Genomic DNA, 99,303 nt, shown 5'->3' on the forward strand with positions numbered 1-99,303 from the left:
ACTTTAGACTCTGGAAACATAGTGGTAATCGTTTAAATCTTATAATTCAGCACTATAAATTTAATACTTTTATCGCTATGTTTCTAATTATCACTGAAATATATTTATTACTATTTCGAACTCACGTTATTTATATCGGTCACGACTGAGCGGATAAAGCGGAACAATGCGTTCAATGTATTCCAATTTAGCCCGTTGTTCTTCCGTAAGTTCTGCCACAGGAAGGCACCAATAAGGAACAATGTCCGAATGTGTACCTTTTAAATTTGAATAGGCCATAGAGAACAGTTCATCCCAAGTATGATAGATTCCACCGCCATACAATCTGACCACATTTCTACGAATGGCCAGACACTTAAAACGGTTGATACGGCCTTCACGTTGTTCTAAATCTACTGGATTGGAGGGTAGATTCCAATGCACAATTTTTCGGGCATACCAATGAAAATCGAGACCTTCCTGACCGATAGAGGTCGTGGAAAGCAGGAACGGACGGAAAGGAGAATTGAAAGCCTTACGAATATTAGTGGTACGAGTAACAGATTTGTCAGTAACCGTTTTATCAATGAACGGAATGGCAAAATGACAACGCATCAGTTGTTTTTTCTCTTCCCTACCCAAAGAATCAGTGGTGTCTATGCTGAGATTGCTTGTGCCGATAATGGCATCTGTGACCACTTTTCCCAATTTCTTATCCTCTGGTTGTGCCATGTGCAGATATTCATCGAGTACAGCCTGCAGGTTTCCCATCGCACAATAATCAAGAACCGATTCGTAATAATCATCATCGTTCTTTTTATTGTACATCAAGTCTATCACAGCTGCACTTTCAGGCTTGTTGAATACAGAGACAATTGCTTTAGCCACCATCTGGGCATCTTCTTCATTTCCAGATTGCCGATAAGCACATACCGCCGGTGAAGCGATGGCAATATCCGTCATCACATCCAATGCATTTGAAGGTACATACAAGCCGGTTAAATCTTCTACTGGCTTTCCATCCAGTATTTTCATGAGCGTAAGAACAAGTCTGGCATTGTTTCGCCCTTGTTGTGGAAGGGTACGTATAAGCGAATTCTGCGCAAATTCTTCTTGAATTTTCTGTTTGATAATTTTCCGGATTACAGAAAGTTTCTCTCCATAAAATATGGCAGGAGAGAAAAGACCGGCTAAGGTTCGGCAAGGATACTCCAATAATCCGTCAGCTCTTAAACGATTCTCGCCGTAACGGTTCTTCTTTTGAGAGGTATAGCGTATCTCTAGTTCCGTTTTCTTTAATTCTCCAAAAGTATACAACTCCGAATAATATGACATCATGATGGAAATCATTCTCGGTACCATCTCCCATGAAGAGAATAGGATAATCTTGGAGAAGTTGCGGGCTTCGTTACTCTCGAATACCCCTCCGGTCTTATAGTAAGGATTGGAGGCAGGAACCCAAAGCAACAACTGTGTTTTCTTCTCATGACGTGCGCCAAATACAAGGTCGTGGAGATACTTTAATTTTCCATTGGCAGCAGGGATGGGACGATAATTGTTGATGGCATACCTCGATAGAAGCAATGCGTCCATTTTGCCATATCTTTTTACATCTGAATGTGATAATGCCGAAATAATTCGCTTCTTCAGTTCGTATTTATCCATAAAGGACAACAAATAGGGTGAAGATTTGACGTATTCCATGGGAAGATTTCCCAAACGTACTCTTGTATTTTCATGGCTCAGACAATCCATCAGATGCTGGCCCTCTGCAAACGAAAGGATATCTTCCGGCATGACCTGCACATCACCTACACAGGAATCGTCTATAATGCCACTGTTGAACCGCTCCGTACGGCACATCACTCCATACAGAGCCTCTTCCGCTTCGTTCTTGGCAGTCACAAGCGGGGTCAAATCAACCACATCGGTACGTTTCAGTGCAGCAGAATAGGTGTGCCATATCAACTTGAACCGGTCGGTTTTATCTTTTGTGGCATATAGGAAGTCCATTACTTTCATAAAGTCCTGATAATGCTCGTCATTCCCATTCGTATTCAACTCTTCAAGGGTGGAATAAGGTTTGTAGGGCGTAGCGGAAAGTAACAAAATCTTCGTATTGGAACGCTTGTCGTCAAAGAATTTGTTGGCCAGCATGGATTGCTCGTCATCGCCTTGTTCAAGCAGCGAATTGAAGCGTTGAAACTCATCCATGATGACCAGGTCCGGATCGAGCATGTCAATACTGATTTCTGCGAAAATACGACGCAGCTTGTTGATCATGTCTGCCCGCTGACGATTGTCGCAACCATTCTGTGCATATTCAATCAGTTGATTGATGATAGGATCCGACAAACTCGTCTGTAACTTACCATGCATTTCACGAAGATAATCATCTCCGCACAATTCGATTTTGTCGTTATAAGTATGGATAAGCTCCTGCCAGTTTTTTACCTTACAGCTAAGAAAATCACTGATTACTTCCTTATACTCTTTGAATTGGGGCAGTCCGCATAAGATATCACACATCAAGGCACGTTCATTGGCTGTTCCTTGTGCACTGTAAAAACGGAAGGAAGTGGAAGGAGTCAGCGGAATGATTGATTCAGGCATTTCTCCCTTCTCGTGTTGTTCTGCAATCTGTTTTTCAGCCGATTTGATATAGAGATGCTGCATTGACAGACGGCTCTCGCTGATGCTCATCCGATTTTCAACCCCTAATTTTTCAATGTTCTGGTCGGCTATGTTGGCATTTGAACAGATATAAACCACCTTAAAGAAGTCATCCTTCTTCTGCTTGTGCCATTCACGGACCAGATTGATGACTTGTTTGGCCACGAACGTCTTGCCCAGTCCCACTTCATCAGCGAGCAATACCCTACGGTGGCCTAATTCTTTATAGATATGCAGGATACGATTTGCGGTGGCACACTGAAAATCTTTTACCTCCTGACTCATAAGCGTTTGATTTGTTTAAGAACGTTTTCAAATGTATTATACATCTCCATGAAATGGTCCGGGATGACCGTCTCGTCTGCTTTCTCCACGATTTGCCGAATAGAAGCGATACGGTCAGGGTCTTTATAGGCCATTTTCACCATGTCTTCATAAAGTGAAGTACTGATTTGCTGTTCCAGAGAGGACGCGTTGTCATTGGCCAGCTCCTTTTCCAGTTGCTGGCTTTCCAACAGATACTGTTCCACCTCATCTGTCAGCATGAATGTCAGATAGTTGATGAACTTTCCTTTCGTATTGATAAAGGAACGGAATATCGCTTTGTCCCGTTCATTGACTGGTATTCCTTTCGTCTGTATTTTTATCAGACGGCGCAACCCCCCAATCCGTATCGTATAGAATTCTGTCAATGCATCCAGTGGCATCTCCTTGAATGTCATACCGTTGGCCAACATTTGTTCCTTGCCGTCACATCCTAAAGGACAAAGAAAAACAGACTCCGAAGGCATCCTGTGAGCCAGACATTGAATGGTAATAGTATAGCCTCCGTCATCGGACGTAACTTGTGCCTGCTGAATGGCTGAAATTGCACGACGTAACATCAATTCGTTGGTGACATCCTCTTTTCCACTGTCTTCCTCTGGTACCGAAAGGACCTGCTCGAACATACATTCCTTGCTGTCGTTAATCAGTTCATTCCGGTATTTTTCATACGAAGATTGATAGGGAGCGAACTTCAAGTGCAATAAAAACTCCACATTCCGTCCGAATCCATTCATGGTGGCATTGGTAGAACCGAGATACAGATGATTATAACTAAGATTGCCTTCGTACCGGCGTATGAAATACACTTTCTCGTGCAAGTCGACAGCCACATCTTTTTCCACCTTGTCGGTCAGTACTTCCTTCGGAGCATAAACACCACCATTATTAAACAAGTTTATGACCTCTTGCGTAACCGAAGCCTGTCGTGTGATGAGTGTTTTTTTGGCACCCGGACTGCAACTGACCATCTGATTCAAGATATTCTTGTCCACGAAGGGGGAGATGACCAGCATTTCCGCCGCATGATTCAGCATACTTTGCTCAAAGCACTTTGTATACCCATCATATCCTGGTATCCCCATAGGGAAAAACTCGTAATCCTCAAAAGGAGAATCGGTAAGGTCAAATCGTTCTATGTAGTCAATGTCCTTACAGAGTGAACTCATATTTTTACGGATGGTACGGTTATCGGCTTTTGCGATTAACCATGTGAGGAAGTCTACAAGCGGTGCATGCTTACCTTGCGCTTCTCGGGTGGCCGGTTTGGTTCCGATTTTACCGATGAGTTCACATACCACATCCAAGTCATTGGAGCCGGTAAGGTTACGGGACAGGACAATCAGTTTGATCTGCTGAGCACCGGTGTCCGGGTTCGTTTCTTTGATAATCCATACTTTGGGATGAAAATTGACAAAACCACCACCTTTTGCTTGCAGCGTTACCTGTACAACGCTCTGCTCCAGGAGTGAATACACTTTGGAATTGGCTTGCGGTACTGCCATACATCCGGCGTTGCAGAAAACGGCAAACTTGCCTGCCGATTGATTGATCGTCTCCAATATCAGGTGAGGAGAGCGCATGGCCGTTTCCGTCAAATCGGTCATCGTACCCAACATAAAAGGGACCGACAACAAGGAAGGCATGTCCAGACTGTAGGTGGTACAAACCGCATAATCTATTACAAAGCCATCGCTTTGCAACACATCCGTATAGACAATGTCATTCCATAATGCATCAGCCATTGATTGCCTCCTTTCTTAATTCCTCGGCAAAGGTCTTTACCGTCTCCCATCGGTAGGTGAGTTTATAGTAGTGTATACGATTCTTCTTATCGTAAATATATGCAGGATTTCCTATTTTTCTGCGATTTCCCTTTACTCTTCGTTCCCGGTTGATAATCAACTGATCCAAACCTCCATCTTCTTCAATATCATTGGCTGCAATGCGTTCCGCAACTTCTTTGCAAAACCATTTTCCACTGTTTTCCCGTATGCTTACGGCATTCAGCACTTCGTCTATGTCCGTACCACTATTCCGGTATTCTTCAAGTTTTTCCTGAAATTCGATTCGCATTTCTTCATCCTGGTATTGCGAATAGATATAGTTATAGCGGATGTGTACCATATATATAAAATCAGCGAAACGCCGGGCCAAGTCTTGCAGTTCTCCAATCTCCTGCGGCAACTGGCGGGAGGAAATTTGCTCAAAACTATCGGCTATCACAAAGTCAGGATGATCTACGATGTAACGTAATAAGGTACCTTGACATGCTTCTGCGTTCAGAATGTGATCCACAATAAAGTCTTTATCCTCTACGGTCAGGTCTAATGTACATTTCTGGGTAAAATCATAATCCACATTAGGGAAAGAGCAGAACTGGAACAAGCCAGACTTCTCATCTGCATCATCATTCGTATCTTCGTCATCCGTCTTGGTCACCTTAGGACCATTGTGCAAGGCCTTTGAAGTAGAATAAATCAGTTCATACAACTGTGGACTGCGTAAGATGCCAAAAGTCTGCAATCCTGAATTGTAGATGTATGCCGGATCATATTTTACATAATTGTTTGTATTTTTACCAATCATCTCACTTCCAGTGATGCCTCGTTTGTCCGCACTGCCTTCGTAGAGATTCTTTGTCATGATGCGTTCCAGCCGGATTATTTCCGCTTTCACCTCCGACAAACGGTTATATCGTTTTTCAGTTGCCTTGCGATAGAGTTGCGGCATGAGCGAGAAATATTTCATGTGCTTTTGCAGGGTAGATATCCCGGGAAACATACGGTCTGCGAAAGCGTCACGGATACGGCCAATGCCGAGTTCGTCGAGAGCTACAGATTCCGAAGTCATCTTCAGTACTTGCATGACCCGGGTTTGCTCTTCTCTGTTACTGTGTATATATCCTAATTTCATAAAATTCAACTTGACTTGTTAAATTTCCATCTTCATGATTAGAGTTTTTTCAGCTTCTTCTGTTCCTTTTCAAAGTTCTCCAGAAAATGAATCTCTACGGGCGAAAGATTATAGACTGTCCGTTCCTTAAACTTGTCGTATTCCGTATCTGCCTTCTGCTTCGCTAGTTCGGCAGAAATCTTTCCGGCATGGTTTAACAGTTCTTTTCCAGAAAGTTTTAGAAAATCATCCAGTTTTTGAATCCAGTCTTTCATATACATAGGTTTATGTGATTTGGCCTGAAGCTCAGCAAAATCCAAGTACAGACTGACGATTCGGTTGAGTGTATCCAGTTCATCAGAAGAAAGATAATTTTTAGCTATCTCTGCATCAGTACGTTTAGGTAATGCTCCTGTCCATGAAGTTAATCCCATGAAATCTTTCTCCGCATCAGCACGTTCGTATATTATTTCGGCAGCAGTATGACCATGTACAGAGAAGTGCATCTTGTTTGTACAGTTTTGAAGAACTGCATGGTAACCTCTGTACGCGGATCATAATCAATGCTCAGTGCATAGATTTCGAGTATCTTGCGGTAGAACACTTTTTCGGAAGAACGGATGTCACGAATACGACTGAGCAGCTCGTCGAAATAGTTTCCTCCACCAGCTCTCTTCAACAAGTCATCGTTCATCGCAAATCCCTTTACGAGATATTCGCGCAAGACTTGTGTAGCCCATATTCTGAACTGTACGCCACGGTGCGACTTGACACGGTAACCTACACTGATTATCATGTCGAGGTTATAATATGCCACCTGATATTTTTTATTGTCAGAGGCAGTTGTTGCAAAAAATGCAACAACTGAATCCGGATTCAATTCTCCATCCTCGAACACATTCTTTATATGCCTTGAAATGGTCGATTTGTTTCTCTGAAACAGTTCTGCCATCTGGTCAGCAGTCAGCCATACCGTATCATTGCATAGTGTTACTTCTATTTTCGATTTGCCATCCTCTGTCTGATAGAGAATTATATTTCCATTGTTAGGCTGTTCATTCATGGTTGATTTTTTTTACAGATACATCTGTCATAGTAATTTTCAGAACAACTGTCGAATAAGAAAGTCTGTCTTTTCAAATGTTCAATCTGGTTCCACAAAATGTTCAATCTGCTGAACAAAAATGTTCAATCACTTCCAAAGATACAAAAATATTCCTTCCTACAAGAAAAAACCTCCTCCAAACGGTCATTTCCCCGCTTTCCACTATCTTTGCGCCATGAATTACTTGGAATTGTTTGGAACCCTCGTGGGCTTGGTCTATCTGGCACTGGAGTATCGCGCCAGCATCTACCTGTGGCCGGTGTCCATCATCATGCCGGCTATCTATTTGGTGGTGTATTATCAGGCCGGACTGTATGCTGATTTTGGAATCAATGTCTACTATCTGCTTGCTTCAGTATACGGCTGGATGGCCTGGAGTTGGAAAAAGAAGAAAACGGACTCCGCACAGCCTGCCGTGGAACTGCCCATCACGTCCATGCCGCGCAAAGTATATCTGCCTCTGACGGCCGTGTTCGTAGTGTGTTGGCTGGCCATTGCATGGATACTGATTGAATGGACCGACAGCAATGTACCTTGGACCGACAGCTTCACCACAGCCTTGAGCATAGTGGGAATGTGGATGCTGGCCCGCAAGTACGTGGAACAGTGGGGAGTATGGATAGTGGTCGACTTGGTGTGTTGCGGACTGTATTTCTACAAAGGACTGTATTTCACGGCGGTACTTTATGGCGTATATGCCGTAGTAGCTATTTTCGGATGGAGAAGATGGCGGAAAGAGATGATTTCTGAACCACAAACTGAAAACGAATAATTGAACAAGTCACATGGAACACAACGAATATAATCATAAGATGTATCCTGAGAAGGAGGAAAGACTACAGGCCGTCTTACCCTTTATGCCCGAAGCGATCGTGGTGGGCAACGGCGATTTTCCTTCGCATCCGTTTCCACTGGCCATGCTGGACGCTTCGACGTGCGTAGTGTGCTGCGACGGAGGGGCAAATGCACTGGTAGAAAGCGGACGGGTGCCCAGTTGGATAGTAGGCGACGGCGATTCGCTCTCGGAAACGAACCGGGTGCGTTTTCACGACCGGATACACCGCATCTCTGAACAAGAGACCAACGACCAGACGAAAGCCATTACCTTTCTGGCTGCCAAGGGTATCCGGCGGATTGCTCTCGTGGGAGCTACGGGCAAGCGGGAAGACCATACCCTGGGAAACATCAGCCTGCTCATGGAATACCAGCAGATGGGACTGGAGGTGGCGATGCTCACTGATTACGGGTCGTTTGTGCCGGCCGAAGATACGGAAGAGTTCGCTGGATTTCCCCGTCAGCAGGTATCGGTATTCAATGTGGATGCGGTGCAGCTGCGGAGCGAAGGGTTGCGGTATCCGCTGTATGACTTCCATAGCTGGTGGCAGGGAACGCTGAACGAGGTGACCGGGAACGGTTTCCGCATTCAAGCAAAGGGTCGTTACTTGGTGTATCGTACCTATGAAGCAAAGAAATAAAAAGCTACGCATACTTTTTTCCGAAGTGCTGACTATTTCAGATGAAGGGAAAACCGGACTCTCACAGTGGATGGGAATATTCACTTCACCTGCAACACATCAAAAAACCGCTTGATATCAGTCCCCATTTACTTATGCTTGTAATCAACTGATTATCAGATAACTAATATTTTCTAAAAAACGCAAGTGCATTTGCCTTAAAACGCAAGTGCGTTTTACCTGAAACGCCTTTACGTTTTCCTTCAAACGCACTTGCGTTTTGACTGAAACGTACTTGCGTTTTTCAGGAAATCCTTTCTCCTTGATTTTTAGGTAAATAAATCATTTGTTTTCTTGGTTTTCTCAAAATAAATCGCTAATTTACGTCCGTAGATTTTAAATGTAATGCCTATGAAAAAGTATGTAGCAGAATTAATCGGAACAATGGTTCTTGTATTACTGGGTTGCGGCAGTGCCGTATTCGCCGGGGGAGTGGCCGACACAGTGGGTGCCGGAGTAGGAACCATCGGAGTAGCTATGGCTTTCGGACTCTCCGTCATCGCCATGGCTTATACCATCGGAAACATATCCGGTTGCCACATTAATCCGGCCATCACGCTGGGAGTGTGGCTCTCGGGAGGAATGAAGACCAAACGGGCGCTGATGTACATGCTCTTTCAGGTGGTAGGCGCCATCATCGGTTCGCTGATTCTGACCTTGCTGGTATCGACCGGTGCGCACGGAGGACCGACAGCAACCGGCTCCAACAGTTTTGCACCCGATGCCATGGGACAGGCGTTCCTGGCAGAAGCCGTGTTTACCTTTATCTTTGTGCTGGTGGCCTTGGGCGCTACAGACGAAAAGAAAGGGGCTGGCAATCTGGCGGGACTGGCCATCGGACTGACGCTGATACTGATTCACATCGTGTGTATCCCGATTACGGGTACTTCCGTAAACCCGGCTCGCAGCATCGGACCGGCCTTGATGGAAGGCGGACAGGCCATCGAACAGCTCTGGCTCTTCATCGTGGCTCCGTTTGTGGGAGCGGCTTTCAGTGCCCTCGTGTGGAAGTTCCTGCGCACGGATAAATAAAGAAGGACCCTCGATAGCATGTCTTTTTCATTTAAAAAGCGTATCTTTGCAGCCGGTTTTTAAATAAAGGAAAAAGATATGCTATCGCACGGAATTTATTCTATCGTTTTACTGATTTTTTCGAACATCTTCATGACGTTTGCCTGGTACGGGCACTTGAAGATGCGTGAGGAGTTCAGCTGGTTTGCCGCGCTGCCGCTCATCGGGGTGATTGCGTTCAGCTGGGCCATTGCTTTTTTTGAATATTGTTTGCAGGTACCGGCCAACCGACTGGGTTTCAAGGACAGCGGCGGACCGTTCGACATCATGCAGCTGAAAGTGATTCAGGAAGTGATTACGCTGACGGTCTTCACGATATTTTCCATGATTGCGTTCAAGATGGAATTGAAATGGAATCACCTGGCTGCCTTTTTCTGCCTGATTCTGGCTGTGTACTTCGTGTTCAAGAAATAAGCGGCGAGGTCAGTTCTGCCGGTCGCGCAGGCGCTGGATTTCGCGCTGCACGTCGTACTGGTTGTTTCTGATTTTATCTTTCCGCAAGAATTCTTTGCGCCGGATGGAGTCTTCGGCTTCTTTCCGGCGAATATACTCATACAAGTTTCCCGCATCCTCCTCCCGGGCTGGTTGCGGGTTTTTCTTTTTCTGCACTCCCAGGGTGTCGGGCTTCGCTGCCGGCTGGGTGGCCTTGACGGAATCGGGAGTGGCATAGACAGGCAGGAGAGGGGCTCCCGAAAAGGCAGACTGGAAGGGGAGAACGGTACGGGTGGTATCGGCCTTCCGGGCAGCAGTGTAACGGTAGAAATTGGGTACCTTCAGGCTGTCGGCGGCGGTAGGCACGTAGTCGGCATACGTCTTCCAGGCGTTGGCATGCTTGCGATTGTGGGCCAGCATCCGTCCGCGGGGAGACAGATTATCGTAGAGGAAACCGATGAAATCGAGCCCGCCGATGCCGAAAATCGGCCCTATCGGTGCATTGAGGTCTCTGTACATTCTTCCCGTAGAAGGCATCAGGCTGCGCCCATAGTTTTCATCCCTGTAGACTTGGTTGGGATTCAGGGTCCAGGAGATTTCCCATTTCTTGGGACGTCCGGCCACCAGCACGTCGTACACAGGGTCTTCTCCGAAACGGGTCCAGATGGTGTAGGGTTCCATGCGGACATATCCTTCGGGTTTCTTCACCTTGGTGGTATCAATCAGGCTGCGGGGCACTTTCAGGTCGACCTTGAAGTCCATCCATTTCTTGTTGAGCGGAGCCTCCAGAGGCTTGTTCTCCGGTTTGCTCGAAGGGTCAAAATCGAATTGAATCATTTTCACGGCATCCATGTTGAGCTGCAGTTCCTTTTCCTGCTGCTGAGCCATGGCCGGAAGAATACCGGCTGTACATAGGAATAAAGTCAGTTTGGAGGATAAATGTGATGCGTAGTCCATGTCGTGTGCGTATTATAGTCCTTTCACTCGTCCGCCCTGCATCCAGCATTTGCGATAGTAGGGCTCTTCCAGCCGGCTGACAATGACCCCTGCACTGGTGCTGGCGTGGATGAATTTTCCGTCTTTCAAATAGATACCTACGTGGTTGGCGGTCTTCTTGCGGCGTCCGTCGTGGAAGAACACCAGGTCGCCTTCCTGCAACTTGTGTTTGCTCACCTTGCGGCAGTCCTTTGTCCGCTGAGCCTCCGAATTGCGCTGCAGTTTCTTGTGGTACACTTTCTTGTAGACGGCCGACGTGAAGCCTGAGCAGTCTGTTCCCCGGTGAGTGTTTCCTCCGTGGCGGTAGGGCACGCCAATCCAGTCGGCTGCTTCTACATACAGGCGGTGGTTGTCGTCGGCATCAATGTCCATTTCCAGACGTACAGCCGCACGTGCCAGTTCCCGGTAGTCCACGCGAGGGGCACGGGTGCCGCACGATGAAAACAAAAGTGTGCACACCAATACAAGCATGCACACCGAAAAACGAGTGATACGGTTTCTGTACATATCATGTGATTTTAAAACAAATGTACACAATATTCTCGTTACCTGATAATCGACTTAGCGTATTTTAGAACCTGTTGAAGATTGTTTTATTTTATTCCTTCACCTCGAAATAGTCTTCCAGCTCTTTTCCTGCGGCACCGTCGGCATTGTCGAGGTCGCGAAGCAGGTGTCCCTGTTCCAGCAGTACAATACGGGTACTGAGGTCCACGGTGTGGCTCAGGTTATGGCTGGACACAAGAATAGTGGCTTTATGTTCCTCGTGATAATGCTGGAGCAAGTGCTTGAGCAGCGACTGTGAAGTAGGGTCGAGGAAGTTGAACGGCTCGTCCAGGATGACGAGTTCCGGATTGTGAAGCAGGGCGGTGACGATACCCATCTTCTGCTTGTTTCCTGCCGAAAGATTGCGGATGTATTTCTTTTCTTTCAGGATTTCATCGCCTAAAAAACGTTCATAGCGATGGATGCGCTCATGAAGGGTAGCGGCATCGAACCCATACATGCGCCCGCAGAACTGGAAATATTCTTCGGGGGTGAGGTAATCTATCAGAAAACTCTCGTCCATGTAGGCTCCCACACGCAATTTCCAGTCTTCACTTTGTGACACGTCGGTACCATCCAGGCACACGCTTCCGCTGTCGGCTTTCAGCAAATCGAGCATCAGTCGGAAGAGAGTGGTCTTTCCGGCACCGTTGTTACCCATCAGGCCCAGTATTTCAGGCGCCTGCAGGGTGTAGTCTGGAATATCGACAGCCGTCTTGCTGCCGTATGTCTTTTTCAAGTTCTGTATCTTGATTTCCATAAGGATTCATTGTGATTGGTTACAAATAAAAGTTACCTGGTTTCGCGCAGATTCTCCAGAAGTGAATGTCGCTTCCGGAATACTTTCCGGTAGAGTGCCCTGCACCAAAGGGGATGAAGCAGGATGCCCGGCAGGCCCAGCAGGGCACATACCAGATAGGCCGTAGAGGGTTCCATCCATAAGAACAGGATGCGGCAGAGGGCTATCGGCATGAAAAAGGCAAAGGCTACGCTCAAGGCCTGATAGGGAGAGTTCCACTGGCCTTTTCCCATGAGGGAAGCGTCCAGCGGAGCAGTCTTCCGGTTCACAAGGGCCAGCAGCATGATGACCGGAAGGGTGACACCGGCCGTGTAGACCAGCTGGCTGAAGACCAGCAGGACGGGGGTGCTCCCCCAAATCAGCGCAGGCACCATGCACACCAGCGGAATGACCAGCAGCAGGCAGTACACGTAGTATTTGGCCCGGAACAGATAGAGCAGGGAGCCGCGGTGCATCAGCAGTCCGTCGAGGTAGTTACCTTCATAGGCCATAATACGCGACAAGATGCTGATGGCGTATCCCGTAAAGCAATACACCACATACAGATGCAGGCCGAAAAATTCGTCCTCACCGGTATGGCTGAGCCCCAGCAGGCTCAGTGCAAACAATACGATGACCACAGTCATCATCTGGAAATTCTTCCGGGGAGCCTTGTTGCGGAATATCATCTTCAATTCCAGTTTCATATATTCTCCCGTCAGTCCGAAACGGTCGAGGAAACGGTAGCGCCCGGCATGTTTGCTTTGCGGCACTTTCTCCCGGCGATTCAGTTCGCTATAGATACAAGCCATCTGCACCCGGCTGTTCAGGAAGCCCAATAGCGCAATCACGGCCAGTACGCCCAGGTAGGCCAGTACGCGGCCTTGCATGAAGGCCTCGCCCAGTGTCATGAAGAAACGGCTGATGCCTCCTTCCGGGAAAAGGAATTCTGCCAGTAACTGCAGGCCATAGAACCCGAGTGGGAGAAGTACCCAAGCCGTATGACGGCGTTGCAGCGTACGCACCAACACGCTCCAATAGGCATTGGCCACCATCAACAGCCAGATGCCTGCCGCATAGCCTATCACACCGGCTATACCGAAGAAACGGACCACGGTCATGGCCGCAAAAGGTACAAATAAAAAGAGCCAGAACAGATTGAACGCCTTCAGTCCCACCTGTACGAGCAGGACATTAATCAGTTGTTGTTTTCTGACCGGCCACAAGAGATAGGGTTTGATTTCCTGCGTAGGAGTCGGGAAAAGGAAACGCAGCAGAAAATCCAAAAACAGGATGCCCGGCAAGCAGGCATTGAGCACATCATAGGGTTCCATTCCGGAAAACCCTTTTTCAAAAACAAAGGGCAGCGAAACCCCGATTAAAACGAGGTACGCTGCCCAAAATGCGACAAACAGATAAATCAGAAACTTGGCAAAGCGGTTCCGATCGTACATCGGACTCCGCCTTGCAGCAAGTTTTTGATTTCTCCGTATTTCAGTAAATAACATACGCGGAGTAATTGTTCTGTTTCCTTATTTTTCTACCGGAGAACTCATGCTGACTTCCACTTCGTTCTTCTGTCCGAAGAAGGCCTTGGCAAAGGCTTTCAGGTCGTCGCCGGTGATGGCGTTCACTGCTTCTTCGTATCCGGTATTCATATCCAGATTTTCCCAGTAGTACGTGTTCAGGATACCCATCCAGTAACCGTTTTCTTTCTGGTTCTGCTTGTAGGTCTTCAGCATGTATTCCTTCACCTTGCTCAGGTCATCACTCTCCGGACCGTTGGCAATGAATCCTTCAATGCCTTCGTTGATGAGTTTCACCATATCTTCGCGACGGTTCGGGTCGGTATCGAAGTACACCTGGAAGGCACCTTCTTCGCTCGGATACTTGCTCAGGCTTCCGCTACAGCTTACTCCGTAAGTTCCTCCGGCATCTTCACGTACGGTACGCAGGTAAACCATGTTGAGCAGCTGACCGAGCATGCTCATCTGCAGCTTGTTCTTCATGTCATACTTGCAGTCGCCGGAATAAACCATCAACACGCTGGCCTTCGGAGTTTCCAGTTCTTTCACGAAATTGTTTTCGTACATTCCCTTGCGGATATCCATCTTGGTATCACGGAAGTGTTCGTTGCGCTTCGTTGCCGGCAGGGCACCCAGGTACTGTTCAATGAGCGGAGTAGCTGTCTTTTCATCAATGTTACCCACCAGAATAAAGGTAAAGTCGCTGGCATCGGCAAAACGATTCTTATACAATTCCATTACCTTGTTGTAGTCAATCTTGTCGAGCATGTCGGCTTTCATAGACAAAGCACGCGGATGATGATTGTAGAGTGCTACGGTAATAGAGTCACTGAACGCGGTCATCGGGTCAGCTTCCTGGTTGGCCAGAGCCGCTTTGTTACGCGTGATGAAAGAAGTGAAGGCTTCCTGATCCATACGCGGTGCCGTGAAGCGCAGGTAAGTCAGCTGAAGCATGGTTTCAAAGTCTTTCGGAGAGCAGCTACCAGACAATCCTTCGGTCAGAGTATTGACTTGTGCGCTGGCAGATGCCATCTTTCCAGCCAATACTTTGTCCAAATCTACAGAGTTGAAGTTACCCAAACCTCCTAAAGAGGCAATCTGGCTGATCAGGGCAAACTGCAGTACATCCTTGTCGTCGAACTGAGAAGTTCCACCCGGACTGAAGGCCTGCATACGTACTTCGTCGGCCTTGAAATCGGTCGGTTTCAGGATGACACGCACACCGTTGCTCAGGGTCAGGATGGTAGAACCGAACACGCCCTGTTCTGTCTTGACCACCTTTCCAGCCTGCGGTTTATCCTTAATCAACGGTTCGTCGGAAACCTTGTCTACATACGGAGTCAGTTTTTCGGCTTTCACCTTATCCAATACGGCTTTCAGTTCGGCCTCCGTCGGGTATTTCATACCCTCCTTTTCAGGACAGAACACGCTGAGCACTACGTTCTTTTCCGTGATGAGCTGTTTCATCACCTGGTTAATGGCGTCTACCGGAATGTTCGGTACCACCTGGTTCATGATAGCATATTCATTCTCGATACCCGGAATCGGTTCATTATCAATGAAGTTGCGCACGTATTCATTTACGTAAGCACCGTTACGCTGCTTGTTGCGTTCGTTGTAAGCCGATTCCAGTCCGCGCAGGTAATCCGCCTTGGCACGGGCATATTCGCTGGCTGTAAATCCGAACTGACGCACACGTTCCAGTTCGCGCATCAGGGTTTCGGTAGTCAGGAGGATACCGTCTTCCTTAGCAGCCGCATACGCCATGAACGCATCCTTGGTCTTAGCCACGATAAAGTCACCATCCTGCACACCAGCTTCAATGAACGGCGGATTGGCCTGCTGGGTCAGTTCATTCAGACGGCTGTTGAGCATGCTTTCGATGGAAGAAATCATGTAGTTCATCACCAGATAACCCATGTTGTTCTTCTGATCGTTGGGCACCGCATCATGCTTGTGCATCAAATATACAATCGGGAACTGTTGTTCCTTGTCTTTGGCTACAGCGATAATCGGTTCGTCGTTGTCGGGCACCGGGAAGTATTTGCGTTCAGCCGCATTGGCCGGCATTTCGATAGGAGAGAACATCCGCTTGATTTTATTTTCGATGCTGTCCACATTGATGTCGCCCACCACGATGATACCTTGCTGGTCGGGACGATACCATTTTTCATAATAGTCTCTCAAAGCCTGGTAAGGGAAATTGTCGACTACTTCCATGGTTCCGATAGGCAGACGGTAAGCATACTTGCTATCCTTATAAATAACAGGGAACACCTTTTCGTACATACGCATCATGGCACCAGAACGGGTACGCCATTCTTCGTGAATCACGCCACGTTCCTTGTCGATTTCTTTCGGGTCAAGGGTCAGGTCGTTGGCCCAGTCGTGCAGAATCAACAGACAGGAGTCAATGATTCCGTCACGAATAACCGGCACATTGTCAATATTGTATACGGTTTCGTCTACCGAAGTATAGGCATTCAGGTTGGCACCGAATTTCACGCCGATGCTTTCCAGATACTCCCGAAGCAGATTGCCCGGGAAATGCGTGGTTCCGTTGAAACACATGTGCTCCAGAAAGTGGGCCAGACCACGCTGGTCGTCTTCTTCCAGGATGGAACCTACCTTCTGCGCAATGTAGAAGTCGGCCTGATGTTCCGGCAACGCATTGTGACGGATGTAATAGGTCAATCCGTTGTCCAGCTTACCGATGCGCACATTGGGATCGGTAGGGATGGGCGGCATTTGCTGTGCGAAGGCCGTCAGGGCGCCTCCCACCAAAATGACTGCCGCCACAGTTCTTTTCAGTTTAAAAACTTTCATTGTAATTTTTTTTGATTAGATTGTAAATAAGATTAGAGAAGTCCGTTAGCCGAGAGGTAACGCTCTGCCTCAATGGCAGCCTTACATCCGCTTCCGGCGGCTGTGATAGCCTGTCGATAATGCGGATCGGCTACGTCACCGGCAGCGAATACGCCCGGAACACCCGTGCAGGGAGTATTTCCTTCCGTCACGATGTAACCGGTTTCATCGGTGGTTACCCACGGCTTGAAGATGTCAGAATTAGGTTTGTGGCCAATGGCCAAGAAGAATCCGTCGATGGCTATATCGTAGCGTTCTTCGTCGGGTTCACCCATACGTTTTACCACGTGCATGCCTTCCACGCCGTTCTCACCGAACAGCCCTACGGCATTGTGTTCAAACAATACGGTAATATGCGGATGGTTCAGCACGCGTTCCTGCATGATTTTGGAAGCACGGAGATAAGGCTTGCGTACTACCAAGTACACCTTGCTGGCCAACCCGGCCAGGTAGACTGCCTCTTCGCAGGCAGTATCACCGCCACCTACTACAGCCACGGTTTTCTTGCGGTAGAAGAACCCGTCACAAGTAGCGCAGGCGCTCACGCCCATGCCGGCGTATTTCTTTTCGTCTTCCAGTCCCAGATATTTGGCTGTGGCACCGGTAGAAATGATAACCGTATCAGCGGTGATTTCTTTCTCATCGTCTACCACGAAAGTGTAGGGTGCTTTGCTCAGGTCGGCCTTTGTGACAATTCCGTTACGGATATCGGCTCCGAAGCGTTCGGCCTGTTTCTTCAGGTCGTCCATCAGCACGGGACCGGTCACACCTTCCGGATAGCCGGGGAAATTTTCCACTTCGGTAGTGGTGGTCAACTGTCCACCAGGCTGGATACCTTCATAAAGTACGGGAGAAAGATTGGCACGGCTGGTGTAGATAGCTGCCGTGTATCCTGCAGGTCCTGATCCGATGATCAGGCATTTTACATGTTCTGTTGCCATAATAATGAAATAAAATTATCTTTATCGAGTTATTGTTGAGCAAAAATATATATTTTTTGGAATAATCCTTACAACCGCTTGTGGATTTTTCGAAAATATGCATCCTTTATTCATTTATATTTGTCCTTTGGATACGGGTTTTTATTGCATAAATGAAAAATACGTACTACCTTTGCCTGTCAAAAAGATAAAACTAACATTTAAATAAGGATATGTTTAGAAGTCATACTTGCGGTGAGTTGCGACTCGCCGATGCAGGCAAGAACGTGACACTGGCCGGATGGGTGCAGCGCTCACGTAAGATGGGAGGAATGACATTTGTAGACCTCCGCGACCGTTATGGCATCACACAGTTGGTGTTCAACACTGAAGTGAATGCTGAACTCTGTGAACGTGCCAACCACCTGGGACGTGAATATGTGATTCAGGTAAAAGGAACGGTGAGCGAACGTTCCAGCAAAAATGCCAATATCCCGACAGGAGAGATTGAAATCATCGTATCAGAACTGAATATTCTGAACACGGCTCAAACACCGCCCTTCACCATTGAAGACAATACCGACGGAGGGGATGACCTCCGTATGAAATACCGCTACCTGGACTTGCGTCGTACAGCCGTACGCAAGAACTTGGAACTGCGTCACCGCATGACAATGGAAGTTCGCCGTTATCTGGACAGCAAAGGTTTCTTGGAAGTAGAAACTCCGATGCTGATCGGTTCTACTCCAGAAGGTGCACGCGACTTCGTTGTGCCTTCTCGTATGAACCCGGGACAGTTCTACGCTCTGCCTCAGTCTCCGCAGACCCTGAAGCAATTGCTGATGGTTTCTGGTTTCGACCGCTATTTCCAGATTGTAAAATGTTTCCGCGATGAAGACCTGCGTGCCGACCGTCAGCCGGAATTCACACAGATTGACTGCGAAATGAGTTTCGTGGAACAGGAAGACATTATTAATATGTTTGAAGGCATGGCCAAGCACCTGTTCAAGGAACTGCGTGGCGTGGAACTGACAGAACCGTTCCAGCGGATGCCGTGGTCGGATGCCATGAAGTACTACGGAAGTGACAAACCGGATTTGCGTTTCGGCATGAAGTTCGTGGAACTGATGGATGTACTGAAAGGCTACGGTTTCTCGGTATTCGACAATGCAGCCTACATTGGCGGTATCTGTGCAGAAGGAGCCGCTCATTATACCCGCAAGCAGTTGGATCACCTGACTGAATTCGTGAAACGTCCGCAGATTGGTGCCAAAGGTATGGTATATGCCCGCATTGAGGCTGACGGTACAGTGAAGTCAAGCGTAGACAAATTTTACAGCCAAGATGTATTGCAGAAGATGAAGGAAGCCTTCGGTGCCAAACCGGGTGACTTGATTCTGATTCTGAGTGGTGACGATGCCATGAAGACCCGTAAGCAGCTTTCTGAACTGCGCTTGGAAATGGGTAACCAGTTAGGCTTGCGCGACAAGAACAAATTCGCTTGCCTGTGGGTGGTTGACTTCCCGATGTTCGAATGGAGCGAAGAAGAAGGCCGTCTGATGGCTATGCACCATCCGTTCACTCATCCGAAAGACGAGGATATTCCATTGCTGGATACTGATCCGGCAGCTGTACGTGCCGATGCCTACGACATGGTAGTCAACGGTGTGGAAGTAGGAGGTGGTTCTATCCGTATCCACGACTCTGCACTGCAGGCCAAGATGTTCGAAATCCTCGGCTTCACTCCAGAAAAGGCACAGGAACAGTTTGGCTTCCTGATGAATGCCTTCAAGTTCGGTGCACCCCCTCACGGAGGTCTGGCTTACGGACTCGACCGCTGGGTATCTCTGTTTGCCGGTCTGGATTCTATCCGCGACTGCATCGCCTTCCCGAAGAACAACTCTGGACGTGACGTGATGCTGGATGCTCCTGGATTCCTCGACCAAAAACAATTGGATGAACTGCATCTGAAAGTCGATTTAGAAGATAACAAATAATACACACCATACGTTTCAAGGAAAAGATAAGAGAGAAAGGAACTGAATGAAGGAAACTGTACGCGTAATACGCTTTGCCATAGTAGGTACGCTCAATGCCTTGATTGCAGCTGTAGTGGTTTGGCTACTGATGCACATCGAAGGAGAAAGTTACCTTATTGCAAATGTATGTGCGTACATCGTAGCACAGATTCACAACTTCATTTGGTGTAAATATTGGATCTTTCCCCTTGAAACAGATGACAAAAAAAATAGCATCTGGCATCAGATGCTATTTTTTATTGGTGCTTTCGCACTGGCCTACAGTGCACAATTTCTTTTCCTGCTGATGCTCGTGGAGCTTCTTCACTGCAACGAGTACCTGGCACAATTCCTCGGACTCTTCGTCTATGGCGCCGTCAATTTCATCTGCAACCGCCGCCTGACGTTCCGTTAACCCATTTCTGTCAAGTTTTTTTCTTCAATATAACGCAACCCGCGCTCCAGAATGACTTCACGCGTCTTCTCCGGATTGTCGGTGCGGAACACCAGGATACCTTTTCCGCCCAACAGAAAAGAATAGAGGTAGGAGATACCTATACCCGTCTCACTGAAGCTGCGAATGGCGTCGGCTGCACGTCCAGGTTCATTGTCCAAGCTAATGGCGAACACTTCGGACACGTTGGCAGAAATACCGGCATCCTTCAACACGTGAAAGGCACGGAGAGGCTCGGAACAGATGATGCGGTAGATACCATATTCCACGGTATCGGAAATGGTGGAAGCAATCAGCTGGATATGGGCTTCCTTTAACAACTCAAGCACCTGCAATAGTGTACCCGACTTGTTTTCTACAAAAACAGATAACTGATGTATGGTCATATTCTTCTCTTTTTTAAATCAATGTTTTTCTTAAATCCTTCACTCTCACGGCTTTACCTTCGTGTACCGGTAAGGTTCCTTTCGGTACGAGCTTGACACGCGGAGTAATCAGAATCTCATCTTTCAGCTGGCGGGTAATTTCCTTGGTCAGGTTCTGAAGGAAAGCGTAATCGTCGGTAAAGTCGTTCAATTCCACTTCCACCGTCATCTCGTCGTTGGCATCGAGGTTGGTCAGGGTGATGAGATACTCGTTGCCCAGCTCCTTGAACTGCAACAGGATGTTTTCAATCTGGATGGGGAAGATGTTCACGCCCTTGAGAATCATCATGTCGTCGCTACGTCCCTTCATCCGGTCGAGCCGCTTGTGGTGACGTCCGCAAGGACAATCGCCTGGCAAGATACGGGTCAGGTCGCGCGTACGGTAACGGAGCAACGGCATCGCCTCCCGGTTGATGGTGGCCAACACCAGTTCTCCCACTTCACCTTCGGGTACCGGTTCCAATGTCACGGGGTCTACAATCTCCACAATGTAATAGTCCTCCCAGATGTGGAGCCCGTTTTGTTCCAGACATTCAAACGCCACGCCAGGGCCACACATTTCCGACATGCCGAAAGAATTGTAGGCCTTGACACCCAGCATGTTTTCTATGCGTCGGCGCTGTTCGTCGGAGTGAGGTTCCGCCCCGATAATCAACGTCTTGAGGTGGGTGTCCCGCCTCGGATCAATGTGCATTTCTTGCATTACTTCGTACAGGCGTCCGGCATAACTCGGAATGGCATGCAGAGCCGTGGTACCGAAATCGGTGATGAACTTGATCTGGCGTTTGGTATTGCCTGCCGCTGCGGGAACAGTCAGCATCCCCAGGCGTTCAGCCCCATACTGGAACCCCAATCCTCCAGTAAACATGCCGTAGCCCGAAGAATTCTGGAAAATATCGCCCTTGCGGAGTCCCACCATATACAGGCAGCGGGCCACGGCGTTGGCCCATTCCTCCAAATCGTGCTGCGTGTGCAGAATGACGGTCGGAGTGCCCGTGGTACCACTGGATGAATGCAGACGTACCACTTCCTCCAGTGGCACGGCGGAAAGTCCAAAAGGATAATGGTCGCGCAAATCTTGTTTGGTAGTAAAAGGGATACGCTGTAAATCCTCTAACGACTGTATATCTTCAGGTTTGATTCCATATTGCTGAAAGCGTTCCTTATAGAATGGAGAACGCATGCAACGATTGATTGTAGCTTTTAATCGCTGCAACTGAAGTTTCTCTATGTCTTTTCTTGACATCGTTTCCACTTCAGGATGCAAGTACATTTGTGTGTTTCTCATATTATTTTCTGTTATTTGGCCTACAAATATAGAAATAATAAAATAAACACCAACAAATACTTTCATTTTTATTGTGAGAAAGTGGAAATACTTCAAATTTGACAGATGGAGTCTAGGCGGCTCCATGCTTCCGGCTCCTCTTTTCTGAGGACAACCGACTTCCAGCCGAAATGCAAGAAAAAAGCCGCTGCCTTCCTCACAGACGAAGAAATGCAACGGCTCTTTTATTTCCGTACAGAAGCAGCCAGGAAAACGGAACCGCCTCACAATGATTTATTCAAAACTACCGTAGCGAGTAGGAAGCAATTTGCGGTCACCCAACGTATTGTCAATACGAGCCACATTAATCCAGAACTTGTTTTCACGTACGCTCTCAATCGGATAGGCAGCTTTCTCACGGCTATAAGGATGCGTCCAGTTATCTCCTACAATCTCGTATTCCGGATGTGGTGAGTTGACCAGTACGTTATCTTCCTTGTCGGCCTCTCCGCTTTCAATCTCGGCAATCTCTTCCCGGATGTGTACCATAACATTGATGAAGTTATCCAGTTCGGCCTTGCTTTCACTTTCGGTCGGCTCAATCATCAAGGTGCCGTGTACGGGGAAGGAGAGGGTAGGTGCATGATAACCGTAGTCCATCAGACGCTTGGAAATATCGTTCTCCGAGATGCCGCTTTCTTCGTGCAGTTTCCGGCATTCCAGAATCATTTCATGACCCACGAAACCGTTCTTACCGCAATATACCACACCATACGCATCCTTCAAGCAAGCGGCCAGGTAGTTGGCATTATGGATAGCCACCTGAGTAGCTCGCTTCAGCCCTTCAGCTCCCATCATGCAGATGTATCCGTAGGTAATAGGCAAGATACCCGCACTTCCATAAGGTGCAGCCGATACTTCATTCGTCGGATTACCCTTGCTTACATGTCCCGGCAAGAACGGTACCAAATGTTCAGATACGCAAATCGGACCTACACCCGGACCGCCACCTCCGTGAGGACTGGCGAAGGTCTTGTGTAAGTTCAAGTGACACAAATCGGCTCCGATGGTACCCGGATTCGTCAATCCTACCTGTCCGTTCATGTTGGCACCATCCATGTATACCTGTGCGCCACAAGAGTGGATAATCTGACAAATTTCCTTGATTTCCTCCTCAAAGATACCGTGAGTGGACGGATACGTAATCATCAAGGCAGCCAGTTCGTCCTTGTGTGCCTCTGCTTTTTCGCGCAAATCATTCAAATCCACGTTTCCATGCTCGTCGCAGGCACAAGTCAGCGGTTCATACCCCGCCTGTACGGCAGACGCCGGATTTGTACCGTGTGCCGATGCCGGAATCAATACCAAATGACGATGACCTTGTCCGATGCTTTCCAAATAGCTCCGGATGACACGCAACCCTGTATATTCACCAGCTGCTCCAGAATTCGGCTGAAGAGAAACTCCTGCAAAACCTGTGATGGTCTTCAATTGTTCGCACAGGTTATGAATCAAAGTCTGATAGCCTGCAGCCTGATCATCCGGCACCAGCGGATGTACATTCATCCAAGCCGCATTGCTCAACGGTAACAGCTCGGCAGCCGCATTCAGTTTCATGGTACAAGAACCCAATGAAATCATAGAGTGAGCCAATGAAATATCCTTGCGCTCCAAGCGTTTGATGTAACGCATCATTTCCGTTTCCGTATGGTACTTGTTGAACACTTCATGAGTGAGGTATGCACTCTTACGCTGGAAAAGTTCAGGCAGGGGAGCAGTTGCAGGAATCGGTCCGGCATCGTGTGTCGGTTCTTCTGCCGCTACAGCAAACAAGCTGACAAGTCGTTTGGCATCAGCCGATGTGGTTGTTTCGTCCACACTGATACCTACATCTCCATTGTCGAAATAACGCAAGTTGATTTCCTTGCCCAAGGCAATGGTACGTACTTCCTGTAGCGTTACATTGTCCGGCAACTGGATTCTCAGGGTATCGAAGAACGTGTCGTGACGCAGTTTATAGCCCAGACGAACCAACTGTTCAGCTACCCATACAGCTACGGCATGCACCTGTTCTGCAATCTCACGGATACCTTCCGGCCCGTGGTACACAGCATAGAATCCAGACATCGTAGCCAGCAAAGCCTGAGCGGTACAGATGTTGGAAGTAGCTTTTTCACGTTTGATGTGCTGCTCACGAGTCTGTAAGGCCATACGGTAGCACAAGCGTCCGTATTTGTCTTTTGACAAGCCGATGATACGTCCCGGCATGTTGCGTTTGTATTCATCCCGTGTAGCAAAATAAGCGGCCGAAGGACCTCCGTAGAACATCGGCACGCCCAAACGCTGTGAGCTTCCGAAGACGATATCAGCTCCCCATTCTCCCGGAGGAGTAACAATAGCCAATGCTAAGATATCAGCGGCTACAGCCACTTTACATCCAGCCGCATGTGCCTGCTCTGTAAATGCCCGGTAGTCTTCAATGCTTCCGCTGTTGTTCGGATACTGCACGATACAGCCAAACATGTCGGGCGTGAAAGTCAGATCCTTGTAACTGCCCACCTTCACTGTGATGCCCTGCGGAATGGCACGGGTACGGATTACCGCCAAATCCTGCGGAAAGATCTCCTCATCCACAAACAGCACGTTGGCTTGTGCCTTCTGCTGTGCACGACTTCTCAATCCGTGCATCATCGTAGCTGCCTCAGCAGCTGCAGTAGCCTCATCCAGCAAAGAACAGTTGGCCAACGGCATAGCGGTCAGGTCGCTGATTACGGTCTGGAAGTTCAGCAAAGCTTCCAGTCGTCCCTGTGAAATCTCAGCCTGATAGGGAGTATAAGATGTATACCACACCGGATTCTCAAATACGTTGCGTTGGATGACAGCCGGAGTTACGGTATCATACCATCCGCATCCGATGTAAGTCTTATATAATTTATTCTGGGCAGCCAGTTGACCGATGTGCGTGGCAAATTCACGTTCAGTCATAGCAGGCCCCAACTTTAGCGGTTCTTTCAACCGAATATTGGCCGGGATGGTTTTATCTATCAACTCATCCAAGCTTTTGACTCCAATTTTTTTCAGCATCAGGGGAAGTTCTTTCTCCCCAACGCCGATGTGTCGATTTGCGAATGTTGTAGTTTTCATTGTTTTATATGGGGATTTAGGTTTCAAATGAAAAAATAAGAATGTCAACGGAAGAAAGGATTGTTCATCTTTTCATATCCAATAGTCGTGGTACTTCCATGTCCCGGATAAACGACTGTTTCATCAGGAAGCACCAGCAACCGCGACATGACACCGTCGCGTAACTGCTCGAAATTACCTCCTTCCAAATCAGCCCGTCCAATGCTGCCCCGGGACAAGACATCACCACTGAATATACATTGCTGTGACTCACTATAGAACACCAGTCCGCCCGGTGAATGTCCTGGTACGGCAATCACCTTCAATTCTTGTTGTCCTATTTGCACCTTGTCTCCATCGGCAAGCGACTTGCCCATGGCAGGGGGGTCTTCGTTCAACGGAAAGCCAAACATCCGGCAATATTCTCCGATGCGCGGCAAAAGGAAGGCATCCTTCTCGCTGGCTTCTGTGCTCAATCCGAACTCCCGAAGCATGAACGCATTGCCGAACACATGGTCCAGATGCAAGTGCGTGTTCAGCAGATGAACCACCGTCAGTTGGTTGTCTGTAATGAATTTCTTCAGGGTCTGCTGTTCTTCCTTATAATAGCATCCGGCATCAATCACAGCTGCCTGCAGTGTTTCATCATCCCACACTACATAGCAGTTGACCGGAAACATATTGAATTCAAATGATTTTATTTTCAGCATACGATTATTATCCGTTAATGGTTACATAGACCACTTTTTTGGTCTCGAAATATTCTTCTTCAAAATAATCCTTCAAGTCGTAAACAAGTGCCTGATGTTTCACGGGCATGACCTCCTTTTCCAGCTCACCCCCTTTCAGACAGATCAGTCCGTTAGGAAGGGCATTGTGCTGTTCTTTCCGAATGTTCTTCCGGATGATTTTCAACAGGTCTGTGAGCGGCATCACCGCCCGGCTTACCACAAAGTCGAATTGTTGCTTCTCCTCTTCGGCACGACAATGACGGGTGGTCACGTTCTTCAATCCGATAGCCTGGGCTATTTCCGTAGCCACCTTCACTTTTTTGCCGATGCTATCTACCAGGTGGAAATGTGTGTCAGGGAATAAAATGGCCAACGGGATGCCAGGAAAGCCTCCGCCCGTACCCAAGTCCATCACCTCTGTACCTGGTCGGAACTGGATAATTTTCGCAATACCCAGCGAATGGAGCACATGATGCTCATACAGGTTGGTAATGTCCTTACGGGAAATCACGTTGATTTTGCTGTTCCAGTCTGTATATAAGTCATACAATGCCGCAAACTGTTGCTTTTGAACCTCACTCAGGTTCGGAAAATATTTTAAGATAATGTCCATGTATTTATTTCTTGATTAAATAAGCATCTATGTCTTGATAGGGAACCGTCAGTTCAAACGCCCCCATATAATACGGAGCAATGTCATACCGGTTATACAAGAAAGTCACCCCGTCTTTCCCAAGCAGGAAATTATCAGGTACATACAAATCTGTTTCCAGCAACAAACCTACTTCCTGCAATCCTGCTACACACGTCAATGTGTCTGTATTCAGTTTCTCGTTCGCCTCGGCCAGCAGTTGCGGTAAAATCAGCTGACAGATTTTTTCTTCTGTTCCCTTGACAAACACGTCTTTCTTGCTCAGGCTTTTCCCACTTGTGGCATCCACATTAACCCAATGACTCCATGTGTTGGGATGCGCACCGCCCGTATTCTCATAAGTCGTTACAACATAATTCCAGACGCTGTCTTTCCCTTCGATCAGCTTGGACGTTATTTCATACTCATAATTGTACCAGTTAGGAATCTCGTCGGCTTTCATGCCGTTCTTCACATCTGTCTGATAAGGAGTTTGCACATCCCGCAAATAATCGTTTGCCAGACTTTCCTTGATGGAAGCAACAAAACTCTCAGGAGAAGCGGCCCCTGTATGTGCGCTGGAAAATGCTTCTTCCAACACCTTGTTGATGACACCAGCCAGCGAATCGTTCGCTTCGGACGACTTCAAATATGTAAAATTGATTTTTATCTGACATGTAGGTGATTCAGGATTTTCCTTGTCCAAATACACAATTGTATCCATCGGAATAGAATCTACAGCCATCCGGTCTACTTCTTCCGAACGATTTCCTGTACATCCCGGCAACACCATCGTGGAGAATGCTCCACATAATAAAATAGAGGAGAACATCCCTCTCTGTAATTTTTTCATCATATTCAGAGGTTTAGAATCAGAGAATAGTTTCTACATCTACAAATATAGCATAACTTCGCGAATTGTCATGGAAAAAGGAATTCTTTTTGTAAATCTTTGCCATTCCCATGGAAAAATTCTTTCTTTGCAAAATGTAACCTATTAAGATTAAAATGCCATGATGATAACTGAAAATTGGGGGATAATCTCCTATGAAGCAGCCTGGCAACGACAAACTGCTCTCTTTGACCAACTGATTGAAGCAAAACTTCACGAAAAGCCTTATACTAACCGACTTATCTTTTGCCAGCACCCACATGTATATACGCTGGGAAAACACGGCAAAACCGCTAATATGCTGCTGGATGAGAACCAGCTCCATGCCCTTCATGCTGAACTGTTTCATGTAGACCGGGGAGGGGATATCACCTATCACGGGCCTGGACAGTGGGTGTGTTATCCCATTTTGAATCTGGAAGATTATAACTTGGGGCTGAAGGAATACCTGCACATGCTGGAAGAAGCCATCATCCGCCTGTGCGGACAATACGGCATAGAGGCCGGAAGAGTGGAAGGAGCTACCGGCGTTTGGCTGGGCGCAGGTACACCCGACGAACGAAAGATTTGTGCCATGGGCGTTAGAAGCAGTCACTTCGTTACGATGCACGGACTGGCTTTCAACGTGAACACCGACCTCCGATATTTTGGATACATTCACCCCTGTGGATTCATTAACAAAGGGGTAACCTCATTGGCTGCCGAACTGCATCGAGAACTTCCAATGGAAGAGGTGAGAGACAAACTGGAAAAACTAATCCGCAATTTATTGGGTGAAACGGTTTGACTTATCGGTCAAACCGTTCTGCTTCGTATTTTCTCAGTGGCGATCCGTAAAAGCCTTCAACTGGGCACAAATTTGCGCCATCCCTTTCACAGAAGGGTGACCTCCCTGCTTGTCAATGCCCTTCAGTTCAAGGCAGGGAACCCCATAATGCTGACAAATGGTCTTTACCGATTCGTTGATTTCCGCCTTCAAATCGCAGTTCAACAAGAAATACACTTCCACATTAGGATAGCGGTAACGAATGTGTTCTAACATATAGGCCATAGCCGGACGGAAGCTGTACAAATCCTTCTTTGTCCAATTCTGATACTGGTATTGCCCCAAAGGCACTCCAGCCCAACTGTCGTTCGTTCCGCCGAAAATCAGAAGGATGTCCGGACAACCCAAGTTGTTCATTCTTGTCACAAAAGAACGGTCGGAATAATCCGCCTTTCCATATCCCGTATGACAGATAGTGGAACCCGAGAAAGAATTGTTCACACACAGGCGGTAACCGCTTTCCTGAATGAACTTGTACCACCACGTCTGGCCGACGGAGGTCACATCGTTCTTACTCAAAGGCTGGGGGAAATACCACACGGCATTCGTATCCGGTTGAAGATAATGTTCAAAGGTGGAATAAGAATCTCCCAAAATAGAAACAGATTTCCGGTATTGCGAAAATCCGGTACTGCAAATCAATAGAAAGGAAAGCAGTATAGCATACGTTTTTCTCATGATATGTCGGTTAAAGTTTCCACAAATGTACGTGATAAAAAGCAAACCCCACAGAAAAAGCTGATGTAAATAAGGAGTTTTTGTCCGGAACAAGTAATCAGGGTAAAATTATCTGTAATTCATCTACTGCAAATCTCCCCAAACTGACGTATTTTTGTAGCATAGAAATCTATAACGTATTATAAAAGACATGGAACTAAATGATTTTTTGACACATGTAGCCCAACGTCGCCCATTGGACACCCCTGAAATTCAGGAGTTCCTGAACCGAATGAGTGACGAAGCCCGTCGGGTAACTTTTGAATTGAACGGCTCCTACCATACCATGGAAGAAATTCAAGCACTGATGTCCCGTCTTTTCGGAAGACCGGTCGATGCATCTTTCCGGGTGTTTCCTCCGTTCTACACCGACTTTGGGAAAAACATTCATGTAGGGAAGGATGTGTTTATCAACGCTTGCTGCCATTTTCAGGACCAAGGTGGAGTCACCTTAGGCGACGGTTGTCTGATAGGACACGATGTGGTATTTGCCACACTTAACCACGACCTGAATCCCGAACGACGGGCTGCCATGAATCCGGCTCCCATTGTGCTGGGAAAACGGGTGTGGGTAGGCTCCCATAGTACTATATTGCAAGGAGTCACTATCGGTGACGGTGCTGTAATTGCAGCAGGAGCTGTCGTGACCAAAGATGTGCCGGCCAATACGATAGTAGGAGGAGTACCAGCTAAATTTATCCGGAACATAGAATAAAGATTTTGCGTTTTTGCCTATATGAGAAAAGGTCGGTGGATTTGTCTGCCGGCCTTTTTATTTAAACAAAGGGTAGGGGCATAAAAAAAGTTCCAAAAATCTTTCGATTTTCAGAACTTCCTCCTTTTGCTTCACAGCTTCGGTACACCCTCAGGGATTCGAACCCTGGACCCACTGATTAAGAGTCAGTTGCTCTACCAACTGAGCTAAGAGTGCATCCACTATAATTGTCAAACTTTCCGAAATTTGTACACCCTCAGGGATTCGAACCCTGGACCCACTGATTAAGAGTCAGTTGCTCTACCAACTGAGCTAAGAGTGCATCACTATTTTCATTTGCGAGTGCAAAGGTATACTTTTTGTTTGAAACAGCCAAACATTTCTATAGTTTATTTCACTCTATTTTTTCATATTTTCCCCGACTGACTGGTTATAAGACAGATATAAAAAAGGCCGGCATAGAAAAATCCCAGCCGGCCTTGCAGTTTTATTTACATAATAGCAGATTTGACTCGTAAATCAAAAACGATAACCCAAGCTAATGGCGAAGTTCATGTTCTTCGATTTGTCACCGATTTCTACATCCCACGGACAAATGAATCCGTGCTGTCCCGTCAGATTTATTAAATAACGATCGCTCAACTCAAAACCAATACCATATTGGATACCTAAGTCAAAACGTTTCCAGCCGTCGTCACCAAAAACTTTATAATCGCCACCTTTATCATATTTGGCTTTTCCACCCAGCCCGAAAGACAAATACGGACCGGCATTGATTACAAACTTGGTGCTTTCGCTAACGCTGATTTTATACGCACCTAAAAGGGGGATATCAAGATAAACCGGCCTTACCTTATACATATCTTTCACTTTATATCCCTTGGAAGTAAACATCAAGCCCGACTGGAAAGACCAACTTTCATTGAATCCATAATCCATACCAAGCCCCAGTGTAAAACCGGGCAATGCTTTTGTACCTTCCATCTTGGTCACGTTACTGAAGTTCACACCTACACGTCCATCCCATTTTATCTGAGAAAAACCTGCCAACGCATACATTGCCAACACGATTGTCATCAATAAGAACTTTTTCATAATATCATCGGTTTAGTTTAGGTCTGTCCCCTTGAACCAATCTGTCTTTCAAAAGTGAAGGGACTACTTTCACTTATAATCTAAAAGAATGAAAGCCCACTTTCGTTTTGTGATGATACACAAATTTACAAAAACATTTTAAATAATCAAACTTTATCAAGTAAGAAAATCAGAAAATCCCCCTCAAAAAACGCACTTGCGTTTTAACTCAAACGCAAGTGCGTTTAAAGTAAAACGTCTTTGCGTTTCAGACAAAACGCCCTTACGTTTAAGTCCAAACGTAAAGGCGTTTTTTCCAGGTCGTCGGATGTCTTCCGAAAAGCCTCAAAAATCCTTGATAATCTTCCTGTCAGAGCCCCATCTTTTTAGTCTTTCCGCTCACCTTCTGGATGTCCAGCCGGATGATTTCCGTACGAGGGAACGATTTGTTGGCATACTCGATGCCCTGTACTTTGTGGTCGGGACAATATTTGGAGAGCAGGAGGGAGAGGGCCGACATCCGTTCCGCCTCGTGCAGGCTGTGGTGGGCCGTGCATTGCAGTACCACGCTTTCGTAGCCCGTAGTGAACTTGTCGGGGATGACGCGGCTCCGCCCTGTCACGCAGAATGATACATTAGGGCAGGCGTCGATACAACGCAGTTTGCGGCCTACCGGCGCACAATGGATGTAGATAGAGTTTCCGCGGTCCCACACATAATTAATCGGAATGCCGTAGGCCCCGTTTCCGTCTTCGCTCTGCATGGAGAGGATGCCGTATTCACCGTCGCGCAGGATTTCAAAGGCGCGGGTCTCGTCGAGCAGACGGTCCTGCCTGCGCACGTCCTGATTGTTGTATTCCATAATTATTCTATTTTTATTGGTTGGCCAGTTCATAGATTTCGCGGGTAGCCTGCGCATCCAACGGCACGTAGCAGCCCACATATTGCCCCTTGTTCTCGTGCAGTTTCTTTACCAGCAGGTCGATGTCCGGATGCTCGATACCCAATTCCTTGAAGGTGACGGGTATACCGATGGCATGGAAGAAGGCTTTCAGACGGGCCACTCCCTCCAAGGCCATGGCTTTCTTGTCGTCCGATTCGGGCACGTCCCATACGCGGTTGGCATACTGGGCCACCTTGCCCACGTGATGGCTGGCCATATAGGTGAGCCAAGCCGGGAAAATCACCGCCAGTCCGGCCCCGTGCGTTACATTATATATAGCACTCACCTCGTGTTCCATGAAATGCGAAGCCCAGTCTTCCACGGCTCCTACACCGCACGTTCCGTTGTGGGCAATGGTACCGGCCCACATCAGGTTGGCACGAGCCCCGTAGTTCGTCGGCTCCTTCATCACCCGGAGGGCCTCCGTGATGATGGCCTTGAGCGTACCCTCACACATGCGGTCGGGCACTTCCTGGTCTTCGGTGTTGGTGAAATAACGCTCCATGATGTGCGCCATCATGTCGGTCACCCCGCAAGCCGTCTGCCAGGCGGGCAGGGTATAGGTCAACTCCGGATTCATCACGGCAAAGGTAGGGCGGAGCAGGCCGTGCGTGCGGACACTCAGCTTCTTCAGCCCGTCAAGCTTTGTGATGACCGTGTTTCCAGAGCCCTCGCTTCCGGCTGCCGGGATGGTGAGCACCACGCCCAGGGGAACCGCCTTCTGCGGCACGGCCTTGTTGATATAGAAGTCCCAAAAATCGCCTTCATAGGGAATGCCCATAGCGATGGCCTTAGCCGTATCAATCACGGAACCTCCGCCCACGGGCAGCAGGAAATCAATCTGCTCGCGGCGTCCCAGTTCGATGCCTTCGTACACCTTCGAATCGGTAGGGTTGGGCTGTACGCCTCCCAGTTCCACATGAGGAATGCCTGCCTCGTCGAGTTCCTTTTTAATCTTATCGAGCAGTCCGCTGCGCACCACGGAACCTCCGCCGTAGACAATCAGCACTTTCGTGCCATGGTATTTCTTCACCAGCTCTGCCGTCCGGCTCTCTGTGCCTTTTCCGAACACGAATTCGGTCGGGCTATAAAAATCGAAGTTATTCATATTGCTTACAGATTATAGGGTTTATATGCTTTGTTGGACAAAGTTACAGAATTTCTCCGTATTTTTTATAGGAAATACGACACACCTCGACCTCCTCCCGCGAGAAAACTGTAGTTTCCATTTGCCTCGGCACGGGGCTTTTTGTACCTTTGCGGCACAAACTTAAAAACTGCCCTAATGAAATCGGATATCGAAATAGCACGCAGCATTGAGCTGACAAAGATTAAACAAATCGCACGCGAGTATGGCATTCCGGTAGAGGAAATCTCCAACTACGGACGTTACATTGCCAAAGTTCCAGAAACACTGATTGATGAAGAAAAGGTGAAGAAGAGTAACCTGATCCTGGTGACGGCCATCACGCCGACCAAGGCCGGTATCGGAAAGACCACCGTTTCCATCGGTCTGGCACTCGGACTGAACAAAATCGGCAAGAAGGCTTTCTGTGCCTTGCGCGAACCGTCACTTGGTCCTTGCTTCGGAATGAAAGGTGGAGCTGCCGGAGGTGGTTATGCACAGGTGCTCCCGATGGACAAAATCAACCTGCACTTCACGGGTGACTTCCACGCCATCACTTCAGCCCACAACATGATTACGGCCCTGCTCGACAACTATATGTACCAAAACAAAGATAACGGCTTTGCCATGAAGGAAGTGCTCTGGAACCGTGTGCTCGACGTGAACGACCGCGGCCTGCGCTACATTGTGACGGGACTGGGAGGCAAGACCAACGGCATCACCCGTGAATCGAGCTTCGACATCACGCCGGCCTCTGAAATCATGGCCATCCTCTGTCTGGCAAAAGACGAAGACGACTTGCGCCGCCGCATCGAGAACATCCTGTTAGGATTCACCATCGAAAACAAGCCTTTCACGGTGAAAGACCTGGGCGTGGCGGGTGCCATCACGGTGTTGCTGAAAGATGCGTTGTCGCCTAACCTGGTACAGACTACAGAACACACACCGGCCTTCGTACACGGCGGCCCGTTTGCCAACATCGCCCACGGATGTAACTCCGTACTGGCTACCAAGCTGGCCATGACCTTTGGCGACTATGTAGTGACAGAGGCCGGATTCGGTGCCGACCTGGGTGCAGAGAAATTCTACAACATCAAATGCCGCAAGGCGGGTCTCCAGCCGAAACTGACAGTCATCGTGGCTACGGCTCAAGGACTGAAGATGCACGGTGGTGTGGATGTAGACAAAATCAAGGAACCGAACATGGAAGGCTTGAAAGAAGGAGTGAAGAACCTCGACAAGCACATCGACAACCTCCAGTCGTTCGGCCAGACCGTAGTGGTAGCTTTCAACCGTTACGCCAACGATACTGACGAAGAGCTCGACTTCGTGCGCCGTCACTGTGAGGAAATCGGCGTAGGCTTTGCCATCAACAACGCCTTCATGGAAGGGGGAGCAGGTGCCGTCAACTTGGCCAACCTGGTGGTAGACACTATCGAGCACAACCCGTCACAACCGCTGACTTTCACTTACGACGAGAACGACTCAGTAGAAGAAAAGGTGACCAAGATTGCTTGCGGATTGTATGGAGCCAAACAAGTGTTGTTCGGTCCGGCTGCCCGCAAGAAGATACAGATGATCAAAGATCTGGGATATACGCATTTCCCTGTCTGCATTGCCAAGACACAGTATTCTTTCTCTACCGACCCGAAACTCTACGGAGTGGCTTCCGGATTCAACTTCGCCGTGCGTGACATCGTGATCAACGCCGGAGCAGAAATGCTGGTGGTAGTAGCCGGAGAAATGATGCGTATGCCGGGATTGCCGAAAGAGCCGCAGGCCTTGCACATCGACATTGTGAACGGAGAAATAGAAGGATTGTCGTAAGCCGATGAAGCCACAGTTTCTTGTCGGAGCACTGATGCCCGGAAGCGGGCAGACCCTCGTGGCCTTGGGACTGATGCGGGCATTGCACAACCGCGGCCTGCATGTACAGTCGTTCAAGTGCGGACCGGAGCTGGCTGAGCTGCGCTACCATGCGCTGGCTACGGACCACGAACCAGCCAATCTGGATGCGTGGATGTCCTCGCACACTCATCTGCAAACCCTCTACAACAGTTACGGCGAAAAAGCTGACGTGTGTCTTGTAGAAGGGAAAGGGGGACTGTTCGACGGTTTCCGGAGAGCACAGGGAAGCGGGGCTGAACTGGCCCGTCTGATGAGAATACCGGTGGTGCTGGTGGTCAGCGCCCGCAATGCGGGCTATTCCACAGCGGCCATGCTGCAAGGCTTCAAGCATTTCTATACAGATTTAAAAATAGCCGGAGTAATCTTCAACCAGGTCACTTCGGCTGCCCAATACGGTTTCCTGCGCGAAACCTGTGCCGAGGCGGGGGTGGAATGTCTGGGATATCTTCCCTTACTGGAAGATGCGGGCCTTCCTCCCCGGCATCAGGCACTTACCCTGCCGCTGCGGAAGAGTCTTGACCAACTCTTCAACAAAGTGGCTGAACAATTGGAACAGCATATTGATTTATCCAAGCTATTGAATCTTTGTACCCGTATCTTCCCTTGTGCGTACTCACTTCCTTACATTTCAGAAACCGAAACGGAGACATGGATAGGTGCCCGAAAGCTGCGAATTGCCTTGGCTTCCGACCCGGCTTTTCCTTTCCTATACCGGAGAAACATCGACCGGATGCAAGGAGAAATCATCCGTTTCAGTCCGGTGTTCGGCAGCGAACTGCCTCAGGCGGACATCGTCTACCTGCCCGGCGGTTATCCGGAACTGTTCGCCCGCCAGCTGCATCGCCGGAAACGCCTGATGGAGCAGTTGCACACGTACGTAGAAAACGGAGGAAAGCTATTGGCCGAAGGGGGAGGAATGGCTCTGTTGGGACAGACCTTGACTGCACGTCCCGGCGGAACAGCTTATGAGATGGCTGGAATCCTACCTTATTCCGTCTACGTGAAAGACAACCGTCCGTGCAATGGATACCGCCAGACTTCCTATCGGGAACTCAACCTGAAAGGATATGAGTATCGCTACTTCGACATCGTGCCCACAGAAGAAGCGACTTCGCTCCAGACACCGGTCTGTCATGCCAAGGGAGGGGAGATGCTTGGATCATACTTTTTCCGCTACAAGAACTGCATTGCCACTTCCGTCCACAATTATTGGGGAGAAACCGGCCTGTACAAGCTCTGGGAATAAGTCGACAAGCTATTTTTCCATTTCTCGGGCGAAAAAAAGCGAGGAAAAAAGAGGATTCTAAAAAAATAATTCTATCTTTGCATCACCAAATCGCGGCAGTAGCTCAGTTGGTAGAGCATCAGCTTCCCAAGCTGAGGGTCACGGGTTCGAGTCCCGCTTGCCGCTCAAAGTAAAGCCTATATTTGAGTTGCATTAGTTACTTGAAATATAGGCTTTTATAGTTTAAAGTATTGATGTATAGCGCATTTGCGGATAACGAAATAATAAATGTTTAACCGTCTATGGCTGTCTGAAAAAGTGTATAAAAGCATTTTGCAATACCAAGCATTCTTATCGTATTGCATCGGTATTGCGCTCGTATTGCACTTATTCATGTATCCATGGAAAAACCGCAAATGTTATGTTAAAGTTACCTAAAGTCAGAGCGGTGTTCGACCGCAAGAAGAAAGCATCTGCCACCACAACTGGCGTGGTAGAGATTGAAATCATTTTCAACCGTACTCAACGAAAAACATTGTCTTCTGGAATTGAGTTGTATTCCAACCAGTGGGAGGATGGTTTAGTAGTCCGTCATGCGGAGTCAAAAAAGCTGAACCGGAAAATTACTGACCTGATCAAGAATTATGAAGGGATAGCCCGTTCCATAATTCAGGACGGGAAAGAAGTAACTTACCAAACTTTTTCTTCAGCGCTGGACAGAAAGTCAGGTAAATTCGGTACTGACTTCATCGAATTCTGTTACTACGTGATGGAGAGGAGAGGGCTGCGCGCGTCTACTCTTCGCGCGCATAAACACACGCTGGAGACTCTGAGAGAATCACGGATCATCCGCACATTCGACGACCTTACACCTGAAAATATTAAGAGATTCGACTTGTGGTTAAGACAGCAAGACCCATCCAGAGAGCAGCCCACTCTATACAATTACCACAAACGACTCAGACCCTATGTTAACGAAGCGGTTGAACTTGGTATAATCGAAGAATCCCCTTATGTGAAATTCAAGGCCGAGCGTGGGAAAAACAAACCTAAAAATGCGCTGAACGAGGAAGAACTGGCTGCAGTCAGAGCTCTTGAACTTAGAGACGAAGGTCTCAGTAAAGCACGTGACCTATTTATCTTCTGTTGCTACACCGGCCTTGCTTATGCAGATATGGACGTGTTCGACTTTTCCAAGGATGTTGTAATGGTACATGGACACTATTATATAGACAAGAAGCGTGTCAAGACTGGAACGAAGTATTATACACCTATACTTCCTCCGGCAATGGCCATACTTGAAAGATACGACTACCAGCTTCCGCGAATAACTCAGCAAGCATATAACAGGTTACTCAAGTGCATAGGCTCCCTGATTAGAACGAAGAAAAACTTGTCATCGCATATTGCCCGGTACACGTTTGCCACGACTGTTTTGCTGGGGCATGAGGTTCCTATTGAATCAGTATCAAAGATGATGGGCCATACAAGTATCCAGATTACCCAAGTATATGCGAAGATACTTAATAGCTCGATTGAAAAGCAGGCTGAGAGACTGGCTAATATATTATAGCAAACAAAAGCCCCTTCCGGAATAATCTGGTCGGGGCTTGTCGTCTCAGAAATAAGACGAACTTCTACACCACAAAGATGTATATAATTTCTGAGAAAAGTTGTATATAATTATTGGAAAATATTGTATATCAGAATTGCAATAAATTATAATTGACAGTAACAGCCAATACCGGAGTGAGTCCGTTCTTTCCTACACCGTAGCCAGCAGACAGTCCTATTCCACAGCGTTTGGGCTTTTGAGTTATGTTACGGTAAACGTACTCAGTCTGGTAAATGGTACGTGGATAAACCCGAATTTCATCAAGACGTGGAGCCACACCGCTTACCTTTGCATAATAGTTGCTATCTTGGTACTCTTTGTATTCACGCAGATGATAGCAAGTGTCGCTTGCATGAATGGTGTCTGAGCTATCAATCCATGCAAGATAAGGCTGAGGAGAAAGAATGTACATCGTATCCACATCGACCTTCGTAACTATATGGACAGATGTAATGGTATCAGACTTCCCTATATTGCCTTCAGTTGGCGAACGGCTGCACCAGCCTAAACAGAAAGCCAGTACAGCTATTAAAAGATATGGTAAGTACTTCATATTATAATAATTTTGGTTGGTGTTCTGATATTCTATTTAATGCTATATTATAATATTTTTCGTCGATTTCAAAACCTATATATTTTCTTTGCAAATCAATGCTACAAACTGCTGTTGTGCCACTACCCATAAACGTATCTAATATTAAATCTCCTTCTTTTGAACTATTTTTAATCATCTTACCAATAAGCTCTACTGGTTTCTGTGCGTTATGTAATTTTTCTTTTGACGTAAAGTTAATTGGTCTTATCCGCCAAACATCTCGCTCGCTTGCGCTAAATCTTCTTTTCCCATCTCCATTCACACCATATATTATAAATTCATGAGAGAATCGATAATGTGAACCTGCCTTTATCCACTCATAATCCCATACTATAAGATTTTTAACATTTAAATGTTTCTCTACTATTGGATAAAGGAATGGATATGTTCTCCAATCTGTATTTATGTAAAATTCTGCCCCATATTTTAATACCCTTTTTATCTCTTGAAAATAAATATCAAAGAACGGCCTTATTAAATTATTATCACTCCAACTACCTTTTTTACCATTACTTGTAGTTCCTATGCAATACGGAGGGTCTTTAATTAGTAAATCCACACTTCCGTCGGGGATACGCTTCATTCCCTCCAAACAATCCTCATTGTATATTTTATTTAGTTCAATCATGGCTTCACAACAATTTCAGGGATAAAAGGATACTCAGTACGTACATCGAAGCATGGGCACATTTTTGTCCACTCTTCCGGCTCTACAATTCCGTCTCCGTCTAAGTCTGGAGATGTGTCACGATGCCCCAACACCTCGACAATCTGGTACTTTGAGCACAACTCCTTAATCAGCTTGGCCAGTGCCTTCTTCTGAGCCGGCGTTCGTGTGTCGGCCGCCTTACCGTGCGCATCCAGTCCACCGATGTAACAAATACCGATGGAATGCTTGTTGTAGCTTACACCGGAGAATCCCTTACTGTTGCAGTGGGCGCCGTCGATTGTCAGACTGCGGCCAACTTCCACCGTACCATCCAACCGGATAATGAAGTTGTACCCGATGCACTGGAACCCACGGGCTACATGCATCTGATTAATCTCTTTCTTACCAATGTCCAGCCCGGCACGTGTGGCCGAGCAGTGAATTATTATCGAATCTATTTTGTTCATATAATTAAATTATTTATATTTGTGAAAATCTTTTATTTTTTGGGTGCAGCGGCGCCCTTTTTTTATTTCTTTTCCTCATTAGTTACTTCTTCGATAATCTCACCAGCAGCCGCATACTTTTTCTTAATATATCCGACCAGCAGCCGCTTGATGGAGACCTTGTTCTTGATTCCGTGTATTGAACAGATATGGTCGGCGATGCTGTCAAACTCGAATAGAAACGCCAGCCCCAGCCCGCACATAGCTGAAATGGTATAGCTGCATATCCCAATAGGCTGAAGGATGGAGATACCCAGCATGAACCCGACAACCAGGTACGAATTATACTCGATGAACTTGCACATCGTCCGCCGGCCGGCCCTGCTGAACCGGAAATCCTCCCCACGTTTCACCACGCTGTCAATGATGCCAAGGACGAAATCGGCCACGATCATTACGACAATGAAGGCCAGCATCCAGCGGAGTTCGAACACCACATTCTTAATTTCTCCTATAAAGGAGTAAGCCCCGGCAACCAGCAGCTGCGGGGCTATGATGGTAACCAGTTTCTCCATCAGCTCACATGTTTATCTGACCAGCCCTTTGCCAGCCAGCCCAAAAACACACCAAAAATAAACGCTCCTGTAGACACGATACTGGCCCAAAACGGTACGTACTGGTAGTATGCCAGCAATCCTACAATTATGACTACTACAATAGCCATTAAAATCATTTTTCTTTTCATACAATTAAGGTTTTTAGTTAAACAATATGTCTTTATATATCCCTCTTATCCCTTATTTTGGTAGCACTTCTAATAGACATAACGCCCACAAGCGCATCCCGGGATGGAACACGCTCATGGGCGTTATCTCATAAGTCACACACAAATCTACTCATTTACCTTCCTTTTCCAACGAAGGTAAACAAGTTAAAAACGAACAAAGAATATATTGTTTCAAAAAGGCTGACACACCTTGTCAGTAGAATCTGGGTAGAGTCTAAGGAATCTACCCAGGTTCTACCGAACGGCAAAATTGGACTGAAAATCGAGCCGTTTTTTGCGCGTTTTTACAGCCTTCAAATCCCGAAGAATTGTTGATGAAAGAACCTCAGAATAAATTTCTGTAGTCTTGACTGAGGTATGGCCAAGCAGCTTCTGAACTGTCGTTATTGGGACCCCCTGATGGATGAGTAGGGTCGCACATGTATGACGGGCCGTATGGTAGGTTATGTGCTTCCGTATCCGGGCCATTCCGGCAATTTGTGCGAGGTATTTGTTCACATCCGAGTTACACCCCAGGCTGGCAAATTCTTCTATGTTGTAGCGGTCCAGAATGGACAATGCCTTGCCTTCGAAAAGTAGATGAAGTGGCAATCTAAGTTCTATGCCAGTCTTAATCGACTTGAAGTGCAGCCAGCGTTTACCGTTCACACGGATAAAATTAGCTGGTGTAAGTTGGCAGAAGTCAGAGAACCTCAAACCTACATAGCAGCAAAATAAGAATGCATCGAGTACGTGACGCAGCTTCTGGTCGTTCACTTCCAGGTTCTCCAGCTTACGCAACTCGTCAGGAGTAAGGAACTCGTGTCGGCCCTTCTCCTGCTTTATCTTGAATTTCCGAAAAGGATACGCATCTGCATGAATGTATCCCTGATTGATTGCTTCATTGACGAGTGTACGCAGCTGGCGAAGGTGTTTGGCCACCGTGTTCACTCCGTTTCCTTTCTCTCTTAGATATGCTTCAAAATCCTTCAGGAATGTGTACGTGATGTCTTTGAAGTCCAACCCTGGTCGGAACTCCTGAAGTACATTAATCGTCGTAATCAGGTTGTCTTTTGTGCTCTGCCGTCTATCTGAATGTTTAACGTATTCTTTGGAGAATACTGGGAACGTAACAGAAACGGGGGTATCTTTCTTTATCGCGTCCTTCAATAGTGACAATGTGGGCGAGATTCCTCGCTTCCAGAAAGAAAGCTCGATGGCTTGGAGATGAAGGATATACTCAAACAACATTGCGTTAAGGTCGTTGGCTTGCGGATGGTCAATTACTTGTGCTGTCTGCTTGTTCCAATGTTCCGGACGCAGATATATATTTGTTTTGAAGTATATTTTACGTTGATTCAAAGAGGCTTCTACCTGCACCAGGGCGGTTCCTTGTTTGTTAAGCTGCTTTTTCCTGTTATATACGAGGCGGTATCTTATTTTATCCATTTTTCCGTCTAATATACGTTGTTTGTATTTCTCTAACAAATATGGACCCGTGGGAGGACTGATTGGTACGGCAACTGGAGAGAAAAACGGATTATTTTCTCGAATAAATGCAGAAAGAAGATTTTTGATTGTAAATAAAACTCTGAAAATTATAGCTGAAAAATTTAGTCCTTGTGAATTGTTCGTGTACAGATATAATACGGGTGTTACGACTACTGGCATTTTACATATTAATTATTATTTGAAAAGTGCAAATTGGTATTTAGAAGACATAGAAGCGTTTATTGATAATGAAAGTAACGTTTATATTAAAGGCGTGCCAGAAGAAAGCAGTAACTTTCATATTATAATATCCCCGACTATATCTACAATTAATGTTGCATACGAAATAATAGATGGTATTATAGATACATCTTCTCTTCAAAGAATCAAGAAGAAATAGTCATTCTCCCACGGGCCGGAGGTGGGAGTACTTATAGGGGAAGCAACTACTAAAAAAGATGGGCTTGCTCCTAAAGGTTTAATTCCTTATGAATATAATAAGAATAATAACGATATAGCAAAATTATTTTTTGAGACAACATCTGTTTCCCATATACACGCATCAATATTAACAATATGCTCCGTATCTGGAGAATCTTTAGGACTTTACTTAATTGTAAATAAATGGAACAGTACTATTGTATCTGCAAAAGTAATTTGTGGTTCTTCAGATACTATATCTACGTTGAAAATTAGGTTGTATTATGCAGTAGAATCGAATGGTAATGTAAGTCTATACATACAAAGTGGTGCGTATCTTCGTATTTATGTATCACCTCAAAATACGTTATTTAACCCTTCGTTTTCATCGGTAAGCACCATCCCATCTGAAACTATAGAGGTTACAGTATCATAAGTACGTTGCTGTATAAATTTCCCACCCTCTTAATAATATACTACCAGAATTGCCGACAATCGAATTTATATATAATTTATTTGAATTTGAACTTGTAGTACCTACTGGTTTATATATCAACATCCCATATCCATTTGTTTTACCCTCATTTATAACAATTAGAACTCCATATTGATATGCGCCTGATGGACCATCTTCAGATATTGTATCAACCTTATAAATACCACTATCTAAATTTTTCCATAGTCCAGTAGCATTACCTTTATAACTTAAAGGATTCCCCAGTAGTCCTCCCACGGGCCCCTCGTGGGAGGACTGATTGGAAATGGGAATAATACGAAAAATGGATTAATTACAGATAGAAAATGTGCTTCATCAGGAGAAAGCCTGCAAGTTCAAAATTTAACTTATAAAATAGCCCAAATTAAAGGTACATATAATTATATATTAGCAGAAATTGATTTATTCGCTTCACAAGGATTTCAATCATATAAGATTTCATTTGGAAAAGAAGGTGTGGAGGATATTCGATGTTCTGCAAAAAAAACAGTTTATTCAGATAGCAGTACAAATCTTGAAGTGTACACAGATACAGATTCTTTGTATGTAAGAGTCGTGGGAGTGAAATTTATAACAATCAGAACATATACTTCAACAGGATTTAGCAGTCCTATCGTGTATGCTAAGTACGAAGGTGATATTGGAGCATTAAAAAAAATCGATATGCAATAATTGTTACAATATTTTCTACTTAATTATTTAAGTCTCATAATGTTACTTATATACGCATAAGATGGGGGAAAAAATGGAATGAATGGATGAAAATGACAGTATCAAATGTATAATATGAATAGTTTTGGACAGTGCCTCATTAAATGTCTTTCCATTCACGCCATACGGTTCCCCACTTTATTCTACTCTTTCGTAAAGAATTGCTGAAATTAAAAAACTCCTGATATGTGATAAAACTTGATGTAAAAACTAATAACAGACCATTAGCCAACTCAACACCAGACTCTTCCAGTACAAAATATGCTCCGGTATTTAATGTGTCATTAAGTTGTGAATTTTTAATTTGTCCCCTATCCTTGAAATAAGTATTGTTAATGCCAAGTAGTCCTCCCACAACTTCTGCCATGTCCTCCTTAGACATCTGCTGAATGCTTCCGTCATTCATTACTGCAAGGAAATTTTTTACATTATTTAAAGTTCCAGTGCTGACCGTAGTCACTTCATTTAATTTTTTATCTGCCATAATCGTAAAATTTAATCGTTAGTATTTTCGTTTTCTTTATCTGAAGTCATCAAAGCCTCCGTTGCAGTTACTTCCACCTCAGGAAGAACCGGCTGGTAATATACTGTACCTTCTGTATTATCTTCTGAAGATACGGAAAGAAGCAGTGGTTGCTGGGCTGGTATATTATCCGTGCTGAATGTGTGCGGAGTAATGACCTCAAGCAGCACATCATTATATCTGAATTTGAAACCCACTTCCGCCTTTTGCCCGAACAAATCAGCCCATTCCGGGAAGAACCTTTTAACCTTCAGGGCCTGGGTGTTTGTCAGTTTCAGGTTATTAATATCTTGAGAAACGGTACCGACAAGAGAATTCAACTTTGACAAAAAATCATAGCTAAGTTCATTCGGATAGAATAGTTTACCTTCTTCTATCATGTCGTTCATTTCCGACTCTGTAACTTCTTTCCAGAGCGCTGCTTCCTCGACAGAGGCTACCAGCATCATTTTCTCGAATCTTCTTTCTTTGATGGATACCTCCCCGCTTTGCGTAAGGAAGCATCCGTTACTTGCTTGTAGTATCATTTTTCGCGTTTTTAACCATTTCATTAATTGCGTCAATAAAACGAGGTGACCCCAAATTAGCATACGCCTGAATCATATCCACTTCTTTCTCATTATACTCTTCTTCACCAATTGAATTATAAATCTTACGACAAAGTTCAAGTGATGCAATTCCTCTTCCAGACGCATATATTGCATCGGCGAACATCTCTCTCACATCCTCTACCGAATGTTGCGTCCTGGATAGACTATTAAACACACGTAATTCTTTAAAATTAAGTTTCATATTATCCGATTTTATACAATATACCATTTTTAAAATAAAGCGTCTTAGAGTATCCATTAGGCGGTACATATTCTGCAGTACCAGTATATCCTGTATAATTGTTACCGTCTGACATTGTTATCTGGTCTGCTCGGATTGATATTGAATTATCCCCATTCTGTAAAGTAATAGAATCAGGTTCTGCATCAAGCTTTACATCACTTCCTCGTATTAACCTCACTAAATGAGGATACATGATTAGATTTTCACCTCCATTATTAAAAAGCCTTAAAGTGCAGGATTGATATCCATTATTTTCAAAAAATGCCCACTCGGATATTACGCTATTATCTGGCAAGATAAATTGTATAGATCTTGTATCTGGATTAATCAAGATTCTCTTTCCATCCGCGTTCGTAAGGAGGCTACCTGTGAATTCTCCAGTGGCACCAATTAGTTTACCGCTAAATGTTCCAGATGTCGCCACAATTTCACCCTGAATGTGTGCCTTTGTGGCCCAGAACTCACCGGTGCGGTTGACGCGGAACGGTGCAGTAGCCCGATTCTCGAAGGTGCTGCCGGTAAAGAACCGGATGCTCCCGGCATCATTGCTCCCTGTAAGACCTGCATCCACGATACCGTCTTCTGTCTGAATCAGAAGGTCATTACCCTGGAAGAAACGGATCTTCGCATTTTTTGCGATAATCAGCGAAGTGAATATTGCCGCCACGTTGGTACCGAATTTCATCCAATACTCCGTATTTGTGTACGTGATACTGGAAGAGGAAACATGCGTCTTCAAGCACTGGTATGCGTCCCAACCGGTTTCCATCGCATTGTTTCGAACAAGCACTATGTCAATGTAACGTATAATGCTCTTGTCTGTAAGATTGCTATCATTCCGGTATTCTGTGTTCAACGCCCATTCACTGTCACGTATCACGCAGCCTCCAAGGCCGTCCTTCCCCATCTGTGCGAAGATGGCCGGCGTCGAATACGCGCCCCAGATACCTGACGACGAACGCCGTCTTTTGGACACCCATTCGTAAGGATAGGATTCAGATATCCCTGAGGGGTAACGTGTCCATCCTGCGGGCAAATAATCTTCACTCTGCGGAGATACAGGCGTAGACGGTATCGAATAGCTGGATGTCCGGATGTATATTTCTTCAGGAATCACACCATCCTTACCGTTTTCACCCTTTTGGGCCAGCACATCATATTCAGATGCGTTTCGCTCGCCTGTCAGCACATATCCACCGTCCGAGAAAGTGAAACGGTTGCCGTCTTTATCCGTCCAACACCACATGGGAGGATTGCGTGTCGCTACCTTGGCCGTCCATGAGCTGCCGGCCATGCTTGTCACGCCCAGTTTTGGTACCAGCAAATCCGTATGCCATGCCCCCATGTTCGTATAGCCTTCACCCTGTGCTCCGGAGACATTCGCAAAATCGGTAGAATCCTCTGTACCGTCAGTGTATTCAATCACACTCTTTGTCCAGATGTAGGTACCGTTCTGCCAGCCCGGATACACAGAAGTCCATTCACCGCCTACCAGTTCGGTAGCGGAGGTTGAACGGTAATAATATTCCGTAATTTTTTTGATACCCTTACCACCGGAAATACATACAGGGTCGGTGTAGGTCATGGTATTATCTTTGTAATACATCGCCGTACGTGACCAGATATATCTCCCGTTTTCCCATGCCGGTGCAATCGTCTGCCAGCCCGTCGCCGGTGCGACTGTATTACTGTCGCCAATCGCATATTCCACATCGACATTTATCAGTCCCAATGCATCAGCTCCATCGGTCGCAATCGTAATATATTCATTTGTGTTACTCTCGCCTGTCAGAGCGTATCCACCATCAGAAAATGTGAAACGGTTGCCGTCCTTATCCGTCCAGCACCATTCCGGAGGATTGTCGGTACCGTCGGAAGAATTGCACATATAGGTAGAGCTTGCCATCCGAACGACGCCCAGATTCGGGACATGCAGACCTGAATACCAGTAACCCATCGGAGTCACTGACTGACCGGCCGGACCTTGAATTTTGCCTACATTGTTGAACTTGGAACCATTCCAGACCCACAAATCGCCGTCAATCAGGTATGCATCCCCCTGACTGTTCCCTGAGGACGGGAGCTGGCTTTCGTCGTCTAATGAGGCAAGTATCTTGATAGATGTACCGCTCTCCACCTGCAGCAGCCAGGATGGATTATTTTCAGAGGGTGTGGTATCAGTCCCATTCTCGTTAATGCACAGCCACAGACAGCCTTTGTAAGAGAAACGGTCGTAATAATCCGCATGGTTATCGGCCGGCGGCCATGCGCCGCGGTCATTGGCAGTCATCACCGGCGTGCCGTCTGGCTTCACCTGCGCCACTGTACCAGTAAAGTAGACAGAATTCAGGTACATGGAATATCCGTCCATTTTCATGCCGAACACATTCAAGTTTGTCAGGTCACCGAACTGCATGGCGATATTCTGTACTCCAATCTCCCAAGTATTCAGCTTCCACAGCATACGGGTGTATGTCCGGGTCTCATATACCACAGTCATACGGTCTTCGTACGTGGTGTTACCTCGACACGTGAAGTGCATTTGTGAATATGGATGTATCTTGTAACCTGGTCGGAGGGAATAACGGAAAGTACCGTTATTATCATCACTGACCTCAGTAATGATGAAATAGGATGTGGCGAATCCGGCAAAGGAGAAATTACCTTTGCCATCATCCGAATCCTCAGTCGCATCGCGCTCGTCGCCGAAATGATAGATACCCATATTCATGTCATGAAGGTGGATGGAACCATATTCTCCGTCCTCCAGCTTCAGCGTAGCGGTACCCGTGTCAAGGATATTCCCTTCAGCATCCGTATCCGGTGTACATGTCTCTATGATACCTCCACCCGGTCCCCTCCATTTATCGCCGATCAGGATTTCCACACGGTTGTATCGCAGTTCAGGCACCTGTAACCACTCCCACAGTGTGAGACCACGCATTTCACCATAACCTTTTTCGTCAATTTTTGCTCCAAAGCCGGTAATCCCGGAAGCAAAACCGTGCTCTCCGAACACAGCACCGCCTAACAGGCTGAGAAGGAATTGCGTAGAATCCGGGATGTCCTTTCTGATAAATAGGTCTTTAAGTGATTCTTGATTATTCTGTATCTCTTTAATTACACGACTTGCCGTCATTACAGCCTCATCTGTAATATCATCTGCATCCTCTTCTTTAAGTATGTATCTTATTAAGTTAGATGCTATCTTGATTCCCTTTAAGAATGTGATAATTCCGTTGGCCGTATCATCCGACTTTTTCGACAGGAACTGCTGTCTTAGTGTCGACAAATCCGCTCCTCCCTGGTTAATGATAGTCGTATCTCCTCCCGAGCTTCCACCTTTTACCACGGTACTTCCTACCGGATAGTTTCCGCTTCTGGGCTTGTTCGGGATAACTCTTGTCTTTATATCTACCTGCTTCATACGACTTCTACCATTATAACCTTAAATGAATTCATCTTGTAATCAATCTCACCGCCCATGGCCAGGAAATACTTTCCCGGCTGGTTCCTGTCTGTCAGTCTCGTGAACGGAGTGATATCCGCTCTCTTTAATACCTCCGTAAGCCGTAATTTGGTAGCACTATAATAGTCGACTATTCTTCTTATCAGCAACTCTTCCGGGCGGATGGTTGTACCTGTTATCCCACAATACAGGTTATCCTCCAGATACTTGTCGCCAATAAGCACCTTACTATAGCATGCTCCGTCATTATTGTATGAAGAAATTTTAAATTCAATCTCGTCAAGTTCGTTAATGTAGTTCTCATTAACCACGTTTTCATACGTACGGTCAGAATCTTCGCTGTCATCATTGGTTGAATACTTCGTATAAGCGAATTCAAAGTCCTTAATGGCAAAGTAATCTGCCGGGGTAGAACCTACCACAAAAGAGGCATGAGGACCAAACAAGGTGAACTCCATGTCGCCATACAGTATCTCGTCTCCCGGGAGATGACACACGTATCCTTTCACGCCATCCAGCCCGTCGTTCAACTTACGACCTTTTGTCTGTATATCGTAAGGTCCTTTGAAGTCGTTGACGTTCGTGTCACCGAAGTCCACCCACAAATTATTAGTATATTCCCCGACTACGGGTTCTGGATTGGTATCCCAGTAATATCCGTTATCACCTCCATGAAAGTATTTGTCGCCAATCCGGAGCCTGAAATGGAAATCGTATGTGGCCAGTCCGCCAGTCATGCTGGCCAGCATTTCCAGGCTAAAGTAAATCGAAAATGCGCCATTACTGTATGCGGCCGGAACTCCCTTAATAGTCATTATTGGAATACGGTTGCTACGGCTGAATATAGGCGTTCTGTCAGCCGTTCTCCTCCCGGTCTTGATGTAGTATTGCTCGGTGAACTCATAGTCCTTGATATCGGCATTTCCGTCCTTGTCCTCGTTATAATCATCATATCTTACTGGTATGGAACCCGTAATTGATTCCAGCTCCCAGGTCTTCGCATTATCAATCGCCGTCTTCAGTTCTTCTGATGAAAGTTCAGTCAGATCATCCTCTCCATCTCCGTACTTATATGCCCACAACTTATACCGGTCATTCTCTGACTTCATGAACTCGTAATGTGTCACCTTATATCCCTGCGTGTTACTCTGATAGAGTCTCGTATCCTTACTCGTAAGATACTTCAACGCGTCAAAAGACGTATCTGGCAGCGCATCGCCTACCGGATAGTTGCTGCACCGGATGGTCACCTTGTTGTATCCAGGAGCGATGTCGAGCGTATGGCCGTCACCAGAAAATCCTATTTCCTGCACGGACATAGAATCTGTCTGTACTTTGCTGTATTCGGTACCTGCGTACTTGTAATATTCCCCGTCTGTATTATTGATGTCCACGAAATACAAGTCTCCCAAATAGTCCACGCATGTCCAGTTCAGCAGCTTCATGATTTCTTCCAGCACGTCCTTGTATTTCATCGGATTGTCGTCCTCGTCGAAGAAGTTCTGCTCGGATACGCTCATTTCCGAAAGCGGATTGCTCCAGGAATCAAAGGCCGACTGGTCAGCTCCATATACGTGCGGAAGATATACAGACTGATATTCCCCGCGTGACTCCTCGATACAGGCCTGCAACAGGTCCCACAATGTGACGAATCCTCGATTCTCGTTCTTCTGCTTGTAGTCCACATACTCCAGTACCGACATAGCCGAGTAGCACTCCAGGTCGAGGTTGAACTTTACGCTCCGATAGTCCTGCGTGTATATCTCGGGCTTGATGAATCCCCTCCATATCATCCGGTCTCCTTCATACAGCGTCACACGACACATCCGGTAATCCGTAGAAAATAGGTCCTGCAAGTAGTCCCCGCCGAAGATGTGCAGCGTGGCTGTGCTGAACCGGGTAGGGGTGTACACGAATTCCTCGTCACTTAAAGTCACGGTGAAAGGGGAGGACTGGCCCTTCAGCTCAGCCGATGCCCCCTGGTATCCTTCCTTCTCGATTTTTATCAGGTAATCTTTCCCGTCTATTCCGTTGAATGGCAGTGTATATATCAGTCCGTAGCTCATAGTTTCTTCCCTGTTTTCTTCATATAGTTAGATAATGCCAGATAAAGGTCACTACCTTGTATGCGGCTCACACCGAGGCTCACGGTAGCGCCTCCGTCCGATGTGGTAAGGTCGTACAGCCGTCTCTGCTGCTTCTGGTTAAGAATCATCTCACCGGAGTTTACCCGGGCCAGCAAACGGTCTCCAAAGTAGCTGCTTCCTCCGATAATACCGCCTTCTGCAAACTGGGGAAGGCTGCTGAAAATAGAGGCTACCGTAGTAAGAACTGTTGCCACTGCGGCCAGTGATGCGGGCCAAGGAGCAGAGAAAGCGGAAGCCACGCCCTGGGCAGTAGCCAGCGCCTGAAGCTGCACGATCATCTGTGCGATGTTGGCCGCACTGGACAAAGCCCATGCCCCCATATTATCTGAAGATTGGCTCATGAGTCCGCCCAACGTGCCGAGTATGGAACTCACATTTTCGAGCCCCATTGTCATATCGTCTACATTCTTTACTGACTTATCGGAGATAGGTTCTATCTTATCCAACTTATCTGGAAGAGTTGCCATCCCAGCCAAGTTTGACGCCGGCTTCTGTACAGCACCCGGAGCCTTCAGGTCCTTGTACTTCACCGTGATATCCATCTCTCTTCTTTTTGAGACCAGCTCATCCAGTTCACGAGATATGCGAATACGGTCCGCATCATTCACTGCGAGAGACAACTCTTTTTTCTTTCCTGATATCTGATTGTCAAGATAAGCCATTGAACCTTTAGGAGGATCGTTCTCCGTTGTCCCGGATAGTTTACTTGTGTTCAGCTTGTCATTAGCCTTCTCTTCGGCCTTATTTTTTGCCTCCAGTTCCTTTCTCTGTTCCTTGATAAGAGATAGAATCTGCGAATGTAATATGCTCTCTCTGTATGCATTATCGTACGTCTTCTGAGCCTCAACAAGAGCCTTTCTTTCTTCTTCTGCCACACCGTTTACATTCACAGCCTTGGCCCTTATATAATTGGCTTCTGCTTTTTGTAACTCATTTTTTCGCTGCTGCAGTTTAAGCGCTTCCGGATACATGTAGTTCACCTGGCGCTCTTCCTTATCCAGCGCTTCTGTCATACTCATCCCAGAATTCATGTATCCGGTGATTCTCTTGTTGAACTCGTCCTGGTTGATATCCTTGTCTTTCTTGGTTCTCTTATTGAAGAGCTCGTCAATACTCATGTTCGCCTCTGCCAGCTTATCTACCCAGTCCCTTATCTCGTCAACGATATCCTTAATTATGCCGTTACTTCCGGCCATCGTATTGATAAATGCGCCCCATGCGCTCTGCAATTTTCCAATAGATCCGGCGAGATTGTCGTTGTTAATCCGGGCTTGCTCGTATGCGGTATTCGTATCCGTAATGCCGGTGCGTAGCTGCTCAAACGCATCCCGTTCCTGCAGGATGGCGATGGCCGCCGTTACGGACTCCTTACCGAACATCTTGGTGAGCTCGGTAGCGTCCATATTCTTCGCTGACAGGTTATCCAGCGCACGTGAAAGACCTACTACAGACGGGCGGAGCTGTCTGTCCGCAGAAGACTCTAATGTGAGGAAGATGTTTCGAAGGTTGGTACCCGCACTGCCGGCATCGGTGATACGAGGTGCGATGGCCTCGATGGCGGCTACCAGGTCGTTGAACTTAATACCTACAGATGATGCGGTACCTCCGGCGTTCTCGATGGCCTTATTAAGATAAGGAATGTCAGCGGAACCCTGCTGGGAGGCTGCGGCAAGAATGTTGATATACTCTGCTGCATGTACACTGGACTGTCCCATCTGGTTAAGTGAGCCGGTAAGGGCTTTCGCGGCAGTAGGGACATCGAGTTCTGCCGCCTCAGCCAGCGTAACAGCCGCCTCAGCGGTGGCTGTCAGGGCCGACTTATTCTTCAACAACTCCGGCATCTGCGACCCGATAAGCTTGTAGGCGTCCACCATCTGCGTGGCCGACTGGGTGCTGTCCATCGCCATGCGGATAGCTTCCGAACGGAAATAGTTCAGTTCATCTGCGGTCACACCCGTAATGGCACGCAGTGAAGACAAAGACTTTTCAAATTCCATGTTCGCCGTGACAGCAGAATGGATGGAAGTGCTTATGCCGACAAATGCGGCGGCATACCCTCCAAATTTAGTCAATCCTGAAACTATACCTTTCGATGTGTTGGCGAAGCTGCTGATGCTTCCCTGAGCCTTCTTCAAGTTCGCATCAAAATCGCTCTTGTCAAGCAGTAGTCGGGTAAATATATTAGCCATGGTGTTCAAACATTTTTGCGCGTTTCCTTAATTCTTCCATTTCTCTCTTGCGGTCTTCCCGGCTCTCTACATCGTCCAGGTCTCCGTCAAGAGTCATTACGTCATCCAGTTCCAGGTCCCTGCAGTAGGGTCGGAGAGAGGCCCACATTACCATCCGTATCTTCTCCAGTTCCGACCGTTCTTTCCTCCGCAGACCTGTGATATAGGCGACGCACTCCGGTATGTCCATCCTGTCAAGGAAGTATTCCGGAGATACGCCGCCCTTACAGACTATCTCTTCATACAGACGTGCTATGCTCAGCCCTTCTTCCTGTTTGCTTTCACCGGTTTCGCTTTTTTTTTAAGCTGCTCCAGGCGGTCGGCCTCTGTCTTCACCAGTTCCATGAAGCCTTCAAAGATTGTCGGGTCAATATCGCACTGGTCAATCAGCTGCTCGAATGTCAGGCTGTATTCCGGATTGCATGCCATGAGGGAAGCATGAAGGAGCAGGTATGCATCCTCCAGCTTCTTTCCTTCGTACGGATGTCCGGTCAGCTGCTCATACTTGAACAGCGACCGGAGACTGTATCGGAGGTAGTATTCCTTATTGTCAATACTTACTATCATGCCCCACCTGTCTTCACTTTTTCCAATTTTCCTACGCCCTTGAACGTGGCAGACACAGTCATATTATCACCGTTCTGTCCTTTCAGGTCCACCTTGGTAATGATAGCCTCACCTTTGTAGTAAGTGGTCGTAGAACCATCCGGAGCAGTCCATCCTCCTTCAGGCACCGCATCGGTACTCTTATTCTTCGGAATACCTGCGATGATAGGTACTTTCTGAGCGGCCAATGCCTTGTCCATCAATGCTTCATAACTGATATCTACCGGAGTTCCATCATCAGGCGCACCTAACGACTCGGAGGATGCCTCCCAGTTAAATCCAGTCACTTCCGATTCATCCCACAGCCCGCTGTCCTTGGATGCCGTGCTGGTAGTATCAATGTTCAGAGTGAGCTGATGGTTGGTTGCCAGTGCCACGGCTTTCCCGTCTACAAAGACCATGAAATCTTTACCTTTCAATACTTTTCTCATACGTTTGTTGTGGTTAAGTTAAATACTAATTGTTGCATATATACGTTATCCGAAAATGACTCCATGGCGTCTTCCATGTAGCACTCCGTTACCTGGAACGTATTGTATATCCCTCCAGTACAGTCCAGCGCCTTACGTACCAGCTCTGCCACCTGAACGGATTCCTTATAGTTGTCGGAGAATACATACACGTCAACCGTTACCGCGTCCTCACCACTTCTTATGTCCTTCGTCCGTAAGGGAGCCACTGAGGAACGCTCGTAGCAGATGAAGGGAAATTTTGTTTCGGCCGATAAGGCTACCGGAAACATCCGGTTTCCGACTTTTTCCGTCAGTTCCTCCGAGAGAGTCATCCGGCTCAATATGTGTTCCGCTACTGATAGGCTCATTTTTTCGATGCTATTCGATTAATATATTTCTCAATTAAGCTGTTAAGGCTTGTCTGGGCTTCTGTCTGTTTGGACTTTACCGCGTTCTGGAAGAAGTAGGATGCCTGTATGCGTCCGGTGTATCGCTTCTTAGACAGCTTTCGGCTTGTCTTATTGTAGCGTTCTCCGGTTCCCAGATCAAAGAATTTCAGTGTATAGGCGATGTCTTTAATCCCTCTTTTACGGTAACTCGCCGACTGCTTCCTGGTGAGTCCTCCTAAAATATCTACTCGCACTCCTCCTAAGTCCTTATAGACCTTGAACTTCACAAACCGCTGCATAGGCCGGTAGTTGATTCTTCCGTTCTTTCCCGACACGCTTCTCAGGTTCTGTACGGCCTGCTTCCGGATGATTCCTCCAGCCGCAGCCAGCCCCCGTCGTATTGCGCTTCTGGCTTCCCTGTTAGTCAATGACAGGTCCTTAATCATCTGATTAATTCTGCTGACATCTACCGTGAATTTTATACCCTCTACAGCCATAATTTACTAATAGAAGGACCGGGTGTTACCCCAGTCCTAAATTAAAGATTGAACACTACTCCAATGTTGCCTTACCCACAGCGAACGCTTCCGAACGCAATGTCAACATGTCGTAATGCGTGTTGAAAATAAAGTAGGTAAGGTCTTTCTTAGCTACGGCTGCAGACTGTGAGTCGACTGTCATACGCATCTTACCGAACTGACCAACCAGCTCATAGCTGAATACGCCAAATCCCAGCATATCCTTGTCCACATATTCAGTGACATACACCGGATAACCGTCAATCAGTCCGTTTTCGCAGATAAACAAACCGGAACCTGTGTCCTTAGGCGTGGACTTCAGCTTTGCCATCATGGATGCAGAGCATACCCAGCAGGCTGTCCCATCCAGAACAACGCCTTTCTCCAAAGCAGCTGCTTCAATCTGCAAGACTTCTGTCCAAGTTGGCGCAGCGCCAGCCATCGTCACAGCCGGAGTGGCATACGCATCTACGAAACATCCTTTAGATGCTTTGCTCAGCTGAGTCTTATTGAACATCCATTTGTTCAACAGGCGGGCAAGACCCATAGTCAGCTGACGCTGTACGATGTCGAGTACCAATCCGCTTGACTGGTCAATCGCATGATTAGACACCGGAATACTGATACCCACTCTCTTAGGAGTCGGAGTAAGTTTACTCAGGTCCACCTTAGTGTCAGTCAGTTCCACATTCTCATCTTCCAGCGTAGCTTCCACACCGCCCGCTACTACCGGGAACTGCCATGCACCCTCAATGCCGTACTGTACCTTACAGCCTACTCGGCCCAAGATAAGTCCTTTTTCCAATGGCTCGATGACATCACCGATGGTCAACGGGATAATAGGAGCAGCCGTGGTGCTGTCCGTCACGTCACGAGTCAACGGAATATCCATACCACCTGCCTTCACCAATGAACGTGTTTCCTCCGAAATCTGGCCACCATTACGCATGAATCTTACTGCTTCGTCGAACACGCGACCACGGTTCTCTCTCTGCACGGTCTGCTCCGTACGAGGCTGGTCTGCCTGTGCCATCCGAAGTTCCAGTACAGCTTTTTCAGCCGTCAAGGCGTTCTTTTCGTCGATTTCGTCCTGAGTCATTTGTCTCTTTTCTGCCTCCAGGGTGTCGGCCATTTCCTTGAATCGTGCGTTAATCTCACGCACGCGCTTCATCATTTCTCTTTTTGTCATTACCTTAAGATTTAAGTTGTTAGTTTTCTGATAATTTTCGAAGTTCAGCGACTTCTTCCTTGTATTCGTCCTTCCGGTCCTCCGGATAGAATTTTTCCAGACTCCGGACAGACACGTCTGTCCCCATGTAGGCCGGGTCAGACACGATACTGACATCGCCTATCCAGTCAATCTTGTTCACATATCGGTACAGCATGTTGCCTTTCCGCTCATATTGCACATTGTTCTCGTCCGTCATGTATGCGAATGATGATCCGAACAAGTCACCGCGTCTTACCATCTCTACCGCATAATCACCATCCTGCGTAGTCGGAGCCTCGAAACTATATTTCAATCCATGTGCATCTACCGTGAGTGACAACGTACCGGAACCATTGTATCTTCTTGCCAGCATACGTCCAATCGTATGCTCCAGCAGTGCCTTCACATCACTGTGTGCCAGCAAATCCTGTGTCACCGCACCCGAACGGATAATCTCGCGAAAGTACCGTTTGTTCTGCCTGTCATACAGCACCTCGCTTTCCTGGTCGAACACGATGGCGTATCCCTCGATGTTTCGGCTATCCTGCGCCAGCTTGGGCGCCGCGTCTTGTCCATAACTTCTAATTTCCATAATCAATGCCTCTTTACCTTACCAGCGTAACTCGTATTTTGGTAGCACTTTATCCATTATTTCCTGGATTTTCTTCAATTTTCTTTCCTACCGGCATAAGATTTGCCGACACAAGCAGTTCGTCTCCACCCGGAACTGGAGGATAACCTCTCTCTCGTCTTGCCTCGTTAATAGTCTGTAAGCCAGCCTGTATGTTTTTCTCCGTGACAGTAGCCAGCGTCATCAGGTCGGTGTTATAAAAGTCTTTTACCGAGAACTCGATACGGTATCTTCCATACTGCGATGGGACGAAAAGTTTTGCTGTAAATTCCAGAGAAAACTGTTTCAAGATCTGCTGCAAAGTGTCGCTCATGAACAATACCTGCGACATCTCGCTGGCCTTGTAGTTTGTCGACTGACCGGCGAACACCTTATCCGGGTGGACTCCGTAGAACCGGCATATCTCCAGCACGCCGAATTGCTTATTCTCCAGCAGTTTGCTGTCAGCTGGTGATAGGTCTATCGCACTGAACCCGGTACCTGCCGGCAGATTCATAATCTGCTTGCCGGATTTCAGTTCTTCGCTGACTCTGTCCGCCACATTCTTCAATTCGTTATCCTGAAACATTCCCACGCCCTTCACATAGGCATCTCCACCCGTTACGAATCCCCTTCTGGTTCCTCCCGGAGAATATACTTCTTCGCTCTTGTCGTCCGACATCGAAGCGATTCGCAGCACCTTAGCAGCATATCGCAGCGTTGACACACCCAAATATCCGCCATCCGTAGACAGGTTACGGAGGTGGATCATCTCGTCCGCCTCGAACGTACCGAACACATGGTTCACCATGTCACTTACGATGTACCGGTTAGACAGTTTGTCGTATGTGCAGGTGTTTGGGCTCAGCAATACCAGCCTGCCCAAGTCACCATTCGTTCGCCATTCCGGATATATGTATGCGTTGCCCTGGTTGAGCATCTGGACAACGGAATTCCGGATAAGGTCGAAGGATGTCTGCCGCTCGTTCGGCTTCAAGGCCAACAGGCTGGCCAGTCTTCCTGTATCCTCCGTTTTCCAGTAGCTTCCGGCAACTTTCTTCTTAATCTGGAGTGGGAGTGAGGCAACCGTTCCAGACACGATGGACGTACAGCGATATACGGCTGCAAGCTTCATCGCCATGTCAGGACCTACCGCATACGAGCTTCCGGCTATTACCTGCATGTCATTATTTCCATACCATGTCGTTATATTCCCTTCACCGATACTGCGTACCTGCTTCTTTCCGGTCAGCACATGCCAAGCATCTCTAAATTTTCCCATAATGCTATTCGTTAATCAGTTCACACTTAATATCCCAGCTCATGTTTTTCCGGTTCCGGTCTATTGAAAGAATACGATAATTCTCACCTCCCCACGACAGCCTCATGTTACGTGTAATTCCAGGTCTGTATCGGATGGATACGTTCTTTATTGCAGTGAACACTGCTTCCCGGTTCTCTTCCTTCAGGTCTCCACTCTTGTCTTGTATTCTCGCACGTGTACGGAGGATAGTTTCCCATTTTCGCGTCTCGCCTCCCAGCTGGTCCCGTTCCACGGTCTCCTGCTGTATCTCTACCCAGTCTCTTAATAATCCTGCCTGCATGGTTATGAAAGTTTACGCCGTTGAATAAGAAGGAAAGTAAGTCCGTAAGGAATCTCGGATGAAACGGCGAAGGCTGCCGGCTCCCTGTTGGCATAGAATCCACCTGCCATAATCCGCACGGCCATCTTCAAGTCTGACGGGAGATTTCCTTCATCATCCGCCAGATTGGAAAGCGGCTGCTGGATATACAATTCTATAGCAGACTCAGCCGCCTCTATAAGTTCAGTGAGGTACTGGTCATCCTCATCATAATCAATGTTAAGGTGACGCTTTAAATCATCTACGGATATGTACATAAGCCTTTTTTACTTTACGTACATATCCCGTATTTTGGTAGCACTTTTTTATCGAATCGGGCGCTCGTAGTTGTTAAACTGGTAGAAAGTCATGATGGCCGTTATCACTCCGTCGATTTTCCGATTGTCAGAAATCTTGATAGGTTTCTTGTTGTCGTTCCGGTCCGTGTCCAGTACCGCGTTTCCAAAGCAGTACCAGTTTATCGGATTGTCGTTGAATGATACCTTGCCTGTACGTAACGCATACTCGAATGACTCTACAGGAGAGTTGAACGCTCCGTAGTTCTGCGGCACCGCACGCAGCACGTCGCGGAATCCGGATGCGGCCAGCATGTTGACGCACTCCTGCGACTTGTACGCATCATAACCCACGCCGACTATGCGGAGCGTACGGCTTCGCTCCAGTATATCCTGCACGATCATCCGGTAGTCTATCACATCTCCCTTGCACAGTTTAAGATATCCGCTTGCTACCCACTGGCTGTACAGCTCCCTGTTCGGATGATTTCTAAGTGCCCCTTCCGGGAAATAGTAGTCCGTATGAATGTGGAAGGAGCGAAGTGTATCGCTGTACAGATTGTACGATACCGCGGAAAAGTCGTCGTGTACGGAGAGGTCCATCGACACCATCGTCATCGGTCCTCCCACAACCTTGTCAAGGTCTACATTACGCTTGCACGCCATAGCCTCATCTGCGGTTATCCATGCCTTCGCGTCATCCATCACGAATATGTTCAGCAGCTTGGTGCGGAAAGCCTTCATGTCCTCATAGCTTCGAAGGGCTTCCCTATACTTGTGCTCGTAATAGTCGGTCTGTATAGTTACCCCCCAGTGAGGTTGTACTTTCTTCCACGTGTCTTCGCTTCCCTCGTCGTCGTCGATGTCCGGCTCGAAGATATGTGCGAACACGCTGTCATCCTCCAGCTTTCCCTCCAGAATGTCCTTATAACCTTGCAACTCTGCATAGAACGGTCCGTTCAACTTCTCCGATGCGGTGGTGATGATGACTGTAAGCGGATTGACACGTGCGCCCATGGAGGAGGTAAGCACGTTCTTCAGCTCCGCGCTGTCTGCCTGTGAGTATTCGTCAAGGATAACCAGTGAGGCGTTGAGTCCATCCAGCTTGTCTGCCTCGGATGCCAGGCACCTGGCAAAACTGCTGCGCCCCGGCATGAGATTGTACACCTTTTCCCGGTTAATCTTGAAACGCCTCATCTTCGGGTCCATGTTCTTCAGGATTCCCTTGATTTCCTTGAAGCATATCTGCGCCTGTTCGTAGCTGTTGGCCGCCACATACGCCTGTGCGTTCGCATCGCCGAACAGCAGGTCGTCGATGGCCAGCGCCGCTACTGAGGTAGTCTTGCTGTACTTTCTTGGGACAAACAGCAGTGCGGTACGGCACAGACGTTTCTCCGGCGTTCGGTAGAAGCCCAGGATGGAGGCGAACTGGAAGACCTGAATCGGGGTAAGCCGGTACCGCGTGACACCCGTCATGCCATTAAACCGGAGCGACTCGTACACAACGATGAACCGACGGACGGCAGACGGACGAAACTCGTAGGTATCGAGCAGGTGAAAGAAGCGGAGCAGGGCCAGCAGTTCATACAGGTTATGCCTGTCCGGACAGCTGCGTACACTGTTTATGTAGACTCTCAACCGAATGTCTGTCTTGTCAAGCGCTGGGTATCCGTCCAGATCAATACATTCCAGCTTATTCGCCGTATCCGTTTTCAAGTCTCTTAACCTCTGCTTCTCCTGCTCGTCGAGTATCATTCCTCCTCCTTTCGGGCTCTGTCCAGCATGTCTTCCAGCGGGTCGTTGTCTCCAGTAGATAATGTTCCAAGTGTCAGTCCCAACTCACGAAGTGAACGTCTTACCATTTCCTGTGCATCTTTCAATACCTTGAAGGCAGGGTGGGGAACCAATTTCTCATTTCCCTCCCGTGTGATTTCCGTCAGGAAGGTACAGGTAAGGCTTTCGATATCCCTCTGTGCAAGCAGGAACGCATAGTAAGAACCTGCGGCCATGGATATACAGGTTTCGAGATCCTTGGAGTAGGTGTTCTGGTTCTTCAGGGCTTTCCTGATTCTGCTTTTAATGCTTGTAATTTTTTCCATATCCTCAACCGTGAAAAAGTATTAAACCCCCTCGGATTCAAAATTGCCCGCGCGTGTAAACTTTAAGCGCACGGGGTTCAATCATTTTTAAAGTATTTTAAAAAATACCCCCCCGGGGATTTGTCGTTAATCTCTGCTAATGATTGATGGCAAACAGTCTTTCGGGCGTCTTTCAGTCGAGATACTTGCTTATAAACCTCTTTGTCTCACGTTCAGAGCTGGCCTTCGCGGACTCCTTGCCTCTACTATGCATGCGTTCATGCGTTTTTTGGTGGCACTTTTCACACAGGCTTCTCAGATTTGTATAGTCGAAGGCCAGCCGCTCCATCTCTGAAATACTGTGCGCGCTTTCTATCGGCACGATATGGTGTACCTCTGTGGCCAGCGTGGCCCTGTCGTCCAGCAGGCAGTCCTCACACAGCGGGTTGCGGGCTATTTTGATGGCCCGCAGCTCCCGCCAGCGTTTGGACGTAATCAACCTTCTGTAATCCTTACTCCGACTGCTCATAGGTCTGTACTTTTCTTGACTGGCCTCGCCTTACGGTATCGTATCGGCAGTTTCGGTGTTCCCATATCATCGAACATCTGCACTATTTCATCAGGAACCGGTTCATCTATTGGATCATGTTCTTTATCAACTGCTCGTAGAAATGAGTAACACAGATAATTTTGCAGTTGGTATATAGATTTAAATCCATATTTTTCACATATATCTTTCAATCTCTTATAATCTGCAAGTGTGACTCTTGCTACAATCTGTACCGTTTGTATTCGTTTCTTCCTATTCATTCTCAACCAGTTTTATTCTCCATGCTCTGATATTGTTGTACAGCCTTCCATTGAACTCTGTGACATGGCAGTTATAATCTACCTCAACCTTCTGGCCAACTGCCAGCCATTGGTTATTGACATCTTCTCCCATCACATCGAAAGCCAGCGACTGGGCGTATTTCCCTCCATCAGTTTCTACTACTGCTGTACGCTTTAGGATTATTCTTTTATCCTTTGTAGTAATTTGTTCTATATCTTTCACTACTATTATTTGTCCTTTGATATTCATTTCTCCTCCTTTTATCGGTTACAAATTTCATTCATTGCTTCATTCCATGGAATCTCCCCAAGGTATTTCAAGCAGGCATCCCAACCAGCGTCAAATCCTTTCGCAAATTCATCCGCATAACATTCATAGTCACAATCGTGTGCAGTGTTTTTCCCTTCGCAAAATCGGCAATAATCACGCTCACTGCAGGCATATTTTCCGTTACACAGGTATTCCTTCTGTACGGCTTCTCTTAGCATATTTTCTTTTCTTGTCATATCATTCCTTCTTTGATTTTTTTATTAATAATCTTGCCATTTTATCAAGCTTGGTAGGCGGCATCCATCCACTTTTTGAGCGAATGTATCTTTTGGCATCATTTAGGTCGTTAGCCTTTTCTCTCGCCAAATGGCATTTTCTTAATATATTACCCAGGCTTCTCATAGCTTCTTCAGCATCCTGTTTGTATTCCTCAGAATAGGAACCTTCCAATGCGTCTCTAATCTGTTCCAATCCGAAGTCTATTGCATTAACTTCCTTTTCAGTGATTGATATTTGCATTTTAATTCTCCTTTCCACCTATCCCAGCAGCCACCACATGACTGCCAGGAACAGGTAATACAATTTAGTTTTCATTGATTATTTCTCCTTCTTTCAACTAATAATTCTAACCTCTTCTCACACTCTGCACATTCAAGTTTCTTGCGCTCCAGCTTCTCCCGGAACTTAACCAGTTCCTCGTCCGTATTCTCGTCAAAGAACATGTTTTTATGGCGGTTTTGCTCAATATAGTTCTTCATTATCCGTTCCGCTTTCGTTATCTGAGCTTTTGCAGAAATCAGTTTGGAAAGGCAGGAACTCACTTCAAGCGACTCTCCTGAACGATTGTCGTAGTAGTAAAAAGAAGTATACACATCATTCCTCGGATACTGGCATTGCAATCTGGCCACCCTCCATCTGATTACCCACATTCTTCTTTCGTACACTTCACGAGGAAGGTCGTAGGTGTATAGGATGACAGATTGATGGCCGTAACCATAGCAGATGCTGATTTGCACCCAATTCTCGATTTTCAGCTCCTTTTCAGCTTTTGCCAAATCCTTTGCGAACTGATAATAATAACTCAAACTTTCCTGCTTTCCCATATCATTCAAATTTTAGTTCAAGTTGGCTACTCGGTTCTTTATAACCCGGATTGGCCAACATAAAAGCCCTCCGTAAAGCTTCCGCAATCTTCTCACGAACAGCCTTAGATACATGGTTCTTGTCCGATTCGCTGTTGATAAGCAAGCATCTTTCAAGGCTCCCGTTTATAGGTCTCTCGTCGAGAAACAAACTGTATTCTGTAAATATCCGGTTCTGACGTTTCCCATCATCCATTTCTTCATCAGTCTGGTACCGCTCAAATACGGTGTCTTGAATTGTTCTCAGACATCTTTGTCCTCTCTCACTCCTGCATCCAAGCATTTCGTTTTCAAACATGACCGACAAAGCACGCTTTTTCCTTACGCCTCCAATTCTAGCCCATCCATAATAAACTTTCAGCTTTCCCATATCATATCGTCGTTACACAATCAAAGTCCTTCCCATACATGATATAGGCTCCACGACTCCGGAGTTCGGCCACCAGCTGCTCGTTGGTGTATCTGGCCAGCCGTCCATGAAGCCTGTCCTGCTTTCTTCTTTCAGACGTGTGTCTGCTCTCACATAACCGGCACCTGCTGGTGTAATGGATGCCGGATTTCGTTTCATAGGCACGGAACTTGCTTTCCGGAAGGTTCCGGCCACACTCGATACAAACTTTCATGACGCAGCCCTCCTTATAATCTCAGCCATATTATTCTCCATTATCCGAATAATCTGCTTATGGTATTTACTATCTTCGTTACAAACACCACGGGACTGCACTATCTTGAATGTATTCAGGTTTACCTCGATAGTCTCCAGGCGTTTTCCGTTCTTCCTTGCGGATAACACCAGACTTTCTTTTCTTGCATAATAGGCGCAGTTATATACACAGTGGTGCATCGTTTTCCACTCCTGATAATACTGGGTGACGCTTTCCAAAGGACAGATAACTATTCCCTCATCCTTTATCTGTAAACCAAGGAATGGCTGTATCTTTTTCCAGAAAACTGCGATATTCCGCTTTAGTTCCTTCTCCTTCTTCATGCGTTCAATCCTTTCGCGTTCCATCCTTTCCCTGGCTTCAATCTTTTGCTTCCTCTTTAGCAATTCATCATGTGCCTTCTTCAGGTCTTTTGGGCATACATAGTGAGCATTATGGGTATCAAGGTGGAAATAGTCAAGCAGACGCAAGTAGTCATCATACATGGAACCATCCTTGATGATGTATCCATTACGGTTGCAGATATTCACTGCCCACGGATGAGATAGTCCACCCCGATACATGTAGAACTCCAGCATACTATATTGACGTGTCTTAATAAGCATTTCAGCATATTTATTTTCACCTAACAAGCCACGTATCAACACCGCTGGAGTAACACCATGAAACGAAGTGCGAAGGCCATTTCTGCGAAGAATCGGCAGCACATTTACTTTCGGATACACATAGCCGTCTATGTCGTATGAATGTGGATAGTATATATTTCCGCTCTGCTTGAGACTCATGTCTGTAGTATGAATCCAACCTCTACACCCCATATTCATAGCTTTGGCGATAACAATCTCTTTGTTGTCAGAAGTTATCCACTGTTGGCATACCTCATCGATGAAATAATGTGTGTCACGTTCTTTCCTTGCATACCTGGCTGTGTAAAAGTGACGGAGCACCTGAAAATCTCCTGATGTAGTAACGACTGTCAGATAGCTTACTGCATTATCCTTGGTCTTACGGCTTACTTTAACTTCCAACCTTTCACCGCAGTAAGGACACTTGATGTACCCTTCCTTCTGGCCAGTTACATCAACCCACATCTTTCCACATTCGCTGCACCACATTTCATCCTTACAGCGGTAAGCATTATGCGGAAAACAATGCTTCTTTCCCCATCTTATCTGGGCTTCTGTTATCGCTGGCAGCTTACTGCTCAATTCGACCACCAGCCTTTCACGTTTCGTTCTTGGCTTCATATTATTCAAAACTGAATAGTGACAACTGCCGTTCATCAAACAGTTCCTGCTTCGTTTTCTTCCTTGCAGGTTTTTGTTTCACCGACTTTTCTTCTTTGACTGGTTCTTGTACTACTGGTTCCTGTACTATAGCCGGGGCGACTACCTCCACACGTTCTTTCACATCTTCAACCTTGATGTTGTCCTCATCGTAGTAGTGTACGGCCCATCCATAGACTGTGGCATCATCCACCCCGACTGCATTTTCTCCCTTTGCCAGCTTCCTGGCTTGTGAGTAGATGTACTTGATACATTCCTCGATACTCTTGTTCGCCTTCTTATACACCTCTGCAAAGAGTGAATCTTCCTTTGCTCGCTTATCCAAGTATATCTTGATAGCTTGTTCCATGCTCAGTGTTCCCATAACTATTTCTTTCTTATCTGAATCAAACCTTTTTTCTCTTCTTCCTGCAAGTTCCTGATGTCATCCTTTGATAGCATACATTCAACTTCTCTATTGATGTTGTATCCGGTAGGTAAGGAGTATTCAGCCTGTATTCTTGCTATTTCGTCTTTCCTGTTAGTCGCATAACAGATTGTTCGTTTCTCTTTTTCCATTCTCTTGTTTTTAAGGTTTACCGACCAGCTAATGGCTGTATAGGACAAGTTACCTGGTAAGATAACCGGACACAAAATAACTCCCTAAATGAAACAAATGCTGTTTCATTACGTTTCACGAAAAAGTTATTTATTTGATTTTCAGCCATATTCCTATATGCCTATAAGGTCATTAATTTTTTGCCTCATTGAAAAGGCTCAGTAACTTGGTTTTATACTCAATCTCATGGGGTGATTGGACCATCCTGAAATGGCATTTAATCTCATCCCATGAGTTGATGAACTCTCTAATGGTACGATATTGCTTGTCAGTCAGATGGCCTGACTTCCAACGCTCGTATGTACTTCTCAGGTAGTCATCCCTTCCCAGCCTCAACAAAGCCTCAGCCTTATCTATCTGGCTTGATTTGATACCTTTGTCAGCGGTTAGCCTCTGCCTGAATCCTATTGTGGCCCAGTCCCGGTAGAAGGTATGGATAATGTTGTATATCGACTTCTCAGAGAAAAAATCAATCAGGCTGACAGACTGTCTCCTGTATATGGTTTCAATCCTTAGAATATTACCTTCACACAGTCTGCCCTTATCGCGTGCCTCAAATCCTTTGTCGTAAATCTTGAAAACCTTCTTGATGTTCTTCGATTTCTCCGTTGTTTTTTGTCTGTTCTTTTCAAAGTTCGCATCATTGAAAAGCTCCCTGTTTCTCAGTACGCCAATAGACTCGGCCAGCGATATGTATTCAATCGGATCATGGTCGACTGGTATGTTCAATCCAACTTCATAGTATGTGATTCTTACCTGTTCCGGGTTTATATCCCATTCATCCAGCAGCTCTGATATAATCTGTTTGGCATCCGATATGGTGAACATCTGAGAGTTGTCCAGCGTGCCATATCTGGACCTCCAGAATAGCTTATGCAGTGAGCATTTAATCTGTGCCGTTCTTCCTCGTATCTTCCACCATATACCCTCGATGTTGCTTAATGCCGATGACTGATAATAGATTTCGTTTCCCTCCGCACATTGTATCAGATGGTGCTTCCTGGCTATCCTTTCTGCATCACGTACAAAGTCAATCCGTGCATTAAAAATCATCTTGTCAAACATGTTGTTTCAATTATATCTTTCCTTCATTCAGCAGCGTCTGAATCTCATCCTTATTCGCTACCATTTTCCCTCCAACAAGGTATGTCTTTATCTTTCCTTCACTTCTTAACCTCCATAATGTAGTGCGCGATATGTTGAGCCAATCGCACAGCTCCGAAATGGAAACATAGTCCGTTTCACGGCTATACAGCGTTTCCACTTTCTGCTGAATTTCCTTTATTTGCTTCTTCATCTCGTCCCACTCACTTTGAGGTACGGTTATCATTTCCTGTCCCATTTTGCCTCCTCCAGCTTTTTGACCTCAGCTTTGTAATGGCTTATCAGAGCTTTCAGCTCAAAATCACTCAGCTTGCAGGTCTGGTTCTTCTTTGCTTCAAGTAAGAGCACCCGGCTCAGGCCGATTTTATTTATCAGCCGTTCCCGGTAGTTGTAGATGTTTCCTTCATCAAACCGATTGCAGAACTTACATTGCGCATGGCAGTTTTCTTCATCAAATCTGGTTGACATGTGACCTCTGTTGATGTAGTGGCCACAATCAGCCTCATCGTATGACTTAATTTTTCCACAGCTGATACAGCGGAAAAACAGTTCTCCATTGCTTACAAATGAATCCCTCAGCCGGATGTACTTTGAAAACCATCTGTCCAGCGTTGCTACCAGTTTCTGATGCTCCGTCTTTCCTGATGTCTTGCTTTTTCGTTTATTGTTCCACATACTTCTAAAAGAATCACTGGCTCCCAATCTCATTACCTTTACCCTACAATCAACCTTAAACACTACACTATGAGATTATTCGTTATCCTGATGGAGCCAGTGATTTCCATTCTTTATTACTCAATAAATGCCGTGGCCGGATCATCCAGTTCAATCTGATATAAACCAACTGCCACTTTCCTCACACGCTTTACTTTCGTTATGACTGAGTTAACCTCATCATCATCCATCACTTCCACGATGTCACCCACATCGACCTCGTATCTGGTTGTGATAGGAGAGAGGTTGCCCGATTTTATTCTTTTCATCACTGATGGATGTACATATATTGTTCTCATACTTCTTCCAATTTCCCATCCACAATTTTATACCATGTATCTGGCTTTACATTGATTCCATCAACTACCACTGCTTTCCATGATTTTATTTCAAAATTTTCTTCCTCTTCTTCTGCAATTACCAATATTGCTCCCATTCCTCCTTTTACTTTCACTCCATTTCCACGAGCAACTGCAAGACCATTTTCTCCTACAGATGATGCACCTCTTGATGTGGCCGCACCACTATCACCGGCAGTGGCCGCACCATAAGAACCGGCAGTGGCCGCACCATAAGAACCGGCAGTGGCCGCACCATAAGAACCGGCAGTGGCCGCACCACTATCACCGGCAGTGGCCGCACCATAAGAACCGGCAGTGGCCGCACCATAAGAACCGGCAGTGGCCGCACCACTATCACCGGCAGTGGCCGCACCATAAGAACCGGCAGTGGCCGCACCATAAGAACCGGCAGTGGCCGCACCATAAGAACCGGCAGTGGCCGCACCATAAGAACCGGCAGTGGCCGCACCATAAGAACCGGCAGTGGCCGCACCACGATAACCGGCAGTGGCCGCACCATAAGAACCGGCAGTGGCCGCACCATAAGAACCGGCAGTGGCCGCTTTTCCTTCTTCGGCATTATGTTTGTTTGTACATCTCTTTTTCGTGTACTCTATTGCAGCTTTCACTATCCCTGCTATTCCAATTTCCGCCTTAATCTTCAAATCAGAAACTGCAATCTTTGTGTCTCCGCTATCATTTGATATAGAACCTGAACCCTCTACTTCACAAAAACGGCTATTGGCTGGGGGATAATACCCGAACACATCAAGCGGATACTTACAATAATGTAATCCTGATTCACATGCCTGTATATTTCCATCCTCATGATAATCCTTTCCAACCTCATACTGGAATCCACGGCATTGCATATTTTCATTAAACCCCTTGAATCCTGGTATGTGTGTAAATTCTTCTGGAATAATCACATTTGCAGGAATATCCCGACAATTAACTACCGTAGCAATGTCCGACAACTCATATCCGGCAATTCCGCAACCTATCTTGGTCATATAAAATGTATTTTCCGGATGTTTGTCTGCATATTCATAAAATCTCCTTATAGATTTTTCCAAATCTGTTAGGTTGATACGTTCCATCTCCTTATCCAGCGTTGGAATAGCATACGACTGTCCTTGAATCCCTTCTGGATTCCCCATTTCTGCACCGAATTTCTGTACAGCCAAATAAGCTGCACCACCGGCATGATTACCATTCATGTTTGATCCGAAAACAAATACTTCGTTTTCTTTCAACTCTATAATATTCTCAGGTGTATATTTCTTTTTCATATTCCTATTTCGTTTCTTCTGTTTCAGACTCTGTTTCGTATGTGTACACATCCATGAGGGCCGTTTCAGATACGGACTCTACAATGTAGTCCGACAGTGTTCCCTTCATCCGTTCATGGAAATACTTCTCCGCATTGACCGTACTGTCTGACTTAACCAGTGCATACCAGCCGGACCGCTTTTCTTTGCCTGACCTCTCATCAACGGTGATAAAGTTTGCTTTTACCTTATACCACTTGTCATCATGTTCCTTGTCGCTGTTGAAATACTCTCTGTAGTTGGCCAGCTTTATTGCTGTCACCTTAAACTCATCTGTGATGAATGGCCGCATTTCTTCAATGATACGCGATTCAGCTTCTGTAAAGCTCATAGCGTCTACCAGATACAACTCGTTTACTTTCTTTCTCATTCCGTTCTCCATCGTTTTTTCGTAACGGATTTTACATTCAAACCATGTTCCCATTTTCTATTACATTTTAGGTTATCACTTAAATACTGTTGATTTAGCATCCAGCTTGTATCCATCCCATACCTCTGGACGTGTGGTCATCACATACCCGTTCGGGATGTGTACTTTGTGGACTTGCTTCATTGAACTTATTCTGCTTATCTGCTCCTTTGCATGCTCCAGATGCTCGTTCATCTCCACGTGTGATGGCGGATCGGCATTGGTAAGGGAGGACAAAACAATCATGTCATCCCCTTTACCTTGATTTCTGTTTGTTTCCATTGTATTATGTTTTTGATGATGTTTCTTTAGAATGTCCCGGCCCACAACTGGACCGGGACGAAATGAGTTAAAGTATGATGTATAGCGCATCACTGCGGTAGTTTCTTCTCCATTGTCTGCACATACCTAATTACATCGTATGCGCTCTCTGTGGTATCAGGCGTCTCAATATGGAACCCTTCATCTTCCGTGCTTTTGAAATGCACTGCATCCTGATAGTCGCATGTTCCGGCGATGGCTATAAGGACCAGAATTCCGAGGCATAGAAGCGCCCCCTTAGTCATGTCATTCAGTTTCATAGATTCAGATAATAATTGGTTAATTCTCTTTTACTGTAGTACACGCATCCGTCTTTCTTGTGGGATGGTATCTGTGTCTTGGACCTCCGCTGCTGCAGGGCGTTCAGGCTTATACCTAAGTATTCCGCCGCCTGCTTGGGAGTCATAAGCTCGTCTGTCATCTGCAGCACCTGTTCTGCCACCTTCGCTGCCAGTCTGTTTATGTCCGAACTTGTCATCATATTGGTTATCTTTGTGGTATTATTCACTAAATCATTATTCTCATGGCAATCAAACTTATTACACCCCAAATGAAGGACTTAGCCTTAGAGTATCTGCTTTCATTCAATGACAGTGAGGTATATCCTAAAACCTCAGAAGTTGTCAAGTATTCCGGATGTCTTCAATTTCAAGTAAAGATGATTTTTGACGAATTTGAAAACTTGGATTTAATAAGCCAGACTCATACAAGCGATTATCTTATAATTGAAATCAAAGGAAAAGCATACGATTTCTATGCCCATGGCGGATTTACTGCACAAGAAGAATTGCTAAAGGCCAATATCAATAAATTGGGATATGAGTTGGACGTTCTATCCAAAGAACTTGAGCCAAAGTATCTTGAAAAAGCCAATCAGCTTTCTTCTATTGCAATGGCTATCCTTTCTGCTCTCACTCTCTTTAAGTCCTAACAGAAAGCGGTCCAACTGCCGGAACACATCTTCTTTGGCACGAAATATCTTGGTAGTCATCTTGTCCTCATATAGCAGTCGGTCATTGGAATAAACCTTTCGTATTCTGTACCGTACAATTTCCGGGACTCCTGCCTTGTGTTCGTGCCACGTCTCTATCCGTATCACGGACGACATTACACATTCTGTCTTTTCTTTTTCCATACTTCCTCCTTTCTCACCGACTGGCTCCCCGGCTGCGGACATGTAGCAACTGTGCTACATCGTAGGGGAGGTCAATCAAAATTGTATCATTCGTTACCATACCAAAAAATCAAAAGCCCGAATTCAGATAAGCATCCTATTGTGGCTGTTTGACGCTTTCTCCGAATCCAGGCTTTTTTACCTAATTCATAACCTAAAGTCCTTTCTTTCATCCGCCATAACAGCCACGAAATAGCAGATTTTCATGCATTTATTTTGGTGATAAAAAGGAAGTTACTATATTTGCTGTTGATGATTGAATTGAAGGTTACGGCAAATACCGCAACCACCTTTTTTACACCTGTAACCGAACCCCTTTCGATTACGGATACAAAGGTTGCTGAAATAAATCACTAAAACAAAGAATTTGCTGATTTATTTCAGCATATAAACTTTTATTAACCTTTGTGCGGCTTTGTATGGGGAATATTTACTGAAAACATTCACTATGACTACAAAAGATAGACTAAAGGAATTCTTATCTGTAAAGGGTATTGGTAGAAATAGATATGAAACTCAAATAGGAGTTTCAAGAGGATATTTATCTACCAAATCAGATGTTATATCATCTGAAGTTATTGAAAAGACTGCAGATTTTTTCCAAGATTTAAATTTGGACTGGCTAATAACTGGTAAAGGTGAGATGCTGAAGTCTGTTAATGTAAATAGAATGAATGATTCTACACATGAAATTTTAAAAACAAAGCCACGTATCCCATACACAGCTGCTGCCGGGTCCATTACAAATGCGTTGGATGGCGTAAAAGAATATGACTGCGAACAAATTCCGGTTATACAATCATTCCCAAAATACGATTTTACCATTGTAGTAAGAGGTGATAGTATGCAGCCCAACATACTTGGAGGAGATGAAGTGGCATGCAAGAAGATTGACGAAAAATCATTCATTCAATGGGGTAAAGTGCATGTACTGGATACGGCTCAAGGTATTATCGTAAAAAGAATCTATGAGGATGGTGACAAGATAAAATGCGTGTCTTACAATCCGGAGTACCCTCCATTCTCTATAGACAAGAAAGATATATACTCGTATAATTTGGTAGTCGGACTTTTAAGAATATAATTATGAGAATATTAAGTACATTTTTTTTGTTATTATTCTTTCTTAAGGCATACTCGCAGTCTATAGTTGTCAATAAAGTGAATCAAGACGGATCTCGTATTGTATCTACAGATGAATATGTGATAAAAACAGGATTTACAGACAGGACTCCCTTTTTATATTCAATCAAGGCCTATATTTCTCCAGATAAAGAAATTACATATTATTTAGGATTGAGAATAAATAGCATGTATAACATCACTATACCTCAAAATGGGATTATCTTATTTAAAACAAAATCTGGAAAAGTAATTGAAAGTAAACAGCAACTCGATGATTATAAAACAGAAGATGTTATTGGCACTTATTTTCCAATCATTGGTATGACAATACATTCTTCTCATGGCGTTTATCCGATATCCTATGAAGATTTATTAGATTTAGCTACAGAAGGGGCAGTAAAGGTGAGAGTAGAAACGAATACAGAAAATTTAGATGCTAATTATTCAGAGAAAAAGACTAATACATTTTCAGAAGAATTATCTTCCAGACTTTCATTAGTGAATAAGATATCAACCCAGAAGAATGATATAAGGGAGGGATTTTAATTTACAATCTATTGCACTTATGCTTTAATATTGAAAGTCATGAAAATCTCGACATTTATAATTATTAGTATAAGCCTTGTTCTGCTATTTATATACCCAGCAGTTGGTCTCTCAGTCATAGCAATAAGTGGCTTCATTTATATAGCCATTCATTTATTTAAAAGAAAAAATTCTGACACAATTCTAAATGATTGCGCTGATATACGATTACCGTATCCAGGTCCATCTTATTCATATTATGAAATGGTCGGAATGAGATTTCGAGATTTAGATAGCAGTGATTACGGTATTCACAATAATGCTTTAGCCATTGCAGAGAATAATAATCCATACGATTCGTGTGCTGTTGGTATATACAGAACAGATAAAGGATTTTTTAAGTTAGTAGGATATATCCCATCAGATATGAATAAGGAACTGCACAAATGCATTAACAGTATTTATGGTGGAAGAACATTAGCTACTTATAAGATTTGGAAAAGAGGTGATAAAATATATGGAATAGCATATATTAAAGATAATGGATAAAAAATTAAATTCCGCTGTGCTATACTCGTACGCTATACCTGAACTTTGAAATAGGGTATAATAGGCTGACATACAGAGATGTCGGTGAGTCCCGCTTGCCGCTCCTCAGTGTTTAAAGGCTAATATTCTGATAATTAAGGATGTTAGCCTTTACTTTTCTAAGTAAGTTTCTCCGATTTATAGATTAAATGGGATCAACGTAAAAATCTGAGGGATTCGTAGATTAAGCATAAATTTTAGCCAGCCTGAACAAAAAGAAAGCCTTGTCCTTTACTCCCCTGAACTGTGAACGGAAGCTCTTTATTTTTGCATTGAAGGATTCAGATGCAGCGTTTGTGGAACGCTTCTCAAAGAAGTTAATGATTTCCAGATAATGTGTCTGTATGGATCTTGCCACTCTTCCAAAGGCAAGGAATCCCGATCTGTCCACCTCGTCATACCATCTGGCAAATCTTGTCAATGCAGTATCCTTATGCTTGCACTGGTGATATATCAGTCCGAGTCTCATTGAAAGATAGTATGCTTTCTTTATATCGGGATATTCTCTGAAGAGGATTTCGGCACGCGCACGCTGTGACTCGGTCCATAAGGACTCTTTCTTATAGAGAAGATAGATGCTTCTTGCCAGCAGCTGCTTCCTTGAATCCCCGTTCTCGAATACCGGAGCATGATAGATTTTCCCGCATGCCCTGGCATGTGCCATCTGTATGGATTCCTCATCCAGGGCTTCCCAGCGGGCCTTCACTCTCATTTCCTGGACGCCTCATAAGCCAGCTTCTGCACGTGGAAACGGTCCGTCACACGGCGTGCGGCAGGGAAGCAGATACGTGCCGTCTGCTCCATGTTCGGAGCCATGTCGAGGGTTATCTCCCTGACCTGGAAGCGTCTGCGTCTGGAAAGCTTCAGCAGGACGGAAGTGACAGTCCGGACATCGGTGCCCTTTATGATTGCAATGACACTTCCTGAACGTCCTTTTCTCTCCTTGTTTATTAGAATGGTATAGAGCTCACCTTGTGAAAGGCTGACCTCATCAATACCCACATACGGACCGATGTTCTTCTCGAAAAGTATCCATTCTTCCGCATGGGATAGCTGATTCCAGTTCATGTAACCACTCAGATGGTTGCGGTACTGACGCCCAAGAAGCTCACCGTCCACGCCGAAGAGAAACCCCAGGAGCTTGCAGCTTACCGGAAGAGTATCAATATAGTTCTTTTAAAAAAGACGCAAATTCATGCGTCATACGGCTGCCTTCTGCAACCAGTTTCCAGTTGCGGCTTACATAGTGTCCATCCTCCTTCACAATCCATCTGCGACGGCGGATGTTTAGAAAAAGTTTCTTGCCGCGGACCGGGAAATCCTGAACCACTACCGGATCATAAAATCCCCTGCTTTCTACTCTCATGTTTGAGTATTCACCGGGAACTTCGTTCTTCTCCTCCAGGTAAATCACTATTTCCGTACTGCTTTCCTTTACATCTGAGATAAGAAAGTAATCCAATGTTCCTTCAGGAAGAAGGAGGCGATAACCGTTTGTTTCCATAACTGCTGATGATTCGTTGCTCGCAAAGATACGATTTTATACGGTTTACTCCTCAGATTTTTACGTTGAGCCATTAAATGGTTATTCCTGTACTTGCAGCAAATGCAACCACCCGGATATGAAAATTGGATGTCATACATCATCTGCCTTGCAACCTTCGAGATAGCTATCAATCCCTTCTTCAAAATCCTTTCGAAGTTCGTCGAGGGTGATCCCTTCATAAAGAATCAAGGCTTTTTTATCCATTCCTTGCACCTTACCGCAAAGACAATTATCCTCTTTACTATATTCTACAGAACCCTTGTAACCTTTGTATTCCAAATAATCCATAAGCTTTTACATTAAACTGTTATTCCTTCAATGTTGGGTAAGTCGCTTTCGTCATCCACGCTTTCAATCTCATCTAAGCATTTTTCATCTTCTATAGGCGATAATTCTCCCTTCCTTTTCATCATTCATCACAACAAATCTATAGCTACAAGTTCCTCTGCGTCAGCACGTCAATACTTTTCTGAACCTTCTCCAACTGCTGTTCGAAAGGTTTATAGACTCCAGCCGCAATACCACAACTGGCGCTCATTGATTCCGGTTATCCGGCTCAAAACTACCTTGGTGAAGATACTGCTGTAATAGTTAATGAAGGTAGCCGCCATCTATCTTGAACTTCAAGATAAACTCTCCCTGTAATATTTCCACTGGAGCAATGTGCATATCCTTGCATGACTCCAAGTAAAGCTTAACAGCTTCCTTCATATTCTTCTCGATTTCTTTTACATCGTTACCAACAGTCATTACCGGAGCACCTTCAATATAGGCACTAAGATTATTTCCAGCATTTTCAACTATTACTTCAACAGCTTTCATATCAAACACCCAGCACTATATTAGCATCAATATTCAGTTTTTGACTAATTTCACGGGCAACCTTCAAAGTCGGTTCACATTTACCAGACATATAATCACTCAAACGTGAAGGACTGACACCTATCAATTTAGCCAAGGCTTTTTGGTTAAGCCCCATTTCATACATACGGAGCTTGAGAACATCCACAAGTGAGGGTTCTCCCAGTGCAAAATGTTCTTCTGAATAGTCGGCAACAAGGTTAGAAAGTAATTCCAACTCTATGCTATTAGGATCATCGAGAGGGGTTTCATCTGTAACCAGTGGAAGTAATTCCTCAACCCTTTTTACAGCCCAGTCGTATTGAGCTTTTGTTTCTATTTTTGTCATAGCTCTTGGTTAATCGGTAACCGCCGATTCGGTTTAATTATAAAACTGAGCAATCAGCTATTTTATCATATTCAACATGAGTGCCAATGAAACGAATATAAACGAATTTTATAGTGAATTTTATAACCACAATCAACCTGTAATTATTCCCTTTAATATTAAATACATAATGTTGGTTCCCTACATTATCCACACTATTAAAGGTCTTTTTTACATCAGCAAAGCAAGTCCATTCGCTTTTCTTGACTATAGTAGTCCATTCTTGTAAAGCTACCTTTGCATCAGGATGCGTTTCTGCATATTCCTTTATAGCTTGTTCTGTAAATATTCTCATTAGGTTTACTCAATTATCATATTGCAAAACTAAGAAAAAAAATTCTATTCTTCAAAATTAAATTCCATTATCTATAACCGTAAAAATAGCGATACCTTGAAAGATACCGCTATTCAATTAGTCAATATTTTAGTTAGTTGATTTTATATAAATCCCGTAATTTTTCTGACTTGATTATTCTATTCTTCAGATTTACTACCGGTTCTTTTAAGAGAAGAAAGCTGTCTCTGTTTAACGTGCAGCGTCAATGTCGTGGTTATTTCTTTAAGGTTATCTTATTTCAGAAGCTGCTTACCTTTCATAGAAAACTGAACCGCTCAGCACAAACTATCCCCCTTTTTTCGTAACTTCGCAAAAACCTAAACCAAACTCTTATGAAAGCAAAGTTACTGATTGCCCTGTTCGGTCTGCTGCTCAGCCTGGGCACTACTTCGTGCGTAGTTCATCGCCATACTCCTAAACCTCCTCACAAGAAAGAAGCTCCCCACCGTCATGCCAAGAAGAAACACGGCAAGAAACCGGCCAAGTTCAAAGGTCCGGGACACCGTAAACCGCTTCCTCCACAAGCCTGAAAAACAGAAATTCCCCCCATCGGACCAGCCCTCAGCGGAGGCGTCCGAAGGGGAAAGAAAAGAAATAACTATTCTTTTTAGTTATTTAACTATGAAAATTAGTTTATAAACTAAAAGTTTTAGTTATTTGCGGTAACCAAATGAAACGGATATGAAAACTCTTACCGCCAAAGAAGAAGAAATCATGGGATTTTTCTGGGAGAAAGGCCCCATGTTCGTCAAGCAGCTGGTGGAACTCTACGATGAACCCCGGCCGCATTTCAATACCCTGTCCACCATTGTGCGGGGACTGGAAGAGAAGGGTTACCTATCGCACACGGCCTTCGGCAACACTTACCAGTATTATGCCACCGTGAGTCGCGACGACTTCAGCCGCCGCACGCTGCGCGGAGTTATCAGCAAATACTTCAATAACTCTTATTTAGGCGCCGTCTCCTCGCTGGTGAAGGAAGAAGACATCTCGCTGAAGGAACTCAAGGAGCTCATCCGTCAAGTGGAAGAGGGAGAGCAGGAAAAACCACAGTAACACTTCTCGGCTTATGGGAACCTTTTTAGTCTACATACTCAAATCGGCCGTCTGCCTGGCGGTGTTCTACTTGTTCTATCGCCTGCAGCTCAGCAAGGAGACTTTCCACCGCTTCAACCGGATAGCCTTGCTGGGAGTGATGGTGCTCTCGTGCCTGCTGCCGCTGATACAGATTACGGTCAAGGAGGCTTCTCCGGTAAACATGCAAGTGATGTCGATGGAGGACTTGTTGCTGATGTACCAGTGGAACAATGGGGCGACGATAGTAGAAGAGGGGAGCCACACGCTCCGCTGGCAGGAAATGCTGGTACTGGTCTACTTTGCGGGACTGCTGTTCGTCATGGTTCGTCACCTTTGGTCGTTGGGACGCATGCTCTTCCTCATTCGCCACAGCCGATGCGAGAAGCTGGATCACGGCGTCCGGCTGGTAGTACATCAGCGCGACATCGCGCCCTTTAGCTGGATGCGCTACATCGTGATTTCAGAAACCGACCTGAAGGAAGGAGGACACTACATCCTGGTGCATGAACAGGCCCACATCCGTCTTCGCCATTCATGGGATTTGCTGCTGACCGAGCTCTGTGCCTGGGTACAATGGTTCAATCCGGCTATCTGGCTGCTCAAACAGGAGCTGCAAAACATCCACGAATACGAGGCCGACGAGGAAGTGCTCCGTCAGGGCATCCAAGCGAAAGAATATCAAATGTTATTAATAAAAAAAGCCGTTGGCGCAAGGCTCTACTCTATTGCCAACAGCTTTAATCACAGTTCACTTAAAAAACGTATCACTATGATGATTCGAAAAAAATCCAATCCGTGGGCACGTGCCAAGTACCTCTATGTACTTCCGTTGGCAGCCGTTACCGTAGCTGCCTTTGCCCGTCCCGAAATCTCCCAACCGCTGGACGAGATTTCAAGTGTCAAAGTTAATGATTTATCGGCAGTTCTGGAAACGTATGCCGATAAAAATGTGTCGAACCCTGCCGAAAAGGAACTTCAGCTGAAGAAAGACAGCTCAGCCCAGAAAGTTGTGATGTCCGCCGCATCGGACAACCGGATTTTTGACGTGGTGGAACAAATGCCGGAATTTCCGGGCGGCATGCGTGCTGGTCTGGAGTTTATGGCACGCAATCTTAAGTATCCCACCAAAGCACAGGAAGCAGGTAAGCAAGGACGAGTTATCGTACAGTTCATCGTGCAGAAGGACGGTTCGCTGAGTGATTTACACGTACTCCACCCGGTCGACCCGTGGCTGGATGCGGAAGCCATCCGGGTGATTGGCAGCATGCCGAAATGGAAACCGGGCATGCAGGACGGTCAGGCAGTTGCCGTGAAATTCAACCTTCCGGTTACTTTCGCACTGGAGGGTCCCAAGAACAAGCCGCAGGCAGGGAAGGACGACGTAGTGGTAGTGGCTTATGGTACGGATTCGGATGCTCCGGCCGATGTGCCGACCATCCGGATGCATCAGAACGGCAAGGACGGTCTGGAAAAAGAGGGAGCATCGCCACTGGTGCTGATAGACGAAACAGAGGTCTCCACTGAAACGATGAACAAACTCGACCCGCAGCAGATTGAGTCCATTACCGTATTAAAAGATGCGTCGGCCACGGCCAAATACGGCGAAAAAGGGAAAAATGGTGTGATTCTCATCACCACCAAAAAGAAGTAAAAAAACGCACTTGCGCTTTAAGAAAAACACAAGTGCGTTTAAAGGAAAACGCCTTTGCGTTTGAAGTAAAACGTAAGGGCGTTTCAAACCAAACGCAAGGACGTTTTATCACAAACGTACTTGCGTTTTTTTATGGGTTTCAGCGAATTTTACAAACATCTGTTTATCAAAGCGTTACTCCATTCTTAAAAATGGCGATTTCGCGATAGTTCTTCTTCTCGTTGTTCACAAACTCCCCGCTGGCCACCCGAATCACATAGTCGGTGAAACGACGGCAGGTAGTCTCCATCGGTTCGTTTTCTACAATGACACCCGCATTGAAATCAATCCATCCGGGTTTCTGTGCCGCCAGATGAGAGTTGGTGGAAATCTTCATCGTAGGCACGAAGGTACCAAAGGGGGTACCGCGCCCAGTAGTAAACAGCACGATGTGGCAGCCAGAAGCGGCAAGAGCCGTAGCGGCCACCAGGTCATTGCCCGGAGCCGAAAGCAGGTTGAGTCCCTTGGTCTGCAAGCGGTTTCCGTAGGCCATCACGCCCGACACGTAACTCTTGCCGCACTTCTGCGTGCAACCCAGGGCTTTCTCTTCGAGCGTGGAAATTCCGCCCGCCTTGTTGCCCGGCGAAGGATTCTCGCCCACAGGCTCCCCGTGGGAAAGGAAATATTCCTTGAAGTCGTTAATCAGGCTGACCGTCTGCTGAAAGAGTTCCGGCGTGCGGCAACGATTCATCAGGATGGTTTCCGCCCCGAACATTTCAGGCACTTCCGTCAGCACCGAGGTACCTCCCTGCGCAATCAGGTAGTCGGAGAACCTGCCCAGTAGGGGATTGGCCGTAATGCCGGAGAAGCCGTCAGAGCCGCCGCATTTCAATCCCACACGCAGCTCGGAGAGAGGCACATCCGTACGCTCGTCCTGACAGCACTTGGCATACAGTTCACGCAGGATGCGCATGCCTTCCTCGTATTCATCGTCCACCTTTTGCGCCACCAGGAAACGGATGCGGTCTTCGTCGTACGGACCGATGAATTCCTGGAACACGTCGGGCTGGTTGTTCTCGCATCCCAAACCCACTACCAGCACGGCTCCGGCATTGGGATGCAGCACCATGTCGCGCAGAATCTTCTTTGTGTTCTCGTGGTCTTCGCCCAACTGCGAACAACCGTAGTTGTGAGGAAAAGCCACGATGGCATCCACTCCCTTGCCGCCGTCCGTCTCACGGCGGAGTCCTTCGGCCAGCTGGTTGACGATGCCGTTCACACAGCCCACGGTGGGGATAATCCAAATCTCGTTACGTACTCCCACATCCCCGTTGCGGCGACGGTAGCCCTTGAATGTGCGATGCTCCACGGCGATGTCTGTATGTACTTCCACCGGTGTATAGGTATAATCCAGCAGCCCCGCCAAGTTGGTCTTGATATCCTTTTCGCTTACCCAAGTACCTTCGGGCACGTCCTTCATCACGCGACCGATAGGGTAGCCGTATTTAATGACATTTTCTCCGGCACGGAAATCCTTCAGTGTCACCTTGTGTCCGGCGGGCACGTCCGTGCGCAGCGTAATAGTCCGCCCGTCTGCCTCGATGGTCTCTCCCGCACGAAGGGGAGCGATGGCCACCGCCACATTGTCGGCCGGATTGATTCGCAAGTAAGTTGTTTTCATATAATTATAGTATGATCAGGTTATTCGTTGACGTGTGTATCAAAATAAAAGTCGAGATTCTCCGTTGTAATCAAGTTAATGGGCATGTAGTTACAATCTTTCACCTTCTTGCGTAGTATCAAGTAGTTGCACAAGCTTTCAATACTGTTGTACCCCTGCATTGTAGGCTGCTGGGCGATGATGAAGTCAATGCTTCCCGCCTTCAGGCAAGCCACGTTGCGGCGGAGCAAATCGTATCCCATCAGGTGGAAATCCTTACGCCCATGGCGCTGCATATATTCCCCAATGATATACGCTTTCGAGTTGAAAGTAATACCACACTTCACGTCGGGATGAGCGGCAAAGAACTCATCGAGCCGCGACGCATCTTCACCTGGCTGCTTGGCATAGAGGTTAAGTTCCCACATCTTCAGCTCCGGACAATGCTCTTTCATATACTCGTAGAATCCTTCCTCCCGGTGGAACTGCTGGTTAGACCCTAAATGTCCTTCGTTAATCTGTCGGAAGATGACAATTTCGGTTTGTCCCTGCGCCAATAAGCGCAACATGCGGGCCGCGAAGTAACCGCTTCGCTGGGCATGCTGTCCGTAAAAGGCCAGCGGAGAAAGGCGAGGAATGTTGGAATCAATAAACACATAGGGAATACCTGCCTCCTGCAAACGGACGACAAAACGCTCGGTTTCAGTTTCGATGGCAGGCGAGAGGATGACTCCGTCGGGCTGCTCGTCAAGAATGCGCATCCCTGCTTCGGCAAAAGCACCCGCTTCATACTGGTCGTAATAGAAAGCTGACAATGACACATTGAAGTCAGAAAAACGAATTACAGCCTGCTGCATGCCGTGTTCCACATCTGTCCAGTAATCTCCCTCATGATGGGAGGGGAGCAGAGAAACAAACCTATATTTCTTGTTTGAAGCCAGTGCACTGGCATACATGTTGGGCTGATAATTCAGCTTCTGTAATATTTCTTCCACCTTGACACGGCTGGAAGCAGACACTCCGCTCCGCGAATGAAGCACACGGTCCACTGTTCCTACCGATACCCCAGCCATCCGAGCGATATCTTTGATTCGGATTCTATCTTGCTGTTTTTCCATGCTTTCACCTTGATTATATATTAAAAAACTCGTCGTGCAGTAAAATACCACTTTTTTCGATACAAATATATAACTTATTTTGGTTTTTAAAAAATAAACCGTACCTTTGTGTGCGCACACAAAGAGGATATTTTCAAAAATGGCAGGTGCCAGCTATCCCTTCTGCGAGGCAAACGAAAAACTACATTATTAACCATATAAGTATAAAATATTATCTAGCCATGGGAAAAATTGTGACTTTAGGCGAAATCATGCTGAGATTGTCTACACCGGGCAATACTCGCTTTGTTCAATCTGACAGCTTCGACGTAGTTTACGGCGGCGGTGAAGCCAACGTAGCAGTGAGCTGTGCCAACTACGGCCATGAGGCATATTTCGTAACCAAGCTGCCGAAACACGAAATCGGGCAGTCGGCTGTAAATGCCTTGCGCAGATACGGCGTGAAAACAGACTATATCACCCGCGGCGGCGACCGTGTAGGTATCTACTACCTGGAAACAGGTGCTTCCATGCGCCCCAGCAAAGTGATTTACGACCGTGCTCACTCAGCTATCGCTGAAGCAGATCCCTGCGACTTCGACTTCGATACCATCATGGAAGGAGCCGACTGGTTCCATTGGTCAGGCATCACTCCGGCCATCTCAGATAAGGCTGCCGAACTGACTCGTTTGGCTTGTGAAGCAGCAAAACGTCACGGAGTAACGGTTTCTGTTGACTTGAACTTCCGCAAGAAATTGTGGACAAAGGAAAAGGCACAGTCCATCATGCGCCCGCTGATGAAATATGTCGATGTTTGCATCGGCAACGAAGAAGATGCTGAACTCTGCCTGGGCTTCAAGCCGGATGCTGACGTAACAGGCGGAAAAACTGATGCAGAAGGCTACAAAGGCATCTTTACGGCCATGGCCAAAGAATTCGGCTTCAAGTACGTGGTTTCTACTTTGCGTGAGTCTTACTCGGCTACTCACAACGGCTGGAAGGCCATGATTTACAACGGCAAGGAATTCTATGTATCCAAGCACTACGACATCGACCCGATTATCGACCGTGTGGGTGGAGGTGACTCTTTCTCAGGTGGTATCATCCACGGCTTGCTGACGAAACCGACTCAGGGTGAGGCGCTGGAATTCGCCGTAGCTGCTTCAGCCTTGAAGCACACTATCAACGGCGACTTCAACATGGTTTCGGTCGAGGAAGTAGAAGCTTTGGCAGGCGGTGACGCCAGCGGACGTGTACAACGATAATTTTACACACAGCCAATAAACCTTAAAGAAATGGCTAAATTCGATAAAATTGCGGTGTTGGACAAGATCGGTTCAACCGGCATGGTGCCTGTGTTTTATCACAAGGACGTAGAAATTGCAAAGAAAGTAGTAAAGGCCTGCTATGACGGCGGTGTTCGTGCATTTGAATTTACCAACCGTGGCGACTTTGCACACGAAGTATTTGCCGAAGTAATGAAATTCGCACTCAAGGAATGTCCGGAAATGGCTCTGGGAGTGGGCTCAGTAGTAGATCCGGCTACGGCAGCCCTTTACATCCAGCTGGGTGCCAACTTTGTGGTAGGTCCGCTTTTCAACCCTGAAGTGGCCAAGGTCTGCAACCGACGCCTGATTCCTTACACGCCGGGATGCGGCAGCGTATCTGAAGTAGGCTTCGCTCAGGAACTGGGATGTGACCTCTGCAAGATTTTCCCGGGCGACGTGCTGGGCCCGAAACTGGTAAAAGGAATGCTGGCTCCGATGCCGTGGTCTAAGTTGATGGTGACCGGCGGGGTAGAACCGACTCAGGAGAATCTGACTGCTTGGATTAAGGCCGGCGTATTCTGCGTGGGCATGGGTTCCAAACTCTTCCCGAAAGACAAGGTAGCCGCTGAAGACTGGGCATACGTGACCGACAAGTGCAAGGAAGCACTGGGTTATATTGCCGAAGCTCGCAAATAAGACAAGATTCATTTTGTTTAAAGGTGTATAAGTGAAAAGCCTCGCAACGCACACTAAGGCATTGCGAGGCTTTTTCATACCCACACGCAATAGAATATTCATGAAAAAATACAAAAACGATGCTCGCTGCATGGATATGTGGACAGAAAATCCTATCTTTGCGTGAAATTTTTCGCGAAATATGAAAATTAAGGAAATTGTAAATGCCCTTGAGATATTCGCGCCTCTGCCTTTACAGGACGGATTCGACAATGCCGGACTGCAAATCGGATTGACAGACGCGGAAGCTACAGGGGCTTTGTTGTGTCTGGACGTTACGGAAGCCGTGGTAGACGAAGCCATCACGCTGGGGTACAACCTGATTGTGTCCCACCATCCGCTCATCTTCAAAGGCTACAAGTCAATTACCGGACGCGACTACGTGGAGCGCTGCATCCTGAAGGCCATCAAAAACGACATCGTGATTTTCTCGATGCACACCAACCTGGACAATGCGCCGCAGGGAGTGAACTTCAAGATTGCCGAAATTATCGGACTGAAAAACCTGCGCATCCTGGAACCGAAAGCAAACCAACTGCTGAAACTGGTTACCTTCGTCCCCGAAGCTCAGGCCGATGAAGTGCGCAACGCCTTGTTCACCGCCGGATGCGGCTGTATCGGCAACTACGACTCTTGCAGCTACAACCTGGAAGGGAAGGGTACTTTCCGCGCACAGCCGGGCACACATCCTTTCTGCGGAGAAATTGGCGAACTGCATACGGAACATGAGGTACGGATTGAAACCGTACTTCCCGCTTACTTACAGGGAAAAGTGCAGAAAGCCCTCATCGAAGCACATCCTTATGAAGAGCCGGCCTACGACTTCTATCCCTTGCAGAACGAATGGGCACAGGCAGGCTCAGGACTCGTGGGAGAACTGGAAGAACCGGAAACGGAGACCGATTTCCTGCGACGCGTAAAAAAACTGTTCGAAGTGGGCTGCGTAAAACATTCTCGCATGACAGGACGCCTCATCCAGAAGGTGGCACTCTGCGGAGGAGCAGGGGCCTTTCTGCTGCCCAAGGCGGTAGGCTCGCATGCCGACGTCTTCCTGACGGGCGAGGTGAAATACCACGACTATTTCAGCTATGAGAACGACATCCTGATAGCGGAGATAGGGCACTACGAAAGCGAACAATATACCAAAGATTTATTATATTCAATCATACGGGAGAAGTTTCCGACACTCGATGTAGAGCTGACGCGTGTCAATACCAATCCCATAAAATACTTGTAGAAAACTATGGCTAAAGAAGCAAAAAAAGATCCGAGTGAATTGAGTGTAGAAGAAAAGCTGAAAGCACTCTACCAGTTGCAAACCATGTTGTCGGAGATTGATAAGATCAAGACACTGAGAGGGGAGCTCCCGCTGGAAGTGCAGGACTTGGAAGACGAAGTGACCGGTCTGAGCACACGTATCGAAAAGATCAAAGGCGAAATTGAAGAGTTGAAGTCGAATGTGGCCAGCAAGAAAATCGAAATCGAAACTGCCAAGACTTCCATCGACAAGTATAAGGCTCAGCAGGACAACGTACGCAACAACCGTGAATACGACGTGCTGACGAAAGAAATCGAATTCCAGAGCCTCGAAGTGGAACTCTGTGAAAAACGTATCAAAGAATACACTGCTTCCATCAAGGACAAAGAAGATGAAATCGTGAAGAGTGAAAATCTGCTCGAGGAAAGAAAGAAAGACCTGGAAGTAAAGAAGAATGAACTGGACGAAATCGTGGCTGAAACCAAGCAGGAAGAAGAAAAGCTGAGAGAAAAAGCCAAGAATCTGGAAGCTACCATCGAACCGCGTCTGCTGCAGGCTTTCAAGCGTATCCGCAAGAACTCACGCAACGGTCTGGGTATCACATACGTACAGCGTGACGCTTGTGGCGGTTGCTTCAACAAAATTCCGCCTCAGAAACAGCTCGATATCCGTATGCGCAAGAAAATTATCGTTTGCGAATATTGCGGACGTATCATGATCGACCCGGAACTGGCGGGTGTAGAACCAGAAAGACATCTGGAAACAAAGACGAAATAAACATCGGAAATCCGGTGACTGGAAGAAGGGATTCCCATCCAAGGGGATTCCTTCTTTTTTTATGTCTTACAGGTCGGTATAGCGAGGAATGTCGGGGAGGAAGTAATAGGTGTTGCGCGCATAGTCAATACGGCAGCAGTAATGGCGAAGTCCGTTGCTCACTATCAGGTAGTCTACCTTCAACACCATGTTGTAACGCGTAATCTGGTCGAAGACCGCCTGTGTAATCTCCACGGAAGGAGCCTTATACTCCACAATCATCTGCGGGGTCAGGTCGCGGCGGTAAAGCACGGTGTCGCAACGTTTCTTCGTTCCGTTCAGATTGATTTGTATTTCATTGGCCAGCAGTCCTTGCGGATAACCCTTCACTTCCAGCAGGAAATGCGTGAAATGCTGGCGCACCCATTCTTCCGGAGTCAAAGCCACATAACGGCGGCGAATCACGTCGAATATCACGTGTTTTCCGTCGCGCTGCTCAATCTTGGCGTCAAAAGCGGGTAAGTTCAATGCATCCATAAGCGTTCTTCTATTACGGGGCAAAGATACGCTATTTTCCCAAAACCACATAAAAGCCGAATTATTTTCCAAAATCTGCCATCATCCGGCACGAGAAAATCTTGATTTCTTTTTCCTGTTTGCATTATTATTGTACATTTGCGTAAATAGAACGTGATTTCACGTTTCAGAGAAAACCTTATAGGCAACACAAATTCTGAAATCCAATGAAAACAAAAGAAGAAATAGTAGCAAACTGGCTGCCGCGCTACACCAAGCGGAAGCTGGAAGACTTCGGTGAATACATCCTGTTGACGAACTTCAACAAATACGTGGAAATCTTCGCTGAACGGTTCAACGTACCCATCCTGGGACGCGACGCCAACATGATTTCGGCCCATGCCGAGGGAATCACCATCATTAACTTCGGGATGGGAAGTCCCAATGCCGCCATCATCATGGACCTGCTGAGTGCCGTGCATCCCAAGGCATGCCTCTTTTTGGGCAAGTGCGGGGGCATCGACAAGAAGAACCAGATAGGCGACCTGATTCTCCCCATTGCCGCCATCCGCGGCGAAGGAACCTCAAACGACTATTACCCGCCCGAAGTACCGGCGCTTCCGGCCTTCATGCTCCAGCGTGCTGTATCGTCGGCCATCCGTGACCACTCGCGCGACTACTGGACAGGTACGGTCTACACCACCAACCGCCGCATTTGGGAGCACGACGAGGAATTCAAGAAGTACCTCGTGAAGACCCGTGCTATGGCGGTGGATATGGAGACGGCCACCTTGTTCACCACCGGATTTGCCAACCACATCCCGACGGGTGCCCTGCTGCTCGTGTCCGACCAGCCCATGATTCCGGAAGGCGTGAAGACCGAACAGAGCGACTCGATGGTGACCAAGAATTTCGTCCATGAGCACGTGGAAATCGGCATCGATGCCCTGCGCATGATCATCGACGAAAAGAAAACCGTGAAACACCTGAAATTCGACTGGTAAACGAGACGAGAGACAATGGCAAAGGAAGTCACATACGAAGAAATTGTACGCAACCTGAAGAACCGGGTCTACGCGCCTGTCTATTTCCTGATGGGCGAAGAGGATTACTACATTGACCGGATTGCCGACTACATCATCGACACCGTACTCAACGAGACGGAAAAGGAATTCAACCTGACCGTAGTGTATGGAGCGGATACTGACGTAGCCAACGTCATCAATGCCGCCAAGCGCTATCCGATGATGTCGGAATACCAGGTAGTGGTAGTTAAGGAGGCACAGAGCCTGAAACGCCTCGACGAGCTGGCCTTCTACCTGCAGAAGCCCCAGAAATCGACCATCCTGGTGGTGTGCTACAAACACGGCAGCATCGACCGCCGGAAGAAACTGGCCGCCGAAATCGAAAAGAACGGCGTGCTCTTCGAATCACGCAAACTCAAGGACAGCCAGCTGCCCGGCTTCATCTCGTCGTACCTGAAACGCCGGAAGGTGGAAATCGAGCCTAAAGCTTCGGAGATGATGGCCGAGTTCGTAGGGGCCGACCTGAACCGCATGGCGGGCGAACTGGAGAAACTCGTCCTCACACTTCCGACCGGCGTACGCAGAATCACGCCGGAACAGATAGAGCGCAACATCGGTATCAGCAAAGATTATAACAACTTCGAGCTGCGGAATGCGCTGGTGGAGAAAGACGTGCTGAAGGCCAACAAAATCATCAAGTATTTCGAGGAGAATCCCAAGAACAACCCGTTGCAGATGACGCTGGCCATCCTGTTCAATTTCTTCTCCAACCTGATGCTGGCCTATTACGCTCCCGAGAAATCCGACCAGGGAGTCGCCGCCCAGCTGGGACTGAAAAGTCCGTGGCAGGCGAAGGATTACATGCTGGCCATGCGACGCTATTCGGGCGTGAAGGTGATGCAGATTATCCATGCCATCCGCGAATGTGACGCCAAGTCAAAAGGCATCGGCAATCCGTCCACGCCCGACGGGGAACTGCTGCGCGACCTGATTTACTTTATCCTGCACTAAATTTTCACTTCGAAGCGGGAAGTTACGATAAGCCCTCAAAAAAGCGGCATACATTCGGAAAATCGCCGGGTGTGTGCCGCTTTTTTTTCGTTTTCACGAGAATTGAAAAATCCGGAACAGAATACAAATGGACGTCAAATTTTGAATTCTCACGAGGTTTCCCTACAAACGGTCAATTACAAGTAGAATTGGAAGAAGAAAAATACAAAAGTAAACCTGCTTTCGTGTAGATTTGTATGGTTTACATTTGTATTTGCTACTTTTCTACACAACAAATGTAAATATACAGAATCTAGTAGGGGAGTGATTACGCTGATACAAAGTGTTTTACAAGAATAAGCAATTACATCTCTAAATGTAAACGAATAAATATAACCTTCACTTTAATCATACATAATTGATTGATTACCAGCTATTATGAAGCAAATTTCCACAAATCAATTCAAGAAAAAGAGGAAATAAGACGAATAAACTTCAATTTCACCCAAATATACACATGTATCAAACTATAAATAGCATTAAACCAGTAATATAATAATATAAGATAAAGTAAATTACAATTGTATTTACACTTGTATAGAAGCGTAATTATACAAATGGAATACATATCTTTACATCTGTAATGATGTAAATTTAGATTTATAAATTTGCATTTCTAAATTTAAAGAATTACTTTTGTAATCAACAAACAAAGCCATTTCCATTTGTATATGAAGGACCGGATTCTAAAAATCATGCAAAAAGAGGGATTGACGAACGCCGAATTCGCCGAGAAGATTGGGATTTCCACCTCGTCACTGTCGCACATCTTCAGCGGGCGAAACAAACCGAGCTTGGAAGTCGTGATGCGCATCCACAAAGCCTGTCCGTATGTCAACATCAACTGGCTGCTCTACGGCGAAGGCGAAATGGAAGAAAGCGCTCCCGCCGTGACAGGCATGGACCTGTTCACCCAACCGCTTGAGAATCCGAAAAACACGTCCGACGAACCGGATTCTCCCGATTTTTGCAAGGAGGACGAGGTTCCCAAGGTGGTTTATCCCCCCAAAGAGATTATCAGAGAGGAAGTTAAGTACATCGAGAAGCCACATCCGAAGATTACCGAAATACGCATTTTCTTCGACAACGGCACCTACGAGGTCTTCAAACCCGAAAAATAACGCCTCGCACGGGAAAAAGCATCCCCCCGGGAGTTAGGCATATAAAAGGTAAATTCGTATCTTTGCGTAACAGAAACGAATTTACCTTTTTTATATGAAGAAATACATCTTAGATTTGACAGTCACCGAGAACCTTCGCCTGCACGCGAACTACGTTCTCATCAAGCTGACGCAAGAGGCTCCCTTGCCCGAAATGCTTCCGGGACAGTTTGCCGAAATCCGGGTGGACGGCTCGCCGACCACTTTCCTGCGTCGCCCCATTTCCATCAACTATGTAGATAGAGATAAAAACGAAGTGTGGTTCCTCGTCCAGCTCGTAGGCGACGGTACCCGTAAACTGGCCACCGTAGAGAAAGGCGACACGGTGAACGTGGTGCTCCCGCTGGGCAACGGATTCACGATACCGGATTCGCCCGACACCAAGGTGCTGCTCGTGGGCGGCGGCGTAGGTACGGCTCCCATGCTCTACCTGGGTGAAGCCCTCTTGAAACGGGGATGCAAGCCGACCTTCCTGCTGGGTGCCCGCTCGCAGAACGACCTGCTCCAGCTGGAAGAGTTCAAAGCCCTCGGCGACGTGTACACCACCACCGAAGACGGCAGCATGGGCGAAAAAGGATACGTCACCATGCACAGCGTATTGAAAGAAAAACGATTCGACCTGATCTGCACCTGCGGCCCGAAACCCATGATGGTGGCAGTGGCCAAGTATGCCAAGGCAGAAGGCATCGAATGTGAAGTGTCACTGGAAAACACCATGGCCTGCGGCGTCGGCGCCTGCCTCTGCTGCGTGGAAAAGACCGACGAGGGACATGTGTGCGTATGTAAAGAAGGTCCGGTATTTAATATAAAGAAATTATTATGGCAGATTTAAGCGTAAACATCGGTAAATTGAACATGTCGAACCCGGTCATGACCGCATCGGGTACATTCGGATATGGACTGGAGTTCCAGGATTTCGTCGACCTGGAGAAAATCGGAGGCATCATCGTGAAGGGTACCACACTTCACCATCGGGAAGGAAACCCTTATCCGCGTATGGCCGAAACGCCCATGGGTATGCTCAATGCCGTGGGACTGCAGAACAAAGGCGTGCATTATTTCGTAGACCACATCTATCCGCAGATTAAGGATATCCGCACGAACATGATCGTAAACGTGTCCGGATCGCAAGTGGAAGACTATGCCGAAACAGCTTCCATCATCAACGAACTGGAAAACATCCCGGCCATCGAGCTAAACATCTCCTGCCCGAACGTGAAGCAGGGAGGTATGGCTTTTGGTGTGACGGCCCACGGAGCAGCCGAAGTGGTGAGCGCCGTGCGCAAGGTCTACAAGAAGACCCTGATTGTCAAACTGTCGCCCAACGTGACCGACATCACTGAGATTGCCCGTGCGGCAGAAGGTGCCGGAGCCGACAGCGTGTCGCTCATCAACACCCTGCTGGGTATGGCCATTGATGCCGAGAAGCGCCGTCCGGTGCTGTCTACCGTAACCGGCGGTATGAGCGGTGCGGCCGTGAAACCCATCGCCCTGCGCATGGTATGGCAGGTAGCTAAGGCTGTGAAGATTCCGGTAGTAGGTCTGGGCGGTATCATGAACTGGAAGGATGCCGTGGAATTCCTGCTGGCCGGTGCCACTGCCATCCAGATTGGTACAGCCAACTTCATCGACCCGGCCATCACCGTAAAAGTGGCTGAAGGCATCAACGACTATCTGGACCGTCACGGATACAGTTCCGTACGCGACATCATCGGAGCATTGGAGGTCTGAAAACCGACTTTTCAGGGCCCGAAAAACAGGCATAAAAAAACGTCCTTGCGTTCGTCACAAAACGCAAGGACGTTTTCTTTTAAACGCAAAGGCGTTTGGATTGAAACGCACTTGCGTTTTAAAATGCCCTCAAATGATTGGATTATCCACGCTATTTTCGTCATATTCTGACGAGAATAATTGGGTTTATTTACTTCAAATACATGATTGACTTTACGACAAAAACAATTAAATTCATCATTGAAAGATAAATCCGACCGCATTCAACCAGAAGCCTCCTTCCACCTATAATATAGAAACTCTTCGGAAATGAAATCACCCGCTGGCATTCCATTTCCGAAAAGGTCCGTCACAAGACAAGTCTCATTTATTTTTCTTCCAGCAAATCCGGACGCAAGCGCTTCGTCCGTTCGAGCGACTGCTGGAACTCCCATTCACGAATCTTCGCTTCATGCCCCGACAGCAAGATGTCGGGTACCTTCCAGCCCTTGTAGTCCGCCGGACGGGTGTACACCGGAGGAGCCAGCAGGTTGTCCTGGAACGAATCGGACAAGGCCGACTGCTCGTCGGAAATCACTCCCGGAATGATGCGGACAATGGAATCGGCAATCACCGCTGCCGCCAGCTCACCGCCCGTCAGCACATAGTCGCCGATGCTGATTTCCTTCGTGATGAAATGCTCGCGGATACGATAGTCGATGCCCTTGAAATGCCCGCACAGGATAATCAGGTTCTGCGACAACGACAGCGTGTTCGCCATCTTCTGGTTGAACTGCTCCCCGTCAGGCGTCGTGAAAATCACCTCGTCGTAATCCCGTTCCGCCTTCAGCGCGGAGATACAACGGTCAATCGGCTCAATCTTCATCACCATGCCCGCACATCCCCCGAACGGATAGTCGTCTACCTTGCGGTAGCGGTCGTACGCATAGTCGCGCAGGTTGTGGATGTGAATCTCGGCAATTCCTTTCTTCTGTGCCCGGCTCATGATGGAGTAATTGAAGAACCCTTCAATCATTTCAGGCAATACGGTTATAATGTCTATTCTCATTTGTCTGCGATTGTTTTTTGCAAAAGTACGAATATTTTTGCTACTTTTGCATGAAAACATTCCCCTTTAATCTCATGACAGAAATAGAAAGAATCGATCAGTTGCGTGAAGAATTGCACGCACATAATCATAACTACTACATTCTCAATGCCCCCACCATCAGTGACCAGGAATTTGACCACCTGATGCGCGAACTACAGGATTTGGAGGCGAAACATCCCGAACACTACGACCCGAACTCGCCGAGCGTGCGCGTAGGCAGCGACCTGAACAAGGAGTTCCGCCAGGTGGAACACAAATACCCCATGCTTTCGCTGGGCAATACGTATTCCGAGGCAGAGGTACGGGAGTTTTACGAACGAGTACGGAAAGCGCTGAACGAGGATTTCGAAATCTGCTGTGAGCTGAAATTCGACGGGACGTCCATCTCGCTGACCTACGAAGACGGGCAGCTGGTGCAGGCGGTGACCCGCGGCGACGGCGTGCGGGGCGACGACGTGACGGACAACGTGAAGACCATCCGTTCCATCCCTTTGCGCCTGTCGGGCGAAGGCTATCCCCGCCAGTTTGAAATCCGTGGCGAGATTCTGATGCCGTGGACGGTGTTCGAGGAACTGAACCGCGAACGAGAGGAACGCGAAGAACCGCTGTTTGCCAACCCGCGCAACGCGGCATCGGGTACACTCAAGTCGCAGAACTCGGCCGTGGTAGCTTCGCGCAAACTCGACGCATATCTATATTATTTATTAGGCGAAGAGCTGCCGCACGACGGGCACTACGAGAACTTGCAGGAGGCCGCACGCTGGGGCTTCAAGATTTCCTCGCACATGCGCAAAGTGCGCACGCTGGAGGAGATATTCGACTTCATCAACTACTGGGACCTGGAACGCAAGAACCTGCCGGTAGCGACCGACGGCATCGTGCTGAAGGTAAACTCCCTACGCCAGCAACGCAACTTGGGCTATACGGCCAAGTCGCCGCGCTGGGCCATCGCCTACAAGTTCCAGGCGGAGCAGGCATGCACCAAACTGCTGAAGGTGACCTATCAGGTGGGGCGTACGGGAGCAGTTACTCCCGTGGCCAACCTGGAACCGGTGCAGCTCTCAGGCACGGTGGTGAAGCGAGCTTCGCTCCATAATGCCGACATCATCGAGGCGCTCGACCTGCACCTGGGCGACATGGTGTACGTGGAGAAGGGAGGTGAAATCATCCCGAAGATTACGGGGGTGGACAAGGATGCGCGTCCGGCAGGCAGCGAGAAGGTGACCTTCATCACGCACTGTCCGGAGTGCGGCAGCAAGCTGGTGCGCTACGAAGACGAGGCGGCCCACTACTGTACGAACGAGGACGGCTGTCCTACGCAGATCAAGGGACGCATCGAGCATTTCATCAGCCGCCGCGCGATGAACATCGAGGGACTGGGCCCGGAGACGGTCGACCAGTTCTATCAGGAGGGACTGATTCACGACGTGGCCGACCTCTATACGTTGCAGGCAGCCGACATCTGCCGACTGAACCGCATGGGTGAAAAATCGGCCGAGAACATCATTCAGGGAGTAGAGAAATCAAAGAGCGTGCCCTACGAACGGGTACTCTTTGCCTTGGGCATCCGCTTTGTCGGCGAAACCGTGGCCAAGAAAGTGGCGCGGGCATTTCCTTCCATCAATCTGCTGAAGGCGGCTACGCTGGACGACCTGATTCATGTGGACGAAATCGGCGAGAAGATTGCACAGAGCATCCTGCGTTATTTCCATAGCGAAAAGAACCTGCGGCTGATCGAACGCCTGCGTGAAGCCGGACTGCAGATGGCCATAAGCGAAGAAGAAACGGCCGGACAGACCGACAAACTGCAAGGCCAGTCTATCGTGATCAGCGGAGTATTTGCCCGCCATTCGCGCGACGAATACAAGGCGCTCATCGAAAAACACGGTGGAAAGAACGTGGGCAGCATCTCCAAGAAAACCAGCTTCATCCTGGCCGGAGAAAACATGGGTCCCAGCAAACTGGAGAAAGCACAGAAACTTGGAATCCGCATCGTCAACGAAGAAGAGTTTCTTGGAATGATTGGTGAGTAAGATACTTACATTCCTTTACAAATTATTTATAAAAGGCAAAAAAACGATTAAAGATATAGGTTTCGTTGAAAATATTCGTACTTTTGTACACTTGTTAAAGCGTTTATATTTCATTTATGATAGCAAGAAGACTGAAAGGAATGGGGGTGGCATTGATTACTCCCTTCAAGAGTGACGGTAGCGTGGACTATGAGGCACTGTTGAGACTCGTTGAATATCAGGTACAGAACGGGGTAGATTTCCTTTGTGTACTGGGAACTACCGCAGAAACCCCGACATTGACTGAAGAAGAGAAAAGACAAATCAAGAAAGCAGTAATAGAACGCGTCAACGGCCGTGTACCCATCCTGTTGGGCATCAGCAGCAACTGCACACAGACCGTACTCAACACCCTGAAAAACGAAGACTTCACGGGAGTGGACGCCGTACTGGTGGCCGTTCCTTATTATAATAAACCTTCGCAAGAAGGTATTTACCAGCATTACAAGGCCATCGCCGAAGCTACGAACCTTCCGGTGGTGCTTTACAATGTGCCGGGACGTACAGGCGTGAACATGACAGCCGAAACGACTCTGCGATTGGCGCGCGATTTTAAGAACATCGTGGCCATCAAGGAAGCTTCGGGCAACATTTCTCAGATGGACGACATCATCAAAAACAAACCGGAGAACTTTGACGTGATTTCGGGCGATGACGGTATTACTTTCCCGCTGATTACACTGGGTGCCGTAGGAGTCATCTCGGTCATCGGAAACGCTTTCCCGCGTGAGTTCAGCCGCATGACCCGTCTGGCATTGGCGGGCGACTACAGCAATGCGCTGACCATTCACCACAAGTTTACGGAGCTGTTCAAGCTGCTCTTCGTCGACGGTAACCCAGCCGGTGTAAAGGCCATGCTCAGCATGATGGGCATGATTGAAAACCGCCTGCGTCTGCCGCTGGTACCTACACGCATCACCACTTACGAGCAGATGCGCCGCATTCTGGACGAACTGAAAGTAAGGTGCTAAGAGGGATTTTCCTGCACCTTCTTACGCATACACGCAAAATAAAAAGAGATTTCAAAAACCGAAACGGGATTTGAAATCTCTTTGCTTTTTGTTGTATCCATGTCATCTTCTGTAAGGGGCGGGCATCAGCCTTTGGCTGTGTGCAGCAACGATGCCAGTTCAGAGGGGCTCACGTTCTTTGCGACAATCACCCCGCGGTCATCTACAAGACAGTTGATGAAACCGTGCTTCAGGTCGTACGACTTGAATATCTCTGAATTCTCACCCTCCATTTCCTGATAGACGTTATCATTGATACCGTCTTGCTTGACTGCCGTCCGGAAAACCGACGGATAGCGGTCGAACGAAATGGAAATCATCTCAACACGGGCGTCGTCCGAAACCACATGATGCAATCTGGCATTACTCGTACGTGATGCGGCATCGTAACTGGCCCAAAGGCTCAGCAAAATATAATTGCCTTTGGAGGCTTGCAGGCTGAGCGGCTGCTTTTCGTTTCCGAGCACTAACTCCGGAGCCTGCGCTCCGACGGGAAGTTTCTCGGTGGGAGTATTTCTCTTGTCGAATGACAGAGAAATCAAGGAACTGAATACTAATACAACAAAAAACCACTTTACATTTTTGAGCATGTAATTTGATTTTAGTTAATACTATCCGGTACTGTGTCCTTACAGTGATTTCCTGCCCGGAACATTACTTCTGTGGCGGAACGGGAAGTCCCTTCCGCCACGTGAATTTGGGAAATCCGTGACAAATATACGATTTATTTCCCTAAAAAGTACTGTTCAGTCCATTATTTTATGTTTTTAAGCATAATTTTAAAGGTTCACTTGCACTGTTTCACCATTTTCTCCCACATAGATATATTTGTCGGCACCCCATTTATCCACTTCAATACGGTAATAATTCCCGTCGGCAGTTTCAAAATAATCCACGTCATCCACACGCATACCACTGGTCGAAAGATCGGTCAAAGCCTGTTGTACTCCTGCTGGCAAATTATTCATTTCGTATCGACTCACTTCATACATGGTGTACACCCAAGTGAGAACTCCACTGGCATCCTTCTGATAGAGCACTTCCTTCTGGCGGCCTCCGTCGCGGATTTCCACTTCAATGCCTCTCCGGTCTTCCTCGATGTCCAGAATCACGGCCTGCGGATATTTCTCCATCACCAGCGCTTTCACGTCAGCCGTCTGTCCGGGAGCCACTGGCAGATGATCGCCCCATTCCGTATTCTCACGGAGCAGCGTACCGTCTTCCAGGTAACAAAGCTCATATTCCCGTTCGCCCGATTCCACTTCAATCACGTAAATCATTTCCATACCGCTCTTTTCAATCATGTCTACATCGTCTACTCTCCAAGTGGCATAAGCACTGGCCGCAAAGGCATCCAATACAGCTTGCGGAAGCTGGTTGAATGGGATGTCGTATTCGGTCATTACCCATGCGCCGTCGGGAGTGAACCAAGCTTTGTTCTCATATCCGTTGCCCACAAATTCGGCTTCATAGAATCCACCGTTCCGTTCCCAATCCACACGGGAAGCATTGGGGTATCTGCTATCAAAGGCCGCTTGAAGGTCGGCTGATACTCGTACATGATCATCGTCTTTATCACAGCTTGTCAGGCTGACCACACTTAGTGTCATCATAGCCCAGAATGCAAATTTCTTCATAACTTATGTCCTTTTTTCATTTATCTGTGGCAAAGATTACACCTGATTCTGAAAAGAATTTGAAATTTTCCCTGAAGATGAAAAAATATGCCTATATTTGAGGTACACAACTTGGAACATTCACTGCATGAAAAAAATATACTGCCTCCTGACTGCTCTTTTCTGTCTGCTTGTTTCCGTAGCATCTGCTCAAAAGGTGGGACTCGTGCTCAGTGGGGGCGGGGCGAAAGGACTGACCCACATCGGTATCATCCGTGCCTTGGAAGAAAACAATATTCCAATTGACTACATTACAGGAACATCCATGGGAGCCATCATCGGCTCGCTCTATGCCATGGGTTACTCGCCGGACGACATGGAAAAGCTCATTAAATCGGATGATTTCAAGCGATGGTATTCGGGAGGCATCCAGGAAAAATACATTTATTATTTCAAACGAAATCCACCCACGCCAGAGTTTATCAATATCCGTGTGTCGCTGAAAAATCCCCTGCACAAGGTAAAAACGCAGTTTCTGCCTTCGAGCGTAGTCGACCCGTTACAGATGAACCTGGCCTTCGTAGAATTGTTCGGACAGGCCACAGCGACCTGCAAAGGGAACTTCAACAAACTGTTTGTACCGTTTCGCTGTGTAGCTTCCGACGTGTACAACAAGCGTCCCATCATCTTCAAAGACGGCGACCTTGGCGATGCAGTGCGGGCCTCCATGAGCTTTCCGGGCATGTTCAAACCCATCGAAATCGACTCCGTGCTGGCCTATGACGGAGGAATCTACAACAATTTCCCGGTAAACATCATGATGGAGGACTTCCATCCCGACATCATCATCGGCAGTGTGGTCAGCTCCAACCCCGGAAAGCCACAGGAAGGCGACATCATCGGACAGCTGGAAAGCATGATCATGCAGAAAACGGATTACTCCGTACCTGACTCCACGGGCATCCTCATGACTTTCAAATATAATGATGTGAGCCTGATGGATTTCGACCGTTTCGATGAGCTCCATGACATCGGCTATAACCGTACCATCCAACTGATGGACTCCATCAAAAATCGTATATCCCGACGTATGGACCATCGGCTGCTGGAAAAGGAACGGCTCGCTTTTAAAAAGAAGATGCCCGAACTGCGTTTCCGCAACATCCTCATCCACGGAGCCAACGACCAGCAGAAAAGATATATCCGCAAGGAGTTCCATCTTGACGACGACGGCACATTTTCGCTGGAGGAACTGCGGAAAGGATATTTCCGACTCATGTCGTCCGACAACATGATTTCAGAAATCCTCCCGCATGCAGTGTATGATCCATACGAGAATGATTTTACCCTCGACCTGCAGGTCAAGATGAAAGATAACCTTTCTATCAGGGTAGGTGGCAATGTGGGGTCTAACGGAGCGAATCAGGTGTATGTAGGAGCCACTTACCACAGCTTGAACAATTATTCGAAGGAATTCTCACTGGACGGACAACTGGGACAGATTTACAACAACCTGCAAATCTCCGGCCGCATCGATTTGCCGACACGGCTGCCGACTTCCTACAGACTTGTGGCCTCCTTGTCGACCTTCGACTACTTGAAGCAGGAAAAGCTGCTGAGCAAAGGTAATACGCCCATATTCAACAAGCAGAAGGAGGAATATGTCAAGATGTTTGTATCTATGCCTTTTCTGAGCCGACAAAAAGCAGAATTCGGCATCGGACTCGGCCACCTGGAAGACCAGTATTTCCAAACCAATGTCATTGACTTCACGTCGGATGTGCGGGATGCCAGCAAATACACAATTTTCGGAGGCTCCGTGGCGCTGGACGGAAACACCTTAAACAGCAAACAGTTTGCCACAGCTGGACGCAGGGAAAGGCTCGCAGCGCATATCTACACAGGCGTGGAGCGCTATTATCCCGGCATGGAAGACCCTACCTATACGGAAAACTACAAATATATCCAGTCGTGGCTGCAAATTTCTTACGAGCTGGAGAAATACCATAACCTGGGTACACATTTCTCTTTGGGCACATACTTGAAAGCGTATTACTCTTCGCGCAACTTCAGCCACAATTATCGGGCTACGATGATGCAGGCCGGAGAATTCGCACCGACCGCTCACAGCCGAATTACTTACAATGAAGCATTTCGAGCCAACCAGTTTGTAGGAATAGGAGTGAGTCCGATATACCAGTTTGCCAATATTTTCCAAATCCGCTTGTGTATGTACGGATTTGCCCCAATTTTTCCAATCCGGCAAGACGGATATAAAGCTTATTACGGAAAAGTATTCTCTCAGTTCGAATATTTAGGCGAACTGGAGGTAGTGGCCCGCCTTCCATTCGGCTCCATCAGTGCCTACTTAAATCACTACAGTTCACCAAGTAACAACTGGAATTTGGGCATTACATTGGGCTGGCAGATATTTGGAGGCCGGTTTATGGAGTAAATTTATAGAAAAAAAGTAAGTGAAAGATTTGGATATTTCACACAAACTCCATACCTTTGCACCCGTCAAACAAAAAGGACATGGCCGCGTAGCTCAACTGAATAGAGTAGCTGACTACGGATCAGCCGGTTACAGGTTTGAATCCTGTCGCGGTCACTTGTCGGTTAGGTTTGAATAAAAAATGATTGGCCGCGTAGCTCAACTGAATAGAGTAGCTGACTACGGATCAGCCGGTTACAGGTTTGAATCCTGTCGCGGTCACCATTTAACAAAAAAGACATAGATATTTGGCCACGTAGCTCAACTGAATAGAGTAGCTGACTACGGATCAGCCGGTTACAGGTTTGAATCCTGTCGTGGTCACTTTTCTATTCTGGTTTTCAATGATTGGCCGCGTAGCTCAACTGAATAGAGTAGCTGACTACGGATCAGCCGGTTACAGGTTTGAATCCTGTCGCGGTCACGAAAAAGCACCTTTCTAAAAATGAGAGGTGCTTTTTTATTTCCTCCAAGACGTTTATCATCAGCTTTTGATACATTCTGAAACTAAATCAACATAAAAACGGTAAGCATTCGTTAAACTACAGGTATTGAACTTTATATACAACAATAGCGACTGTCACTATAAACCTAATAGTTGCAGTCGCTATTATTTTGTTGAACCTATATGTTGCAGTCAGCACCGGTTGCC

Annotated in this window: 106 protein-coding genes, 7 tRNA genes and 3 pseudogenes; 38 read left to right on the forward strand and 78 right to left on the reverse strand. The window is 46.8% G+C overall.

Translation table 11 applies throughout. The features are described 5' to 3' along the window. Positions 1–126: 126 nt before the first annotated feature. From H6A28_RS07680 to H6A28_RS07695, 4 genes and pseudogenes are all read right to left on the reverse strand, one after another. Positions 127–2,937, reverse strand: coding sequence for a DEAD/DEAH box helicase (locus H6A28_RS07680; protein ID WP_239465305.1), 2,811 nt, complete (start codon positions 2,935–2,937; stop codon positions 127–129). After that, entirely contained in the window at positions 2,934–4,721 is a 1,788-nt protein-coding gene (locus tag H6A28_RS07685; RefSeq protein ID WP_204479642.1) for a phospholipase D family protein, read from the reverse strand. The genes H6A28_RS07680 and H6A28_RS07685 overlap by 4 nt, the downstream gene beginning before the upstream one ends. Further along, entirely contained in the window at positions 4,714–5,892 is a 1,179-nt protein-coding gene (locus tag H6A28_RS07690; protein WP_204479644.1) for a DUF6361 family protein, read from the reverse strand. The genes H6A28_RS07685 and H6A28_RS07690 overlap by 8 nt, the downstream gene beginning before the upstream one ends. A gap of 38 nt (positions 5,893–5,930) precedes the next feature. Beyond that, positions 5,931–6,934 (reverse strand): annotated as a pseudogene (locus tag H6A28_RS07695) (virulence RhuM family protein). Between the two features lie 217 nt (positions 6,935–7,151). On the opposite strand from H6A28_RS07695, the gene pnuC reads away from it, so the two are divergent. The 4 genes from pnuC to H6A28_RS07715 all read left to right on the forward strand — a co-directional run bounded on the left by pnuC (position 7,152) and on the right by H6A28_RS07715 (position 9,975). Then, positions 7,152–7,748 carry a nicotinamide riboside transporter PnuC gene (pnuC, locus tag H6A28_RS07700; protein WP_204479646.1) on the forward strand — a complete coding sequence of 199 codons (597 nt, stop codon included), beginning with the start codon at positions 7,152–7,154 and terminating at the stop codon, positions 7,746–7,748. A gap of 40 nt (positions 7,749–7,788) precedes the next feature. Further along, the gene (locus H6A28_RS07705) at positions 7,789–8,451 is read left to right on the forward strand and encodes a thiamine diphosphokinase (protein WP_204479757.1); all 663 of its coding nucleotides are present in this window, start codon (positions 7,789–7,791) and stop codon (positions 8,449–8,451) included. A gap of 390 nt (positions 8,452–8,841) precedes the next feature. Then, positions 8,842–9,522: an MIP family channel protein gene (locus H6A28_RS07710; RefSeq protein WP_204479648.1), complete on the forward strand. Its 681-nt coding sequence runs from the start codon at positions 8,842–8,844 to the stop codon at positions 9,520–9,522. A gap of 78 nt (positions 9,523–9,600) precedes the next feature. Next, positions 9,601–9,975, forward strand: coding sequence for a DMT family protein (locus tag H6A28_RS07715; protein WP_022354575.1), 375 nt, complete (start codon positions 9,601–9,603; stop codon positions 9,973–9,975). 9 nt (positions 9,976–9,984) lie between these two features. Here the strand turns inward: H6A28_RS07715 and H6A28_RS07720 are convergent, their stop codons facing one another. From H6A28_RS07720 to trxB, 6 genes are all read right to left on the reverse strand, one after another. Continuing rightward, entirely contained in the window at positions 9,985–10,950 is a 966-nt protein-coding gene (locus H6A28_RS07720) for a DUF4858 domain-containing protein (RefSeq protein WP_204479649.1), read from the reverse strand. Positions 10,951–10,962: 12 nt separating this feature from the next. Beyond that, positions 10,963–11,460 carry a C40 family peptidase gene (locus tag H6A28_RS07725; protein WP_204475342.1) on the reverse strand — a complete coding sequence of 166 codons (498 nt, stop codon included), beginning with the start codon at positions 11,458–11,460 and terminating at the stop codon, positions 10,963–10,965. Positions 11,461–11,587: 127 nt separating this feature from the next. Further along, on the reverse strand, positions 11,588–12,295 hold the full coding sequence (locus tag H6A28_RS07730; RefSeq protein WP_204475259.1) for an ABC transporter ATP-binding protein: 708 nt from the start codon (positions 12,293–12,295) through the stop codon (positions 11,588–11,590). A 32-nt stretch (positions 12,296–12,327) separates the two neighbouring features. Then, positions 12,328–13,821 (reverse strand): DUF5687 family protein, encoded by a 1,494-nt coding sequence (locus H6A28_RS07735; RefSeq protein ID WP_262896992.1) that lies wholly within the window; start codon positions 13,819–13,821, stop codon positions 12,328–12,330. A 24-nt stretch (positions 13,822–13,845) separates the two neighbouring features. Next, positions 13,846–16,665 carry a M16 family metallopeptidase gene (locus tag H6A28_RS07740; RefSeq protein ID WP_204479653.1) on the reverse strand — a complete coding sequence of 940 codons (2,820 nt, stop codon included), beginning with the start codon at positions 16,663–16,665 and terminating at the stop codon, positions 13,846–13,848. Between the two features lie 32 nt (positions 16,666–16,697). After that, the gene (gene trxB / locus H6A28_RS07745) at positions 16,698–17,645 is read right to left on the reverse strand and encodes a thioredoxin-disulfide reductase (RefSeq protein ID WP_204475265.1); all 948 of its coding nucleotides are present in this window, start codon (positions 17,643–17,645) and stop codon (positions 16,698–16,700) included. Positions 17,646–17,857: 212 nt separating this feature from the next. Here trxB and aspS point away from each other — a divergent pair, with 212 nt between their 5' ends. Next, positions 17,858–19,621 carry an aspartate--tRNA ligase gene (gene aspS, locus H6A28_RS07750; protein WP_204475267.1) on the forward strand — a complete coding sequence of 588 codons (1,764 nt, stop codon included), beginning with the start codon at positions 17,858–17,860 and terminating at the stop codon, positions 19,619–19,621. 46 nt (positions 19,622–19,667) lie between these two features. After that, positions 19,668–20,057, forward strand: coding sequence for a GtrA family protein (locus tag H6A28_RS07755; protein ID WP_204479655.1), 390 nt, complete (start codon positions 19,668–19,670; stop codon positions 20,055–20,057). Here the strand turns inward: H6A28_RS07755 and H6A28_RS07760 are convergent. The 6 genes from H6A28_RS07760 to H6A28_RS07785 all read right to left on the reverse strand — a co-directional run bounded on the left by H6A28_RS07760 (position 20,054) and on the right by H6A28_RS07785 (position 27,129). After that, positions 20,054–20,482 (reverse strand): amino acid-binding protein, encoded by a 429-nt coding sequence (locus H6A28_RS07760; RefSeq protein ID WP_148330699.1) that lies wholly within the window; start codon positions 20,480–20,482, stop codon positions 20,054–20,056. The two genes, H6A28_RS07755 and H6A28_RS07760, sit on opposite strands and share 4 nt — an antisense overlap. Before the next feature lie 13 nt (positions 20,483–20,495). Continuing rightward, positions 20,496–21,794, reverse strand: a complete 1,299-nt coding sequence (locus tag H6A28_RS07765) for a phenylacetate--CoA ligase family protein (protein ID WP_204479759.1) — start codon at positions 21,792–21,794, stop codon at positions 20,496–20,498. 288 nt (positions 21,795–22,082) lie between these two features. After that, positions 22,083–24,932 carry an aminomethyl-transferring glycine dehydrogenase gene (gene gcvP, locus H6A28_RS07770; RefSeq protein WP_204479656.1) on the reverse strand — a complete coding sequence of 950 codons (2,850 nt, stop codon included), beginning with the start codon at positions 24,930–24,932 and terminating at the stop codon, positions 22,083–22,085. A gap of 44 nt (positions 24,933–24,976) precedes the next feature. Then, the gene (locus tag H6A28_RS07775; protein ID WP_204479761.1) at positions 24,977–25,618 is read right to left on the reverse strand and encodes an MBL fold metallo-hydrolase; all 642 of its coding nucleotides are present in this window, start codon (positions 25,616–25,618) and stop codon (positions 24,977–24,979) included. Positions 25,619–25,628: 10 nt separating this feature from the next. Next, positions 25,629–26,255, reverse strand: a complete 627-nt coding sequence (gene rsmG, locus H6A28_RS07780) for a 16S rRNA (guanine(527)-N(7))-methyltransferase RsmG (RefSeq protein WP_204479658.1) — start codon at positions 26,253–26,255, stop codon at positions 25,629–25,631. 4 nt (positions 26,256–26,259) lie between these two features. Further along, positions 26,260–27,129 (reverse strand): DUF3298 and DUF4163 domain-containing protein, encoded by an 870-nt coding sequence (locus tag H6A28_RS07785; RefSeq protein WP_204479659.1) that lies wholly within the window; start codon positions 27,127–27,129, stop codon positions 26,260–26,262. Positions 27,130–27,286: 157 nt separating this feature from the next. Between H6A28_RS07785 and lipB the strand changes: the two genes are divergently transcribed. Then, a complete protein-coding gene (lipB, locus tag H6A28_RS07790; RefSeq protein WP_204479661.1) occupies positions 27,287–27,952 on the forward strand; it encodes a lipoyl(octanoyl) transferase LipB in 666 nt (221 codons plus the stop codon). A 33-nt stretch (positions 27,953–27,985) separates the two neighbouring features. Here the strand turns inward: lipB and H6A28_RS07795 are convergent, their stop codons facing one another. Next, positions 27,986–28,669: an SGNH/GDSL hydrolase family protein gene (locus H6A28_RS07795; protein WP_204479663.1), complete on the reverse strand. Its 684-nt coding sequence runs from the start codon at positions 28,667–28,669 to the stop codon at positions 27,986–27,988. Positions 28,670–28,859: 190 nt separating this feature from the next. On the opposite strand from H6A28_RS07795, the gene H6A28_RS07800 reads away from it, so the two are divergent. Further along, complete coding sequence (locus H6A28_RS07800) at positions 28,860–29,423, forward strand: DapH/DapD/GlmU-related protein (protein ID WP_204479664.1); 564 nt, start codon at positions 28,860–28,862, stop codon at positions 29,421–29,423. A 143-nt stretch (positions 29,424–29,566) separates the two neighbouring features. Here H6A28_RS07800 and H6A28_RS07805 read toward each other — a convergent pair. The 5 genes from H6A28_RS07805 to H6A28_RS07825 form a co-directional block, all read right to left on the reverse strand. After that, positions 29,567–29,639, reverse strand: a tRNA-Lys gene (locus tag H6A28_RS07805). A gap of 33 nt (positions 29,640–29,672) precedes the next feature. Then, positions 29,673–29,745 (reverse strand) — tRNA-Lys (locus tag H6A28_RS07810). Between the two features lie 197 nt (positions 29,746–29,942). Beyond that, a complete protein-coding gene (locus tag H6A28_RS07815; protein ID WP_204479666.1) occupies positions 29,943–30,518 on the reverse strand; it encodes a porin family protein in 576 nt (191 codons plus the stop codon). A 349-nt stretch (positions 30,519–30,867) separates the two neighbouring features. Further along, positions 30,868–31,359 (reverse strand): pyridoxamine 5'-phosphate oxidase family protein, encoded by a 492-nt coding sequence (locus tag H6A28_RS07820; protein WP_022353718.1) that lies wholly within the window; start codon positions 31,357–31,359, stop codon positions 30,868–30,870. Between the two features lie 13 nt (positions 31,360–31,372). Beyond that, positions 31,373–32,548 (reverse strand): iron-containing alcohol dehydrogenase, encoded by a 1,176-nt coding sequence (locus H6A28_RS07825; protein WP_204479668.1) that lies wholly within the window; start codon positions 32,546–32,548, stop codon positions 31,373–31,375. 177 nt (positions 32,549–32,725) lie between these two features. On the opposite strand from H6A28_RS07825, the gene H6A28_RS07830 reads away from it, so the two are divergent. The 4 genes from H6A28_RS07830 (at position 32,726) to H6A28_RS07845 (ending at position 37,272) form a co-directional block, all read left to right on the forward strand. Then, positions 32,726–34,393 carry a formate--tetrahydrofolate ligase gene (locus tag H6A28_RS07830; protein ID WP_204479670.1) on the forward strand — a complete coding sequence of 556 codons (1,668 nt, stop codon included), beginning with the start codon at positions 32,726–32,728 and terminating at the stop codon, positions 34,391–34,393. A 4-nt stretch (positions 34,394–34,397) separates the two neighbouring features. Beyond that, positions 34,398–35,720 (forward strand): cobyrinate a,c-diamide synthase, encoded by a 1,323-nt coding sequence (locus H6A28_RS07835; protein ID WP_204479672.1) that lies wholly within the window; start codon positions 34,398–34,400, stop codon positions 35,718–35,720. Positions 35,721–35,812: 92 nt separating this feature from the next. After that, positions 35,813–35,885: transfer RNA gene (locus tag H6A28_RS07840), tRNA-Gly, on the forward strand. A gap of 235 nt (positions 35,886–36,120) precedes the next feature. Beyond that, positions 36,121–37,272, forward strand: coding sequence for a site-specific integrase (locus H6A28_RS07845; protein ID WP_204479673.1), 1,152 nt, complete (start codon positions 36,121–36,123; stop codon positions 37,270–37,272). Between the two features lie 130 nt (positions 37,273–37,402). Here H6A28_RS07845 and H6A28_RS07850 read toward each other — a convergent pair whose 3' ends face one another. From H6A28_RS07850 to H6A28_RS07875, 6 genes are all read right to left on the reverse strand, one after another. Next, positions 37,403–37,867, reverse strand: coding sequence for a DUF6808 domain-containing protein (locus H6A28_RS07850; RefSeq protein WP_204479675.1), 465 nt, complete (start codon positions 37,865–37,867; stop codon positions 37,403–37,405). A 1-nt stretch (position 37,868) separates the two neighbouring features. Beyond that, positions 37,869–38,537, reverse strand: coding sequence for a DNA-methyltransferase (locus H6A28_RS07855; RefSeq protein WP_204479677.1), 669 nt, complete (start codon positions 38,535–38,537; stop codon positions 37,869–37,871). Next, positions 38,534–39,025 carry an N-acetylmuramoyl-L-alanine amidase gene (locus H6A28_RS07860; protein WP_204479679.1) on the reverse strand — a complete coding sequence of 164 codons (492 nt, stop codon included), beginning with the start codon at positions 39,023–39,025 and terminating at the stop codon, positions 38,534–38,536. The genes H6A28_RS07855 and H6A28_RS07860 overlap by 4 nt, the downstream gene beginning before the upstream one ends. 62 nt (positions 39,026–39,087) lie before the next feature. Further along, positions 39,088–39,579, reverse strand: coding sequence for a hypothetical protein (locus H6A28_RS07865; RefSeq protein ID WP_204476374.1), 492 nt, complete (start codon positions 39,577–39,579; stop codon positions 39,088–39,090). Continuing rightward, complete coding sequence (locus H6A28_RS07870) at positions 39,579–39,728, reverse strand: hypothetical protein (RefSeq protein WP_204479765.1); 150 nt, start codon at positions 39,726–39,728, stop codon at positions 39,579–39,581. Before H6A28_RS07870 ends, H6A28_RS07865 begins: the two co-directional genes overlap by 1 nt. A 297-nt stretch (positions 39,729–40,025) precedes the next feature. After that, the gene (locus H6A28_RS07875) at positions 40,026–41,219 is read right to left on the reverse strand and encodes a site-specific integrase (protein WP_204479681.1); all 1,194 of its coding nucleotides are present in this window, start codon (positions 41,217–41,219) and stop codon (positions 40,026–40,028) included. A 49-nt stretch (positions 41,220–41,268) separates the two neighbouring features. Between H6A28_RS07875 and H6A28_RS07880 the strand changes: the two genes are divergently transcribed. Together H6A28_RS07880 and H6A28_RS07885 are read left to right on the forward strand one after the other, a co-directional pair. Next, a complete protein-coding gene (locus H6A28_RS07880) occupies positions 41,269–41,661 on the forward strand; it encodes a hypothetical protein (protein ID WP_204479683.1) in 393 nt (130 codons plus the stop codon). A gap of 21 nt (positions 41,662–41,682) precedes the next feature. Then, a complete protein-coding gene (locus H6A28_RS07885) occupies positions 41,683–42,117 on the forward strand; it encodes a hypothetical protein (protein ID WP_204479685.1) in 435 nt (144 codons plus the stop codon). On the opposite strand, the gene H6A28_RS07890 is transcribed toward H6A28_RS07885, so the two are convergent. Continuing rightward, positions 42,112–42,414, reverse strand: a complete 303-nt coding sequence (locus H6A28_RS07890; protein WP_204479686.1) for a hypothetical protein — start codon at positions 42,412–42,414, stop codon at positions 42,112–42,114. The two genes, H6A28_RS07885 and H6A28_RS07890, sit on opposite strands and share 6 nt — an antisense overlap. Before the next feature lie 9 nt (positions 42,415–42,423). Between H6A28_RS07890 and H6A28_RS07895 the strand changes: the two genes are divergently transcribed. Beyond that, on the forward strand, positions 42,424–42,849 hold the full coding sequence (locus tag H6A28_RS07895; RefSeq protein ID WP_204479688.1) for a hypothetical protein: 426 nt from the start codon (positions 42,424–42,426) through the stop codon (positions 42,847–42,849). Between the two features lie 139 nt (positions 42,850–42,988). On the opposite strand, the gene H6A28_RS07900 is transcribed toward H6A28_RS07895, so the two are convergent. The 37 genes from H6A28_RS07900 to H6A28_RS08080 form a co-directional block, all read right to left on the reverse strand. Beyond that, entirely contained in the window at positions 42,989–43,372 is a 384-nt protein-coding gene (locus H6A28_RS07900; RefSeq protein WP_204479690.1) for a pyocin knob domain-containing protein, read from the reverse strand. A gap of 11 nt (positions 43,373–43,383) precedes the next feature. Continuing rightward, positions 43,384–43,938 carry a hypothetical protein gene (locus H6A28_RS07905; protein ID WP_204477033.1) on the reverse strand — a complete coding sequence of 185 codons (555 nt, stop codon included), beginning with the start codon at positions 43,936–43,938 and terminating at the stop codon, positions 43,384–43,386. Continuing rightward, positions 43,919–44,203, reverse strand: a complete 285-nt coding sequence (locus H6A28_RS07910) for a hypothetical protein (protein WP_204477035.1) — start codon at positions 44,201–44,203, stop codon at positions 43,919–43,921. Before H6A28_RS07910 ends, H6A28_RS07905 begins: the two co-directional genes overlap by 20 nt. A gap of 1 nt (position 44,204) precedes the next feature. Beyond that, positions 44,205–47,672: a hypothetical protein gene (locus tag H6A28_RS07915; RefSeq protein ID WP_204479692.1), complete on the reverse strand. Its 3,468-nt coding sequence runs from the start codon at positions 47,670–47,672 to the stop codon at positions 44,205–44,207. Further along, entirely contained in the window at positions 47,669–49,780 is a 2,112-nt protein-coding gene (locus tag H6A28_RS07920) for a hypothetical protein (protein ID WP_204479694.1), read from the reverse strand. Before H6A28_RS07920 ends, H6A28_RS07915 begins: the two co-directional genes overlap by 4 nt. After that, the gene (locus H6A28_RS07925) at positions 49,777–52,050 is read right to left on the reverse strand and encodes a phage tail tape measure protein (protein WP_204479696.1); all 2,274 of its coding nucleotides are present in this window, start codon (positions 52,048–52,050) and stop codon (positions 49,777–49,779) included. Before H6A28_RS07925 ends, H6A28_RS07920 begins: the two co-directional genes overlap by 4 nt. Beyond that, positions 52,043–52,279: a hypothetical protein gene (locus tag H6A28_RS07930; protein WP_204433381.1), complete on the reverse strand. Its 237-nt coding sequence runs from the start codon at positions 52,277–52,279 to the stop codon at positions 52,043–52,045. The genes H6A28_RS07925 and H6A28_RS07930 overlap by 8 nt, the downstream gene beginning before the upstream one ends. A 68-nt stretch (positions 52,280–52,347) precedes the next feature. Continuing rightward, positions 52,348–52,656, reverse strand: coding sequence for a hypothetical protein (locus H6A28_RS07935; protein ID WP_204479698.1), 309 nt, complete (start codon positions 52,654–52,656; stop codon positions 52,348–52,350). Beyond that, positions 52,653–53,126, reverse strand: coding sequence for a phage tail tube protein (locus tag H6A28_RS07940; protein WP_204479699.1), 474 nt, complete (start codon positions 53,124–53,126; stop codon positions 52,653–52,655). The genes H6A28_RS07935 and H6A28_RS07940 overlap by 4 nt, the downstream gene beginning before the upstream one ends. Next, positions 53,123–53,515 carry a tail completion protein gp17 gene (gp17, locus tag H6A28_RS07945; RefSeq protein ID WP_204479701.1) on the reverse strand — a complete coding sequence of 131 codons (393 nt, stop codon included), beginning with the start codon at positions 53,513–53,515 and terminating at the stop codon, positions 53,123–53,125. The genes H6A28_RS07940 and gp17 overlap by 4 nt, the downstream gene beginning before the upstream one ends. Next, the gene (locus H6A28_RS07950; RefSeq protein WP_204479703.1) at positions 53,512–54,033 is read right to left on the reverse strand and encodes a hypothetical protein; all 522 of its coding nucleotides are present in this window, start codon (positions 54,031–54,033) and stop codon (positions 53,512–53,514) included. The genes gp17 and H6A28_RS07950 overlap by 4 nt, the downstream gene beginning before the upstream one ends. 55 nt (positions 54,034–54,088) lie before the next feature. After that, positions 54,089–55,243 (reverse strand): phage major capsid protein, encoded by a 1,155-nt coding sequence (locus H6A28_RS07955; protein WP_204479705.1) that lies wholly within the window; start codon positions 55,241–55,243, stop codon positions 54,089–54,091. Between the two features lie 19 nt (positions 55,244–55,262). After that, complete coding sequence (locus tag H6A28_RS07960) at positions 55,263–55,856, reverse strand: HK97 family phage prohead protease (protein WP_204479707.1); 594 nt, start codon at positions 55,854–55,856, stop codon at positions 55,263–55,265. Between the two features lie 49 nt (positions 55,857–55,905). Further along, positions 55,906–57,156, reverse strand: a complete 1,251-nt coding sequence (locus tag H6A28_RS07965) for a phage portal protein (protein ID WP_204479709.1) — start codon at positions 57,154–57,156, stop codon at positions 55,906–55,908. A gap of 4 nt (positions 57,157–57,160) precedes the next feature. Continuing rightward, positions 57,161–57,478: a phage head closure protein gene (locus H6A28_RS07970; RefSeq protein WP_204479710.1), complete on the reverse strand. Its 318-nt coding sequence runs from the start codon at positions 57,476–57,478 to the stop codon at positions 57,161–57,163. 2 nt (positions 57,479–57,480) lie between these two features. After that, on the reverse strand, positions 57,481–57,774 hold the full coding sequence (locus H6A28_RS07975) for a head-tail connector protein (RefSeq protein WP_204479712.1): 294 nt from the start codon (positions 57,772–57,774) through the stop codon (positions 57,481–57,483). 48 nt (positions 57,775–57,822) lie between these two features. Beyond that, positions 57,823–59,547 carry a terminase large subunit domain-containing protein gene (locus tag H6A28_RS07980; protein WP_204479714.1) on the reverse strand — a complete coding sequence of 575 codons (1,725 nt, stop codon included), beginning with the start codon at positions 59,545–59,547 and terminating at the stop codon, positions 57,823–57,825. After that, on the reverse strand, positions 59,544–59,891 hold the full coding sequence (locus H6A28_RS07985; RefSeq protein WP_204479715.1) for a P27 family phage terminase small subunit: 348 nt from the start codon (positions 59,889–59,891) through the stop codon (positions 59,544–59,546). Before H6A28_RS07985 ends, H6A28_RS07980 begins: the two co-directional genes overlap by 4 nt. 172 nt (positions 59,892–60,063) lie before the next feature. Then, positions 60,064–60,399, reverse strand: coding sequence for an HNH endonuclease signature motif containing protein (locus tag H6A28_RS07990; RefSeq protein ID WP_204479717.1), 336 nt, complete (start codon positions 60,397–60,399; stop codon positions 60,064–60,066). Next, complete coding sequence (locus H6A28_RS07995) at positions 60,396–60,680, reverse strand: hypothetical protein (protein WP_204479719.1); 285 nt, start codon at positions 60,678–60,680, stop codon at positions 60,396–60,398. Before H6A28_RS07995 ends, H6A28_RS07990 begins: the two co-directional genes overlap by 4 nt. Continuing rightward, a complete protein-coding gene (locus tag H6A28_RS08000; RefSeq protein ID WP_204479721.1) occupies positions 60,673–60,951 on the reverse strand; it encodes a DUF3127 domain-containing protein in 279 nt (92 codons plus the stop codon). Before H6A28_RS08000 ends, H6A28_RS07995 begins: the two co-directional genes overlap by 8 nt. An 11-nt stretch (positions 60,952–60,962) precedes the next feature. Beyond that, positions 60,963–61,208, reverse strand: a complete 246-nt coding sequence (locus H6A28_RS08005) for a hypothetical protein (RefSeq protein ID WP_204479722.1) — start codon at positions 61,206–61,208, stop codon at positions 60,963–60,965. Position 61,209: 1 nt separating this feature from the next. After that, the gene (locus H6A28_RS08010) at positions 61,210–61,491 is read right to left on the reverse strand and encodes a hypothetical protein (protein ID WP_204479724.1); all 282 of its coding nucleotides are present in this window, start codon (positions 61,489–61,491) and stop codon (positions 61,210–61,212) included. A 71-nt stretch (positions 61,492–61,562) separates the two neighbouring features. Continuing rightward, positions 61,563–62,075 (reverse strand): hypothetical protein, encoded by a 513-nt coding sequence (locus tag H6A28_RS08015; protein ID WP_239465308.1) that lies wholly within the window; start codon positions 62,073–62,075, stop codon positions 61,563–61,565. Between the two features lies 1 nt (position 62,076). Next, positions 62,077–62,484 carry a hypothetical protein gene (locus H6A28_RS08020; RefSeq protein ID WP_204479725.1) on the reverse strand — a complete coding sequence of 136 codons (408 nt, stop codon included), beginning with the start codon at positions 62,482–62,484 and terminating at the stop codon, positions 62,077–62,079. A 1-nt stretch (position 62,485) separates the two neighbouring features. Continuing rightward, positions 62,486–62,737: a hypothetical protein gene (locus H6A28_RS08025; protein ID WP_204479726.1), complete on the reverse strand. Its 252-nt coding sequence runs from the start codon at positions 62,735–62,737 to the stop codon at positions 62,486–62,488. After that, on the reverse strand, positions 62,734–64,026 hold the full coding sequence (locus tag H6A28_RS08030) for a PcfJ domain-containing protein (protein WP_204479727.1): 1,293 nt from the start codon (positions 64,024–64,026) through the stop codon (positions 62,734–62,736). The genes H6A28_RS08025 and H6A28_RS08030 overlap by 4 nt, the downstream gene beginning before the upstream one ends. Before the next feature lies 1 nt (position 64,027). Beyond that, positions 64,028–64,429, reverse strand: coding sequence for a Cas9 inhibitor AcrIIA9 family protein (locus tag H6A28_RS08035; RefSeq protein ID WP_204479728.1), 402 nt, complete (start codon positions 64,427–64,429; stop codon positions 64,028–64,030). 2 nt (positions 64,430–64,431) lie between these two features. Further along, positions 64,432–64,623, reverse strand: coding sequence for a hypothetical protein (locus tag H6A28_RS08040; protein ID WP_204479729.1), 192 nt, complete (start codon positions 64,621–64,623; stop codon positions 64,432–64,434). 172 nt (positions 64,624–64,795) lie between these two features. After that, a complete protein-coding gene (locus H6A28_RS08045; protein ID WP_204479730.1) occupies positions 64,796–65,728 on the reverse strand; it encodes a hypothetical protein in 933 nt (310 codons plus the stop codon). A gap of 10 nt (positions 65,729–65,738) precedes the next feature. Further along, positions 65,739–66,005, reverse strand: a complete 267-nt coding sequence (locus H6A28_RS08050; RefSeq protein WP_204479731.1) for a helix-turn-helix domain-containing protein — start codon at positions 66,003–66,005, stop codon at positions 65,739–65,741. Further along, positions 65,990–66,442, reverse strand: a complete 453-nt coding sequence (locus H6A28_RS08055; protein WP_204479733.1) for a recombination protein NinG — start codon at positions 66,440–66,442, stop codon at positions 65,990–65,992. The genes H6A28_RS08050 and H6A28_RS08055 overlap by 16 nt, the downstream gene beginning before the upstream one ends. Positions 66,443–66,558: 116 nt before the next feature. Continuing rightward, positions 66,559–66,780, reverse strand: a complete 222-nt coding sequence (locus H6A28_RS08060; protein WP_204479735.1) for a hypothetical protein — start codon at positions 66,778–66,780, stop codon at positions 66,559–66,561. Beyond that, a complete protein-coding gene (locus H6A28_RS08065) occupies positions 66,777–68,114 on the reverse strand; it encodes an A1S_2505 family phage non-structural protein (protein WP_204479736.1) in 1,338 nt (445 codons plus the stop codon). The genes H6A28_RS08060 and H6A28_RS08065 overlap by 4 nt, the downstream gene beginning before the upstream one ends. A 4-nt stretch (positions 68,115–68,118) precedes the next feature. After that, a complete protein-coding gene (locus tag H6A28_RS08070) occupies positions 68,119–68,577 on the reverse strand; it encodes a DUF4494 domain-containing protein (protein ID WP_204479738.1) in 459 nt (152 codons plus the stop codon). Positions 68,578–68,598: 21 nt separating this feature from the next. After that, positions 68,599–68,844, reverse strand: coding sequence for a hypothetical protein (locus H6A28_RS08075; RefSeq protein ID WP_204479739.1), 246 nt, complete (start codon positions 68,842–68,844; stop codon positions 68,599–68,601). Between the two features lie 295 nt (positions 68,845–69,139). Continuing rightward, positions 69,140–69,364: a helix-turn-helix domain-containing protein gene (locus H6A28_RS08080; RefSeq protein WP_204479740.1), complete on the reverse strand. Its 225-nt coding sequence runs from the start codon at positions 69,362–69,364 to the stop codon at positions 69,140–69,142. A gap of 42 nt (positions 69,365–69,406) precedes the next feature. Here H6A28_RS08080 and H6A28_RS08085 point away from each other — a divergent pair, with 42 nt between their 5' ends. From H6A28_RS08085 to H6A28_RS08100, 4 genes are all read left to right on the forward strand, one after another. Beyond that, positions 69,407–69,814 (forward strand): hypothetical protein, encoded by a 408-nt coding sequence (locus H6A28_RS08085; RefSeq protein WP_204479741.1) that lies wholly within the window; start codon positions 69,407–69,409, stop codon positions 69,812–69,814. 691 nt (positions 69,815–70,505) lie between these two features. Beyond that, positions 70,506–71,141 carry a S24 family peptidase gene (locus H6A28_RS08090; RefSeq protein WP_204479742.1) on the forward strand — a complete coding sequence of 212 codons (636 nt, stop codon included), beginning with the start codon at positions 70,506–70,508 and terminating at the stop codon, positions 71,139–71,141. A 2-nt stretch (positions 71,142–71,143) separates the two neighbouring features. Beyond that, complete coding sequence (locus H6A28_RS08095; RefSeq protein ID WP_204433436.1) at positions 71,144–71,728, forward strand: hypothetical protein; 585 nt, start codon at positions 71,144–71,146, stop codon at positions 71,726–71,728. Between the two features lie 39 nt (positions 71,729–71,767). After that, positions 71,768–72,256: a hypothetical protein gene (locus H6A28_RS08100; protein WP_204433438.1), complete on the forward strand. Its 489-nt coding sequence runs from the start codon at positions 71,768–71,770 to the stop codon at positions 72,254–72,256. A 223-nt stretch (positions 72,257–72,479) separates the two neighbouring features. Here the strand turns inward: H6A28_RS08100 and H6A28_RS08105 are convergent. The 6 genes and pseudogenes from H6A28_RS08105 to H6A28_RS08130 form a co-directional block, all read right to left on the reverse strand. Next, positions 72,480–73,432 (reverse strand): annotated as a pseudogene (locus H6A28_RS08105) (ISAon1 family transposase). 25 nt (positions 73,433–73,457) lie between these two features. Next, complete coding sequence (locus tag H6A28_RS08110; RefSeq protein WP_204475291.1) at positions 73,458–73,799, reverse strand: ISAon1 family transposase N-terminal region protein; 342 nt, start codon at positions 73,797–73,799, stop codon at positions 73,458–73,460. A gap of 132 nt (positions 73,800–73,931) precedes the next feature. After that, the gene (locus H6A28_RS08115) at positions 73,932–74,129 is read right to left on the reverse strand and encodes a hypothetical protein (RefSeq protein ID WP_239465309.1); all 198 of its coding nucleotides are present in this window, start codon (positions 74,127–74,129) and stop codon (positions 73,932–73,934) included. A gap of 128 nt (positions 74,130–74,257) precedes the next feature. Further along, positions 74,258–74,663 (reverse strand): annotated as a pseudogene (locus tag H6A28_RS15360) (antitoxin HicB). 1 nt (position 74,664) lies between these two features. After that, positions 74,665–75,030, reverse strand: a complete 366-nt coding sequence (locus tag H6A28_RS08125) for a helix-turn-helix domain-containing protein (protein ID WP_022353186.1) — start codon at positions 75,028–75,030, stop codon at positions 74,665–74,667. Positions 75,031–75,067: 37 nt separating this feature from the next. Next, the gene (locus tag H6A28_RS08130) at positions 75,068–75,364 is read right to left on the reverse strand and encodes a type II toxin-antitoxin system HigB family toxin (protein WP_204475292.1); all 297 of its coding nucleotides are present in this window, start codon (positions 75,362–75,364) and stop codon (positions 75,068–75,070) included. Positions 75,365–75,738: 374 nt separating this feature from the next. On the opposite strand from H6A28_RS08130, the gene H6A28_RS08135 reads away from it, so the two are divergent. The 3 genes from H6A28_RS08135 (at position 75,739) to H6A28_RS08145 (ending at position 78,134) form a co-directional block, all read left to right on the forward strand. Next, on the forward strand, positions 75,739–75,936 hold the full coding sequence (locus H6A28_RS08135) for a hypothetical protein (RefSeq protein WP_204479743.1): 198 nt from the start codon (positions 75,739–75,741) through the stop codon (positions 75,934–75,936). Between the two features lie 151 nt (positions 75,937–76,087). Further along, a complete protein-coding gene (locus H6A28_RS08140) occupies positions 76,088–76,462 on the forward strand; it encodes a BlaI/MecI/CopY family transcriptional regulator (RefSeq protein WP_204479745.1) in 375 nt (124 codons plus the stop codon). Between the two features lie 13 nt (positions 76,463–76,475). Beyond that, positions 76,476–78,134, forward strand: a complete 1,659-nt coding sequence (locus tag H6A28_RS08145; RefSeq protein ID WP_204479747.1) for a M56 family metallopeptidase — start codon at positions 76,476–76,478, stop codon at positions 78,132–78,134. A gap of 166 nt (positions 78,135–78,300) precedes the next feature. On the opposite strand, the gene H6A28_RS08150 is transcribed toward H6A28_RS08145, so the two are convergent. Both H6A28_RS08150 and H6A28_RS08155 read right to left on the reverse strand, forming a co-directional pair. Continuing rightward, positions 78,301–79,794, reverse strand: coding sequence for a UxaA family hydrolase (locus H6A28_RS08150; RefSeq protein ID WP_204479749.1), 1,494 nt, complete (start codon positions 79,792–79,794; stop codon positions 78,301–78,303). 20 nt (positions 79,795–79,814) lie between these two features. After that, positions 79,815–80,891, reverse strand: a complete 1,077-nt coding sequence (locus H6A28_RS08155) for a LacI family DNA-binding transcriptional regulator (RefSeq protein WP_204479750.1) — start codon at positions 80,889–80,891, stop codon at positions 79,815–79,817. 221 nt (positions 80,892–81,112) lie between these two features. On the opposite strand from H6A28_RS08155, the gene H6A28_RS08160 reads away from it, so the two are divergent. The 4 genes from H6A28_RS08160 to H6A28_RS08175 all read left to right on the forward strand — a co-directional run bounded on the left by H6A28_RS08160 (position 81,113) and on the right by H6A28_RS08175 (position 84,908). After that, positions 81,113–82,135, forward strand: a complete 1,023-nt coding sequence (locus H6A28_RS08160; RefSeq protein ID WP_204475301.1) for a sugar kinase — start codon at positions 81,113–81,115, stop codon at positions 82,133–82,135. Positions 82,136–82,165: 30 nt separating this feature from the next. Beyond that, the gene (locus H6A28_RS08165; RefSeq protein WP_204475303.1) at positions 82,166–82,834 is read left to right on the forward strand and encodes a bifunctional 4-hydroxy-2-oxoglutarate aldolase/2-dehydro-3-deoxy-phosphogluconate aldolase; all 669 of its coding nucleotides are present in this window, start codon (positions 82,166–82,168) and stop codon (positions 82,832–82,834) included. Between the two features lie 181 nt (positions 82,835–83,015). Beyond that, the gene (locus H6A28_RS08170; RefSeq protein ID WP_204479752.1) at positions 83,016–84,110 is read left to right on the forward strand and encodes a Nif3-like dinuclear metal center hexameric protein; all 1,095 of its coding nucleotides are present in this window, start codon (positions 83,016–83,018) and stop codon (positions 84,108–84,110) included. Positions 84,111–84,116: 6 nt separating this feature from the next. Then, positions 84,117–84,908, forward strand: a complete 792-nt coding sequence (locus tag H6A28_RS08175; RefSeq protein WP_204475311.1) for a zinc ribbon domain-containing protein — start codon at positions 84,117–84,119, stop codon at positions 84,906–84,908. A gap of 66 nt (positions 84,909–84,974) precedes the next feature. Here the strand turns inward: H6A28_RS08175 and H6A28_RS08180 are convergent, their stop codons facing one another. Then, the gene (locus H6A28_RS08180) at positions 84,975–85,424 is read right to left on the reverse strand and encodes a type I restriction enzyme HsdR N-terminal domain-containing protein (RefSeq protein ID WP_204475313.1); all 450 of its coding nucleotides are present in this window, start codon (positions 85,422–85,424) and stop codon (positions 84,975–84,977) included. Between the two features lie 206 nt (positions 85,425–85,630). Between H6A28_RS08180 and H6A28_RS08185 the strand changes: the two genes are divergently transcribed. The 5 genes from H6A28_RS08185 to H6A28_RS08205 all read left to right on the forward strand — a co-directional run bounded on the left by H6A28_RS08185 (position 85,631) and on the right by H6A28_RS08205 (position 90,369). Next, positions 85,631–86,407: an AMP nucleosidase gene (locus H6A28_RS08185; RefSeq protein WP_204475315.1), complete on the forward strand. Its 777-nt coding sequence runs from the start codon at positions 85,631–85,633 to the stop codon at positions 86,405–86,407. Positions 86,408–86,422: 15 nt separating this feature from the next. Then, the gene (gene holA / locus H6A28_RS08190; protein WP_204475317.1) at positions 86,423–87,439 is read left to right on the forward strand and encodes a DNA polymerase III subunit delta; all 1,017 of its coding nucleotides are present in this window, start codon (positions 86,423–86,425) and stop codon (positions 87,437–87,439) included. A 710-nt stretch (positions 87,440–88,149) separates the two neighbouring features. Then, positions 88,150–88,599 (forward strand): helix-turn-helix domain-containing protein, encoded by a 450-nt coding sequence (locus H6A28_RS08195; protein WP_204479754.1) that lies wholly within the window; start codon positions 88,150–88,152, stop codon positions 88,597–88,599. Positions 88,600–88,693: 94 nt separating this feature from the next. Further along, positions 88,694–89,470, forward strand: a complete 777-nt coding sequence (locus H6A28_RS08200; RefSeq protein WP_204475321.1) for a dihydroorotate dehydrogenase electron transfer subunit — start codon at positions 88,694–88,696, stop codon at positions 89,468–89,470. Beyond that, a complete protein-coding gene (locus H6A28_RS08205; protein WP_148329833.1) occupies positions 89,458–90,369 on the forward strand; it encodes a dihydroorotate dehydrogenase in 912 nt (303 codons plus the stop codon). Before H6A28_RS08200 ends, H6A28_RS08205 begins: the two co-directional genes overlap by 13 nt. A gap of 367 nt (positions 90,370–90,736) precedes the next feature. Here the strand turns inward: H6A28_RS08205 and trmD are convergent, their stop codons facing one another. Further along, positions 90,737–91,417, reverse strand: a complete 681-nt coding sequence (gene trmD, locus H6A28_RS08210) for a tRNA (guanosine(37)-N1)-methyltransferase TrmD (RefSeq protein WP_022353701.1) — start codon at positions 91,415–91,417, stop codon at positions 90,737–90,739. 74 nt (positions 91,418–91,491) lie between these two features. On the opposite strand from trmD, the gene ligA reads away from it, so the two are divergent. Both ligA and dapA read left to right on the forward strand, forming a co-directional pair. Beyond that, on the forward strand, positions 91,492–93,492 hold the full coding sequence (gene ligA / locus H6A28_RS08215; protein WP_204479755.1) for an NAD-dependent DNA ligase LigA: 2,001 nt from the start codon (positions 91,492–91,494) through the stop codon (positions 93,490–93,492). A gap of 116 nt (positions 93,493–93,608) precedes the next feature. Continuing rightward, complete coding sequence (dapA, locus tag H6A28_RS08220) at positions 93,609–94,502, forward strand: 4-hydroxy-tetrahydrodipicolinate synthase (protein ID WP_204475327.1); 894 nt, start codon at positions 93,609–93,611, stop codon at positions 94,500–94,502. Between the two features lie 125 nt (positions 94,503–94,627). On the opposite strand, the gene H6A28_RS08225 is transcribed toward dapA, so the two are convergent. Continuing rightward, the gene (locus H6A28_RS08225; protein ID WP_204475329.1) at positions 94,628–95,131 is read right to left on the reverse strand and encodes a thioredoxin family protein; all 504 of its coding nucleotides are present in this window, start codon (positions 95,129–95,131) and stop codon (positions 94,628–94,630) included. Between the two features lie 189 nt (positions 95,132–95,320). After that, positions 95,321–96,178: a PepSY-like domain-containing protein gene (locus H6A28_RS08230; RefSeq protein WP_204475331.1), complete on the reverse strand. Its 858-nt coding sequence runs from the start codon at positions 96,176–96,178 to the stop codon at positions 95,321–95,323. Positions 96,179–96,305: 127 nt separating this feature from the next. On the opposite strand from H6A28_RS08230, the gene H6A28_RS08235 reads away from it, so the two are divergent. From H6A28_RS08235 to H6A28_RS08255, 5 genes are all read left to right on the forward strand, one after another. Further along, a complete protein-coding gene (locus tag H6A28_RS08235; RefSeq protein ID WP_204475333.1) occupies positions 96,306–98,612 on the forward strand; it encodes a patatin-like phospholipase family protein in 2,307 nt (768 codons plus the stop codon). Positions 98,613–98,694: 82 nt separating this feature from the next. Beyond that, positions 98,695–98,768: transfer RNA gene (locus tag H6A28_RS08240), tRNA-Arg, on the forward strand. A 31-nt stretch (positions 98,769–98,799) separates the two neighbouring features. Beyond that, a tRNA-Arg gene (locus tag H6A28_RS08245) sits at positions 98,800–98,876 on the forward strand. A 25-nt stretch (positions 98,877–98,901) separates the two neighbouring features. Continuing rightward, positions 98,902–98,975: transfer RNA gene (locus H6A28_RS08250), tRNA-Arg, on the forward strand. Between the two features lie 26 nt (positions 98,976–99,001). After that, positions 99,002–99,075, forward strand: a tRNA-Arg gene (locus H6A28_RS08255). The last annotated feature ends 228 nt before the right edge of the window (positions 99,076–99,303 follow it).

The organism is Bacteroides mediterraneensis, from assembly GCF_016900355.1.
GTDB lineage: Bacteria > Bacteroidota > Bacteroidia > Bacteroidales > Bacteroidaceae > Phocaeicola.

Coding starts and splice junctions, on each gene's coding strand:
- H6A28_RS07680 (WP_239465305.1), bottom strand. CDS start 2,937: ATGAGTCAGGAGGTAAAAGATTTTCAGTGTGCCACCGCAAATCGTATC.
- H6A28_RS07685 (WP_204479642.1), bottom strand. CDS start 4,721: ATGGCTGATGCATTATGGAATGACATTGTCTATACGGATGTGTTGCAA.
- H6A28_RS07690 (WP_204479644.1), bottom strand. CDS start 5,892: ATGAAATTAGGATATATACACAGTAACAGAGAAGAGCAAACCCGGGTC.
- pnuC (WP_204479646.1), top strand. CDS start 7,152: ATGAATTACTTGGAATTGTTTGGAACCCTCGTGGGCTTGGTCTATCTG.
- H6A28_RS07705 (WP_204479757.1), top strand. CDS start 7,789: ATGTATCCTGAGAAGGAGGAAAGACTACAGGCCGTCTTACCCTTTATG.
- H6A28_RS07710 (WP_204479648.1), top strand. CDS start 8,842: ATGAAAAAGTATGTAGCAGAATTAATCGGAACAATGGTTCTTGTATTA.
- H6A28_RS07715 (WP_022354575.1), top strand. CDS start 9,601: ATGCTATCGCACGGAATTTATTCTATCGTTTTACTGATTTTTTCGAAC.
- H6A28_RS07720 (WP_204479649.1), bottom strand. CDS start 10,950: ATGGACTACGCATCACATTTATCCTCCAAACTGACTTTATTCCTATGT.
- H6A28_RS07725 (WP_204475342.1), bottom strand. CDS start 11,460: ATGCTTGTATTGGTGTGCACACTTTTGTTTTCATCGTGCGGCACCCGT.
- H6A28_RS07730 (WP_204475259.1), bottom strand. CDS start 12,295: ATGGAAATCAAGATACAGAACTTGAAAAAGACATACGGCAGCAAGACG.
- H6A28_RS07735 (WP_262896992.1), bottom strand. CDS start 13,821: ATGTTATTTACTGAAATACGGAGAAATCAAAAACTTGCTGCAAGGCGG.
- H6A28_RS07740 (WP_204479653.1), bottom strand. CDS start 16,665: ATGAAAGTTTTTAAACTGAAAAGAACTGTGGCGGCAGTCATTTTGGTG.
- trxB (WP_204475265.1), bottom strand. CDS start 17,645: ATGGCAACAGAACATGTAAAATGCCTGATCATCGGATCAGGACCTGCA.
- aspS (WP_204475267.1), top strand. CDS start 17,858: ATGTTTAGAAGTCATACTTGCGGTGAGTTGCGACTCGCCGATGCAGGC.
- H6A28_RS07755 (WP_204479655.1), top strand. CDS start 19,668: ATGAAGGAAACTGTACGCGTAATACGCTTTGCCATAGTAGGTACGCTC.
- H6A28_RS07760 (WP_148330699.1), bottom strand. CDS start 20,482: ATGACCATACATCAGTTATCTGTTTTTGTAGAAAACAAGTCGGGTACA.
- H6A28_RS07765 (WP_204479759.1), bottom strand. CDS start 21,794: ATGTACTTGCATCCTGAAGTGGAAACGATGTCAAGAAAAGACATAGAG.
- gcvP (WP_204479656.1), bottom strand. CDS start 24,932: ATGAAAACTACAACATTCGCAAATCGACACATCGGCGTTGGGGAGAAA.
- rsmG (WP_204479658.1), bottom strand. CDS start 26,255: ATGGACATTATCTTAAAATATTTTCCGAACCTGAGTGAGGTTCAAAAG.
- H6A28_RS07785 (WP_204479659.1), bottom strand. CDS start 27,129: ATGATGAAAAAATTACAGAGAGGGATGTTCTCCTCTATTTTATTATGT.
- lipB (WP_204479661.1), top strand. CDS start 27,287: ATGATGATAACTGAAAATTGGGGGATAATCTCCTATGAAGCAGCCTGG.
- H6A28_RS07795 (WP_204479663.1), bottom strand. CDS start 28,669: ATGAGAAAAACGTATGCTATACTGCTTTCCTTTCTATTGATTTGCAGT.
- H6A28_RS07800 (WP_204479664.1), top strand. CDS start 28,860: ATGGAACTAAATGATTTTTTGACACATGTAGCCCAACGTCGCCCATTG.
- H6A28_RS07815 (WP_204479666.1), bottom strand. CDS start 30,518: ATGAAAAAGTTCTTATTGATGACAATCGTGTTGGCAATGTATGCGTTG.
- H6A28_RS07820 (WP_022353718.1), bottom strand. CDS start 31,359: ATGGAATACAACAATCAGGACGTGCGCAGGCAGGACCGTCTGCTCGAC.
- H6A28_RS07825 (WP_204479668.1), bottom strand. CDS start 32,548: ATGAATAACTTCGATTTTTATAGCCCGACCGAATTCGTGTTCGGAAAA.
- H6A28_RS07830 (WP_204479670.1), top strand. CDS start 32,726: ATGAAATCGGATATCGAAATAGCACGCAGCATTGAGCTGACAAAGATT.
- H6A28_RS07835 (WP_204479672.1), top strand. CDS start 34,398: ATGAAGCCACAGTTTCTTGTCGGAGCACTGATGCCCGGAAGCGGGCAG.
- H6A28_RS07845 (WP_204479673.1), top strand. CDS start 36,121: ATGTTAAAGTTACCTAAAGTCAGAGCGGTGTTCGACCGCAAGAAGAAA.
- H6A28_RS07850 (WP_204479675.1), bottom strand. CDS start 37,867: ATGAAGTACTTACCATATCTTTTAATAGCTGTACTGGCTTTCTGTTTA.
- H6A28_RS07855 (WP_204479677.1), bottom strand. CDS start 38,537: ATGATTGAACTAAATAAAATATACAATGAGGATTGTTTGGAGGGAATG.
- H6A28_RS07860 (WP_204479679.1), bottom strand. CDS start 39,025: ATGAACAAAATAGATTCGATAATAATTCACTGCTCGGCCACACGTGCC.
- H6A28_RS07865 (WP_204476374.1), bottom strand. CDS start 39,579: ATGGAGAAACTGGTTACCATCATAGCCCCGCAGCTGCTGGTTGCCGGG.
- H6A28_RS07870 (WP_204479765.1), bottom strand. CDS start 39,728: ATGGCTATTGTAGTAGTCATAATTGTAGGATTGCTGGCATACTACCAG.
- H6A28_RS07875 (WP_204479681.1), bottom strand. CDS start 41,219: ATGGATAAAATAAGATACCGCCTCGTATATAACAGGAAAAAGCAGCTT.
- H6A28_RS07900 (WP_204479690.1), bottom strand. CDS start 43,372: ATGGCAGATAAAAAATTAAATGAAGTGACTACGGTCAGCACTGGAACT.
- H6A28_RS07905 (WP_204477033.1), bottom strand. CDS start 43,938: ATGATACTACAAGCAAGTAACGGATGCTTCCTTACGCAAAGCGGGGAG.
- H6A28_RS07910 (WP_204477035.1), bottom strand. CDS start 44,203: ATGAAACTTAATTTTAAAGAATTACGTGTGTTTAATAGTCTATCCAGG.
- H6A28_RS07915 (WP_204479692.1), bottom strand. CDS start 47,672: ATGAAGCAGGTAGATATAAAGACAAGAGTTATCCCGAACAAGCCCAGA.
- H6A28_RS07920 (WP_204479694.1), bottom strand. CDS start 49,780: ATGAGCTACGGACTGATATATACACTGCCATTCAACGGAATAGACGGG.
- H6A28_RS07925 (WP_204479696.1), bottom strand. CDS start 52,050: ATGGCTAATATATTTACCCGACTACTGCTTGACAAGAGCGATTTTGAT.
- H6A28_RS07930 (WP_204433381.1), bottom strand. CDS start 52,279: ATGGACATACCGGAGTGCGTCGCCTATATCACAGGTCTGCGGAGGAAA.
- H6A28_RS07935 (WP_204479698.1), bottom strand. CDS start 52,656: ATGATAGTAAGTATTGACAATAAGGAATACTACCTCCGATACAGTCTC.
- H6A28_RS07940 (WP_204479699.1), bottom strand. CDS start 53,126: ATGAGAAAAGTATTGAAAGGTAAAGATTTCATGGTCTTTGTAGACGGG.
- gp17 (WP_204479701.1), bottom strand. CDS start 53,515: ATGAGCCTATCAGTAGCGGAACACATATTGAGCCGGATGACTCTCTCG.
- H6A28_RS07950 (WP_204479703.1), bottom strand. CDS start 54,033: ATGGCTGTAGAGGGTATAAAATTCACGGTAGATGTCAGCAGAATTAAT.
- H6A28_RS07955 (WP_204479705.1), bottom strand. CDS start 55,243: ATGACAAAAAGAGAAATGATGAAGCGCGTGCGTGAGATTAACGCACGA.
- H6A28_RS07960 (WP_204479707.1), bottom strand. CDS start 55,856: ATGGAAATTAGAAGTTATGGACAAGACGCGGCGCCCAAGCTGGCGCAG.
- H6A28_RS07965 (WP_204479709.1), bottom strand. CDS start 57,156: ATGGGAAAATTTAGAGATGCTTGGCATGTGCTGACCGGAAAGAAGCAG.
- H6A28_RS07970 (WP_204479710.1), bottom strand. CDS start 57,478: ATGCAGGCAGGATTATTAAGAGACTGGGTAGAGATACAGCAGGAGACC.
- H6A28_RS07975 (WP_204479712.1), bottom strand. CDS start 57,774: ATGTACATATCCGTAGATGATTTAAAGCGTCACCTTAACATTGATTAT.
- H6A28_RS07980 (WP_204479714.1), bottom strand. CDS start 59,547: ATGATACTCGACGAGCAGGAGAAGCAGAGGTTAAGAGACTTGAAAACG.
- H6A28_RS07985 (WP_204479715.1), bottom strand. CDS start 59,891: ATGGAAAAAATTACAAGCATTAAAAGCAGAATCAGGAAAGCCCTGAAG.
- H6A28_RS07990 (WP_204479717.1), bottom strand. CDS start 60,399: ATGAGCAGTCGGAGTAAGGATTACAGAAGGTTGATTACGTCCAAACGC.
- H6A28_RS07995 (WP_204479719.1), bottom strand. CDS start 60,680: ATGAATAGGAAGAAACGAATACAAACGGTACAGATTGTAGCAAGAGTC.
- H6A28_RS08000 (WP_204479721.1), bottom strand. CDS start 60,951: ATGAATATCAAAGGACAAATAATAGTAGTGAAAGATATAGAACAAATT.
- H6A28_RS08005 (WP_204479722.1), bottom strand. CDS start 61,208: ATGACAAGAAAAGAAAATATGCTAAGAGAAGCCGTACAGAAGGAATAC.
- H6A28_RS08010 (WP_204479724.1), bottom strand. CDS start 61,491: ATGCAAATATCAATCACTGAAAAGGAAGTTAATGCAATAGACTTCGGA.
- H6A28_RS08015 (WP_239465308.1), bottom strand. CDS start 62,075: ATGGGAAAGCAGGAAAGTTTGAGTTATTATTATCAGTTCGCAAAGGAT.
- H6A28_RS08020 (WP_204479725.1), bottom strand. CDS start 62,484: ATGGGAAAGCTGAAAGTTTATTATGGATGGGCTAGAATTGGAGGCGTA.
- H6A28_RS08025 (WP_204479726.1), bottom strand. CDS start 62,737: ATGAAAGTTTGTATCGAGTGTGGCCGGAACCTTCCGGAAAGCAAGTTC.
- H6A28_RS08030 (WP_204479727.1), bottom strand. CDS start 64,026: ATGAAGCCAAGAACGAAACGTGAAAGGCTGGTGGTCGAATTGAGCAGT.
- H6A28_RS08035 (WP_204479728.1), bottom strand. CDS start 64,429: ATGGGAACACTGAGCATGGAACAAGCTATCAAGATATACTTGGATAAG.
- H6A28_RS08040 (WP_204479729.1), bottom strand. CDS start 64,623: ATGGAAAAAGAGAAACGAACAATCTGTTATGCGACTAACAGGAAAGAC.
- H6A28_RS08045 (WP_204479730.1), bottom strand. CDS start 65,728: ATGTTTGACAAGATGATTTTTAATGCACGGATTGACTTTGTACGTGAT.
- H6A28_RS08050 (WP_204479731.1), bottom strand. CDS start 66,005: ATGGGACAGGAAATGATAACCGTACCTCAAAGTGAGTGGGACGAGATG.
- H6A28_RS08055 (WP_204479733.1), bottom strand. CDS start 66,442: ATGTGGAACAATAAACGAAAAAGCAAGACATCAGGAAAGACGGAGCAT.
- H6A28_RS08060 (WP_204479735.1), bottom strand. CDS start 66,780: ATGAGAACAATATATGTACATCCATCAGTGATGAAAAGAATAAAATCG.
- H6A28_RS08065 (WP_204479736.1), bottom strand. CDS start 68,114: ATGAAAAAGAAATATACACCTGAGAATATTATAGAGTTGAAAGAAAAC.
- H6A28_RS08070 (WP_204479738.1), bottom strand. CDS start 68,577: ATGGGAACATGGTTTGAATGTAAAATCCGTTACGAAAAAACGATGGAG.
- H6A28_RS08075 (WP_204479739.1), bottom strand. CDS start 68,844: ATGGAAACAAACAGAAATCAAGGTAAAGGGGATGACATGATTGTTTTG.
- H6A28_RS08080 (WP_204479740.1), bottom strand. CDS start 69,364: ATGATGACAAGTTCGGACATAAACAGACTGGCAGCGAAGGTGGCAGAA.
- H6A28_RS08085 (WP_204479741.1), top strand. CDS start 69,407: ATGGCAATCAAACTTATTACACCCCAAATGAAGGACTTAGCCTTAGAG.
- H6A28_RS08090 (WP_204479742.1), top strand. CDS start 70,506: ATGACTACAAAAGATAGACTAAAGGAATTCTTATCTGTAAAGGGTATT.
- H6A28_RS08095 (WP_204433436.1), top strand. CDS start 71,144: ATGAGAATATTAAGTACATTTTTTTTGTTATTATTCTTTCTTAAGGCA.
- H6A28_RS08100 (WP_204433438.1), top strand. CDS start 71,768: ATGAAAATCTCGACATTTATAATTATTAGTATAAGCCTTGTTCTGCTA.
- H6A28_RS08110 (WP_204475291.1), bottom strand. CDS start 73,799: ATGGAAACAAACGGTTATCGCCTCCTTCTTCCTGAAGGAACATTGGAT.
- H6A28_RS08115 (WP_239465309.1), bottom strand. CDS start 74,129: ATGGATTATTTGGAATACAAAGGTTACAAGGGTTCTGTAGAATATAGT.
- H6A28_RS08125 (WP_022353186.1), bottom strand. CDS start 75,030: ATGACAAAAATAGAAACAAAAGCTCAATACGACTGGGCTGTAAAAAGG.
- H6A28_RS08130 (WP_204475292.1), bottom strand. CDS start 75,364: ATGAGAATATTTACAGAACAAGCTATAAAGGAATATGCAGAAACGCAT.
- H6A28_RS08135 (WP_204479743.1), top strand. CDS start 75,739: ATGAAAGCAAAGTTACTGATTGCCCTGTTCGGTCTGCTGCTCAGCCTG.
- H6A28_RS08140 (WP_204479745.1), top strand. CDS start 76,088: ATGAAAACTCTTACCGCCAAAGAAGAAGAAATCATGGGATTTTTCTGG.
- H6A28_RS08145 (WP_204479747.1), top strand. CDS start 76,476: ATGGGAACCTTTTTAGTCTACATACTCAAATCGGCCGTCTGCCTGGCG.
- H6A28_RS08150 (WP_204479749.1), bottom strand. CDS start 79,794: ATGAAAACAACTTACTTGCGAATCAATCCGGCCGACAATGTGGCGGTG.
- H6A28_RS08155 (WP_204479750.1), bottom strand. CDS start 80,891: ATGGAAAAACAGCAAGATAGAATCCGAATCAAAGATATCGCTCGGATG.
- H6A28_RS08160 (WP_204475301.1), top strand. CDS start 81,113: ATGGGAAAAATTGTGACTTTAGGCGAAATCATGCTGAGATTGTCTACA.
- H6A28_RS08165 (WP_204475303.1), top strand. CDS start 82,166: ATGGCTAAATTCGATAAAATTGCGGTGTTGGACAAGATCGGTTCAACC.
- H6A28_RS08170 (WP_204479752.1), top strand. CDS start 83,016: ATGAAAATTAAGGAAATTGTAAATGCCCTTGAGATATTCGCGCCTCTG.
- H6A28_RS08175 (WP_204475311.1), top strand. CDS start 84,117: ATGGCTAAAGAAGCAAAAAAAGATCCGAGTGAATTGAGTGTAGAAGAA.
- H6A28_RS08180 (WP_204475313.1), bottom strand. CDS start 85,424: ATGGATGCATTGAACTTACCCGCTTTTGACGCCAAGATTGAGCAGCGC.
- H6A28_RS08185 (WP_204475315.1), top strand. CDS start 85,631: ATGAAAACAAAAGAAGAAATAGTAGCAAACTGGCTGCCGCGCTACACC.
- holA (WP_204475317.1), top strand. CDS start 86,423: ATGGCAAAGGAAGTCACATACGAAGAAATTGTACGCAACCTGAAGAAC.
- H6A28_RS08195 (WP_204479754.1), top strand. CDS start 88,150: ATGAAGGACCGGATTCTAAAAATCATGCAAAAAGAGGGATTGACGAAC.
- H6A28_RS08200 (WP_204475321.1), top strand. CDS start 88,694: ATGAAGAAATACATCTTAGATTTGACAGTCACCGAGAACCTTCGCCTG.
- H6A28_RS08205 (WP_148329833.1), top strand. CDS start 89,458: ATGGCAGATTTAAGCGTAAACATCGGTAAATTGAACATGTCGAACCCG.
- trmD (WP_022353701.1), bottom strand. CDS start 91,417: ATGAGAATAGACATTATAACCGTATTGCCTGAAATGATTGAAGGGTTC.
- ligA (WP_204479755.1), top strand. CDS start 91,492: ATGACAGAAATAGAAAGAATCGATCAGTTGCGTGAAGAATTGCACGCA.
- dapA (WP_204475327.1), top strand. CDS start 93,609: ATGATAGCAAGAAGACTGAAAGGAATGGGGGTGGCATTGATTACTCCC.
- H6A28_RS08225 (WP_204475329.1), bottom strand. CDS start 95,131: ATGCTCAAAAATGTAAAGTGGTTTTTTGTTGTATTAGTATTCAGTTCC.
- H6A28_RS08230 (WP_204475331.1), bottom strand. CDS start 96,178: ATGAAGAAATTTGCATTCTGGGCTATGATGACACTAAGTGTGGTCAGC.
- H6A28_RS08235 (WP_204475333.1), top strand. CDS start 96,306: ATGAAAAAAATATACTGCCTCCTGACTGCTCTTTTCTGTCTGCTTGTT.